This is a genomic window from Bradyrhizobium sp. 14AA (assembly GCF_054185205.1).
In genome coordinates, this window is the sequence record NZ_JAVAYM010000004.1 from 225,964 (window position 1) to 340,527 (window position 114,564).

At 64.9% G+C, this 114,564-nt stretch carries 103 protein-coding genes, 1 tRNA gene and 2 pseudogenes (2 of these 106 cut by a window edge); 30 read left to right on the top strand and 76 right to left on the bottom strand.

Features of this window, described 5'->3' with window-relative positions; all coding sequences use genetic code 11:
- The 4 genes from RAD15_RS11070 to RAD15_RS11085 form a co-directional block, all read right to left on the bottom strand.
- Positions 1-213, bottom strand: partial view of a glutathione S-transferase family protein gene (locus RAD15_RS11070; RefSeq protein WP_458177182.1) — the beginning only. 384 nt of this gene lie to the left of the window's left edge; the window shows 213 of its 597 coding nt (coding positions 1-213); it begins with the start codon at positions 211-213; its stop codon lies off the left edge, out of view.
- 106 nt (positions 214-319) lie between these two features.
- Positions 320-1,159 (bottom strand): hypothetical protein, encoded by an 840-nt coding sequence (locus tag RAD15_RS11075; RefSeq protein WP_458177184.1) that lies wholly within the window; start codon positions 1,157-1,159, stop codon positions 320-322.
- Positions 1,160-1,251: 92 nt separating this feature from the next.
- Complete coding sequence (locus RAD15_RS11080) at positions 1,252-1,716, bottom strand: GNAT family N-acetyltransferase (RefSeq protein WP_458177186.1); 465 nt, start codon at positions 1,714-1,716, stop codon at positions 1,252-1,254.
- 7 nt (positions 1,717-1,723) lie between these two features.
- On the bottom strand, positions 1,724-2,650 hold the full coding sequence (locus tag RAD15_RS11085; RefSeq protein ID WP_458177188.1) for a LysR substrate-binding domain-containing protein: 927 nt from the start codon (positions 2,648-2,650) through the stop codon (positions 1,724-1,726).
- A 114-nt stretch (positions 2,651-2,764) separates the two neighbouring features.
- Here RAD15_RS11085 and katG point away from each other — a divergent pair, with 114 nt between their 5' ends.
- The gene (katG, locus tag RAD15_RS11090; protein ID WP_458177190.1) at positions 2,765-4,930 is read left to right on the top strand and encodes a catalase/peroxidase HPI; all 2,166 of its coding nucleotides are present in this window, start codon (positions 2,765-2,767) and stop codon (positions 4,928-4,930) included.
- A 114-nt stretch (positions 4,931-5,044) separates the two neighbouring features.
- Here the strand turns inward: katG and pnp are convergent, their stop codons facing one another.
- The 4 genes from pnp to rbfA form a co-directional block, all read right to left on the bottom strand.
- On the bottom strand, positions 5,045-7,201 hold the full coding sequence (pnp, locus tag RAD15_RS11095; RefSeq protein ID WP_458177192.1) for a polyribonucleotide nucleotidyltransferase: 2,157 nt from the start codon (positions 7,199-7,201) through the stop codon (positions 5,045-5,047).
- A gap of 377 nt (positions 7,202-7,578) precedes the next feature.
- Positions 7,579-7,848 (bottom strand): 30S ribosomal protein S15, encoded by a 270-nt coding sequence (gene rpsO, locus RAD15_RS11100; RefSeq protein WP_458177194.1) that lies wholly within the window; start codon positions 7,846-7,848, stop codon positions 7,579-7,581.
- A gap of 2 nt (positions 7,849-7,850) precedes the next feature.
- A complete protein-coding gene (gene truB / locus RAD15_RS11105; RefSeq protein WP_458177196.1) occupies positions 7,851-8,969 on the bottom strand; it encodes a tRNA pseudouridine(55) synthase TruB in 1,119 nt (372 codons plus the stop codon).
- A complete protein-coding gene (gene rbfA, locus RAD15_RS11110; RefSeq protein WP_458177198.1) occupies positions 8,966-9,409 on the bottom strand; it encodes a 30S ribosome-binding factor RbfA in 444 nt (147 codons plus the stop codon). Before rbfA ends, truB begins: the two co-directional genes overlap by 4 nt.
- Here rbfA and RAD15_RS11115 point away from each other — a divergent pair.
- Positions 9,305-9,556 carry a hypothetical protein gene (locus tag RAD15_RS11115; RefSeq protein ID WP_458177411.1) on the top strand — a complete coding sequence of 84 codons (252 nt, stop codon included), beginning with the start codon at positions 9,305-9,307 and terminating at the stop codon, positions 9,554-9,556. The two genes, rbfA and RAD15_RS11115, sit on opposite strands and share 105 nt — an antisense overlap.
- Before the next feature lie 9 nt (positions 9,557-9,565).
- Here RAD15_RS11115 and infB read toward each other — a convergent pair whose 3' ends face one another.
- The 4 genes from infB to rimP all read right to left on the bottom strand — a co-directional run bounded on the left by infB (position 9,566) and on the right by rimP (position 15,420).
- A complete protein-coding gene (infB, locus tag RAD15_RS11120; RefSeq protein WP_458177200.1) occupies positions 9,566-12,274 on the bottom strand; it encodes a translation initiation factor IF-2 in 2,709 nt (902 codons plus the stop codon).
- A gap of 70 nt (positions 12,275-12,344) precedes the next feature.
- Positions 12,345-13,028 carry an RNA-binding protein gene (locus RAD15_RS11125; RefSeq protein WP_458177202.1) on the bottom strand — a complete coding sequence of 228 codons (684 nt, stop codon included), beginning with the start codon at positions 13,026-13,028 and terminating at the stop codon, positions 12,345-12,347.
- A gap of 23 nt (positions 13,029-13,051) precedes the next feature.
- Positions 13,052-14,662: a transcription termination factor NusA gene (nusA, locus tag RAD15_RS11130; protein ID WP_458177204.1), complete on the bottom strand. Its 1,611-nt coding sequence runs from the start codon at positions 14,660-14,662 to the stop codon at positions 13,052-13,054.
- 2 nt (positions 14,663-14,664) lie between these two features.
- Entirely contained in the window at positions 14,665-15,420 is a 756-nt protein-coding gene (gene rimP / locus RAD15_RS11135) for a ribosome maturation factor RimP (RefSeq protein ID WP_458177206.1), read from the bottom strand.
- A 384-nt stretch (positions 15,421-15,804) separates the two neighbouring features.
- Between rimP and RAD15_RS11140 the strand changes: the two genes are divergently transcribed.
- Entirely contained in the window at positions 15,805-16,887 is a 1,083-nt protein-coding gene (locus RAD15_RS11140) for a DUF2336 domain-containing protein (RefSeq protein ID WP_458177208.1), read from the top strand.
- Here the strand turns inward: RAD15_RS11140 and trmB are convergent.
- The 16 genes from trmB to murJ all read right to left on the bottom strand — a co-directional run bounded on the left by trmB (position 16,884) and on the right by murJ (position 32,148).
- Complete coding sequence (gene trmB / locus RAD15_RS11145) at positions 16,884-17,594, bottom strand: tRNA (guanosine(46)-N7)-methyltransferase TrmB (protein ID WP_458177210.1); 711 nt, start codon at positions 17,592-17,594, stop codon at positions 16,884-16,886. The genes RAD15_RS11140 and trmB overlap by 4 nt on opposite strands.
- Complete coding sequence (locus RAD15_RS11150) at positions 17,591-18,748, bottom strand: M20 family metallopeptidase (RefSeq protein WP_458177212.1); 1,158 nt, start codon at positions 18,746-18,748, stop codon at positions 17,591-17,593. Before RAD15_RS11150 ends, trmB begins: the two co-directional genes overlap by 4 nt.
- Positions 18,749-18,834: 86 nt before the next feature.
- Positions 18,835-19,248, bottom strand: coding sequence for a helix-turn-helix domain-containing protein (locus tag RAD15_RS11155; protein WP_157334771.1), 414 nt, complete (start codon positions 19,246-19,248; stop codon positions 18,835-18,837).
- Between the two features lie 216 nt (positions 19,249-19,464).
- Positions 19,465-21,078: an apolipoprotein N-acyltransferase gene (gene lnt / locus RAD15_RS11160; RefSeq protein ID WP_458177214.1), complete on the bottom strand. Its 1,614-nt coding sequence runs from the start codon at positions 21,076-21,078 to the stop codon at positions 19,465-19,467.
- On the bottom strand, positions 21,075-22,193 hold the full coding sequence (locus RAD15_RS11165) for a hemolysin family protein (RefSeq protein ID WP_458177216.1): 1,119 nt from the start codon (positions 22,191-22,193) through the stop codon (positions 21,075-21,077). The genes lnt and RAD15_RS11165 overlap by 4 nt, the downstream gene beginning before the upstream one ends.
- A 1-nt stretch (position 22,194) precedes the next feature.
- On the bottom strand, positions 22,195-22,704 hold the full coding sequence (ybeY, locus tag RAD15_RS11170; RefSeq protein ID WP_458177218.1) for an rRNA maturation RNase YbeY: 510 nt from the start codon (positions 22,702-22,704) through the stop codon (positions 22,195-22,197).
- 62 nt (positions 22,705-22,766) lie between these two features.
- The gene (locus RAD15_RS11175) at positions 22,767-23,762 is read right to left on the bottom strand and encodes a PhoH family protein (RefSeq protein WP_458177220.1); all 996 of its coding nucleotides are present in this window, start codon (positions 23,760-23,762) and stop codon (positions 22,767-22,769) included.
- A gap of 64 nt (positions 23,763-23,826) precedes the next feature.
- On the bottom strand, positions 23,827-25,221 hold the full coding sequence (gene miaB / locus RAD15_RS11180) for a tRNA (N6-isopentenyl adenosine(37)-C2)-methylthiotransferase MiaB (protein ID WP_458177222.1): 1,395 nt from the start codon (positions 25,219-25,221) through the stop codon (positions 23,827-23,829).
- A 191-nt stretch (positions 25,222-25,412) separates the two neighbouring features.
- Positions 25,413-26,093: an HAD family hydrolase gene (locus RAD15_RS11185; RefSeq protein WP_458177224.1), complete on the bottom strand. Its 681-nt coding sequence runs from the start codon at positions 26,091-26,093 to the stop codon at positions 25,413-25,415.
- A 79-nt stretch (positions 26,094-26,172) separates the two neighbouring features.
- Positions 26,173-26,628: a Fur family transcriptional regulator gene (locus RAD15_RS11190; RefSeq protein WP_200470780.1), complete on the bottom strand. Its 456-nt coding sequence runs from the start codon at positions 26,626-26,628 to the stop codon at positions 26,173-26,175.
- A gap of 38 nt (positions 26,629-26,666) precedes the next feature.
- Positions 26,667-27,152: a ribosomal protein S18-alanine N-acetyltransferase gene (gene rimI / locus RAD15_RS11195; protein ID WP_458177226.1), complete on the bottom strand. Its 486-nt coding sequence runs from the start codon at positions 27,150-27,152 to the stop codon at positions 26,667-26,669.
- Positions 27,149-27,841 (bottom strand): tRNA (adenosine(37)-N6)-threonylcarbamoyltransferase complex dimerization subunit type 1 TsaB, encoded by a 693-nt coding sequence (tsaB, locus tag RAD15_RS11200; protein WP_458177399.1) that lies wholly within the window; start codon positions 27,839-27,841, stop codon positions 27,149-27,151. The genes rimI and tsaB overlap by 4 nt, the downstream gene beginning before the upstream one ends.
- Positions 27,842-28,129: 288 nt before the next feature.
- Positions 28,130-28,699 carry a NifU family protein gene (locus RAD15_RS11205; protein WP_458177228.1) on the bottom strand — a complete coding sequence of 190 codons (570 nt, stop codon included), beginning with the start codon at positions 28,697-28,699 and terminating at the stop codon, positions 28,130-28,132.
- A 168-nt stretch (positions 28,700-28,867) separates the two neighbouring features.
- Positions 28,868-29,362 carry a universal stress protein gene (locus tag RAD15_RS11210; protein WP_458177401.1) on the bottom strand — a complete coding sequence of 165 codons (495 nt, stop codon included), beginning with the start codon at positions 29,360-29,362 and terminating at the stop codon, positions 28,868-28,870.
- A 107-nt stretch (positions 29,363-29,469) separates the two neighbouring features.
- Positions 29,470-30,522, bottom strand: coding sequence for a tryptophan--tRNA ligase (trpS, locus tag RAD15_RS11215; protein ID WP_458177230.1), 1,053 nt, complete (start codon positions 30,520-30,522; stop codon positions 29,470-29,472).
- A gap of 75 nt (positions 30,523-30,597) precedes the next feature.
- Complete coding sequence (murJ, locus tag RAD15_RS11220) at positions 30,598-32,148, bottom strand: murein biosynthesis integral membrane protein MurJ (protein ID WP_458177403.1); 1,551 nt, start codon at positions 32,146-32,148, stop codon at positions 30,598-30,600.
- Between the two features lie 124 nt (positions 32,149-32,272).
- Here murJ and RAD15_RS11225 point away from each other — a divergent pair, with 124 nt between their 5' ends.
- On the top strand, positions 32,273-33,274 hold the full coding sequence (locus tag RAD15_RS11225) for an adenosine kinase (RefSeq protein ID WP_458177232.1): 1,002 nt from the start codon (positions 32,273-32,275) through the stop codon (positions 33,272-33,274).
- Positions 33,275-33,428: 154 nt separating this feature from the next.
- Here the strand turns inward: RAD15_RS11225 and RAD15_RS11230 are convergent, their stop codons facing one another.
- Complete coding sequence (locus tag RAD15_RS11230; protein ID WP_458177234.1) at positions 33,429-34,622, bottom strand: serine hydrolase domain-containing protein; 1,194 nt, start codon at positions 34,620-34,622, stop codon at positions 33,429-33,431.
- A gap of 343 nt (positions 34,623-34,965) precedes the next feature.
- Between RAD15_RS11230 and RAD15_RS11235 the strand changes: the two genes are divergently transcribed.
- Entirely contained in the window at positions 34,966-35,286 is a 321-nt protein-coding gene (locus RAD15_RS11235) for a hypothetical protein (RefSeq protein WP_458177236.1), read from the top strand.
- Between the two features lie 121 nt (positions 35,287-35,407).
- On the top strand, positions 35,408-36,901 hold the full coding sequence (locus tag RAD15_RS11240) for an NAD-dependent succinate-semialdehyde dehydrogenase (protein ID WP_458177238.1): 1,494 nt from the start codon (positions 35,408-35,410) through the stop codon (positions 36,899-36,901).
- A gap of 68 nt (positions 36,902-36,969) precedes the next feature.
- Here the strand turns inward: RAD15_RS11240 and RAD15_RS11245 are convergent, their stop codons facing one another.
- From RAD15_RS11245 to RAD15_RS11260, 4 genes and pseudogenes are all read right to left on the bottom strand, one after another.
- The gene (locus RAD15_RS11245) at positions 36,970-37,404 is read right to left on the bottom strand and encodes a hypothetical protein (RefSeq protein ID WP_458177240.1); all 435 of its coding nucleotides are present in this window, start codon (positions 37,402-37,404) and stop codon (positions 36,970-36,972) included.
- A 300-nt stretch (positions 37,405-37,704) separates the two neighbouring features.
- A pseudogene (locus RAD15_RS11250) lies at positions 37,705-38,186 on the bottom strand (cyclic nucleotide-binding domain-containing protein); the annotation flags it as partial.
- A 57-nt stretch (positions 38,187-38,243) separates the two neighbouring features.
- A complete protein-coding gene (locus RAD15_RS11255; RefSeq protein WP_458177405.1) occupies positions 38,244-39,158 on the bottom strand; it encodes a phosphoribosylaminoimidazolesuccinocarboxamide synthase in 915 nt (304 codons plus the stop codon).
- A 63-nt stretch (positions 39,159-39,221) separates the two neighbouring features.
- Complete coding sequence (locus tag RAD15_RS11260) at positions 39,222-40,139, bottom strand: pirin family protein (protein WP_458177242.1); 918 nt, start codon at positions 40,137-40,139, stop codon at positions 39,222-39,224.
- 206 nt (positions 40,140-40,345) lie between these two features.
- Between RAD15_RS11260 and RAD15_RS11265 the strand changes: the two genes are divergently transcribed.
- Positions 40,346-41,398, top strand: a complete 1,053-nt coding sequence (locus RAD15_RS11265; protein WP_458177244.1) for a helix-turn-helix domain-containing protein — start codon at positions 40,346-40,348, stop codon at positions 41,396-41,398.
- Between the two features lie 138 nt (positions 41,399-41,536).
- Positions 41,537-42,964, top strand: coding sequence for a serine hydrolase domain-containing protein (locus RAD15_RS11270; protein ID WP_458177246.1), 1,428 nt, complete (start codon positions 41,537-41,539; stop codon positions 42,962-42,964).
- Between the two features lie 209 nt (positions 42,965-43,173).
- Here RAD15_RS11270 and RAD15_RS11275 read toward each other — a convergent pair whose 3' ends face one another.
- Positions 43,174-44,541, bottom strand: a complete 1,368-nt coding sequence (locus tag RAD15_RS11275; protein WP_458177248.1) for an MmgE/PrpD family protein — start codon at positions 44,539-44,541, stop codon at positions 43,174-43,176.
- Between the two features lie 137 nt (positions 44,542-44,678).
- On the opposite strand from RAD15_RS11275, the gene RAD15_RS11280 reads away from it, so the two are divergent.
- On the top strand, positions 44,679-45,794 hold the full coding sequence (locus RAD15_RS11280) for an FUSC family protein (RefSeq protein ID WP_458177250.1): 1,116 nt from the start codon (positions 44,679-44,681) through the stop codon (positions 45,792-45,794).
- A gap of 19 nt (positions 45,795-45,813) precedes the next feature.
- Here RAD15_RS11280 and RAD15_RS11285 read toward each other — a convergent pair whose 3' ends face one another.
- From RAD15_RS11285 to rpsT, 17 genes and pseudogenes are all read right to left on the bottom strand, one after another.
- Positions 45,814-47,127 carry an SMI1/KNR4 family protein gene (locus RAD15_RS11285; RefSeq protein ID WP_458177252.1) on the bottom strand — a complete coding sequence of 438 codons (1,314 nt, stop codon included), beginning with the start codon at positions 47,125-47,127 and terminating at the stop codon, positions 45,814-45,816.
- 158 nt (positions 47,128-47,285) lie between these two features.
- Positions 47,286-47,936 carry a DUF6064 family protein gene (locus RAD15_RS11290; protein WP_458177254.1) on the bottom strand — a complete coding sequence of 217 codons (651 nt, stop codon included), beginning with the start codon at positions 47,934-47,936 and terminating at the stop codon, positions 47,286-47,288.
- A gap of 97 nt (positions 47,937-48,033) precedes the next feature.
- Positions 48,034-48,684 (bottom strand): 2-hydroxychromene-2-carboxylate isomerase, encoded by a 651-nt coding sequence (locus RAD15_RS11295; RefSeq protein ID WP_458177256.1) that lies wholly within the window; start codon positions 48,682-48,684, stop codon positions 48,034-48,036.
- Complete coding sequence (locus RAD15_RS11300) at positions 48,681-49,169, bottom strand: DUF2867 domain-containing protein (RefSeq protein WP_458177258.1); 489 nt, start codon at positions 49,167-49,169, stop codon at positions 48,681-48,683. Before RAD15_RS11300 ends, RAD15_RS11295 begins: the two co-directional genes overlap by 4 nt.
- Positions 49,166-50,560 carry an MATE family efflux transporter gene (locus RAD15_RS11305; RefSeq protein ID WP_458177261.1) on the bottom strand — a complete coding sequence of 465 codons (1,395 nt, stop codon included), beginning with the start codon at positions 50,558-50,560 and terminating at the stop codon, positions 49,166-49,168. The genes RAD15_RS11300 and RAD15_RS11305 overlap by 4 nt, the downstream gene beginning before the upstream one ends.
- Positions 50,561-50,921: 361 nt before the next feature.
- Positions 50,922-52,217, bottom strand: coding sequence for a UDP-N-acetylglucosamine 1-carboxyvinyltransferase (murA, locus tag RAD15_RS11310; RefSeq protein WP_458177262.1), 1,296 nt, complete (start codon positions 52,215-52,217; stop codon positions 50,922-50,924).
- 132 nt (positions 52,218-52,349) lie between these two features.
- Positions 52,350-52,817 carry a hypothetical protein gene (locus tag RAD15_RS11315; protein ID WP_458177264.1) on the bottom strand — a complete coding sequence of 156 codons (468 nt, stop codon included), beginning with the start codon at positions 52,815-52,817 and terminating at the stop codon, positions 52,350-52,352.
- A gap of 272 nt (positions 52,818-53,089) precedes the next feature.
- A complete protein-coding gene (gene gyrB / locus RAD15_RS11320; RefSeq protein ID WP_458177266.1) occupies positions 53,090-55,525 on the bottom strand; it encodes a DNA topoisomerase (ATP-hydrolyzing) subunit B in 2,436 nt (811 codons plus the stop codon).
- A gap of 273 nt (positions 55,526-55,798) precedes the next feature.
- On the bottom strand, positions 55,799-56,494 hold the full coding sequence (locus RAD15_RS11325; RefSeq protein ID WP_458177268.1) for a hypothetical protein: 696 nt from the start codon (positions 56,492-56,494) through the stop codon (positions 55,799-55,801).
- Positions 56,495-56,634: 140 nt separating this feature from the next.
- Positions 56,635-58,806 carry a hypothetical protein gene (locus RAD15_RS11330; protein ID WP_458177270.1) on the bottom strand — a complete coding sequence of 724 codons (2,172 nt, stop codon included), beginning with the start codon at positions 58,804-58,806 and terminating at the stop codon, positions 56,635-56,637.
- Positions 58,807-58,913: 107 nt separating this feature from the next.
- Entirely contained in the window at positions 58,914-59,648 is a 735-nt protein-coding gene (locus tag RAD15_RS11335) for a hypothetical protein (protein WP_458177272.1), read from the bottom strand.
- A gap of 91 nt (positions 59,649-59,739) precedes the next feature.
- On the bottom strand, positions 59,740-60,876 hold the full coding sequence (gene recF, locus RAD15_RS11340; RefSeq protein ID WP_458177274.1) for a DNA replication/repair protein RecF: 1,137 nt from the start codon (positions 60,874-60,876) through the stop codon (positions 59,740-59,742).
- 89 nt (positions 60,877-60,965) lie between these two features.
- Positions 60,966-61,330: pseudogene (locus tag RAD15_RS11345) on the bottom strand (DUF559 domain-containing protein).
- A gap of 248 nt (positions 61,331-61,578) precedes the next feature.
- The gene (gene dnaN, locus RAD15_RS11350; RefSeq protein WP_458177276.1) at positions 61,579-62,697 is read right to left on the bottom strand and encodes a DNA polymerase III subunit beta; all 1,119 of its coding nucleotides are present in this window, start codon (positions 62,695-62,697) and stop codon (positions 61,579-61,581) included.
- A 4-nt stretch (positions 62,698-62,701) separates the two neighbouring features.
- Positions 62,702-62,833, bottom strand: a complete 132-nt coding sequence (locus RAD15_RS11355; protein ID WP_458177278.1) for a hypothetical protein — start codon at positions 62,831-62,833, stop codon at positions 62,702-62,704.
- 123 nt (positions 62,834-62,956) lie between these two features.
- Entirely contained in the window at positions 62,957-64,366 is a 1,410-nt protein-coding gene (gene dnaA, locus RAD15_RS11360) for a chromosomal replication initiator protein DnaA (protein ID WP_458177280.1), read from the bottom strand.
- A 1,257-nt stretch (positions 64,367-65,623) separates the two neighbouring features.
- Entirely contained in the window at positions 65,624-65,890 is a 267-nt protein-coding gene (rpsT, locus tag RAD15_RS11365; RefSeq protein WP_008136028.1) for a 30S ribosomal protein S20, read from the bottom strand.
- A gap of 376 nt (positions 65,891-66,266) precedes the next feature.
- Here rpsT and RAD15_RS11370 point away from each other — a divergent pair, with 376 nt between their 5' ends.
- The 3 genes from RAD15_RS11370 to RAD15_RS11380 all read left to right on the top strand — a co-directional run bounded on the left by RAD15_RS11370 (position 66,267) and on the right by RAD15_RS11380 (position 68,412).
- Entirely contained in the window at positions 66,267-66,584 is a 318-nt protein-coding gene (locus tag RAD15_RS11370; RefSeq protein WP_007616084.1) for a hypothetical protein, read from the top strand.
- Positions 66,585-66,779: 195 nt separating this feature from the next.
- Complete coding sequence (gene msrA / locus RAD15_RS11375) at positions 66,780-67,436, top strand: peptide-methionine (S)-S-oxide reductase MsrA (RefSeq protein WP_458177283.1); 657 nt, start codon at positions 66,780-66,782, stop codon at positions 67,434-67,436.
- Positions 67,437-67,665: 229 nt separating this feature from the next.
- On the top strand, positions 67,666-68,412 hold the full coding sequence (locus RAD15_RS11380; protein WP_458177285.1) for a polysaccharide biosynthesis/export family protein: 747 nt from the start codon (positions 67,666-67,668) through the stop codon (positions 68,410-68,412).
- A gap of 1 nt (position 68,413) precedes the next feature.
- Here RAD15_RS11380 and RAD15_RS11385 read toward each other — a convergent pair whose 3' ends face one another.
- The 4 genes from RAD15_RS11385 to RAD15_RS11400 form a co-directional block, all read right to left on the bottom strand.
- Positions 68,414-68,890 (bottom strand): hypothetical protein, encoded by a 477-nt coding sequence (locus RAD15_RS11385; protein WP_458177287.1) that lies wholly within the window; start codon positions 68,888-68,890, stop codon positions 68,414-68,416.
- A gap of 95 nt (positions 68,891-68,985) precedes the next feature.
- Entirely contained in the window at positions 68,986-69,660 is a 675-nt protein-coding gene (locus RAD15_RS11390) for a dienelactone hydrolase family protein (RefSeq protein WP_458177289.1), read from the bottom strand.
- Between the two features lie 190 nt (positions 69,661-69,850).
- Positions 69,851-70,192, bottom strand: a complete 342-nt coding sequence (locus tag RAD15_RS11395; protein WP_458177291.1) for a hypothetical protein — start codon at positions 70,190-70,192, stop codon at positions 69,851-69,853.
- A gap of 16 nt (positions 70,193-70,208) precedes the next feature.
- Positions 70,209-70,973, bottom strand: coding sequence for an alpha/beta fold hydrolase (locus RAD15_RS11400; RefSeq protein ID WP_458177293.1), 765 nt, complete (start codon positions 70,971-70,973; stop codon positions 70,209-70,211).
- Positions 70,974-71,258: 285 nt separating this feature from the next.
- Here RAD15_RS11400 and RAD15_RS11405 point away from each other — a divergent pair, with 285 nt between their 5' ends.
- Entirely contained in the window at positions 71,259-72,353 is a 1,095-nt protein-coding gene (locus RAD15_RS11405; protein WP_458177295.1) for an HD-GYP domain-containing protein, read from the top strand.
- A 147-nt stretch (positions 72,354-72,500) separates the two neighbouring features.
- Here the strand turns inward: RAD15_RS11405 and RAD15_RS11410 are convergent, their stop codons facing one another.
- Entirely contained in the window at positions 72,501-74,081 is a 1,581-nt protein-coding gene (locus tag RAD15_RS11410; protein WP_458177297.1) for an AMP-binding protein, read from the bottom strand.
- 240 nt (positions 74,082-74,321) lie between these two features.
- Positions 74,322-74,732: a VOC family protein gene (locus RAD15_RS11415; protein ID WP_458177299.1), complete on the bottom strand. Its 411-nt coding sequence runs from the start codon at positions 74,730-74,732 to the stop codon at positions 74,322-74,324.
- A gap of 126 nt (positions 74,733-74,858) precedes the next feature.
- On the opposite strand from RAD15_RS11415, the gene RAD15_RS11420 reads away from it, so the two are divergent.
- The 5 genes from RAD15_RS11420 (at position 74,859) to RAD15_RS11440 (ending at position 77,923) form a co-directional block, all read left to right on the top strand.
- On the top strand, positions 74,859-75,833 hold the full coding sequence (locus tag RAD15_RS11420) for a Bug family tripartite tricarboxylate transporter substrate binding protein (RefSeq protein ID WP_458177301.1): 975 nt from the start codon (positions 74,859-74,861) through the stop codon (positions 75,831-75,833).
- A gap of 149 nt (positions 75,834-75,982) precedes the next feature.
- Positions 75,983-76,261, top strand: a complete 279-nt coding sequence (locus RAD15_RS11425; protein ID WP_458177303.1) for a DUF3551 domain-containing protein — start codon at positions 75,983-75,985, stop codon at positions 76,259-76,261.
- 99 nt (positions 76,262-76,360) lie between these two features.
- The gene (locus tag RAD15_RS11430) at positions 76,361-76,825 is read left to right on the top strand and encodes an ArsR/SmtB family transcription factor (RefSeq protein WP_458177305.1); all 465 of its coding nucleotides are present in this window, start codon (positions 76,361-76,363) and stop codon (positions 76,823-76,825) included.
- Positions 76,825-77,169 carry an SRPBCC family protein gene (locus tag RAD15_RS11435; RefSeq protein ID WP_458177307.1) on the top strand — a complete coding sequence of 115 codons (345 nt, stop codon included), beginning with the start codon at positions 76,825-76,827 and terminating at the stop codon, positions 77,167-77,169. The genes RAD15_RS11430 and RAD15_RS11435 overlap by 1 nt, the downstream gene beginning before the upstream one ends.
- A gap of 16 nt (positions 77,170-77,185) precedes the next feature.
- A complete protein-coding gene (locus RAD15_RS11440) occupies positions 77,186-77,923 on the top strand; it encodes a DUF899 domain-containing protein (protein ID WP_458177309.1) in 738 nt (245 codons plus the stop codon).
- A gap of 176 nt (positions 77,924-78,099) precedes the next feature.
- Here the strand turns inward: RAD15_RS11440 and RAD15_RS11445 are convergent, their stop codons facing one another.
- A complete protein-coding gene (locus RAD15_RS11445) occupies positions 78,100-79,347 on the bottom strand; it encodes a S1C family serine protease (RefSeq protein WP_458177311.1) in 1,248 nt (415 codons plus the stop codon).
- Positions 79,348-79,549: 202 nt separating this feature from the next.
- Here RAD15_RS11445 and RAD15_RS11450 point away from each other — a divergent pair, with 202 nt between their 5' ends.
- The 6 genes from RAD15_RS11450 (at position 79,550) to RAD15_RS11475 (ending at position 84,300) form a co-directional block, all read left to right on the top strand.
- Positions 79,550-80,167, top strand: coding sequence for a hypothetical protein (locus RAD15_RS11450; protein ID WP_458177313.1), 618 nt, complete (start codon positions 79,550-79,552; stop codon positions 80,165-80,167).
- Positions 80,154-80,528, top strand: coding sequence for a transcriptional regulator (locus RAD15_RS11455; RefSeq protein WP_458177315.1), 375 nt, complete (start codon positions 80,154-80,156; stop codon positions 80,526-80,528). Before RAD15_RS11450 ends, RAD15_RS11455 begins: the two co-directional genes overlap by 14 nt.
- A 30-nt stretch (positions 80,529-80,558) precedes the next feature.
- Complete coding sequence (locus RAD15_RS11460) at positions 80,559-81,314, top strand: di-trans,poly-cis-decaprenylcistransferase (protein WP_458177317.1); 756 nt, start codon at positions 80,559-80,561, stop codon at positions 81,312-81,314.
- Between the two features lie 234 nt (positions 81,315-81,548).
- The gene (bchE, locus tag RAD15_RS11465; RefSeq protein ID WP_458177319.1) at positions 81,549-83,075 is read left to right on the top strand and encodes a magnesium-protoporphyrin IX monomethyl ester anaerobic oxidative cyclase; all 1,527 of its coding nucleotides are present in this window, start codon (positions 81,549-81,551) and stop codon (positions 83,073-83,075) included.
- A gap of 138 nt (positions 83,076-83,213) precedes the next feature.
- Positions 83,214-83,756, top strand: a complete 543-nt coding sequence (locus tag RAD15_RS11470) for an N-acetyltransferase family protein (protein ID WP_458177321.1) — start codon at positions 83,214-83,216, stop codon at positions 83,754-83,756.
- A 58-nt stretch (positions 83,757-83,814) separates the two neighbouring features.
- Entirely contained in the window at positions 83,815-84,300 is a 486-nt protein-coding gene (locus RAD15_RS11475) for a Crp/Fnr family transcriptional regulator (protein ID WP_458177323.1), read from the top strand.
- Here RAD15_RS11475 and RAD15_RS11480 read toward each other — a convergent pair.
- A complete protein-coding gene (locus tag RAD15_RS11480) occupies positions 84,239-85,066 on the bottom strand; it encodes a metallophosphoesterase family protein (protein ID WP_458177325.1) in 828 nt (275 codons plus the stop codon). The genes RAD15_RS11475 and RAD15_RS11480 overlap by 62 nt on opposite strands.
- Positions 85,067-85,276: 210 nt before the next feature.
- Here RAD15_RS11480 and RAD15_RS11485 point away from each other — a divergent pair, with 210 nt between their 5' ends.
- Entirely contained in the window at positions 85,277-85,963 is a 687-nt protein-coding gene (locus RAD15_RS11485) for a DNA-3-methyladenine glycosylase I (protein ID WP_458177407.1), read from the top strand.
- A gap of 205 nt (positions 85,964-86,168) precedes the next feature.
- Positions 86,169-86,462 (top strand): hypothetical protein, encoded by a 294-nt coding sequence (locus RAD15_RS11490; protein WP_254146995.1) that lies wholly within the window; start codon positions 86,169-86,171, stop codon positions 86,460-86,462.
- Between the two features lie 139 nt (positions 86,463-86,601).
- Here the strand turns inward: RAD15_RS11490 and RAD15_RS11495 are convergent, their stop codons facing one another.
- Both RAD15_RS11495 and RAD15_RS11500 read right to left on the bottom strand, forming a co-directional pair.
- On the bottom strand, positions 86,602-87,522 hold the full coding sequence (locus tag RAD15_RS11495) for an amino acid ABC transporter substrate-binding protein (protein WP_458177327.1): 921 nt from the start codon (positions 87,520-87,522) through the stop codon (positions 86,602-86,604).
- 62 nt (positions 87,523-87,584) lie between these two features.
- Complete coding sequence (locus RAD15_RS11500) at positions 87,585-90,233, bottom strand: bifunctional diguanylate cyclase/phosphodiesterase (RefSeq protein WP_458177329.1); 2,649 nt, start codon at positions 90,231-90,233, stop codon at positions 87,585-87,587.
- A 664-nt stretch (positions 90,234-90,897) separates the two neighbouring features.
- On the opposite strand from RAD15_RS11500, the gene RAD15_RS11505 reads away from it, so the two are divergent.
- The 3 genes from RAD15_RS11505 to RAD15_RS11515 are packed head-to-tail and all read left to right on the top strand — an operon-like array spanning position 90,898 to position 93,495.
- Positions 90,898-92,163, top strand: a complete 1,266-nt coding sequence (locus RAD15_RS11505; RefSeq protein ID WP_458177331.1) for a glycosyltransferase family 2 protein — start codon at positions 90,898-90,900, stop codon at positions 92,161-92,163.
- The gene (locus RAD15_RS11510; protein ID WP_458177333.1) at positions 92,160-93,206 is read left to right on the top strand and encodes an HlyD family secretion protein; all 1,047 of its coding nucleotides are present in this window, start codon (positions 92,160-92,162) and stop codon (positions 93,204-93,206) included. Before RAD15_RS11505 ends, RAD15_RS11510 begins: the two co-directional genes overlap by 4 nt.
- Before the next feature lie 31 nt (positions 93,207-93,237).
- Positions 93,238-93,495, top strand: coding sequence for a TackOD1 domain-containing metal-binding protein (locus tag RAD15_RS11515; RefSeq protein ID WP_458177335.1), 258 nt, complete (start codon positions 93,238-93,240; stop codon positions 93,493-93,495).
- 90 nt (positions 93,496-93,585) lie between these two features.
- On the opposite strand, the gene RAD15_RS11520 is transcribed toward RAD15_RS11515, so the two are convergent.
- From RAD15_RS11520 to RAD15_RS11580, 13 genes are all read right to left on the bottom strand, one after another.
- Positions 93,586-93,662: transfer RNA gene (locus RAD15_RS11520), tRNA-Arg, on the bottom strand.
- 61 nt (positions 93,663-93,723) lie between these two features.
- Positions 93,724-94,791 (bottom strand): sensor domain-containing diguanylate cyclase, encoded by a 1,068-nt coding sequence (locus RAD15_RS11525; protein ID WP_458177337.1) that lies wholly within the window; start codon positions 94,789-94,791, stop codon positions 93,724-93,726.
- Entirely contained in the window at positions 94,791-97,901 is a 3,111-nt protein-coding gene (locus RAD15_RS11530; protein WP_458177340.1) for a bifunctional diguanylate cyclase/phosphodiesterase, read from the bottom strand. Before RAD15_RS11530 ends, RAD15_RS11525 begins: the two co-directional genes overlap by 1 nt.
- 174 nt (positions 97,902-98,075) lie before the next feature.
- Positions 98,076-99,161, bottom strand: a complete 1,086-nt coding sequence (locus tag RAD15_RS11535; protein WP_458177342.1) for a branched-chain amino acid ABC transporter permease — start codon at positions 99,159-99,161, stop codon at positions 98,076-98,078.
- Positions 99,158-100,168, bottom strand: a complete 1,011-nt coding sequence (locus RAD15_RS11540; protein WP_458177344.1) for a branched-chain amino acid ABC transporter permease — start codon at positions 100,166-100,168, stop codon at positions 99,158-99,160. The genes RAD15_RS11535 and RAD15_RS11540 overlap by 4 nt, the downstream gene beginning before the upstream one ends.
- A complete protein-coding gene (locus RAD15_RS11545) occupies positions 100,165-100,887 on the bottom strand; it encodes a branched-chain amino acid ABC transporter ATP-binding protein (RefSeq protein WP_458177346.1) in 723 nt (240 codons plus the stop codon). Before RAD15_RS11545 ends, RAD15_RS11540 begins: the two co-directional genes overlap by 4 nt.
- Entirely contained in the window at positions 100,884-101,648 is a 765-nt protein-coding gene (locus RAD15_RS11550) for an ABC transporter ATP-binding protein (protein WP_458177348.1), read from the bottom strand. The genes RAD15_RS11545 and RAD15_RS11550 overlap by 4 nt, the downstream gene beginning before the upstream one ends.
- Positions 101,649-101,817: 169 nt before the next feature.
- The gene (locus tag RAD15_RS11555) at positions 101,818-103,002 is read right to left on the bottom strand and encodes a substrate-binding domain-containing protein (RefSeq protein WP_458177350.1); all 1,185 of its coding nucleotides are present in this window, start codon (positions 103,000-103,002) and stop codon (positions 101,818-101,820) included.
- Between the two features lie 112 nt (positions 103,003-103,114).
- Entirely contained in the window at positions 103,115-105,163 is a 2,049-nt protein-coding gene (locus tag RAD15_RS11560) for an acyl CoA:acetate/3-ketoacid CoA transferase (RefSeq protein ID WP_458177352.1), read from the bottom strand.
- A gap of 123 nt (positions 105,164-105,286) precedes the next feature.
- Positions 105,287-106,597, bottom strand: coding sequence for an MFS transporter (locus RAD15_RS11565; RefSeq protein ID WP_458177354.1), 1,311 nt, complete (start codon positions 106,595-106,597; stop codon positions 105,287-105,289).
- Between the two features lie 196 nt (positions 106,598-106,793).
- Positions 106,794-108,236: a sigma-54 interaction domain-containing protein gene (locus RAD15_RS11570; protein WP_458177356.1), complete on the bottom strand. Its 1,443-nt coding sequence runs from the start codon at positions 108,234-108,236 to the stop codon at positions 106,794-106,796.
- A 246-nt stretch (positions 108,237-108,482) separates the two neighbouring features.
- Positions 108,483-110,219, bottom strand: coding sequence for a putative bifunctional diguanylate cyclase/phosphodiesterase (locus RAD15_RS11575; protein ID WP_458177359.1), 1,737 nt, complete (start codon positions 110,217-110,219; stop codon positions 108,483-108,485).
- A 208-nt stretch (positions 110,220-110,427) separates the two neighbouring features.
- Positions 110,428-111,393 carry a sensor histidine kinase gene (locus RAD15_RS11580; protein ID WP_458177361.1) on the bottom strand — a complete coding sequence of 322 codons (966 nt, stop codon included), beginning with the start codon at positions 111,391-111,393 and terminating at the stop codon, positions 110,428-110,430.
- 194 nt (positions 111,394-111,587) lie between these two features.
- Here RAD15_RS11580 and RAD15_RS11585 point away from each other — a divergent pair, with 194 nt between their 5' ends.
- Positions 111,588-112,427, top strand: a complete 840-nt coding sequence (locus tag RAD15_RS11585; RefSeq protein ID WP_458177363.1) for an SDR family NAD(P)-dependent oxidoreductase — start codon at positions 111,588-111,590, stop codon at positions 112,425-112,427.
- A gap of 251 nt (positions 112,428-112,678) precedes the next feature.
- On the opposite strand, the gene RAD15_RS11590 is transcribed toward RAD15_RS11585, so the two are convergent.
- Positions 112,679-114,055, bottom strand: coding sequence for a cytochrome P450 (locus tag RAD15_RS11590; RefSeq protein WP_458177365.1), 1,377 nt, complete (start codon positions 114,053-114,055; stop codon positions 112,679-112,681).
- Positions 114,056-114,192: 137 nt separating this feature from the next.
- Positions 114,193-114,564: the 3' end of an LLM class flavin-dependent oxidoreductase gene (locus RAD15_RS11595; RefSeq protein ID WP_458177367.1), read on the bottom strand. 864 nt of this gene lie beyond the right edge of the window; only the last 372 of its 1,236 coding nucleotides appear in the window; the start codon falls outside the window, past its right edge; its stop codon occupies positions 114,193-114,195.

Below are 114,564 nucleotides of genomic sequence, written 5' to 3' on the forward strand. Positions count from 1 at the left end.
GTAGGCGCAGATCGCGGCGGCTTCGCCAAGCGCCGCGTCGCCGTCGCTGAGCGCCGGAACCTTGCCCATCGGATTGACCTTGAGGAAATCCGGCGCCTTCTGTGCACCGGTCGAGATGTCGGTCATCACGCGCTCATAGGGCAGGCCGCTTTCCTCCATCAGCCAGAGCGTCGTGAACGAACGCGAGCGGGGCGACCAATAGAGCTTGATCATGGCGCGAACCTTCCATCGGCGAGAGGCGGGCAGGGGCGGATTCATGCCGCGTCTGCATCGAATCCGCAATGCTTTACGCCCGGGGTCAGCTTCTCCCGGCTTCGGTTCAGTCTTCCTTGAGATAACCGGGGAGGCCCCGGTCGAGCCTGTCAGCGACGAGTGCGCGCGTCCTCTCGCGCAGCGCGGCGTTGGCCGAAGCTGCCGCGGGCGGGTCAGGGAACATCGAGTTGTCGAGCTTGGTGAGCGGGTCTTCGGTCAGTCGCATATTTGCGGCGAAGTTCGCGCCGAAATTCACAAAGGGGCGCTTGATCTCCTCATAGCTTCGGCCGTCGACCAGCGTGATCGCAACGTTGGCGAAAAGGTGCGAGTGCCGGAGGAGGCTGCCGAGACCCTGATTGTAGGTGCCGATGCCGTTCAGCGTCATGTGCGTGTTCGGCAGCTCCGCCTTGAACGTGGTCGCGACAAGATAGCGATCGCAGTTCGCATTCGCGGTGAAGCTCCGCACAATCGTTGGCAGACGTTCTCCGGGATCCCGGATGAGGATCGTTTTCGGATTATAGAAGGGCTCGAAGACGCCCTTGGGATAGGCGATCCTGCGCACCGCGGGATCGTTGCTCGTCGCCGCGCGCACACGCGCAAAGACGAGATCATCAAGTCCCCAGTCGATCGGGACCTCGCTTGCCTCGTTCTCGAAGATTGTGAGGCCGAATTTCTGTACGGAGTAGTGCGCTCCAATCACAGAGATCACGCCAAGCCGGCACGGACCGCTCTCGACCACAGCCGGCTGCTTCGCAACCGGTTTGGCCTTCGGCGCCGCTTTCTTGGCAGTCGGTTTTGCCTGTGGTGCGGCCTGAGCGGCGGGTGCAGTGGTTGCGGGAGGGGTTTGCGCTGCTGCTGGAGCCAGAAAGGACAGCAGGGCGAGCACCGAGGCGGCAAATCGAAACATGGATTCCGGTGGGATCAGAGGCAGGAGGTCGTCGGTCACGCCACACTAGGGTGGGATCGTGACAACCGCAAGCTGCACCGGGAGGTCGTCATCTATCCGGTGGGCCGCTGCCGCGTCCACCGATAATACTTCATCACGAACCCGTTCGAGGGCTCGATCTCCTCTTTCTCGAACATAAAGCCTTCGCGCTCATACCAGCGCCAGGCCTTTTCGTTCTCGCGGACGCAACGCAGATACATTTCATCCGGCATTTGCGTGCGCGTGAAGGCGAGCAATTGCCGGCCGAGCGATTGGCCCTGATAGGCAGGTGCGACGAACAGCATGTCGAGATAGAGCTTCGGTAGATGCAGCGCCAGCATCGCGGCGAGCGTGCCGTCGTCGTCGGCGACGAACAGGCTCCAGCCGTGCTCGATCTCGCGGCGAATTCGCGCGCGCAGGTTTGCCAGCAGGAAGTCGCTCGCCTCGCCGAGCCCGGTCGAGACCCAGCTCTTCATCCAGACGCGACCGACCTCGTCATACTCATCGGCGCGGGCGAGACGGATGATCGGTTGCGACATCGAGGTCTCAGGCCCGTTGGCTGCGCACGGATTGCCGTGTGCGCACCTTGCCGGCCGACAGGCACACCACCTCGGAGATCTGCAACAATTGCCGCGCCAACGGGCTGGTCTTGCGCCAGACCATGCCGATGGTGCGCGACGGCTGCGGGTCGCTGAAGCGCGCCAGCGAGACCGAGGCCGATCGCGTCTCCACTGCCACCGCCATCTCCGGAATCAAGGTCACGCCGATGCCGGCGCTGACCATCTGGACCAGCGTCGACAGCGAATTGGCGTCCAGCATCTCGCGCGGCGGCGCCGATTGCATGTTGCAGAACGAGAGCGCCTGATCGCGGAAGCAGTGTCCCTCTTCGAGCAGCAGCAACCGCATCTCGCGCATCATCTCACGCGATGGCGCCGGCGTTCCCTCATCCGCGCCCGGCCGCACCAGCAGGAATTTTTCCTCGAACAGGGCGACCTCGGTGAGCGAGGGTTCGGACACCGGCAGCGCCACGATGGCGGTGTCGAGCCGTCCTTCCACCAGTTCCTGGATCAGCCGCGGCGTCATCGTCTCGCGCACGCGGATGTCGAGCTCCGGATGCATGCGCGTGAGGTTCTTGGTGATCGTGGGCAGGAGATAGGGTGCGATCGTCGGGATCATGCCGATGCGAAGCCGGCCCGCGAACCGGTCCTGCGAGGCGCGCGCGAAATCGCCGAGCTCGTCGACCGAGCGCAAAATGTCGCGGACACGTTGCGCGAGCTCCTCGCCGAACCGGGTCAGCGCCACCTGCCGCGCGCTGCGCTCCAGCAGCAGGCCGCCGAGCGTCTCCTCCAACTCCTTGATCTGCATCGACAAGGCCGGTTGCGAGATGGAGCAGGACTCAGCCGCGCGGCCGAAATGGCCGTGCCGCGCCAGGGCGTCGAAGTACCGGAGCTGGCGCAGCGTCAGGTTTATCATCAGAAAATCCTATCGCAGCGATCATTAAAGTCAACTTTACCTGATCGGACACGACGCTTAGAGTGGTTCTACCTGGTCAAAGGCGCGAGTTCGACGCCACCAGAGGAGGTATTCATGGACGACACTTCGAAGTGCCCGTTTTCGGGTGGAAAACGCGTGCCAGCGAACCGCGATTGGTGGCCAACTCAGCTCAGCATCGAGATGCTGCACAAGAATTCCGGCCTGTCCGATCCGATGGGCGAGGCGTTCGACTACGCCAAGGAGTTCAAGTCACTCGACCTGAACGCGGTGATCAAGGACCTGACCGCCCTGATGACGGAGTCGCAGGAATGGTGGCCCGCCGATTTCGGCCACTATGGCGGTCTCATGATCCGCATGGCCTGGCACAGCGCGGGCACCTATCGCACCACCGACGGCCGTGGCGGCGCCGGTGCCGGTCAGCAGCGTTTCGCGCCGCTCAACAGCTGGCCCGACAACGCCAACCTCGACAAGGCCCGCCGTCTGCTCTGGCCGATCAAGCAGAAATACGGCCGCAAGCTCTCCTGGGCCGACCTGATGGTTCTCGCCGGCAACGTTGCGCTGGAATCGATGGGCTTCAAGACGTTCGGTTTTGCGGGTGGCCGCGCCGACGTGTGGGAGCCGGAAGAGCTCTATTGGGGTCCCGAAGGCACCTGGCTGGGCGATGAGCGCTACAGCGGCGAACGCCAGCTCGCGGAGCCGCTCGGCGCGGTGCAGATGGGCCTCATCTACGTCAATCCGGAAGGCCCGAACGGCAAGCCGGATCCGGTCGCCGCGGCCAAGGACATCCGCGAGACGTTTGCCCGCATGGCGATGAACGACGAAGAGACCGTCGCGCTGATCGCCGGCGGCCACACCTTCGGCAAGACCCACGGCGCGGGCGATCCGTCGCTGGTCGGTCCGGAGCCGGAAGCGGGCGCGCTGGAAGATCAGGGCCTCGGCTGGAAGAGCAAGCATGCTTCGGGCCTGGCGGGTGATTCCATCACCAGCGGTCTCGAGGTGACCTGGACGACGACGCCGACGAAGTGGAGCAACAACTTCTTCGAGAACCTGTTCAAGTACGAATGGGAGCTGACGAAGAGCCCGGGCGGTGCGCAGCAGTGGACGGCCAAGGGCGCCGACGCGATCATTCCCGATGCCTTCGACAAGTCCAAGAAGCATCGGCCGACGATGCTGACGACCGATCTCTCGCTGCGCCTCGATCCGGCCTACGAGAAGATCTCGCGTCGCTTCCTCGAGAACCCGGCCCAGTTCGCGGACGCCTTTGCCCGCGCCTGGTTCAAGCTCACCCATCGCGACATGGGCCCGATCCAGCGTTATCTCGGCCCGCTGGTGCCGAAGGAGACGCTGATCTGGCAGGATCCGATTCCGGCCGTGAATCACGAGCTGGTCGGCGATCAGGACATCGCCGCGCTGAAGACCAAGATCCTGGCTTCGGGTCTGTCGGTCTCCGAGCTGGTCTCGACCGCATGGGCGTCGGCCTCGACGTTCCGCGGCTCGGACAAGCGCGGCGGCGCCAATGGCGCGCGTATCCGTCTTGCCCCGCAGAAGGATTGGGAGGTGAACCAGCCGGCTCAGCTCTCCAAGGTCCTCGGCAAGCTCGAAGCGATCCAGAAGGATTTCAACGCGTCTTCGGGCGCCAAGAAGGTCTCGCTCGCGGATCTCATCGTGCTCGGTGGCACCGCCGCGGTCGAGAAGGCCGCGAAGGATGCCGGCGTCGACGTCAAGGTTGCCTTCACGCCGGGCCGCATGGATGCTTCGCAGGAGCAGACCGATGCGGCCTCCTTCGCGCCGCTGGAGCCGCGGGCCGATGGCTTCCGCAACTACATCGGCAAGCGGCAGCAGTTCCTCCAGCAGGAAGAAGCTCTCGTCGATCGCGCCCAGCTGCTGAAGCTCAGCGGACCCGAGCTGACCGTGCTGGTCGGCGGCCTGCGGGTGCTCGGCGCCAATGCGAACGGGTCGAAGCACGGTGTCCTCACTGCCAAGGTGGGCACGCTGAGCAACGACTTCTTCGTCAATCTGCTCGACATGAGCGCGCAGTGGACGCCGGCGGCTGACGGCAGCTACGAGGCCCGCGACCGCAAGACCAACGCGGTGAAGTGGACCGGCACGCGCGCCGATCTGATCTTCGGTGCGCACTCGCAGCTCCGCGCCTTCGCCGAGGTCTATGCTTCGTCGGATGCCAAGCAGCAGTTCGTGCAGGATTTTGCCAAGGCCTGGACCAAGGTGATGAACCTCGACCGCTACGACATCGCGGCGTGAGGTGTTGCCCCTCTCCCGCTTGCGGGAGAGGGGGCGCATCTCGCCCGAAGCAAGCGTCAAACTAAAAGGGCGGCCTCTCGGCCGCCCTTCGTGTTTCTGGCAGGTAGCGAGCGATTACTCGCCGGCAGCTTCGCGCGGAGCCTTCTCGCCCTCGCCGCCCTTGCCTTCGAGGTCTTCGCCGGTGGTCTGGTCGACGACCTTCATCGACAGGCGGGTCTTGCCGCGATCGTCGAAGCCGAGCAGCTTGACCTTGACCTTGTCGCCTTCCTTGACGACGTCGGAGGTCTTCTGCACGCGCGCCGAAGCGAGCTGGCTGATGTGGACGAGGCCGTCCTTGGAGCCGAAGAAGTTCACGAAAGCGCCGAACTCCATCACCTTGACGACGGTGCCGTCATAGATCTGGCCGACTTCCGGATCGGACGCGATCGACTTGATCCACTTGATCGCGGCCTTCATCGCCTCGCCGTCGCTGGAGGCGACCTTCACGGTGCCGTCGTCCTCGATGTTGACCTTGGCGCCGGTCTTCTCGACGATCTCGCGGATCACCTTGCCGCCGGTGCCGATCACTTCGCGGATCTTGTCGGTGGCGATCTTGAAGGTCTCGATGCGCGGCGCGTATTCGCCGAGCTCGGCGCGGGCGTTGGTGAGCGCCTTGGCCATCTCGCCGAGGATGTGGATACGTCCATCCTTGGCCTGGGCGAGCGCAACCTTCATGATCTCTTCGGTGATGCCCTCGATCTTGATGTCCATCTGGAGCGAGGTGATGCCCTGCTCGGTACCCGCGACCTTGAAGTCCATGTCGCCGAGATGGTCCTCGTCGCCGAGGATGTCCGAGAGAACCGCGAAGCGCTTGTCTTCGAGGATCAGTCCCATCGCGATGCCCGCGGTCGGCCGCTTCAACGGCACGCCGGCATCCATCAGCGCGAGCGATGCGCCGCAGACCGAGGCCATGGAAGACGAGCCGTTCGACTCGGTGATCTCCGACACCACGCGCGTGGTGTAGGGGAATTCGTGGTGCGGCGGCAGCACCGGATGGATCGCGCGCCAGGCGAGCTTGCCGTGGCCGATCTCGCGGCGCTTAGTGCCGCCGAGGCGACCGGTCTCACCGACCGAGTAGGGAGGGAAGTTGTAGTGCAGCAGGAACGTCTCCTTGTACGTTCCCGACAGCGCGTCGATGTACTGCTCGTCCTCGCCGGTGCCGAGCGTGGTCACGACCATCGCCTGGGTCTCGCCGCGGGTGAACAGCGCCGAGCCGTGGGCGCGGGGCAGCACGCCGACTTCGGCGACGATGTTGCGGACGGTCTTGCTGTCGCGGCCGTCGATGCGCTTGCCGGTGTCGAGGATGTTCCAGCGAACGATCTTGGCCTCGAGCTCCTTGAACACGCCGGAGACGCGCAGCTTGTCGAATTTCGGCTCCTGCCCCTCGGGGAAGTAATGGGCGATCACCTTTTCCTTGACCTTGCCGACCGCGGCGTAGCGATCCTGCTTGACCGGAATGGCGTAAGCGGCGCGCAGCTCCTGCTCGACGAGGCCGAGCATTTCCTTCTCGAGCGCCGCATTGTCGATCACGGTGACTTCGCGCGGCTCCTTCGCGGCCTTCTCGGCGAGCTCGATGATCGCGTTGATCACCGGCTGGAAGTGGCGGTGACCGAACATCACCGCGCCGAGCATCACCTCTTCGTTGAGCTCCTTGGCTTCCGATTCCACCATCAGCACGGCGTCGGCGGTGCCGGCGACGACCAGGTCGAGCTGGGTGTCGACCATCTCGTCGAGCGTCGGGTTGAGGATGAACTCGTCATTGGCAAAGCCGACGCGGGCGGCGCCGATCGGGCCCTTGAACGGCGCGCCGGACAGGGTCAGCGCAGCGGACGATGCCACCAGCGCGACGATATCGGGGTCGTTCTCCATGTCGTGCGAGAGCACGGTGACGATCACCTGGGTCTCGTTGCGCCAGCCGTCGACGAACAGCGGACGGATCGGGCGGTCGATCAGGCGGGAGACCAGCGTCTCCTTCTCGGTCGGACGGCCCTCGCGCTTGAAATAGCCGCCGGGAATGCGGCCCGCGGCGTAGGTCTTTTCCTGGTAGTCGACGGTCAGCGGCAGGAAGTCGACGCCTTCGCGCGGCGCCTTCGCCGCGACGACGGTGGCGAGCACCACGGTCTCGCCATAGGTGGCGACGACGGCGCCGTCGGCCTGACGGGCGATCTTGCCGGTTTCCAGCTTGAGAGTGCGTCCACCCCAGTCGATCTCGACCGAATGCTTATTGAACATAGATGTCTTCTTTCATGGGTTTCTCGAAAGAAGGACGGCTCGAAAAACAAAAACCATGCGCAAGATTGCGGGATGCTGATCGACGTGGGCGATCAGCGTCCTGCGATCCTGCCATGGTTTTTGGATTTCGGATGGCGTCCATCCTTTCGGGTCATACGGGCGCCTTGCCCGTTGTGCCCAGCCGCCGGATTGCTGCTGGACTGTCAGTCGGCACGAACGCGAACACCGAACCGCGGTCTTCGCCGATCATGCCCCGGATGCTGGCCGTCAACGGCTCGCATCCGACGCGCACGCAGCCTCGATCAAAAACCTTTAAATAAGCGCTTTCGTTCGAGACCACGCGCGAAAACGCGCGCCGTTGGCGCGCGCAAGAGCTCTTAACGGCGAATGTTGTGCTTCTCGAGCAGTGCCTTGTACCGCGCTTCGTCCCGCTTCTTGAGGTAGTCGAGGAGCGAGCGGCGGGTCGAAACCAGCTTCAAGAGGCCACGACGCGAATGGTTGTCCTTCACGTGGGTCTTGAAATGGTTGGTGAGGTTGGTGATGCGTTCCGACAGGATCGCGACCTGAACCTCGGGCGAGCCGGTGTCGCCGACCTTGTTGGCATTCGTCTTGATGACTTCCGCTTTGCGTTCTGCGGCAATCGACATCGTCAATTTCTCTCGTTGCGACCGGCGCTGGCAGTCAGGCCGGTCAGGTTGAACACACGCTTGGGGATGATTTCGCCATTGCCAACTTCAGCAAGCGCCAAAAGACGGCCTGCTACCGTGACATAGACTGTGCCGCTACAAGTGGGCGCATCCCGTCCGCGCAACAAAACGGCTTGGCCCCGGTGGAGCCTTGCCGCATCAGCCCGAGTGACGGCCAGTGCCGGGATGTCGTCCAGCGCGGTCTCAACGGGCATAAGCGCGTCGGCGAGGCTCCCCTCGCCGGACGCGGCTCTATCGCACAAAGCCTCCAGCTGATCCAGCGGAATCATGTCGTTTTCGCCAAATGGGCCGACCAGGGTCCGCCTGAGCGCGCAGATATGGCCGTAAGTGCCGAGAATCCGGCCCATATCGCGGGCCAGGGCGCGGACATAGGTGCCCTTGCCGCACTCGGCTTCGAATACGGCCCGGTCGTTATCCGGTTGATCTACAAGGGTTAATTGGTGAATCTCGACCGGGCGCGGGGCCAATTCCACGACCTCGCCGTCGCGGGCGAGGTCATAGGCGCGCTCGCCCTGGATCTTGATTGCGGAATAGCGCGGCGGGATCTGCTCGATCACCCCCGTGAAGCGGGGCAGGAGGGCCAGGATCGCCTCCCGGGTCGGGCGCTGATCGGAGGTCGCGGTCACCCGGCCCTCGATGTCGTCGGTGTCGCGTTCCTCGCCCCAGCACACGGTAAACTGGTAGCGCTTGCGGCCGTCCATCACGAAGGGAACCGTCTTGGTGGCTTCTCCGAGTGCAATGGGCAGGCCGCCGGAGGCCAGCGGGTCGAGCGTGCCGGCGTGTCCCGCGCGCTTGGCATTGAACAGGCGCTTGAGCACGGCCACGGCCTGCGTCGAGGTCATGCCGATCGGCTTGTCGAGCACGACCCAGCCATGGACGTCGCGGCGGTCGCGGCGAACCTGGTTGCCCTTCTGCTGCTTGGCGCGCGGATCGTTGTTGACGCGGCGCGGCTCCTGGTGCGGCTGAGAATCGCCACCGAGATCCGCAAAATTATTTTTCTGCACGTCGCGCGGATCGGCCTCTTCGCCGCCGATCGTGCCGTGAGCCGGGTCCATCGTCATTGTTCTTCTTCCCGATCCGTATCCGGATTCTCTTCCAAGCCCTGTTCGAGATCCTTCTGCACTGCAGGTGTTCGCAAAAGCTTCTCGATCCGTTCCGCTTCGTCGAATCGTTCGTCGACGCGGAAGCGAAGGTCAGGTGCAAATTTCAGGTTAACGCGATGCGCGACCTCGCCGCGCAGGAATTTCTTGTTGCGCTCGAGCGCAGCGATGACGATCTCGGTGTCGCGGCCACCGAGCGGCATCACATAGACTGTCGCGAGCTTCAAATCGGGCGACATCCGCACCTCCGGCACGGTGATGATGTGACCTTCGAGGTCGTCATCATGCACATTGCCTTGCGCCAGAATCTCGGCCATCGCGTGGCGAACCTGCTCGCCGACGCGCAACTGACGCTGCGAGCCGCCGGGCGCGGAACTCTTCTTCTGATGATGGCGGGGCATGGTCGAAAATCACCTCGTCATGCGCGTGAATGGGACACGAGCATTGTCATTTGTCCTGTTGAAACGAATGGGGCGCGGATGGCCGGAAAAAATCCGGCCATCGCATTCCCGCAATTTCAGCTCAAAAAGATCCGGGCGCTTCGGTAAGATTTGGACTTACAGGGAGCGCTGGATCGTCTCCACGCGATAACACTCGATGACATCGCCTGCGCGCATGTCGTGGTAGTTCTCGAAGGCCATGCCGCATTCCTGACCGGACTGGACTTCCTTCACTTCGTCCTTGAAGCGCTTCAGCGTCGACAGCTTGCCTTCATGCACGACGACGTTGTCGCGGATCAGGCGCACATTGGCGCCGCGTTCCACGGTGCCGTCGGTGACGCGGCAGCCGGCGACCTTGCCGACCTTGGAGATGTTGAAGATCTCCAGGATTGCGGCATTGCCCAGCATGGTTTCGCGCAAGGTCGGCGCGAGCAGGCCGCTCATCGCCTTCTTCACGTCGTCCACGAGGTCGTAGATGATGTTGTAGTAGCGAATCTCGATGCCGTTGCGCTTGGCGGCCGCGGCCGCCTCCTTGTTGGCTCGAACCGAGAAGCCGATGATCGCGGCGTTGAAGCCTTCCGCCAGCGTCACGTCGGATTCCGAGATGCCGCCGACGCCGGCATGCAGGATGCGGGCGGCGACTTCGTCGGTGCCGAGCTTTTCCAGCGAGCCGAGGATCGCTTCGAGCGAGCCCTGCACGTCGGCCTTGATGATCAGCGGGAATTCCTTGCGGCCCGCCGTCTTCAACTGCGACATCATCTGCTCGAGCGAGCCGCGCATGCCGGAGATCGAGGCAGCCGCGTTCTCGCGCTTCTGGTGCGCGCGGTAGCTGGTGACCTGGCGGGCGCGGGCTTCGTTCTCGACGACCGCGAGGCGATCGCCGGCTTCCGGCGGACCGTTGAAGCCGAGCACTTCGACCGGCACCGAGGGGCCGGCCTCCTGCACCGTTTCGCCCTGATCCGAGATCAGCGCGCGGACACGGCCCATTTCGGCGCCGGCGACGATGATGTCGCCGACACGAAGCGTGCCGCGCTGGACCAGCACGGTCGCGACCGGACCACGGCCGCGATCGAGCTTGGCTTCGATCACGGTGCCTTCGGCCGGACGTTCCGAATTGGTCTTGAGGTCGAGGATGTCGGCCTGCAGCGCGATCATCTCCAGCAGCTTGTCGAGATTGGTCTTGTTCTTGGCGGACACTTCGACGTCGACGACTTCGCCGCCGAAGGATTCCACCTGCACCTCGTGCTGGAGCAGCTCGGTACGCACGCGCTCGGGCTTGGCGTCGGGCTTGTCGATCTTGTTGATGGCAACGATGATCGGCACCCGCGCCGCCTTGGCGTGGTTGATGGCTTCGATCGTCTGCGGCATGACGCCGTCATCGGCCGCGACCACCAGCACGACGATGTCGGTGACCTTGGCGCCGCGGGCGCGCATCGCGGTGAACGCGGCGTGGCCGGGCGTGTCGATGAAGGTGATCTTCTTGCCGCTCTCGGGCGACACCACCTGATAGGCGCCGATATGCTGCGTGATGCCGCCGGCTTCGCCGGAGACCACGTTGGCATGGCGGAGCGCGTCGAGCAGCGAGGTCTTGCCGTGGTCGACGTGACCCATCACGGTCACCACGGGCGAACGCGTCTCGGTGTCGGTGGAATCGTCGATGGCGTCGAACAGGCCTTCTTCAACGTCGGAAGCGGCAACGCGCTTGACGGTGTGACCCAGCTCTTCGGCGATCAGTTGCGCGGTGTCGGCGTCGATCACGTCGGTGATCTTGTGCATCGCGCCCTGCTTCATCAGCATGCGGATGACATCGACCGCGCGCTCGGCCATTCGGTTGGCTAGCTCCTGGATCGTGATCGCTTCCGGAATGACCACCTCGCGGATGAGCTTTTCCTTCGGCTCGTTCGAGGCGTGGCCCTTCAGGCGCTGGGTGCGGCGGCGGAACGAGGCGATCGAGCGCTCGCGCACTTCGTCGGCATTGAGCGCGGTAACGACGGTCAGGCGGCCGCGCTCTTTCTGCGGACCGGGCTTGTGTGTGGTCTTGGGCGGGACGACAGGGCGCGCTGCGCCACCGGGACCGCGACGGATCTGGCGCGGACCATCGTCCTCGTCAGGACCGGCCGCGACGGCGGGCGCGCGGCCAAGCGGGCCGCCGCCAGCGGGACGCGCTGTGGTCGTGCCGGGACGTGCGGTTGTGGTTCCCGGGCGTGCCGTGGTCGTGGTGCCACCGGGGCGCGCTGCAGGTGCGCCGGGACGCGGCGCGGGAGCAGCCGGCGCCGCCGCAGCTGCGGGGCGGGGCGCGGACGGCTGTTCGCCTTCGCCAAAACGCTTCTTGGCTTCGGTCTCGGCCTTGCGCTTGGCTTCGTCCTCGTGACGGTGACGCTCTTCCTCGGCCTTGCGGCGGGATTCGGCTGCCTCGCGCTCGGCGCGTTCGGCGGCTTCGCGAACGGCGCGGCGCTGGGCCTCTTCCTCGGCCTGGCGGCGCTCTTCGACTTCGCGCACCTTGGCATCGGCCAGCGCGCTGGCGCGGGCGGAGCGTTCGTCCTCGGTCAGCGTGCGCAGCACCACGCCGGAGCCGGCGTTGCGCGGCGGCGCCGGGCGGGCCGGAGCGGGCGCAGGCGCAGCCGGCGCGGGCTTCGCAACCTCGACAGCCTGCGGCTCAGGGGTACCGTCGATGCGGCGCTTGCCGCGCTTCTCGACCACGACCTGCTTGCTGCGGCCATGGCTGAAGCTCTGGCGTACGGTGCCCGTTTCGACGCGCGGCTTGAGCGATAGCGTCTTGCTCGGAACGCTCAGCTTCTTGTCGCCAGGGGTCTTGGTATCAACCATTCAGCAGTCCTAATCCTGATTTATCAGTGTTGTGCGTTGCCGCACAGTCCTATCGGGTGGTCGTTGTCTCTCAGAAATCCTGGCCGGGCTTTTCGGCAGTCTTGTCAGCGTCCGCCATCCGGTATCGGACCAGCATCTGGCTACGTGACAGGAATGACTTGCTCGCCGGGCCCGCGAGCAGGGCAGCATGTATCACATTTGACCGGGTCAGTGCCAAATCCAATTCTAACGATTTCAGTGCGGTGACGACCGGAATCTGCGGCCTGGCGCCGCGATTTCCGGCATTTTGACGCGCCAGCATGTCCAATTTGCGGATTCCGTCCGGGGCCCCGTCGCTGGCGTGGATCAGGACCTCGACCGTGCCTTCCCCGAGGGCGCTCTCGACCTTGCCGAAGCCGGCCACGATCTGGCCGGCCTTGGCAGCGATCCCAAGGGCTTCCGTCACGCTCCGGACCAGGAGCGCCTCGATGTCGGCGGGAAGCGTCTGAGGGATGCGCAGCTCGCGCTTGAAGGCTTTGGTAAATTGGTGACGCCGCACGGCTTCCGCAACCACCTCGCGTGAGGCGGTGACCCACATGCCGCGTCCGGGCAGCTTGCGCTTGAGGTCGGGAACTATGTCGCCTTGGGGGGATACGACGAAGCGGATCAGCTCTTCGATCGGCCGAACCTCGCGACTGACCGCGCACATCCGCATGGTCGCGGACCTTTCGGTCCGCGGGCCATGGTCGAGATCGTGGTCGGTGTCTGCGAGCATCCGGGCGACATTCTCCTTCGCCCTTAAGCCGGCTGATCTTCGGAAGCCTCGGCCTCCTCAGCGGGCTTGGCGAGATCGGCCTCGGTGATCCAGCCGGCCTTGACGCGGGCCTGCATGATCATGGCTTCGGCATCGTCACGGGTGATGTCGATACCGTCGAGCGCACCTGCAAATTTGGTCTGCTCGCCGCCTTCCTTGCGCTCGGTCCAGCCGACCAGATCGTCGGTGGCGCAGCCCGCGAGGTCGTCGACCGACTTGATGTCGTTCTCGCCGAACTTCACCAGCATCTTCGAGGTGACGCCGGGCACGTCCTTGACCGCGTCCTCGACGCCGAGTTCCTTGCGGCGCGCCTCGAGCTCGGCTTCCTGCTGCTCGAGATATTCGCGGGCACGGTTCTGGAGCTCCTCGGCGGTCTCCTCGTCGAAGCCCTCGATCCCTGCGAGTTCCTTGAGGTCCACCATGGCGAGTTCCTCGACCGAGGTGAAGCCTTCGGACGCCAGCAGCTGGCCGACCACTTCGTCGACGTTGAGCGATTCCATGAAGACGCGGGTGGAGTTCTCGAAATCGGCCTGGCGGCGCTCCGATTCCTCCTGCTCGGTCAGGATGTCGATGTCCCAGCCGGTGAGCTGCGAGGCCAGACGCACGTTCTGGCCGCGGCGGCCGATCGCCAGCGACAGCTGGTTGTTGGTGTCGGGCACGACGACCTCGATGCGCTCGCGGTCTTCGTCGATGACGACCTTGGACACTTCGGCCGGCGCCAGCGCGTTGACCACGAAGGTCGCGATGTCGGGCGACCAGGGGATGATGTCGATCTTCTCGCCCTGCAATTCGTTCACCACGGCCTGCACGCGCGAGCCGCGCATACCGACGCAGGCGCCGACCGGATCGACCGAGGAATCGCGGGAAATCACGCCGATTTTCGCCCGCGAGCCGGGATCACGGGCGACCGCCTTGATCTCGACGATGCCATCGTAAATTTCCGGCACTTCCTGCGCGAACAGCTTCGCCATGAACTGCGGATGGGTGCGGGAGAGGAAGATCTGCGGGCCGCGGGTCTCACGGCGGACGTCGAAGATGTAGGCGCGGACGCGGTCGCCGTTGCGGAACACTTCGCGCGGCAGCATCTCGTCGCGGCGGATGATGGCTTCGCCGCGGCCGAGATCGACGATCACGCTGCCATATTCGACGCGCTTGACGACGCCGTTGACGATGTCGCCGATGCGGTCCTTGAATTCCTGATATTGCCGGTCGCGCTCGGCCTCGCGCACCTTCTGCACGATGACCTGCTTGGCCGACTGCGCGGCGATGCGGCCGTATTCCAGCGGCGGCAGCGTGTCGGCGATGGTGTCGCCGACCTGGGCGCCCGGATTGGCACGCTGCGCATCCACCAGCGAGATCTGGTTGGAATGGTTTTCGACCTTCTCGACCACCAGCATGTGGCGCGACAGCCGCAGCTCGCCCTTCTTGGGATCGATCTCGGCATGAACGTCAGTTTCGCTGCCGTAACGTGCGCGCGCGGCCTTGGCGATGGCGTCCTCCATCGCCGCGATGACGATGCCGCGGTCGATCGATTTCTCGCGCGCAACGGCGTCCGCGATCTGGAGCAACTCGAGTCGATTGGCGCTGACTGCCATGGCTAGTCTCCTTCGTCAGGCTCGATCTCGCCACGCCGCGCGCGTTCGGCGGCCAGGCGATGTTTCTTCGTATTGGTCGGTGCCGGCTTCTTTTTCGGCTTGGTGTTCTTGGTGGTTTTTTCGCTGATTTTCGCGTGCGGCGCCTGCGGCGGCTCGATGCCGAGATCGCGGCGCATCTGGCGCTCTTCGGCCTTGCCGCGGCGCATGGATTCGGCGATCAGATCGTCGGTCAAGATCAGGCGCGCCTCGCCGATATCCTCCATCGTCAGGAGAACGTCGGGATTGTCGCCGGTCTTGACGTCGTCGCGATGCAGATGCACGCGGTCGCCTTCGACGGCGCCGATCGTGCCGCGGAACCGCTTGCGCCCCTCATGGGCGACAGCCATCTCGACCTTCACCAGATGGCCGGAATAACGCTCGAAATCGGACCGTCGCACCAGCGGACGGTCGATCCCCGGCGAGGAGATTTCCAGCCGATAGGCGCGATCGATGGGGTCGGCGACGTCGAGCACGGGCGAGAGCGCCCGCGAGATCGCCTCGCAATCCTCGAGCTGCATCGAGCCGTCGGGCCGCTCGGCCATGATCTGGACGGTGCAGCCGGATTCCCCGGAAATGCGGATCCGCACCAGGCGGTAACCCATGCCCTCGAGCACTGGAGCCGCGACCGCCGACACACGTGCCGCCACGCCCGGCTCGACCACGAGCCTCGGCTCGGCCAGCAACTCGGCATCCGTGGAACCAGTGTTCGGTTCGGTCATATCAGGGGTCAAGGCGCTCGATGGTTAAGGCTTGGTTAAGACCTGCAAAGGGTAAGACTTGCAAAGCCTGCTTGGGAACTCTTCATCCCGACAGCTGGTCGGGCCGCGCATCTTCCGCCAAGCCGCGTTCAGGTAATAAAAAAGAGCGGGTCCTTTCGGGCCCACTCTCACTACGCGGATCGTATGAGAAGATGAATTGGCGCTGATATAGCGCGTTATGCCCTCCCGGACAAGGCCCATCGCAGGCTGGAGGAGGCTTTTTGCGCCCGATTCGCGGCGCTCCGGGCCTAACGCTTCCTTCACCTCGGGGCCCTAGATTGCCTGATTGTGGGGCGGCTTGGACCAGGGCGCACCCGCGGCGTGCCCCATACGAGTTGCGTTTTCATGACCGTTGCCACGTCGCTCATTCCCGGACTGGACGATATCGTCAAACGCGGCGATCCCAGGCGTCGCGGCGAAATTGCGCGCGCCATTTCCGAATTGTTCTTCCACGACGCTGCAAAGCTTCGTCCCGAGCTGATCGATCTCTTCGACAATCTCCTGATCGATCTCGTCCCACATGCCGAGCTCGCCTCGCGCGTCGATCTCGCCGAACGATTCTCGCAGTTGAACAATGCGCCGCGGCATCTGGTGAGCAAGCTCGCGCGCGAAAACGAGATCATGGTGGCAGGTCCGGTGCTGCGCCGCTCGCCCGTGCTCGATGACGCCGCTCTGGTCGAGATCGCGCGGTTGAAGGGCCAGGGCCATCTGCTGGCGATGACGGAGCGCCCCGCATTGTCGGCGACGGTCACCGACGTGCTGGTCGAGCGTGGCGATCGCGACGTGGTGCGCCGTGCCGCGGGCAATGCCGGCGCGGTGTTCTCGCCCGGCAGCTATTCCGAGCTGATCAAGCGTGCCGCGCAGGACGGCGTGCTGACGCTCAAGATCGGCCAGCGTACGGATCTTTCCGGCGAGAACCTGAAGCATCTTCTCGACGGCACGCTCGACGTCATCCGCCGCCGCCTCTCCAGCGTGGTCAATCCCGCGCGCCAGGTCGAGATCAAGCGCGCCATGGCCGCGATCGAGGAGGCCGCGCTGCCGCCGGGGCCGCGCCGCGATTTCTCGGCGGCACAGCGCACGGTGCTCACCTTGCGTCGCGAGGGCCATCTCGGCGAGAGCGCGCTGCTTGGCTTCGCCAAGGCGAACAAATACGAGGAATCTATCGCCTCGCTCTCGGCGATGTCCGGCGTCCGCCTCTCGATCCTCGATCGCCTGATCGCGGGCGATCGCTATGATCCGATTCTGATCGTGGGCCGCGTGCTCAATCTCGGCTGGCCCACGGTACGCGCGCTCATCCTGCTCTGGTACGGCCCGCACCGCACGCCGGCCGACGCCGACATCGAGGCCGCGCGCATGAACTTCACGCGCCTGATGCCGGCCACCGCCGAGCGCGTCGTGAATTTCTGGCGCAACCGGCAGACGATCTAGAGTCGTCTGAACCGCAAATACGCAGCCTTGCGTCCTTCGCGCGCGGCCTTCCGGCCGTAGCGCGTCATGGTGTAGCCGTCCCAGGGCTGCCGGAAATCGTCGGCGCGTTCCGCCAGCCAGACGAAATCCTGCGAGCGCGCAAGATGCGACAGCGTCCAGGCGCAGTAATCGTCGATGTCGCAGACGAAACGGAACTCGCCATTCGGCTTCAGCACGCGCGCCATGGCGGCAATCGTCCTGTCTTGCACGAAGCGCCGTTTCCAGTGTCGCCGCTTCGGCCAGGGATCCGGATGGATCAGGTCGATCCGCGACAGCGAATCCTTCGGCAGCCAGGCCACCAGCTCGGCGGCATCGCCCGCGAACAGGCGGATGTTGCCGATATTGGCGGCCTCGATCTGCGCGAGGATTTTTGCCATGCCGTTGACATAGGGCTCGCAGCCGATGAAGCCGGTCGTGGCGAAGGTCTGCGCCTCGGCCGCAAGATGCTCGCCGCCGCCGAAGCCGATCTCGAGCCTGACATCGTCGGCCGCGGGGTCGAAGATCTCGCTTGCATCCGCCGGCGCCGCTCGATCGATGTCGAGCGCAAGATGCGGCAGCAGGTGATCGACCAGCTCGGCCTGGTGCTGCCTGAGCTTGTGGCCCTTGCGGCGCCCGAAGAACGCGCGCTCGCCGTCGTCGCGATCGGGATCTGATTTGCGCTCGCTCATTGCAGGGTCTGATACAGGCGATGGAGCAGCCGCGCGCGCGGTTCGAGCGACGACACGTAGAGCTGCTCGTAATGGGTGTGCGCGCCCTTGCCGTCGACGCCGAGCCCGTCGAGCGTGCCGGTATGGGCCGCCGTGAAATTGCCGTCCGAGCCGCCGCCGGTGTGGGTGTCGACCAGCTCGAAGCCGATCTCCGCGGCGAGCGTCTTCGCATGCTCGTACAACGAGGCGCCTGAATTGCTCTTCTCGTAAGGCGGACGATTGAGCTCGCCCGTGACCTTGACGGTGACTCCGTCGGTCTTCGACGTCAGTCCGAGGATCTTGCCGACGAATTCGTCGGCGTCTTTGAGGCTCAGCACGCGCAGATCGATTTCGGCATAAGCCTCTTCCGGTGTCACATTGGGCCGCGTGCCGCCGCGCACCACGCCGACATTGACGGTGACGCCGCGCTTCAGATCGTTCATCCCCTCCAACGCCAGGATGACGTTGGCGAGCTCGCGGACGGCGCTGCGGCCGTCTTCCGGCCGGGTGCCGGCATGCGCGGGCACGCCCTTGATGAACACCCGGAAGCGTCCGACGCCCTTGCGTCCGGTGACGATCTTGCCGCCGTCGCGCGCCGGCTCGGTCACCAGCACGTATTTGGCCTTGCGCCCCTCCGCCTCGATCAGCGCGCGTGAGGTGGGACTGCCGATCTCCTCGTCGGAGGTGAACAGGTGCGTGATGCCGAGCGGCGAGCGATCCGCGGTGGCGCACAGCGCGCGAAAAGCGTGATGGGCGATGTAGGCGCCGCCCTTCATGTCGTAGATGCCGGGACCGAACGCGCTGTCGCCTTCGACCTTGAACGGCAGGCGCTCGATGAATCCCATGGGGTGAACGGTGTCGAGATGGCTCAGCACCAGAATGCCCGGCTTGTCCTGGCCCCAGGTCGAGCGTGCCAGGAGGTGATCGCCACAGCCGTCGATGCCGGCGACGCGCTCGAGCGTGACCGGCAGATCGCGATATTGCTCCGCGACCATCGAGACCAGTCTGTTGACCTGTTCAGGCGCTTCCGTCGGCGTCTCGACCTCCACCCAGCGGCGGATGCCATCGAGAATAGTTTGGGTATCGAACCAATTGGAGCCGGTCATGGACGCATCTGTGCCTTTGAATCGCATCATCGAAGGCGACGCGCATCAAAGCGCAGCCGCAAATGACGACATAGGCCAGATTTGACGCAGCCTCAAATCGCCATCGGGATGGCGCGTCAGCGTTTGTCGGGACCTTCGCGGGCCGCGATCTGCTCGACGAGATCGACGATCGAGCGGCGCATCTTCGAATCGGTGATTCGGGTGAACGCCTTGGTCAAAGCGAGTCCTTCGGAGGTCGCGAGGAAGTCCGAGACGTAAGAGGGCGAGGCGCCTTCGCTGAAGCCATCGGGACCCGCCACGCCGCTCGGGCCGCCCTCGAACAGGAACGACACCGGCACCTGGAGAATCTCGGCAATCTGCTGGATGCGGCTCGCGCCGACCCGGTTGGTGCCCTTCTCGTATTTCTGGATCTGCTGGAAAGTCAGGCCCAAAGCTTCACCGAGCTTTTCCTGGCTCATGCCCAACATGATGCGGCGCATACGCACGCGACTGCCGACATATTTGTCAACAGGGTTGGGCGCTTTCGACATTTCCTCAGCCCTCCAAACATCACCGTCGGCGCAATCATCAGGAATGCCTCAGGTGTCAGCAACGTCAAATCAGACCCTGTTATTAGGAAACATTGCGGAGAAATTTAGCAACGCACCACTGTCTTTTGCAGCCGGCGCAGAATGGGGAGCCCACGTGCAGTCTGTCAACCGTGGGACTACGGTTGTCAAAAGTTTCCGTCCGTGGCGGCGGCGTGATCAGAGATGCCGTTTGGCAACACGTCGGCGGACCGCCAAAATCACGGCCAGCGCTACGAGCATGGCAGCGGGCACGTCGCCCACTCGCGCATAGACAGTCGGCGGGATTGCTGCGGGCAGGCTTGCATCCAAAATGCCTTCAAGCCCGAGGCCGAGGCTGGCGACGGTTCGTCCGACCGGATCGATCACTGCGGAGATTCCGGTATTGGCGGAGCGGACCAGCGGCAATCCGAGCTCGATCGCGCGCATCCGCGCCTGCTCCAGATGCTGATAGGGGCCGGTCGAGATACCGAACCAGCCGTCATTGGTGAGGTTCACGATCCAGCCCGGACGTTCGCCGCGTCCGGCGACCTCGCCGGGAAAGATTGCTTCGTAGCAGATCAGTGGTAGCGCGGCCGGCGCGCGTGCGACCGGCAACGCATGCCGCACGGTGCCCGGAATGAAACCGCCGCGCACACGCGTCAGTTGCTCGAAACCGAGCTTCTCCATCAACTCCTGGTAGGGAAGAAATTCTCCAAACGGCACCAGATGCAGCTTGTCGTAAACCGCGAGCACGCTGCCGTCGTGATCGATCACGTAGATGGAGTTATAGGCGCGGGTGATCGGCGTGCCCCGCGGCAGGTCGGGCGCGCGGACCGAACCCGTGATCAGCACCGTGCCCTTGGGCAGAAGGTCGGCGATTTGCGCCATCGCGTCCGCTTCGCGGGTCAGGAAGAACGGAAAGGCGGATTCCGGCCAGATCAGGATGGTGACATCGCGCATGCCGGTCGATTGCGGTCCGGAGGCGCGGTCCGACAGGGCCAGGTATTTCTTCATCACCTCCGCCTTGGCGGCGTAGTTGAACTTCGCGTCCTGCTGGAGGTTCGGCTGCATCAGCCGCAGCTTCGCGCCCGCGACCATCGTGGTCGGATGCAGCGAGAGGCGGATCGCGCCGAAGATGCTCATGACAATCAGAAGCGCAATTGCTGCCGCCGGCACGCGCCATGGCAGGCGGCGATCGGGCGTGCGGTCGATCAGCGTCGCGGGGCTCGCGAAGATCGCAACCGTCAGGAACGTCATGCCCCACAGGCCGATCAGCGAGGCCGTCTGCGCCAGCGGCAGCGGCTCGGACAGTGCATAGCCGAAGGCGTTCCAGGGAAAGCCGGTCAGCGCGTGACCGCGCAGCCATTCGCTGATGGTGAGGCTTGCCGCGAGCGCAAGCACGCGCGTGGCGTTCTTGGTCCAGAGCAGGCGCGCGAGCGCAAAGCCCATCGCTGTGAAAATGGAAAGGTAGGCCGGCAGGCCCAGCACGGCGAACGGCGTCAGCCAGGCGAAGACATCGGCATCGACGAAGAAGGCGTAGCCGATCCAGTAGAGGCCGGGAACGAAATAGCCGAGCCCGAACCAGTAGCCGGTCAGCGCCGCGGCGGGGACGCCGCCATATCGTCCGGCGCCGGCGCCGTCGATCAGCCAGACCAGCACCGGGAAGGTGATGAACAGCACCGGGAACGCGTTGAACGGCGCCAGCGCCAGCACCGACAGCGCCCCGCACCCCATGGCGATGACGGCGCGCTTCCATCCCCAGGTGAGGATGACGGCAAGCGCAATCTGTCGAAGTCGCTGGAACGGGCTCACTGTTGGCCGGTCCCGTCGCTTGGCGGCGGGGTGGGCGGGTCATTGGCCGGCGGCTGGCCGCTATCCGGCGTAGCCTCGCGGCGCCGGCTCTCGCGCTGGGTGCGCGGTGCGGGGCGCTCCTTCCGCGTCGAGATGCGCAGCCGCTTGACGCGGCGCGGATCGGCATCGAGCACTTCGACCTCGTAAGTGCCGGGGCCCGAGATCACCTCGCCGCGCACCGGCAGGCGCCCGACGAAGCTGACGAGATAGCCGCCCAGCGTCTCCACTTCCTCGCCGGCTTCGCCGGTGACGAAATCCTCGCCGATCACCGTGCGGACGTCCTCGAGGCTGGCGCGGGCGTCGGCGATGAAGGCGTTGTCGGGCAGGCGCACGATCGAGGGCGGCTCGTCGCTGTCGTGCTCGTCGTCGATCTCGCCGACGATCTGCTCGACGATGTCCTCGATCGAGACCAGCCCGTCGCTGCCGCCATATTCGTCGACCACCAATGCGAGGTGAATGCGCGTGGCCTGCATCTGCGCGAGCAGGTCGATCGCCCGCATCGACGGCGGCACGTAGAGCAGCTTGCGGATGATGCGCGCATCCCCAAGCGGCATCGCGAGGTCCACGGCCTTCAAATCGAGCCCGGCCGGCAGCGGCTTCTTGCGCTTGGTCTTGGTGGCCTCCGACACGCGCGCGCGCGCGGTCATGAAGGCGAGCAGGTCGCGGATATGGACGATGCCGACGGGATCGTCGAGCGTCTCGTTGTAGACCACGAGACGCGAATGGCCTGCGCTCTCGAAGCGGTCCATCAGTTCGCCGAGCGGGATGTCGCGCTTCACCGCGATGACGTCGGCGCGATGCACCATGACGTCGGCGATGCGGCGCTCGTGCAGGCCGAGGATGTTGCGCAGCATGGTGCGCTCGACCGCCGAGAAGCCGGTGTCGTCGGGCGTCGTCGCGTCGAGCACGACCTGGAGGTCGTCGCGCACCGATCCCGCCTTCCAGCCGAACAGCGTCCGGATGGCGCGCAGCAGCCAGCCTTCCGCGGTCGGGCGCATCACCTCGCCGGGCGTTACCACCGCCGGCAAATTGGCCGTGTTGCGCGGATTGTCGTGAATTGGTTCGGAATCCGGCATCTCAATGCGTCCCCGGGCGGTCTGCGTAGGGATCGGGGATGCCGAGGTGAGCCAGGATCTCGCGTTCGAGCGCTTCCATCTCCTCGGCGTCGTCGTCGTTCTCGTGGTCGTAGCCGATCAGGTGCAGGAAGCCGTGCACGGCGAGATGGCTCAAATGGTGGTCGAACGGCTTGTGTTCCTCGTCCGCCTCGCGCCGCATGGTCTCGTAGGCGATCGCGATGTCGCCGAGCATGCGCGGCGCATCGCCTTCCTTCCATTCGCCCTCCGGCTGGAGCGCGGGAAACGACAGCACATTGGTCGGCTTGTCGATGCCGCGCCAGTTGCCGTTGAGGGTGCGGATGCCGGCATCATCGGTCAGCATCACCGCCACTTCCGCGTCGGCGACGTCTTCGTCGACATTCTCGGCGGCGGCCGCAACGGCGCGCTGGATCACGGCTTCGGAATCGGGCTCGCGCTGCCAGCAATCGGCGACGACGAGGACCTCGGTCATGGGAAGGTTGGGGTGTGACATTGTCTTTGTTCGGAACGAAGGGCGCTTCTCGTCCGCGCCCGCCGGGTCCGGCTGTTGTCTCGTCAGGATTTACCGGTGGCCGGCCGCTGCGGCGACCCTTCGTAAGCGGCGACGATCCGCGCCACGAGCTCGTGGCGGATCACGTCCTCGGCTTTGAAATGAACTTGCGCAATGCCTTCGACGCCGCTCAAGAGGCGCGTTGCCTCGGCGAGGCCCGATGTCTGGCCGTTCGGCAGGTCGATCTGCGAGGGATCGCCCGTCACGATCATACGGCTGTTCTCGCCCAAACGCGTCAGGAACATCTTCATCTGCATCGACGTCGTGTTCTGCGCCTCGTCCAGGATGATGGCGGCGTTGGTGAGGGTGCGGCCGCGCATGAAGGCGAGCGGCGCGATCTCGATCTCGCCGGTCTGCAGCGCGCGCTCGACGATGCGCGCGTCCATGAGGTCGTAGAGCGCGTCGTAGATCGGGCGGAGGTAAGGATCGACCTTCTCGCGGAGATCGCCGGGCAGGAAGCCGAGCCGCTCGCCGGCTTCAACCGCCGGACGCGACAGGATGATCTTGTCGACCTCCTTGCGCTCGAACAGTTGCGCGGCGTGCGCGACCGCGAGCCAGGTCTTGCCGGTGCCGGCGGGGCCGATACCGAACACCAGCTCGTGGCGCTTCAGCGCGCGGATGTAGGAGTCCTGCGCGGCCGTGCGTGCGCGCACCGGGCGTTTGCGCAAATTGATGCTGTCGAAGGTCGATTTGGCCGATTTGGCGTCGAACTCGAACAGCGAGCCCTGAGCGATGACCGCGCGGATAGCGCCTTCGACCTCGCCCTGGTCGAGATCCTGCCCCTTTACCGCTTGCGCGTAGAGCATCTCCAGCACGCGGCGCGCGGCGTCGCAGCCGTCGCGCGTGCCGCCGATGGTGATGTGGTTGCCCTTGGAATCGACCACGACGCCGAGCCGCCGCTCGATCTGCGCGAGATGCTGGCCGTAGGGGCCGACCAGGGCGGATGCGGCGCGGTTGTCGTCGAAGTCGATGACGACCTGGGTCTCGGGCGGAACTTGCATGTCGCGGTCAAATTTGCGGCTGGGAGCGATAGAAGACGAATCCGATGCGCTTTTGGGCAAGGGTTCAGGCTCCAGTGGCTTGCGATAAAGCGGGCTCACGCGCGCCATGTGGCGTCACGAGCTCGCCGAGGAAGCTGTAGCGTTCGAGGCTGTCGATCCGGACCGGCAGGATTTGTCCGATGATGTCGGGCGAAGCCATCACATGTGCTGGCTGGAGGAATGCGGTGCGGCCGACGATCTGACCGTCCTTGCGGGCCGGACGCTCGAACAGCACGTCGACCGTTGAGCCAATCGCGGCCTTGTTGAAGGCCGATTGCTGGCTGTCGATCAGTTCCTGGAGCCGCTCCAATCGCTGGTCCATCTCGGCGGGGGACACCGTCTCCTGCATGTCCGCGGCCGGCGTTCCCGGCCGGGCGGAGTATTTGAACGAATAAGCCGCAGCGTAGCCGATTTGCGTGACAAGCGCGAGAGTGGCGAGAAAATCTTGCTCGCTCTCGCCGGGGAAGCCCACGATGAAATCTGATGAAAAAGCAATGTCTTGGCGCGCGGCCCGGAAACGGTCGATAACACGCCGATAATCATCGGCGGTATGTTTCCGGTTCATGGCGGCCAGAATCCGGTCCGAACCCGACTGCACCGGCAGGTGCACGAACGGCATCAGCGAATCGAGATCGCGATGGGCAGCAATCAAACTGTCATCGACATCGCGGGGATGGCTGGTCGAGTAGCGCAGCCGCGCGATGCCGGGAATTGTCGCCAGATGCTCGAGCAGCCGGCCGAGCGGCCAGCTTGTCCCGTCCGGCCCCTCGCCATGATAGGCGTTGACGTTCTGCCCGATCAGCGTGAGCTCGCGCACGCCGTTGTCGGCAAGGCGTTTCACGTCGTCGACGATCTTCGCGACAGGGCGCGAGACCTCCGAACCGCGCGTATAGGGCACGACGCAGAAGGTGCAGAACTTGTCGCAGCCTTCCTGCACGGTGACGAACGCCGAAATGCCGCGCGCGCGGATCGCATCGGGCTTGGGCTGAGCCAGGAAGCCGAACTTATCCTGAGCGGGAAATTCGGTCTCGATCGCGCGGCCTTCATTGCCGGCGCGCTTCAAGAGATCCGGCAAATGGTGGTAGCTCTGCGGCCCGACCACGACGTCCACGACCGGCGCGCGGCGCACGATCTCCTCGCCCTCGGCCTGGGCCACGCAGCCGGCGACCGCGATCTGCATGGTGCGGCCGTGACGCGCGGCGTCGTCCTTGGCAACGCGCAGCCGTCCGAGCTCGGAATAGACCTTTTCGGAGGCCTTCTCGCGGATATGGCAGGTGTTGAGGATGACGAGGTCGGCGTCCTCGGCGTTCGCCGTCTCCACGAATCCTTCCGGGGCCAGCGTGTCCACCATGCGCTGGGCATCGTAGACGTTCATCTGGCAGCCATATGATTTGATGTGCAGCTTGCGCGGCGGCGTCATGGAACCCGGAATTGAGGTGGAGGACGGCCCTCAAATATAGGCTGGAGGGACGAAAATCCAGCGAATGGAGCCCCCCAAACGGTCATTCCGGGGCGCGACGCAGTCGCGAACCCGGAATCTCGCACCAAAACCTCTGGATTCCGGGTTCACGCGCTCCGCGCGTGCCCCGGAATGACAGTAAAAGGGCGAAATCAGCCCGTCAGGGCGTCCGCCTCGACCCGCCGGACCAGCTCCGGCAGCTGATGCATGTCGGCGAAGGTCAGGTCGGCGCCGGCCCGCCGCAAGGTCTCGGCATGGCCGGCCCCGCAATGGCTACCACCGTAAAAGCCAAACACCTTCATCCCGGCCGCCCGCGCCCCGGCGATGCCGGCAAGGCTGTCCTCGATCACGACACAGCGCTCGGGCGACACGCCCATTTCCCTGGCAGCAAACAGAAACAAATCTGGTGCGGGTTTGCCGTTTGTCACCTGCGACGACGAGAAGATGTTCGGTGCAAGGCGTTCATGAAGTCCCGTGCTTCCGAGACTCACCTGCATGCGCTGATGCGAGCCGCTCGAAGCGACGCAGACACGTTGCGTCACGACGTCGAGCACGTCGTGGATGCCGCGGATCGCCTCGAGGTCAGCTTCGAATGCGCGAAACAGCTGGTCCTGCAGATCGCCGTGATAGGCTTCGGGCAGCTTGCGGCCGAGCTCGGTCTCGATCTCGAGATTGGCCTGTTTCGTCGAACGGCCGAGAAAGCGCTCGGACACCTGCTCCATGGTGATCGGATAGCCGTGCTTGGTCAGTGCATCCGCATGGGCGCGACAGGAGATCGCCTCGCTGTCCACGAGCACGCCGTCGCAATCGAAGATGATGAGATCTATTGGCACTAAGGCATGATCCGGAAAAGTGTGGAGCGGTTTTCCCGCGCGACAAACGCGGAAGGCGTTTGCGCGGAGATCATGCCACTCAAGACGTCGGCTTGTCGTCGTCGAGCGGGACGCAATAGAGCTCGAGCCGGTGATCGACCAGCTTGTAGCCGAGCTTGCGGGCGATCTCCGCCTGAAGCTTCTCGATCTCTTCGGAGGTGAACTCGATCACCTTGCCGTCGCGCAGGTTGATGAGGTGGTCGTGGTGGCTGTCACGCATCGTCTCGTAGCGCGCCCGGCCCTCGCGGAAATCATGGCGTTCGATGATACCGGCGTCCTCGAACAGTTTTACGGTGCGATAAACGGTCGAGATCGAGATCTTGTCGTCGACGGCGACGCAGCGCCGGTACAGTTCCTCGACATCGGGATGATCGACTGCCTCCGCGAGCACGCGGGCAATGACGCGGCGCTGCTCGGTCATGCGCATGCCGGTGGCGGCACAGCGCGCCTCGATGCCGGACGCCTTGGATGCGGAGGAAGGTTTAAGTCCAGTCATGTGTTGTCTGCCTGACGAGGCGCTTTCTGCCATCAATATTACGACAAGTCACGTCGCATCAGAAGGGCGTTCAATTGTTCCCCGTTCGGCTGCTTATAGTAGCGTTCGCGGCGTCCGACCACCATGAATCCGGCCCGATCGTAGAGCCGCCGCGCCGGCTGGTTGTTCTCCTCGACTTCGAGAAATATCGTGCGCACGCCGCGCCCGGCGAGGTGGCCGAGATGGGTCATCAGCAGCGTGCGGGACAGGCCGCGGCCGCGATGGGCCTGGTCGACCGCGACCGAGAGGATCTCCGCCTCGTCCGCACCGATCCGCGACACCGCAAAGCCGATGATCTTGCGGCCGAGGCGCAATCGATGCACGAGCGTGTTGCGCTCACTGACCATGCTCTCGAACTCGCCTTCGCCCCAGCCGTGCGCGAAGGAAGCGCCATGAAGCTGCGCCAGCTGTGCAGCATCGCGCACGGAAGCCGGCTCGACGGCGGCCGTGCCGCCGTGCCACCATTCCGACAGCCATCTCATCATGAGCTTGCGGCTTGTGCGAGCGGCGGAGTTGCGGCCGGCTTTGCGTCGGGCGCCTTCAGATAGAACGGCCGCGCCGGGTTCGTCTCGGGATCGGCCGCCGCGCCAAGCCACGCGACCCAGCTGATGTCGGGCGCGGGCTGCGCGTCGACCGCAACGGGCTGCGGCGCATCCTTCGGCCAGCGCTCCGCGAGAAGATTTGCCGCGTTGCCGACCAGATGCGGCGCGCCGAATTGCGAGGCAGCGATCGCCTCGTCGATCGCAGCGACGCGCGGCCGCACCAGCTGGCTGCCGTCACCGGCGACGATCTGGAAATAGACGTGGTCGTGCCGTGCGTCGATCGCCGAGATCACGGGAGCCGATTTGCTCTGGCCGACGATGGCTGCGGCATAAGCCGATAATGTCGTCAGCCCGACGGCCGGTCGTTTCGCCGCAAGCGCAAGGCCGCGCGCGGCGGAAATGCCGACGCGCAGGCCGGTGAAACTGCCGGGGCCGACGGTAACCGCGATGCGGTCGAGCGAGGTGAAGGCGAGATTGGCCGATTGCATGACGCGCGCGATCATCGGCATCAGCGCCTCGGCGTGGCCGCGCTTCATGAGCAACTGCTCCTGCGCGAGGAGCTCGCCGGCGTCGGTATCGAGCACGGCGGCAGCGCACGCTTCGAGCGCGGTATCGATGGCAAGGATCAGCATGGACAAGCGAATGGCGCGTGGTGAATAGAGAGCAGTCTAGCGAACCAAACGCCTATCCGCCATTCGTCACGCACGATTTGCAGGCCCCCGATATGCCCTACTTCGTAGGCTGGGCAAAGCGAAGCGTGCCCACCACTGCTGTTTCATCTCGATCGGTGGGCACGGCGCAAGCGCGCCTTTGCCCACCCTACTGCACTGTCATTCCGGGATGGTGCGTTAGCACCAGACCCGGAATCTCGAGATTCCGGGTTCGGTCCTGCGGACCGCCCCGGAATGACGATTACATCGTCACATCGGCCGGACTTCGACCACGTCGGGCACGAAATGCTTGAGCAGGTTCTGGATACCGTGCTGGAGCGTTGCGGTCGAGGACGGGCAGCCCGAGCAGGCGCCCTTCATGTTGAGATAGACGATGCCGTCCTTGAAGCCGCGGAAGGTGATGTCGCCGCCGTCATTGGCGACGGCCGGCCGCACGCGGGTCTCGATCAGGTCCTTGATCATGTCGACGGTCTCGGCGTCGGACTCGTCGAAGAATTCGTCCTCGTCGTCGAGATTGGCATCGCTGGTGGCCGCACCGTCGGCGAGCAGCGGCGCGCCGGACATGTAGTGCTCCATGATGGCGCCGAGGATCGCGGGCTTGAGCTGCTGCCATTCACCGTTCGCCTTGGTCACGGTGATGAAATCCGATCCGTAGAACACGCCGGTGACGCCGGGCACCTCGAACAGCTTTTCGGCCAGCGGCGAACGTGTCGCCGATTCGCGGCTCGCAAATTCCATCGGGCTGCCGTCGACCACGACGCGGCCGGGAATGAACTTCAGCGTGGCGGGATTGGGGGTGGCTTCGGTTTGAATGAACATGGTTTTCTCCAGACGTCGCCGGTTCAAGGCCGGCGCGTGCTCTATCCACTAGCAGATGGCGACGGTGAACGCACGATCAAGGGGATGAAAGGGCGTTCTGTAGTTATATCAGCGAGTTAGGTGCGCACTTACCCTCCCCTGGAGGGGGAGGGTAAGAAGAGCAGCAGCCTACGACAGCGAATCCACGCTTTGGTCGCTCAGTGCGCCCGAGATGATCGTCACCGGCACCGGGAACGAGCCCAGCGCATGCGCCAGCAGCGTGACCAATGGCCCCGGCCCCTCCGCGCCGGGGTTGGCGGCGAGCACCAGCATGGCGATATCCGGGTCCTCGTCGATCACTCCGAGCAGTTGTTCCATCGCGGCGCCTTCGCGGATGACGCGCTCCGGGGTGATCGCGGCGATGCCGTTGGCCCGGCCGGCGGCGCGGTCCAGTGCGGCGTCGGCGGCTTCAAGAGCCTCGGCTCGCATGATCTCGGCAACGCCCAGCCATTCCTGGTTCTGCTCTTCAGGCTCGATGATGCGCAGCATCACCACGCCGCCGCCGGCACGGATCGCCCAGCGGCTGGCGTAATAGACCGCGCGATCCCATTCGGCGGTCTCGTCGACAACGACGAGGCATTTGGGCTTGTGACCCGGCTCGAAGCAAAGTCGCTTGCTGGTCATGCATGTCCCGGAATGTGCACGGCCGGCATGCTGCCACACTCGCCCTCGCTTTGGGAGAGGGGAAGCGGCCGGCGCCGTGGCGCAGGCCGATTTCGCATCAGCGACGGTCAGCGCCGGCGGATGAAGCCGACGATGTCCTTCGAGAGGTTCATGGTCTCTTCGGCGATGGCGCGGGCCCGGTCGGAGCCTTCGTTCAGGATCGCATCGATATGGCCGGGATCGGCGACCAGGCGCTTCATCTCGCCGGCGATCGGCGCGAGCTTGGTGACGCACAGCTCCGCCAGCGCGTTCTTGAAGCTGGAGAACTGGCCGGCGCCGAATTCGCGCAGCACATCCGCCTTGGGCCGGCCGGAGAGCGCGGCGAAGATGCCGACGAGATTGTCGGCTTCGGGACGGGCTTCCAGGCCCTTCTCCTCGGTCGGCAACGGCTCCGGATCGGTCTTCGCCTTGCGGATCTTCTGCGCGATGGTGTCGGCGTCGTCGGTCAAATTGATGCGCGAATTGTCCGACGCATCCGACTTCGACATCTTCTTGGTGCCGTCGCGCAGGCTCATCACGCGCGTCGCCGGGCCCGTGATCAGCGGTTCCGGCAGCGGGAAGAACAGGCCGTCATTGGCGCCCTGGCTGCGAATGGAGTCGCCGAAATCGTTGTTGAACTTCTGCGCGATGTCGCGCGAGAGCTCGAGATGCTGCTTCTGGTCCTCGCCAACCGGAACATGGGTGGCGCGGTAAAGAAGAATGTCGGCGGCCATCAGCACGGGATAATCGAACAGGCCGACGGAGGCGTTCTCGCGGTCCTTGCCGGCCTTCTCCTTGAACTGGGTCATGCGGCCGAGCCAGCCCATGCGCGCGACGCAGTTGAAGATCCAGGCGAGCTCGGCGTGTCCGGAGACCTGGCTCTGGTTGAACACGATGTGCTTCTTCGGGTCGATGCCGCTGGCGATGAACGCGGCGGTCACCTCGCGGGTGTTGCGCGCGAGCTCGGCCGGTCCGCCCCAAACGTCCACGCCCTGCGTGATCGCGTGCATGTCGACGACGCAATAGATGCAGTTGTGAGTTTCCTGCATCTTCACGAAATTGACGATGGCGCCGAGGTAATTGCCGAGGTGCAGATTGCCCGTCGGCTGGACGCCCGAAAAGACCCGTTCAACGAATGGCATGGTAAGCTTTTCCTGGAAGGTACCGGCCGTCGTTTCCAACAGCGGCGCTGCCCCGTCAAGGGTAATTCGATAGTCTTACGCGCCGGGCTCGGCCCGGGCCGGGCGCTTGAGCGCGTTAACCGCCTCGCGCCAGGAGGCCGCGCCGAGGATTTGCAGGAGGAGGCCGTAGACAGCGATCCCGGCGCCGATCTGCAGGCCCAGCACGATGAAGCGGATGAGGCCGTGCGCGTCTGAGGGCGCAAGCCTCGTCGTCAGCCAGAGCAGGGCGCCCATGGCGGCCGCGGCCAGCACGATCCGCGGCAGCCGCTTGCGGGCGGCGGCGTCGACCGAGAAGCCGAACTCGCTGGTGCCTTTCCGGAGCAGGGAGATCGCGCTGCTCCAGGCGCCGGCCGCGATGCTCGCCGCGATCCCGCCTGCACCCAAGAAATGACCGAGCAGGACGGCGAGCGCGATCGCGACCACAAAACCTTTGGCCGTGGCGAGCAGCGGCGTCATCGTGTCGCCGCGGGCATAGTAGGCCGGCGACAGCGCCTTGATCAGCACATGGGCCGGCAGGCCCAGCGCCAGCCACATCAGCGCGTGCGCCGTGGCGATGCTGTCATCGGCGCCGAACGCGCCATGCTCGAACAACAGCCGCACGATCGGCTCGGCCAGCACGATGAGACCGAGCGTGGCCGGCAGCGCCAGCCCGGTCGCGAGTTCCAGCGCGCGCGATTCCGCATGCGCCACCGCGTCGCGATCACCGCTACCCATCGCGCGCGTCAGCTCCGGCACCAGCACCGTGCCCATGGCGACGCCGACGATGCCGAGCGGCAGCTCGATCAGGCGGTTGGCGAAATAGAGCCAGGACACCGCGGACGGCGTTGCCGAGGCGATGATTGCGCCCGCCACCATCAGCCATTGCGGGCCCGAGCTTGCGATCATGCCGGGAATGGCCGTGGCGAAGAAGCCACGCATCTCCTTGTCAAAACTCACACGCAAGGGTGTCGCAAGGCGCGCGCTGCGCTGCGAGCCCAGCATCACCAGTTGCAGCAGGCCGGCGATGCCGACGGTTGCCGCCAGCGTCCACGCGGCGACGACGGCCTCGCTCTGCACCAGCAAAAGGGCTGCGATCGCAATGATCAGGGCGATGTTGAACAGCAGCGGCGAGAACGCCGTGAGCGCAAAGCGTCCCTGCGCATTCAGCAGTCCCATCAGCACCGTGACGGGACCGGCGAACGCGAGATAGGGCAGCATCAGCCTCGCGTTCTGGACGGCGAGATCGAGCGTGCCGCTGCCGAGAAACCCGGGCGCGATCACCGTGATGATCAGCGGCATCACCAGCGCTATCACGATCGAGATCGCGATCAAGGCTGCGCTGACCGTGCCGAGCACGCGTCCCGCGAAGGCAGATGCGGCCTCCGCGCCATCGCGATCACGGACGCGCAGCCAGGCCGGGATCAGCGCCGCATTCAGTGCCCCCTCGCTGAGCAGCCGGCGCACCACGTTGACGAGCTGGAATGCGGCCAGAAACGCGTCCGCCACCGCGCCCGTGCCCAACAGTGCGGCAATCATGGAATCGCGCGCAAAGCCCAGCAGGCGCGAGGCCAATGTTCCCGTCGAGACGGTCAGGAAGGAGCGGATCATTGCTTTCAAGAATACCGTTGCTTGCCCGCGAAGGCCCGGTCGTGATAGGCCGCGAGCCGGATTTCAGACCGACAGGAAGCGGATTTCCGCAGGGATCGCAATCCGCCAAACAGGATCAAGGTGAATGGCTGACGTGAAATATGACGTTCTCGGCATCGGCAACGCGCTGTTCGACGTGCTGGTCAGGACCGACGAGGCTTTTCTGGCCAAGCACGGCATGACCAAGGGCAGCATGTCCCTGATCGACGAGGCGCGGGCCGCTGCGATCTACGCCGACATGGGCCCGGCGACCGAAGTCTCGGGGGGATCTGCCGCCAACACCATCGTCGGCATCGGCAGCCTGGGGGCGCGTGCCGCTTATGTCGGCAAGGTCAAGGACGACCAGATCGGCAAGCTCTACGTCCACGACATCCGCGCCGCCGGCGTTGCCTTCAACACACCCGCCGCGACGGACGGTCCCGCCACCGGCTGCTCCTACATCCTGGTCACCGGTGACGGCGAGCGCACCATGAACACCTATCTCGGTGCCGCGCAGGATCTGTCGCCCGCCGATATCGACCCGGCCGAGATCGCCGGCGCCGGCATCGTCTATCTCGAGGGCTATCTCTGGGATCCCAAGAACGCCAAGGACGCCTTCGTCAAGGCGGCCAAGATCGCCCATGACGCCAAGCGCAAGGTGGCGCTGACGCTGTCGGATTCCTTCTGCGTAGATCGCTATCGCGACGAGTTTCTCTCACTCATGCGCAACGGCACCGTCGACATCGTCTTCGCCAACGAGTCCGAGCTGCACTCGCTCTACATGACGTCGGACTTCGACACCGCGCTGAAGCAGCTGCGCAACGACGTCAATCTCGGCGTCGTCACTCGCAGCGAGAAGGGCTGCATGGTGGTGTCGGTGGAAGACGCCGTCGCCGCGCCGGCATTCCCGGTGAAGCAGGTGGTCGATACGACGGGCGCCGGCGATCTCTTCGCCGCAGGCTTCCTGTATGGCCTCGCGCGCAACCTGCCCTACAAGCAGTGCGGCGAGCTCGGCGCGCTCGCCGCCGCCGAAGTGATCCAGCACATCGGCGCGCGTCCGCTTGTGTCGCTGAAAGAGCTCGCCGAGCAGCGCGGGCTGACGGCGTAGGTTCGTCCCTCATTTTCCGCTGTCATCGCCCGGCTTGTCCGGGCGATCCAGTATTCCACAGGCGGTTGTGATTGAATCGAGAAGCTGCGGCGTACTGGATTCCCCGCTTTCGCGGGGAATGACAGTGTTCGTGTAGGAAGAGCCTGCAGGCCCCTCACGCCGCCTTCTTTCCGCTGCCCGCATCGAGTCCGGCATAGACGCCGCGCTCGAAGCCCGCGAATGCCTCCAGACACTTTCCATCCGCGAACGGCAAGAGCTGCATCAGGATCACGCCGGTGACGTCGCGCGCCGGGTCGATCCAGTAGTAGGTGTTGGCGAGGCCCGCCCAGGCGAGGCTGCCTGCGCTGCGTCCCTCGGCCGTCTTGGCGGTGTTGATCATGAAGCTGAGGCCCCACTTCTTCACCTGCTCCGGATAGAGATCGACGTCGTTGGTGTATATCGGCGCCGCCGTGGTCATCTTGGTCATGTTCAGATCGCCCATCTGGTTCTGTCCCATCGTGGCGACCGTCTCGGCCTTCAGCACCTGATTGCCGTTGCCGCGGCCCTTGTTCAAGATCATCTGGGTGAACTTGATGTAGTCGGCCGCGGTCGCATAGAGGCCGCCGCCACCCATGTGGAATTCCGGATTCTGCTCGAGCTCGAACGGGATCGATGCGAGCTGGCCGTCCTCGCCGCGCGCATGCATGCCGACGAGGCGCTTGCGCATGTCGTCGGTGATCTTGAAAGCGGTGTCGCTCATGCCGAGCGGGGCGAACAGATTGTCGCGCAAATAGGCATCGAGCCGCTTGCCGCTGGCGGCCTCCACGGCCTTGCCGACGAAGTCGATATTGGTGCCGTATTCCCAGCGCGTGCCGGGATCGGTCATCACAGGCGTCTTCAGCGCCGCGTTCTGGCAGGTGATGATCCCGGGCGTGCCGGTCTTCTCCATGTAGACGGCGAAATCGCGATTCCACATGTCGTAGCAGAAGCCGGCGGTGTGGGTCATGAGCTGGCGCAGCGTGATCGGCCCCTTCGCCGGGCGCAGCTTCGGCTCGCCCTTGGCATCGAAGCCGTCGAGCACCTGCGGCTTGGCGAGGTCGGGCAGCACCGAGCCGATCGGCGCATCCAGCGAGAGCTTGCCCTGCTCGACCAGCTGCATCGCGCCTGCTGATGTCACCGCCTTCGTCATCGAGGCGATCCAGAACACGCTGTCCGCGGTCATTGCGTCCGGCTTGGACAGGTCGCGCTTGCCGAACGCGCCCTGATACAGCACGTCGTTACCGCTGGCAGCGATGGCAACGACGCCGGGAATCTCCTTGGCGTCGCTCTTCTGGCGCAGGATCTCGTCGATCTCAGCTTGGCTTTGCATACGCGTTTCCTCCGGTTTGATTATTGTTGGAAGTGATCGATTGTCCTCCTGCATGCCGCGCGCGGCAAGCGCATCCATGGACCTGCGCCGGTCGCGATGTCGTGACTTGACGGTCCGCGCCCCACGCAGGACGACATCCGGGCTGAACTGCAACACTCCGTCACAAACTGCGGTGAATGGCCGCGACGAGCCGTGACCGTGGATGGGCACTGGCGATATGTTTCGAGTGTTTGAAGCACTTGAAACATTTTGTGCGTTGCGGCGTTCAGCACCGGCCCAATCGACGGCCGTCGTTAAGACTTGATGCAAATTTGGCGGCCATCGGCCGCGAGGGGGACCTCAGATGATTTCGACCTGGAGCGAATGGAAGCGCTATCCCCGTCCCGGACGGGGCGACAATCTCGAAGCGCCGATCGCGCCCGGCATCTACGAGGTCCGCATCGCCGGCACCGGCGCGCTGTATTCGTTCGGCGCGGTCGACAATCTGGCGCAGTCGCTGGCGCTGCTGCCGGTCGGCTCGAAAAACTGGTTCGGCCGCCGGGATACGTCCGACGTGCCCGATCTCGAATACCGGACCTGCGCGACCTCCTCGAAGTCCGACGCCAAGGCGGCCGCCGAGCGCATGATCGGTCGGCGCGAAACCTATATGAGCGGCGCGGCGTAACTTCGCGGCTCCCAGGTTAGCTGCCAGCAGATGTGCGTTGCGGGGCGGTGCATTGCGCACCGTCTGTCCCTATATTCCGGCGGATCCGATCGCCCCAATTGATCGTCCGAGGAGCAACGCCATGACCCCGACCGCCGCCGCACGCGCCCAGCACGCCACCGCCACCCTGCGCGACCGGCTGAAGGACCCTTCGCTCCTGAAGGAGGCCTGCTACATCGACGGCGCCTGGGTCGGCACGCCGGTGTTCGCCGTCAACAATCCCGCCACCGGCGTCGAGCTTGCCAAAGTCCCGCAGCTTGGTGCCGACGATACGACGAAAGCCGTTGAAGCGGCCCAGCGCGCCTTTCCGGCCTGGGCCAAGCACACCGCCAAGCAGCGTTCCAACATTTTGCGCAAATGGTTCGAGCTGATCATCGCCAACCGCGAGGACCTCGCGCTGATCCTCACCTCCGAACAGGGCAAGCCGCTGTCGGAAGCGCTCGGCGAGGTCGATATCGGCGCCGCCTATATCGAGTTCTTCGCCGAGGAAGCCCGCCGCGTCTATGGCGAGACCATTCCGACGCAACGCCCCGATGCGCGTCTGCTCGCGATCAAGCAGCCGATCGGCGTCTGCGGCGCGATCACGCCGTGGAATTTTCCGAACTCGATGATCACGCGCAAGGTCTCGCCGGCGCTCGCGGCCGGCTGCACCGTGGTGCTGAAGCCCGCCAACGAGACGCCGCTGTCGGCCTTGGCGCTGGCCGTGCTCGCCGAGAAGGCCGGCATTCCCAAGGGCGTGCTCAACATCCTCACCGGCGACGCACCGCCGATCGGCAAGGTGCTGTGCGAGCATCCGGCGGTGCGCTTCGTCGGCTTCACCGGTTCGACCGCCGTCGGCAAGATCCTCTACCAGCAGGCCTCCGTCGGTGTGAAGCGGCTCGGCCTCGAGCTCGGCGGCAATGCGCCGTTCGTGGTGTTCGACGACGCCGACATCGATGCGGCAGTCGAAGGCGCCATCGTCTCGAAATACCGCAACATGGGTCAGACCTGCGTCTGCGCCAACCGCCTCTACGCCCAGGACAAGATCTACGACGAGTTCGTGCAAAAACTGTCGAAGAAGGTCGCGGCGATGAAGATCGGCGACGGCACCGAGAGCGGCGTCACGCAAGGGCCTCTGATCAATCTGAAAGCGGTCGACAAGGTCGAGCGGCACATTGCCGACGCGGTCAAGCGCGGCGCCAAGGTCGTCACGGGCGGCAAGCGCAGCGAGCTCGGGCGCTCGTTCTTCGAGCCGACCGTGCTCGCTGATGTGAAGCCCGACTCGCTGGTGTCGCAGGAAGAGACCTTCGGCCCGCTCGCGCCGGTGATCCGCTTCAAGGACGAGGCCGACGTGATCGCGATGTGCAACGCCTCGCCGTTCGGTCTGGCCTCGTACTTCTACTCCCGCGATCTCGGCCGCGTCTGGCGCGTCGCCGAAGCGCTGGAATCCGGCATGGTCGGCGTCAACACCGGGCTCATCACCACGGAAGTCGCGCCCTTCGGCGGCGTCAAGGAAAGTGGTCTCGGCCGCGAGGGTTCGCGTCACGGCATGGAAGAATATGTCGAGATCAAATATGTGATGATGGCAGGGATCTGACCGGCAGGAGGCGACTCGAAAGCCGCCTCCTGCTCCTCTCGTTTGCGCCGCTACTGACAGCGATACATCTACTGGCAGCGATACATCCGGCCGTCTTCCATCTTGGTCATCGTACCGGGCGTGCAGACCATGCCGTTTCGCTTGCGCCAGTCCTCCGGCGAGTAGGCGTAGGAGGCGTAAGGACCGCTATTCGTATAATAGCCCGTACCCGCGTAGGGGCCGGTCCCCCAACCCGGTGACGTTGCGGCGACCGCGGCGGCCGTGCCAACTGCTGCGGCGCCTGCCCCGACTGCGGCGGCACCGTATCCGTATGCGGCTCGCCGCGTCTGTCGACGCGCCACGCCAGCAACGCTCACGGGAGTCAGCGGCCGACCGACCCGCGCCTGCGCACTGTCGACCGACATCGAGACGCCGTGTTCCTCAGACCAGGCGAAGGAGAACAACGCCGCGCAGGTGAACGTCGAGACTGCTATTGCAATTCTTGTCGCACGTGTACGTGTCATGTTTCGTCTCCATTGTTGCCTTCCAAATGCGCTTTCGCTGTCCAGGGGCCGCTGCGCGGTCCCTGGAGTTTTCCTCGCGCTGGTCTGGAGGGGCGTGCAACCGAAACCGTTTGCGCTTGGCGCAAGCGGCGGCATGAGCGATTGCGATAGAAGAAGCTTCATCGGAAGCACGCCCGGTCGTGCTCGGAGAGCCAATGGTACGCAGGATCATATTGGAAATCGGCGCCAGGAGCTATTGCCCCAACGCACCGCAATGGGTCACGCCAACTGCCTTATCAGAGGGGCTGGTGGCGCAAAATCTCACCGCCTGAGCACCGCGATCGTCCGGTTCGCAAATGTCAGCCGCTCGGCCATCACCGACACGAAATAGGTCAGCAGCTTGTGGCTGAGTGCGGGGTCCTCGTCCCTGATCGCGTCGAACTGGTGCGTGTTGAGCACGTAGAGCACGCTGTCGACCTCGGCCTAGATCGCCGCGCTGCGCGGGGTGCGTGACACCAGGCCCATCTCGCCGATCGTGGTGTAGCGGCCGAGGCTGCGTACGCGCGTGGTGCGGTCGTCCTCGGCGGGGACCATGATGCCGACACGGCCGTCGAGAATGAAATGCATGGAATCGGCGCGGGCGCCGGCCTGCACGATGACCTCGCCGGCTTCGACCTCGATGCGCTGGCAGCGGCGGATCAGCGCGTCGGCGTCGTCCTCGCTCTCGAGCATCCCAGTGAATCAGTCGCGCGGGCTTCTTCCTGCGCCAGCCCCTGATGCTGCGAGATGATCTCGTTCTCGCACATCAGCGAATTAGTGAACATGCACAGCAATGACGGAGCTTGCGGCAGCAGCGGAGCCTAAATCTTCAGCTCCGTCCCCGTCACGCGCCGATACGCTTCCAGATACCGCTTGCTGGTCGCGTCGACCACGCTCGCGGGCAACGGCGGCGGCGGGGCGTCGCCGTTCCAGCGGCCGGCGCGGCGTTCGACGTCGAGATAATCGCGCAGCGGCTGCTTGTCGAAGCTCGCCTGCGGCTGGCCGGGCTTGTAGGCGTCGACCGCCCAGAAGCGCGACGAATCCGGCGTCATGACCTCGTCGATCAGGATGATGCGGCCGTCCTTGTCGCGGCCGAACTCGAACTTGGTGTCGGCGATGATGATGCCCTGCTCGCGTGCGAGCTCTTCGCCGAGCGTGTAGACCGCGCGCGTCATGCTCTCGAGCGTGTAGGCGACCTCGTCGCCGACCACTTCGCGCATCTTCGCGATGGTGATGTTCTCGTCATGGCCGGTCTCGGCCTTGGTGGCCGGGCTGAAGATCGAAGGCTCCAGCTTCTCGCTCTCGACGAGGCCCGCCTTCAGCTTCTCGCCCGCGAGCGTGCCGCTGGCCGCGTATTCCTTCCAGGCGGAGCCCGAGAGATAGCCGCGGATCACGCATTCGATCGGAAACACGGTGGTGCGGCGGGACAACATGGCGCGGCCGAGGATCTCTGCACGGTGCGGCTTCAATGCCGGCACGGCCGCGATGATCTCGTCGGTGTCGGCGCTGATCATGTGATGCGGCACCACGCCTTCCAGCCTGTTGAACCAGAACGCGCTGATCTGGGTCAGCACCGCGCCCTTCATCGGGATGGTCTCGCCCATCACGACGTCGAAGGCGCTGATGCGGTCGGTGGTGAGAAGCAGCAGGCGGTCGTCGTCGACGGCGTAGATATCGCGCACCTTGCCGCGGCCGATCTTGGGCAGGGGCAGGTCGCTGGAGAGCATGGTGGTCATCTTCTGGGCCTTCACGCGAAAAATCCGGCAGCGCCTGATGGCGCGGCCGGGCACCGGATTAGCCTATTCCGGCAGCGGAATGAACTCATGTTCCTGCGGAACCGCGGCGAAGCGGCCGGTTTTCCAGTCCTGCTTGGCCTGCTCGATCCGCTCCTTGCTGGAGGAGACGAAATTCCACCAGATGTGGCGCGGGCCCTCCAGCGCATCGCCGCCGAGAAACATCATCCGCGTCGCCTTGAGCGCCTTCACGGTGATGCGGTCGCCGGGCCGGAAGATCAGGAGCCGCGGCCCCTCGTAGCGCTCGTTGGCGATCTCGACCTCGCCGTCGACGACGTAGATCGCGCGCTCCTCATGGTCAGGATCGAGCGGCACGCTCGCGCCCGCCACCGCCGTGACCTCGGTGTAGAACCAGGGCGAGACCATCGACACGGGCGAGGTGATGCCGAACGCCGAGCCCGCGATGACCCGCGCGGTGAAATCGCGCTCGGAGATCATCGGCAGATCGCCCGCCGCATAATGCTGGAACGACGGCGCGATCTCTTCCGATCCCGCCGGCAGCGCGATCCAGCTTTGCAGTCCCAGCATCTTCTGCCCCGAGGCGCGCTGCGCATCCGGCGTGCGCTCGGAATGCGCGATGCCGCGTCCCGCGGTCATCAGGTTCATCGCGCCGGGTGCAATCTCCTGGACATTGCCCTCGCTGTCGCGATGCATGATCGCACCGTCGAACAGATAGGTGACGGTGGCGAGCCCGATATGCGGATGCGGCCGCACGTCCATGCCCTTGCCGGAGACGAACTGCACCGGCCCGAAATGATCGAAGAAGATGAACGGCCCGACCATCTGCCGCCTGCCATGCGGCAGCGCGCGGCGGACTTCAAATCCATCGCCGAGATCACGCGTGCGCGGCACGATGACGAGATCGAGCGCATCGCAGGACATGGGATCGCCGAGCACGGGATCGTTCGAGGGTTGCCAGCTCATGGTGGGCTCCTTTTGACTTTCTTGGGCCCGATCGTAGCAGGAATTTGCGGAATCGTCGCGGCTCCATACTCCGCTGTCATGCCCCGCCTAGTGTGCGCAATTGCGCACAAGGCGGGCGATGACACCTGTGGTGCGGATGGTCCTTGAAAAACCCAGCCCAACGAACGATGTTCGGCTGGTTCCAACCACTCCGATCGCATCGCCCGATGACCCTTGCCGCAACAGAGCTCGCCTTCCGCGCCGCCAGCGTCGCGTTGCTGCTGGTGCTGGCCGCGTCATTGCTCTCCGATTTCCGCAACGTGCTGGCGGCCCGTCTCGGCGCCGCCTTCGCGCTCGGTTCGGCCGCGCATGCGGCGAGCTATTCGGTCGGCATCTCTTCCCTGGTCGTGGGCTGGCATGCGCCGCTGATTGCGCTGTCGACCGGCAACATCGTGGTGTTCTGGCTGTTCACGCGTGCGCTGTTCGACGATGGGTTTCGCCTGCGCTGGTGGCACGGATTGATATGGGGACTGGTCACCGCCTTCAGCTTCGCAGGCTGCGTCTGGATTGCACCGGGCGGCCACGTGCGGTTCTCCGTGACCGTGGTCAATCTGATCGTCCTCGGCTTCATCGCGCTCGCGGCGGGGCAGACGATCAAATCGTGGTCGGGCGATCTGGTCGAGCGTCGCCGCCGGGTTCGTGTGTTCATCGTCTGCGCAGCCGCGCTTTATGGCGGCTTGAACGCGCTGCTTCAGATCGTCGTTGTCGGTCGCGAGGTCGGCGATGTCGCCAACACCATCAATGCCGGCGTGCTCGCCTGCGTCGTTGCGGCCATTGCGTGGGGGGTGATGCGTGTTGATGGCGCCGACCTGTTTCCAGTTGCCGCGGAGACTGCGCCGGCGATCGCGCCAAGCCAGCCCGCAGAGGCCGAGGACGCCGCCGACCAAAAGCTGATCGACGCTCTGATGCGCCTGATGGCGGACGAACGGGTCTATCGCCAGGAGAACATCACCATCGGCGCGCTGGCGAACCGGCTGAAGATTCCCGAGTACCGGCTGCGCCGGCTGATCAACCAGCGGCTCGGCTATCGCAACTTCAACGTCTTCCTCAACAACCACCGGATCGAGGAGGCCAAGGCTGCACTCGCCGATCCCGCCCAGGCCGAGGTCCCCGTCATCACCATCGCGATGGATGCCGGCTTCCAGTCGCTGGGGCCGTTCAACCGCGCCTTCAAGGCGGTGACAGGCGTGACGCCAACCGAGTACCGACGGCTCAATTAAGCTAATGGAATCATGAGAAAATTCCAAAACCGGCAAGCCTCGTCCGGTTTCGGCGAGGCCGTATTTCAAATCCGGCGAGCCGATATCGCGTGAACGCTGCTTCGTCTCCGGCACACCACCCGAAGCCGGAGAAAGCCCGTGACCCGCCGCCGCAAGATCATCCTCCTCACCACCACCATCGCCTGTGCCGGCCTCGCGCTCGGCGCCGCTCGCGCCCGCGACATGCCCAGGGTCGCGACCGGCTTCATCGCCGACATCCTGTGCTCGGAGACATTTGTCTCCGGCCTCGATGTCAGGCGCAACTTTGCCGAGACCACCGACGCCATGCCCGGGACCGGCCTGATCACCTGGGCGATGGACTATCAGGTCGACCGCGCACGCAAGGACGTCACCGTGACGCTGTTCGGCCTCGGCCGCAGCCATGCCGTCTATCGCGAAGGTCTCGGCTGCACGCTCGACCACGGCGCGGCGCTCGCCGATGTGGCGGTGCCGACCGACGACAGGCAGCCGGCATTGCTGCCCGAGATCGCCGGTTCCGCGATCGTGTTGCCGCAAATCGAAGAGCTGGCCGCTGCGCTCGACCGCGCCTTCACCGAGCCCGCACAGCCGCCCTATCGCCGCACCCGCGCCGTCGTGGTCATGAAGTCAGGCCGCGTCATCGCCGAGCGCTATGCCGACGGTATCGGGCCGGAGACGCCGCTGCTCGGTTTCTCCATGACGAAATCGGTGATCTCGGCGCTGACTGGCGTGCTGGTGCGCCAGGGCAAGCTGAAACTGGACGGCCCCGCGCCGGTCGCTGCCTGGAACAATCCGGATGATCCGCGCCATGCCATCACCGTCGACCAGCTCTTGCGCCACACTGCGGGCCTTGCGCTCGGCAGCTCGCTGCAGGCTTCGCTCGGCTCCGCCTTCGAGCCGGTCAACCGGATGAAGTTCGTGGAAGCCGACATGGCGGCCTATGCCGAGAGCATCCCGCTCGCGACGGCGCCCGGCACGGCGTGGAAATATCACGACGGCAACATCCTCATTCTCGCGCATTTGATCCGCGTTGCTGCCGGCGGACATCCCGCGGACGCATTGCGCTTCGCGCGCCGCGAATTGTTCGCGCCGCTCGGCATGCGCAATGTCGTCCTTCAGCTCGATGGCGTCGGCACGATCGAGGGATCGAGCGAGATGCTCGCATCCGCGCGCGACTGGGCGCGCTTCGGCCAGCTCTATCTCAATGACGGCGTCGCCGGCGGAAGGCGCATTCTCCCCGAGGGCTGGGTGAGTTACTCCGCCACTGCCACGCCAAATGCCTGGGTTGGCATCGGCGCCGGCTTCTGGACCAATCAAGGCGAGAGCTTTGGTGCGAATTTTCGTATCGCGCACGGCTGGCCGCGCGATGCCTTCTTCGCCAAGGGCACGATAGGGCAATACACCATCGTGGTTCCGTCGGAGCGTCTGGTCATTGTGCGGATGGGGCGTTCGCCGAACGCGCCGCCGGAAGCGGACGGCGTGTTCGATCTGGTGCGCGATGTGGTCGCCGCGACGCAAGAGAAGGGGAGGATGGTGGGGGTGGATTGATGCGGCAGAACGAAGCGTCGCCTTTTCTTTCCTTCTCCCCTTGTGGGAGAAGGTGGCGCGCCGCGCCGGATGAGGGGTCTGCCTCCGCGAACTCAACTGCGTGAGAGGTGTGCTCGCGGAAAGAGACCCCTCACCCGTCTCGCCGCGCTCGCGGCGAGCCACCCTCTCCCGCAAGGGGAGAGGGAAAGAGCGCGCCGCCGCTCTAGCGACTACCTCCCCAGCTCCGTCGCCTTCGCCACGCGATCGAACCGCTCCAGCGTCATGATCGCGTCCGCGAACTTCTCCGCGCGGGCGTTCAGCACCGGGCGGGCCAGCGTCAGGAACTTCTGCTGCATCGCCTGCGCGTCGGGGAATGAGGTCGGCTCTCCGGACGGATCGGCGTAGAGCCGCTCATGCACGCCATCGTCCGTGGTGATACTCACGCGCGCGCCAAAGGGATGGGTGCGGCCGATTTCGAGCCGGTCGTCCTGCACCACGTCGAACTTGTCGGCGAGCGCGTCGATCGCGGCATCGCCGAGGCGGTTGTAATCGTCCCAGCCAAATGAGCCCTGGTCGAGCGCCAGCGCGCCGGTGAAGAACATCGAGAACTGGCCGCCGACGATCGAGGTCGGATGGCGCTTGGTCGCGGCATCGCCGGTCAGCGTGATGCCGTTCCGATGCAAACCGATCTCGACGCGCTTGACCTGGTCGGGCGTCAGATTGTGCTCGCGCCGCATCGCGATCAGCGCGTCGATCGCCGCATGGGTGTAGCGGCAGCTCGGATACGGCTTCACGCCGATCTTCATGGTCTCGTAAGTCTTGCCGAGTTCGGCGACGGCCTTGCCGGGATGCGCATCGTCGGTGTAGCCGGCGAGCAGGCCGTGCTTGCCCTCGACCGATTCCGTCGCGCCGACGAAATCGTTGCGCGCCAGCGTCGCCGCGATCACGCCGTTCATCGCGGCGGCGCCGACCTGGTAGCGCTTGTTCCAGCCGCCGTTGACGAGGAATTGCAGCGAGCCCGCGGCCTGGCTACCGGAGACGCCGAAGGCGGCGATGAGCTGCTGTTCGCTGAGACCGAACAGTTTTCCGGCCGCCGCCGCCGCGCCATAGGTGCCGGCGGTCGCGGTCGGGTGGAAGCCGCGCGCATAATGCGAGGTCGGGTCGAGCGCGTTGCCGAGCCGGCAGCAGACCTCATAGCCCGCGACGATCGCGGTCAGCACATCGCGGCCCGATGCGCCGACCATCTCGCCGACGGCGAAGGCGGCCGGAACCACCGGTGCACTCGGATGCAGCGAGGAATCCGCATGCGTATCGTCGAAGTCGAGGGAATGGCCGAGCGCACCGTTGAGCAGTGCCGCCACCGCCGGCGTCCAGGTCTTGGTGTCGCCGAACACGGTGGACTCGCCCTTGGTGTCGAGCGCGAGCGCCTCCAGCATCTTCAGGATCGAGGGGGTCGATTCCGCCTCGCTGCGGGCGCGGATCGCGCTGCCGAGGAAGTCCAGCGTCAGCACTTTGGCCCGGTCCAGCACCTCCGCCGGAATATCCTGGTATTTCAGGTTGAAGACGTAGGCGGCGAGCGTTGCGGTTTCGTGGGCCATCGTGTTTCCTCGTTTTGGCGCGCAAGTTAGGCGGGCTGATTTGGCCTTTCAAGCGGCCTTGGGGCCGCGGGCATCAGCTATGCTTTTGCTTGGCTCCAGTGCTTGGCTTTAAGAGAACGGGATCGGGACATTCGACGATGGCATTCGCAGGACAGGTGTGGGAACGGATCCGGTCGCGGCGGACGCAACTCGGGCTGGCGATCCGGGTCACGGTCGCCGCCACCGCGGCCTATGCGATCGCGACCGCGCTGCATCTCTTGCTGCCGCTCTGGGCGGTGCTGACCTCGCTGATCGTGACCCAGATGAGCGTCGGCCGCTCGCTGAAGGCGACGCGCGACTACATGCTCGGCACCATCGGCGGCGCGATCTATGGCGGCGCCATCGCAATCCTGATCCCTTATTCCAGTGAGCTCGGGCTGCTGGGCTTGCTGGTGCTCTCCGTCGCCCCGCTCGCCTTCATCGCCGCGATCAATCCGAGCTTGAGTGCCGCCACGGTGACGGCGGTGATCGTGCTGCTGGTTCCGACCATGCATCATTCCGATCCGATGACCTCGGCGATCGATCGCGTCAGCGAGGTCGGCGTCGGCGCCGTCACGGGATTGCTGGTCTCGTTCCTGGTGCTGCCCTCGCGCGCGGTGCGGCAGATCCGCGCCAGCGCGGCTACGCTGCTCGAACTGATCGCCGATGCCTTCACCGAGCTGCTCGCGGGTCTCACGCGCGGCCGCGACAACGACGCGCTGCACCTGATACAGGACGGGATCGGCACCGCGATGGTGGGCATGAACGCCATCGGCGCCGAAGCCGAGCGCGAGCGCGCCGCGCGGCTGTCGAGCGGGCCCGATACCGGCCCGCTGCTGCGCACGGTCCTGCGGCTTCGCCACGACGTCGTGATGATCGGCCGCGCCACGGTGGTGCCGCTGCCGGTCGAGGTGCAGATGCGGCTCGCCGCTCCCTTGACGGAAGTCTCGACCATGATCGCGCGCTTCCTGCGTTCGGCCGCCGCGGCCTTGCGCGAAGGCGCCGGCGCGCCTGCGATCCATCCCGTCCACGTCGCGCTCCAGCACTACGCCGAGGCGGTCGCCGCCGTGCGTCAGGACGGTCTGCTCCGTGGCCACACCGGTGACACTGCCGAGCGCTTCTTCGCGCTCGGCTTCTCGCTGGAGCAGATGCACCAGAATCTCTGCGATCTCGACCGCGTCGTCGGCGAATGGTCGGAGACAGCAAGCGACAAGTCCGCGCGCGTGGCGGAATAAGCCAGAGCGTTTTCAGAGGCTAGAGATCGAAGAATGCGAGCTGTGCCGTGTCGCGCTGCTCGATACCGTCGGTCAGCGTCTTCAGCGCGACATCGAAGCTAGGCTGCTTCTGCTCCAGCTCCCACGCGCCGTCATGGTCCCATTGGAAACATTGGCCATAGCGCTCGCCGGGCTCGACATGGAGCAGCAGGCAGCGGCTGAGCTGTGACGGCTCGGCAACCGGCACCAGGTGCTTCAGCGAGACGCCGTACTCCTTGCGGAAATAAGCGCAGGCCTCTTCGAGCTCGTCCTCGGAATAGGCGATGAAATCAAGGACATTGCGCAGCTGCGTGGCCAGCTCGCCCGGTGCATAGAAGCGCAGCTCGGAGGAGGATTCGGGTAGCCGCACCAGCAATTCGACTTCGCCGCGTGCCAGCAGGAATTTGCGATAGTCGTCGGGCAGCCGGACGCCGAGCGCCTGCTCCGCCGCGTTGACGTCGGCTTCGCTCGCCGGCGTGCCGCGCTTCCAGCGCCAGCCTTTTGCAGATTTCTTCGCCTTGCGCCGCGCTTCGTATTCGGCATAGCCGGGAAGCGCCATGATGTCCTCGTAGCCGCCGAACCGGGACCATTGATAAGCATCGTCGAAGGCTTCCTCTCGCCGCTCGGGAAAATAGCCGCAGAGCAACTCGGCGCGCTTGAGGATGCGGTCCTGACTCGGCGCGATCTTGCACAGATGTTCGATCGTCTTCAGCGCTGCGTCGGGCTTATCGGCCTGCAGATAGGCATCGCTCAGCAATTCCAGGATGCGCCCCTCGAGGTCGCCCTCGTAGATCGACCAGGCATAATGCGGCTGCCCGGCGGCGCGCCGCGCAACAAGCGTGTCGCGCGCCTGTTCGGCGAGGCGCACCGCCTGCGCCGCACTGTCCCGGGCAGCATAGTCGCGGCGCGCGGCGTGCCAGAGATACAGCGGTTCATGCTCGGCCGGCGTGCCCTTGAGCGCGTCGAGCTGCCTGGCCTGCTCGGCCATCGGCGCCGCGAGCGCCAGGATCATCAGCTCATCCAGGCCCTTCTGCCAGTACGGCTTGACTTCCGGATCGGGCGGCAGGTCGCGCAGCGTATAGTTGGTGTGGATGGTCTCGACATAGCCGGCCGCGACGAGATCGGCGGCGCGACGGCGGAAGGCCGCGGCCGCGTCGGCAATGCCGGAAAATGTCTCGCGCAGAAATTCGTCCGCGTCGGGATCGCCCCTCCAGTTCATGTGGACGCCGATCACCATGGGGTCGCTGCCGGGGATCAGCATCAATTCGCGATCGTCGTCGCCGGGTGCGCGATGGAAGAATTTGGCCAGATGCATGCGACCTCCGAACGCGCCGCCGATATCGGGGCACCACGTCTCAGTCGTTCCCTCTGGGAAACCGGTTCATGCCACCATCTCGACCGCGTCGTCGGCGAGTGGTCGGGAGGGCGCGGCCGGCGAGCCGGAGAAGATCGCGGAGTGAGCTGGTGCTGGAACTAGCTGGTTGATGCTACTACCCGCCGGTCACGCTGGATCAGCAGTGCCAGAGAGATAACTCCAGCCACCAACAGCGCCCAGTCTTGCGGCACGCGGAGGAGTATCGCGGCGCTGCCGCCGACAAGCGACCATAGAAACGGGATCACAAGGACCCAGCGCGAGACCGGCTGTCTTGTCAGCAGCAACATACCGAAGCTGAAGATGGTGACGGGACACGGCGTGACCCCGAACATCGGCAGTTCGTTGGGGAGTTGACCCATCTCGAGGCCGAACAGGGGGTAGATCGCCGCCGCGTAGAATACGAACGCGACTCCGATAAATCCTTCTGTTCCCTCCTTGTAGCCGAAATCCATCCGGCTTTGGTACACACCGAAATGGATGAAGGCTGCGGCCTGGACGACAAACAGCGCGCCGAAAATATAGGCCAGCTTGTTGATCGATGCGAAGAAGGTCAGGTGATAGACAATCCCGGTCCATGCCCACATCGCCGCAAGAATGCTGGCGATGATCTGATCGGGCCATCTGCCCTTGCGAAACACCAGTGCGAAGGCCAGTCCGCCCAACAGATATGCGAGAACCTGCACCGGCCAGATTGCCCGGTTGTAGCTGGCAAAAACGCCAAGGAATTGCTCAATCGTGAACGGCAGCATGATCGCGGCTCCCTCCGGAGGAGACGCTATGCAGCCGGTGAGATGCGTAATTTGATCGGGATCAACGCGGATGCACGGCTGGCCGCGGCATGTTGCCCTACCGTTTCGCCAGGCCCTTGCCTTGCATGCGCCAAACCAGCAGGTCGATGCGGTCCTGGCCGAAAAACGGCTCGCTCTCGAACACGAAGGTCGGCACGCCCCAATGGCCGGAGGCGGCATGGACCTTCTCGTTCTCCGTGATCACCTGCTCGTAGCGATCCGGATCGGCGCTGATCGCTTCATCCATCGCGGCGAGATCGAAGCCGGCGCTCTCGGCGGCGCGCGCGAGGTGATCGCCCTCGTTCCACCCCGCCACCGAGCCGTCCCACAGCACGCGCGCGATCGCAGAGGTGAATTCGAGCGAGCGTCCCTCGAGCTGGGCCATCGCCCCCAGCCGGGTCAGCCGGTGGATGTAGGGCTGCTCGCTGGCGACATCGAACGTCGCCTTGTCCTGCACGATCGGATCGGGCCTCGGAAAGCGGAACGGAATGCCCTCGTGTTGCGCCACGCGCGTGCTGTCGAGCACCACATAGCGAATGAAGTTCGGGCTGGCCTTTTTGAAGAAGCCGGGCACGCGGACCGCGAGCGGGTAGACCGGCCGCAGGTTGACCGCGAGGTCATACTCCGCGACGAGCTTCAATGTCTTGGGCAGCGCCAGATAGCTGAAGGGACTGCGATAGGAGTAGAAGAGGTCGACTGACAGGGTCATCGCGCCGGCTCCACGATGCGTCCCATCATGCCGCGCACCACGAGCTTGTGGAAGGGCATGATGAGGGTGAGGTAGGTCCGGCCGAGCAGATTGTTCGTCCGCACCAATGTGGTGGACGTTACCTGACGGCCAGCGGCATCGCTCGAAACATCGACCACGAAGCGGAAGTCGAGATGGGAATCGTCGAAGCCGGCGACCAGCCGCTCCGGCGTTTCGCTCAGCACCGGAAACAGGCCGATCAGGCCGCCAGGCGCGTACGCGCCTTCGCCCGATGTCTTCAGTCCGAACGGTTTCACCAGGATGTTGCGCAGGCGCAGCAGCGCATCGATCCAGCGCGGTCCGTGCAGCACCATCCGAACGCAGGCCTCGCGGGCATTCACTGTCGCGGCGCCGATCTCGACGCGAAACGCGTCGATGAACTGCGCGCCGGCCAGCAACGCGTTCGCATCGACTTCAGGTGTGACTTCGCGGACTGCCCTGTTCATCCCGCCAATCTGCGCGTCAGCATCCTGAAGCGCAAGATCAGGAGCCCGGCATAGACGAAGGTCCCGACCGAGAACCCGACCCAGACGCCGACCGCGCCGAGGTGGGCGTTGAACGCCAGCAGCCAGGCGATGGGAAAGGCGATGCCCCAATAACCGATCGCCGCGAACACCAGCGTCATCCTGGTGTCGTTGATGCCGCGTAGCGCGCCGCCCACGATGGTCTGCAGGCCGTCGGCGATGAAGAAGGTCGAGCCGACCAGCAGCAGCGTCGCGGTCAGCTCGATGGTGGCCGCGCTCTCCGCGCCGCCGCCGAAGAACAGCTGGCCCAGCTGGTAGCGGCCGAGAATGATGGCGATGGTCAGCGCGGAGACCAGCACGATGCCGAGCAGGGCCGCGACGAGCCCTGCGCGCTTCACCGCGGCCGGCTCGCCACGGCCGAAGGCGTGGCCGACCCGCACTGTTGCCGCCATGCCGATGCCGAGCGGGACCATGAACAGCGCGGCGGTGACCTGGAGCGCGATCTGGTGCGCCGCCAGCGCCGTGGTCGAGATCAGCCCCATCAGCAGCGCCGCCGAGGAGAACAGGCCATATTCCATCAGCAGCGAGAACGAGATCGGTGCGCCGATCGCGATGAGCTCGCGCATCAAGGGCCAGTCGATCCGCCACAGACGGGCGAGTGGATGATAATCCGCGAACGGCTTGCGCAGCCCCGCGATGGCGAGTGCCGCGATGAAGGTGCCGAGATTGACCAGCGTGGTCGCAAGCCCCGCGCCGAACAGGCCGAGCTCCGGCAGGCCGAACAGGCCGTGGATCAGGGCGTAGACCAGCGCCGCATTGACCGGGATCGCCGCAATGGTGATCCACAGCGGCGCCTGCGGCCGGTTCACCGCGCTCATCATGCTGCGCAGTGCGATGAAGCCGAGCGCCGGCGCGATGCCCCAGGCCAGCCCGTTGAGATAGTGCTGGGCGAGCGCGGCGGACTGCGGCACCTGGCCGAGCGCGAGCAGGATGCGCTCGCCGTAGAGCGGCGAGGCCATCATCGGCAGCGAGCTCAGCAGCGCGACCCACAGGCCGACGCGCAAGGAGCGGCGGATGCGCCCGACGTCGCCGGCGCCAAAGGCCTGCGCGGCCAGCGGCGACACCGCGGACATCAGTCCGAGCCCGAAGGTGAAGCTGACGAAATAGACGGTATGCGCCAGCGCCGCCGCGGCGACCGAATCCTCACCGAGCCTCCCGATGAACGCCAGATCGGTCGTGATCATCGCGATCTGCCCGAGCTGCGTCAGCATCATCGGCACGGCCAGCCGCAGCGTCTCGACGAACTCCTCGGCGAGATGGTTTGGCGGCACGCCGGCTTGCGGCTGCGATTGATGTTGCACGGTGTCGAGCATGGCCCGCTCAATAGCACAGCCACACGTCGAAAACATGGCTCGTGCTCTCGTGTCCCGGACGCGGTGCAGCGCGCAGCGCTGCTCCGCAGAGCCGGGACCCAGAAATCACGGGCGCAGTTCTCGGTTAGATGGGCCCCGGCTCCGCAGCGCATCACTGACGTGCTCTGCGTCGGGGGCACGCAAGGGGGTGAGGGGGCACTATCCGCTAGCTCGGAGTCGTAGGGTGGGCAAAGGCGCACTTGCGCCGTGCCCACCACCTATCAAATGCTGCAACAGATGCCGTGGGCACGCTTCGCTTTGCCCACCCTACGATACTGTGCGAGGGGCGCCAACTTCTGCCGCAATGGTAGAAGAAGTCGCCTCAGCCCTTCCGCTCCGGCACGCGCTTGATCTTCGCGCCGAGCGCGTTCAGCCGTTCCTCGATGCGCTCGTAGCCGCGCTCGATCTGGTCGGCGTTGTTGATGGTGGAGGTGCCTTCGGCGCAGACCGCGGCCAGCAGCATCGCCATGCCGGCGCGGATGTCGGGTGAGGTCATGGTCGCGCCGTGCAGGCGGCTGGGACCTGCGATGATGGCGCGGTGCGGGTCGCACAACACGATGCGCGCGCCCATCGCGATCAGCTTGTCGACGAAGAACATCCTGGATTCGAACATCTTCTCGAACATCAGGATCACGCCCTCGCATTGCGTGGCCGTGACGATCGCGATCGACATCAGGTCGGCCGGGAAGGCCGGCCAGGGCTGGTCCTCCAGCTTCGGCACGTGGCCGCCGAAATCGTCCTGGATCTTCAGCGTCTGGTTCGAGGGCACGATGAGATCGTCGCCCTCGATGCGGCAGACGATGCCGAGCCGCTCGAAGCCCAACAGGATCGAGCGCAGATGCTCGACGCCGGCGCGCACGATGCGCAAGGGCGAGCGCGTCACGGCGGCAAGCCCGATCAGCGAGCCGACCTCGATATGGTCGGGCTGGATGCGGTAGGTCGTGGAGCCCAGCGTCGCCGGTCCGTGCACGATCATGGTGTTGGTGCCGATGCCCTCGATCCTGGCGCCGAGCGCGACCAGGAAATTGGCGAGGTCCTGCACATGCGGCTCGGAGGCCGCGTTGCGCAAATAGGTGACGCCGTCGGCGGCGACCGCCGCGACCAGCGCGTTCTCGGTCGCGGTGACGCTCGGCTCGTCCAGGAACACGTCCGCGCCGGTCAGTTTTGAAGCGCGGAATTCCAGCCGGTCGGTCGCGGTGACCTTGGCGCCGAGTTGCTCCAGCGCCAGCACATGCGTGTCCAGACGCCGGCGGCCGATGACGTCGCCGCCGGGCGGCGGCAGCATCACTTCGCCGCAGCGCGCGAGCAGCGGGCCCGCGAGCAGGATCGAGGCGCGGATGCGCACGCACAGCTCGGGGTCGAGGTCGGCGGCGCTGATGCTTTTGGCGTGGATCTGAAGCGTATTGCGGGCGGTCCATTCGGCGGACGCGCCGACCGAGCGGATCAGCTCGACCAGCGTTTCGGTGTCGCGGATCCGCGGCACGTTCTCCAGCGTCACCGGATGCTCGGTGAGCAGGGCGGCGGCGATGATCGGCAGCGCCGAATTCTTGTTGCCGGACGGCTCGATCGAGCCCGAGAGCCGGTGACCGCCCTCGACGATGTACTGGATGGGCGCCAAGTGGATTCTCACTGTGCTGTTGGGTGGGCCGGGCCTGTTTCGGGCGGAAACTACAGAGAATTGAGCGCGGTAGCAATTGTGCTGGCCCACGGTTTGGGCCGTCGGTCGGCCCCAAGGAGACTTAGAGGAGCCTTAGAACAGGCCGATGATATTCGCCACCACATAGAGAATGGCGATCAGCAGCAGCGCGCCGATCAAGACGAAGGAGATCTCGATCGCGATGGCGCCGGTGCCGAGCGTGGCGGCCACGGCGGCGAGGAGCTTCTCTTCCCGGAAAATCAGGGAGAGAACCGAAAGCAGGATAGCGAGCAGGCCGAGCGATATCGCGGTGACCGATGCTGTTTCGCTCCAGCTTCGTCCGGCCGATTTTTCCGACCTGGGCGCCTGATACTCCACGCCCTTCACGCGCGCGATCACGCGGTCCTTGATGCGGTGCCCGGTGTCGACGATGACCTGGTCCGCCGGTGGCGGCGGAAACACCATCGGCACCACCCAGTGCGGTAGCACAGCCGCCATCAGCGCCAGCACGCCGACAATGCTGCCGATGATGCCGAGACGGCGGGAGGGCGTGGCTGGAGTGGTCGTTGCTGAGGCGGTCATGACGTGGTGCTTCCCGGCCGGAATTGGCCAATGGGTTCACGCCATTTTCGTCGCGACAGCGGGCGGCGAGGTTCAGGAGTGGTGTTGCCACGACGGTGGTGCGCCCCCTCCCCAGCTTGCGGGGAGGGTTGGGGTGGGGGTGTCTCCGCGGTGGGGTCGTCGAAATCTACGGAGAATATCTCCGCGAGGAGAGAGCCCCCACCCGCCGCGCTCTGTGAGCGCGTCGACCTCCCCCGCAAGCGGGAGAGGGTGCAGCGAGTGCTTGGCCGCCCTCAGATATCGATCGTCGCGCTCAGCGAGTGTTCCTGAATAAAATCGCGGCGCGGCTCGACCACGTCGCCCATCAGCTTGGTGAAGATGTCGTCGGCCTCGTCGACCTCCTTGACCTTCACTTGCAGCAGCGAGCGCACGTCGGTGTCGAGCGTGGTTTCCCAGAGCTGCTCGGGGTTCATCTCGCCCAGACCTTTGTAGCGCTGCAGCGAGATGCCCTTGCGGCCGGAGTCGGTGACCGCTTCGAACAGGTCGGACGGACCGTGGACCACGTGCTCGCTGTCCTTCCGGCGCAGCTTGCCGGAGCGGGCATAGACGTCCTGGAGTTTTGGCGCGTACTCGTCGAGCTTGCGGGCTTCTGCCGAGCCGAGCAGCGCGTCGTCGATGATCGCCGTTTCCTTGACGCCGCGCACCGTGCGCTCGAACAGGAAGCCCTGACCCTCGACGAACTGGCCGATCCAGCCGCGCTCGACCTCCTCGGCCTGGTTGTCCAGCCGGGTTGCGATGTACTGCGCCGCGGCCGCGGCGTTCTCGGGGTTGCCGTAGACGGACTTGTTCAGCACGCCGGTGATCGCGGCCTGCTCGATGACCTTGCGGTTATAGCGGCTGTGCAGATTACGCAGGATGCTGCGGACGATTCGCGCGTCGTCGACCAGCGCGCGCAGATCGCGCCCGGTTCGGTCGCCACCGGTGCCGGGAATGAAGACGCAGTCGTCGAGGCCGGCGTCGATCAGATAGTCTTCCAGCGCGCGCTCGTCCTTCAAATACTGCTCGGACTTGCCGCGCGAGACCTTATAGAGCGGCGGCTGGGCGATGTAGAGATAGCCGCCGTCGATGATGTCGCGCATCTGCCGATAGAAGAAGGTGAGCAGCAGCGTGCGGATGTGGGCGCCGTCGACGTCGGCGTCCGTCATCACGATGATCTTGTGATAGCGCAGCTTCTCGACCGAGAACTCGTCGCTGATGCCGGTGCCGAGCGCGGTGATCAGCGTGCCGATCTGCTCGGATGACAGCATCTTGTCGGGGCGCACGCGTTCGACGTTCAAGATCTTGCCGCGGAGCGGCAAGACGGCCTGGAATTCGCGGTTGCGGCCCTGCTTGGCGCTGCCGCCTGCCGAGTCACCCTCGACGATGAACAGTTCGGACTTGGCCGGATCCTTCTCCTGGCAGTCGGCGAGCTTGCCGGGCAGCGAGGAGACCGAGAGCGGGCTCTTGCGCGTCAGCTCGCGCGCCTTTCGCGCAGCTTCGCGCGCGGCGGCGGCCTGGATCACCTTGCCGACGATCATCTTGGCTTCCGAGGGATGCTCCTCGAACCAGGCCTGCAGGGCCTCGTTGAGCACGTTCTCGACCACCGGGCGCACTTCCGAGGACACCAGCTTGTCCTTGGTCTGCGACGAAAACTTAGGATCGGGGACCTTCACCGACAGCACGGCGGTGAGGCCTTCACGACAGTCGTCGCCGGTCAGTGCGATCTTTTCCTTCTTGGCGTTGGCCTCGGCATAGCCGTTGACCTGGCGCGTCAGCGCGCCGCGGAAACCGGCGAGATGGGTGCCGCCGTCGCGCTGCGGGATGTTGTTGGTGAAGCACAGCACGTTCTCGTGGTAGCTGTCGTTCCACCACAAGGCGGCCTCGACGCCGATGCCGTTGGCTTCCGCGCGCACCATGATCGGCGCCGGCACAATCGCCTTCTTGTTGCGGTCGAGATATTTGACGAACTCCTCGACGCCGCCGGAATAGTGCATCTCCTCGCGCTTCTCGACCGCGTGACGCATGTCGGAGAGGGCGATGTTGACGCCGGAGTTGAGGAAGGCGAGCTCGCGCAGACGATGCTCGAGCGTGGCGAAATCATATTCGATGTTCTTGAAGGTCTCGCTCGAAGCGAGGAACGTCACCTCGGTGCCGCGCTTGCCCGGCGCATCGCCGACCATCTTGAGCGGTGCGACGGCATCGCCATGGGCGAACTCGATGTAGTGCTCCTTGTTGTCGCGCCAGATCCGCAAGCCGAGCTTGCTCGACAGCGCGTTGACCACGGAGACGCCGACGCCGTGCAGGCCGCCGGAGACCTTGTAGGAGTTCTGGTCGAACTTACCGCCGGCGTGCAGCTGGGTCATGATGACCTCGGCCGCCGAGATGCCTTCGCCCTTGTGGATGTCGACGGGAATGCCGCGGCCGTCATCGCGCACGGTGACGGAATTGTCGGCATTGAGCACGACGTCGACGCGCGAGGCGTGGCCCGCGAGCGCTTCGTCGATCGCGTTGTCGACGACCTCGTAGACCATGTGGTGCAGGCCCGAGCCGTCGTCGGTGTCGCCGATATACATGCCGGGACGCTTGCGGACGGCATCGAGACCCTTGAGCACGCGGATCGATTCCGCACCGTATTCGCTCGGATTGGAGGGCTCGTTTTCGGCAGCGGGCTGCCGAGCAGGTTCTGTCATGAGAGGCCTTCGAGATGTCGCCCGAATCAGCGGCGCAAAAGGCGCTGATTTCAAAGCTATTTGTGCCATGAAAGAGGGCTTGCGCCTAGCGCAAAGTATCTTCCGGCAACCCTTTGATGAAATGGGGTTTTTGGGCCGGTTTTCAAGGCCTCCGAAGGTCGATTCCGGGGCCCGCGAAAAGCCCGATTCGAGATCCGTTTTGGGGCCTCAAAGGCGTGGATTTTGCGGGGGCGCAGAGGCCCGTTCCGAGGCGCCCAGAAACGGCCTCTGGGTTCAGTAGATCTGATCCGGCTTCCTGTCGTCGTCACCCAACCTGAGGCCCCAAGTTTCGCCGGCGGCCACGGTAATGGTGTCGGTGCGCACCCGATGGCCCGATACGAGCAGCGCGTAGGAATACGTGCCGGGCGGCAGATCCAGCATTTGTGGATGGTTGACGCCGCCCGCGATCTCGATGGTCTGGTCGTTGATCTCGAGCGAGGCCACATCAGGTACAAGATAGCCGAAGATCAGCCGCGCTTGTCCTGCTATCGGCAGGAAGTTGGCCTTGGCCGCGACCTCCGTATTTCGCTGCACCAGGTCGACCCTGGTCTCGCCCTTGGCGCGGTCGAGGGTCAGCATGCCCGGTCCCTTCGGGGAGGCGAAGACGAGCAGCGCGCGATCGGCGGCGACCATCGTGCCATCAGGCTTCTCCTGCCAGCCGCGCTTTCCGAGTTCCGCGCGGTAGAAGGCCAATACGTCGCTGAGCTCTGCGGGCACCTGGGCCTTGAGCTCGAGCCGGAACGGGACTTCGATGCCGGACGCGCGCGAGGTGCTGAAGCTCGAGTGGCTGGCTCGCTTCGGCACGGGCATGTCGGCGTGGGGATCTGCTGCGGTCAGCGGCTCCTGCGAGCAGCTTGCAAGAAGAGTGAGGCCGCACACAAGCAGCCGCCATCGTGCCGGGACCTTCGTCCCGGGCCTTACCGTCGTCATACCACCTCTCCAGGGATGCCGCGCGTCGCGATCCTCGCGCGATGGGGCGGCTGCGACACGGTCGCTGCCGCCCCTCAACGACTAGTCGCCCCACAAACCTGATGGGTTCAACCTGGCCGTTGCAGGCGCAGGCGACAGGCTCAGTACATCTGCAGCGGCAGCACGTCGCCGCTCGGGCCCACCAGGAGGCCCCAGGCATCGCCTGCGGCAACGGTGAGGGTGTCGGTGCGGGCAGGCTGCCCGGGCATGCGCAGCGCGTATTGATACTTGCCGGGCGGCAGGTCGAGCATCGGGCCTTTCGGCGATTGCGGGCCGCCGGCACCGGCTGCGATCTTCACCGTCTGATTGTTGATCGTCAGCGACGCCTCCTTCGGCCCGATATTGCCGAGCATCAGCCTCGCCTGTCCCGCCTTGGGCATGATGTCGGCCTTGGCTGCTGCTTGCGGATTCCGCTGCACCAGGCTGACCGTGGTCTCTTCCCTGGCGCGGCTGAGCTTCAGCACGGCCGGTCCGTCCGGCGAGGTGAACGCGAGCTCTGCCCGCTCGGCCGTGACCGTCGCGCCGTCGGCCTTTTCCTGCCAGCCGCGCTTGGTCAGCTCCGCGCGATAGAAGGCGAGAACGTCGGAAAGCTCCGCAGGGATGCTGGCTTCGAGCTCGGTGCGGAACGACTGGTTGCTGCCGGGGAACTTCGTGGAGCTGACCCCGCTCGAGCTGCGCTGCGTCGGCACGGGCAGGGCGGCATCGGGATCGGGCTTCAGTGGCTCGGTCGACTTGGCTTGCGCCGGCTTTGCTTCAGCCGATTTGGTCTCGACCGGCTTCGCCGCGGCCACGACCAGGCCGGAGCCGTTGGCGCTGACATTCACCTTCGGGCCCATCTGCATCACGGTCATCGAGATCGACTTGCCGGCCTTGGAGAACGTCATCACCGCCATGTTGGGCTGGTTGATGACGGAGGGCTGTTCCTTCCAGCCCGCATTTTTCAGCGCTGCGCGGTAGAAGGTGCCGAGCGCTGTGACGCTGGACATGGAGGAGAATTGCAGTCGGCCGTCGCTGCCTTCGAACTTCACGTCTTCGGCGTTTTCGGGCAGCGGCACCGGCGTCTTGCTGTCGGCAAGCGTATTGAGCGGCGCATCGGACAGCGCGGCCGCCTGCGTCTTGCGCCTTGCTTCGTCGCCGGCGATGAGTTGCTTGGCCGTACCAAGCGCATCCGCAAGGAACCTCTCGTCGGCTTCCTTCTTCGCCTTGGCGCGGGCGGCGAGCGCGGAGTCCTTCACCTGCGCGGTCAGGCTGACCATGGTGAAATCATACTTGCGGCCGAGCCGCAGCACGCCGGTTTCTTCCGTCGTCGAGATCTTGATCGCGACCTCGTCGCCGGGGGCGAGCGGCGCGCTGCCATCCTCCTGCCAGCCGCGCGCGGCGAGCTCGCGATGATAGAAGGCGAGCACGGCAGGCAGCTCGGCCAGCGCGGCGGCCGACATCTCGCGCTTGTTCGAGCTTGCGCTGCCGAGGCCCCTGGCCGTCTTGGTCGGGTTCGGCCGCGGCAGGCCGGCAAGATCGTCATCGGCCTTGAGCTCGCCGGGCAAGGCAAAGGGCGCGATCCGGATGTCGACATTGGTGCGGCCGTCGTCGCGGCGCGTCAGCGTCAACATCACCGGCTTCTGCTGGTAAAACTGGGTCGTGTCGCCCTCGGGATGGTCGTAGAAGGCCCGCACGCCGTTCGGAACGGTCTCGTCGAGGCCGGCTTTGGTCCAGCGCGCGGCCGTTTCCGGCGTGAGCTTGCGCCAGCCGATCGCAGCCATCTGGCTGGTGTAGAAATCCGACGTCGCCTCGAGCGTTTCAGGTGCGATGCAGCCGAGATAGGGCCTTGTGCCGTCGAACACGAGGTCGATCGCGCCTTCGGGAAACGGCACGTTCGAATAGATGCGGTCGTCCGAATAATGCACCACGGACTGGTCCGGGCGGCCGAGTCCCTGGGTGAGGTAAACGGAAAGCCCCTGCCGTCCCTTCTTGAAGTTCAGCGTGGTGCTTTTCTCCTCCAGCGGCCGCACATAGGGCACCCAGCCGTCGGCGCTCAGGAGCTTTTTCACCGCCGGCGATGTCACGGCTTGCGGCGTCGGCATGCGATATTCGAGGCGGTAGCGCTCGGGGTGCGAGGTGTCTTCCACGGCGCCCTCGAGCTGCGGCAGCGTGTGGACGTCGACGATACCGCCGTCGGCGGCGGCCGCGATCGAGCAGCTCGCCATCAGGATGAGGCCGCATGTGAGCAGCCGCCAGCGGGCCGGGACTTGCGTCCCGCGCGGGATCGTCGACATCGTCAAAACTCCTGGATTTCGCGCGGGTCTATCCCTCGCGCCATTGTGGGCTGCGCCACCGTCGGCGCGCCCTTTAGACGAGGAGTCGCGGCAGGAACCGGGCAGGTTCAATACAGATGGAGCGGTGACCACGCGTCGCCGTCGCGCCCGACCGTGAGCTCCCAGGTATCGCCGGCCGCGACGGTGAGGGTGTTCGTGGCTGCTGGATGGCCCGGCACGGTCACCTCATAGGGATATTTGCCGGGCGGCAGATCCAGCGCGACCGCGTTGGTGCCGCGGGCGCGCGTGATGGTCCGTTCGTCAATCGTGAGCACGGCGTCCGTCTCGCCGATATTGCTGAACACCACCTTGGCCTGGCCGGGTTCGGGAGCGCGGGTCGCCGTATCCGTGTTCTTCTGCACGAGCTCGACCGAGGTGCTGTTGTTCCTGCGTCCGAGCTCCAGCAGCGCCGGTCCCAGCGGGGAGGCGAAGGTGAGCTGCACGTGATCGGCCGCGATCACCGCGCCAACATGCTGTTCCTGCCAGCCGAGCTTGCCGAGCTCGGTGCGATAGAAGACGAGCACGTCGCCGAGCCCGGCGGGCACGGTGGCCTCCAGCCTGGTGCGGAGCGGGGCTTCGATGCCGCTCACCACGGTGGTGTGGATTCCTCGATAGCTGTAACGGGTCGGCGCGGGCAGCTTGGTCCCGGTGTCAGGCGTGAGCTCGGTCGAGAACAGCTGTGGCAGCTGCGACACCCAGGCTCCGGCGCTCGCCGCGAGCATGCAGATCGCGAGGAAGCAGAGGCCGCACGCAAACGCCAGCCATCGTGCCGGGAATCGCGCCCCGGTCATCACCGTCCGCATCTTTCTCTCCAGGGATATCGCGCGCTACGCCACCGCCGCCGCGCGCTCAAAAAGCTAGTCGCGGCGGGAAACGCTCGGGTTCAACGGCGCTCTAGCGTCGCGCGGAAACGCGTCCGCTCTCGACGTCAAAGACCTCGCCTCCGGCGCCGATTTCGGCGAAGGCGGCCGGGTCCGCGCCGGTCAGCCACACCTGTGCGCCGAGCTTGCGCAGCTCGTCGAACAGCGCCGCGCGGCGGTTCGGGTCGAGATGGGCGACGACCTCGTCGAGCAGCAGCAGCGGCACGATGCCGGTCATCTCGGCGACCAGGCTCGCATGTGCCAGCACCAGCCCGATCAGCAGCGCCTTCTGCTCGCCCGTGGATGCGTCGCGCGCGGGCATGCTCTTCGGCGCATAGATGACCTGGAGATCGGTGAGATGCGGACCGTCGGTGGTGCGGCCGGCGATGGCGTCGCGCGGACGGTTGTCGCGCAGGATCTGGCGGTAGCGGTCCTCGACCGAGGTCGCGGTCTCGGTCAGCAGCGCGTTCTCCATCCAGCCGTCGAGCGCGATCTGCGCCGACGGAAATGCGGATTGCTGCGCGCGCGCATTCAGCATGCCGGTCAGCCGCGCCGCGGTCTGGCCGCGGGTTGCCGCCACCGCGACCGCAAGCTCGGCGGTCTCGCGCTCGATCGCGCCACACCAATGTTCGTCATAATTGCGCGTCTCGAGCAGGCGATTGCGCGAGCGCAGCGAGCGGTCGAGCGCCGAGATGCGGCTGGAATGCTCGCTGTCGATGGCGAGCACCAGGCGGTCGAAGAAGCGCCGCCGCTCCGAGGCGCCGCCCATGAACAGCCCGTCCATCGCCGGCGTCAGCCACACCATTCGGATATGGTCGCCGAAGGCGGTGGCCGAATTGACCGGCTCGCGATCGATACGGCAGCGCCGGCTCACCGTGGTGTCTGGCCGCGGCGCATCGATGCCGGTGCCGAGCGTGGCAAGCCCCAGCGCGCCCTCGACCTGCGCCGACACGGCCCAGGAGCCGTCGCCCTGGTTGTCGGCGACGTCTTCCAGCGTGGCGCGCCGCAAGCCGCGTCCCGGCGACAGGAACGAGATCGCCTCGATGCAATTGGTCTTGCCCGCCCCGTTCGACCCGACCAGCGCCACCATGTCGGCCGCCGTCTCGAGCCCCGCCGCCCGGTAATTGCGAAAATGCGTCAGCGTCAGACGATGGATGCGGGAGGGGGTCATGAGTTGTTCGTCATGGACGGGATTCTTCCCCTCTCCCCTTGTGGGAGAGGGTGGCGCCTCACGAAGTGAGGCGACGGGTGAGGGGTATGTTACCGCCCGGCGAGCTTTGCAAGGATGTCCTCCAGTACAGCTTCGGATCGCTGCAACACGTCGTTGTTCCAGTAACGCGCTATCGCGAAGCCTTCAGCGGACAAAGCTGCGTCACGAACCGCGTCGCCTTGTGATTCTGCGTGCTGGCTTCCGTCAATCTCGATCACGAGAGTTCTCTCGAACAGACGAAATCGAGAATGTAATTCTTGAAGGGAACCTGCCGGCGAAACTTGAATGTGGAGAGTCGACGATCCCTCGGCAAGCGCCACATGGCCCTCTCGGCATCAGTCGGCTCGTGCCGCATGTTCTTCGCAAATTGGCGGAGATGTCTGGCGATCGGTCGATGGTGCGGGTCCTGTGCCACCAGCGTTCATTCGGAATGCGACGGAGGTATTGCACCTATTCCCTCTCCCCTTGTGGGGGAGGGTGCCGGCGCGAAGCGGTGGCGGGTGAGGGGTTGTCTCCGCATAGAATGTGCGGCGAGAGGACCCCTCACCCGAGTGAGGCCTTGGCCAATAGCGGAGCTGCCCTCTCCCACAAGGGGAGAGGGCGCAGCAACGTGCATCGCGTTCGGTTCTAGAGGCAGCGTGCGCCGGCGAGGGAGCACGTCCCTCACACCCGCATCGGCATCAGCACGTACAGCGCACTCTTGTCGTCGCGGTCCTGGACCAGGGTGGGCGAGCCGGGATCGGCGAGCCTCAAGGTGGCGACGTCGCCTTCGATCTGGGCGGCGATGTCGAGCAGATAGCGGGAGTTGAAGCCGATATCGAGCGCGTCGGAGGCGTATTCGACTTCGAGTTCTTCGGTCGCGCTGCCGGAATCCGGATTGGTTACCGAGAGCACCAGCTTGCCCGGCGACAGCGAGAGTTTTACGGCGCGGCCGCGTTCGCTGGAGATGGTGGAAACGCGGTCGACCGCGTTCTCAAAGTCCTTCTTGTCGACGACGAGTTCCTTGTCGTTTCCTTGCGGGATCACGCGGCCATAGTCGGGGAAGGTGCCGTCGATCAGCTTTGAGGTCAGCACGACGTTGCCGATCGTGAAGCGGATCTTGGCCTGCGACAGCTCGATCGTCATCTCGGCGTCGGTGTCCTCGATCAGGCGCTGCACCTCGCCGACCGTCTTGCGCGGCACGATCACGCCGGGCATGCCCTCGGCGCCCTTGGGCTGGACCAGGTCGAGCTGGGCGAGGCGGTGGCCGTCGGTGGCGACGCCGCGCAGGGTCGCGGCCTTCGCTGAACCTGCGGCATGCAGATAGATGCCGTTGAGATAGTAGCGTGTCTCCTCGGTCGAGATCGCGAACTGGGTGCGGTCGATCAGCCGCTTGACGTCCTTGGCGGCGAGCGAGAAGGAATGTGACATGTCGCCGGCGGCCAGATCCGGGAAATCATTCTCCGGCAGCGTCTGCAGCGTGAAGCGCGAGCGCCCGGCGCGGATCGCCAGCACGGCGCGGTCGCCGTCGGCTTCCAGCACGATTTGCGAGCCATCGGGCAGCTTGCGCACGATGTCGTAGAACATGTGCGCCGGCACGGTGGTGGAGCCGGCGGTCGCGGTTTCCGCTGCCAGCGTTTCCGTCACCTCGAGGTCGAGGTCGGTCGCCTTCAGCGACAGCTTCGCGTTCTCGGCGCGGACCAGCACGTTGCCGAGGATCGGAATCGTGTTGCGGCGCTCGACCACGCGATGGACATGGCCCAGCGACTTCAGGAGTTGCGCGCGTTCGACCGTAACCTTCATTGCACTACTCGCCCGATCCCCAAGGAGAAACACCAACGTTGGAAAAGCCGGGCAGCGGGACGCGCGCCACGGCACCGAAGACCCCGGAAAGCCGGATCATCCAGCCGATATGACCAAAGCCGTCAGGGTCGCGCAAGGTGTCTCGGATGGCCCCCGGATTCAAGGGATCGGGGGCAGTTCCCCACGATTTACCCCTGGAAACGCAACCGCCGCCCGGGGCGTAGCCAGGGCGGCGGGAGAATGGCAGGAGGCTAGGCGTTTATTCCTGAAGCTGGCGCTTCAGCGACTCGACCTCTTCCGACAGCGCGGTGTCCTTGGAAACCAGTGCCTCGATCTTGCGCACGGCGTGCAGCACCGTGGTGTGGTCGCGCCCGCCAAAGCGGCGGCCGATCTCGGGGAGCGAGCGCAGGGTCAGCGTCTTGGCGAGATACATCGCCACCTGGCGCGGGCGGACCACGTTGGCGGTCCGGCGCGAGGACAGGAGGTCGGAGCGGCTGACATTATACTGCCGTGCCACCACGCGCTGGATGTCCTCGATCTTGATCCGCTTCGGCTCCTGCGGCCGGACCAGGTCGCGCACCTCGCGCTCGGCCATCTCCAGCGTCACCGGCTGGTTGTTGAGCTTGGAATGCGCCAGGAGGCGGTTGATCGCGCCTTCGAGGTCGCGGCCGTTATGGGTGATGGTACGTGCCAGATAAAGCAGCACCTCCTCCGGCACGTCGAAAGTCGCATGATGCGCGCGGGCCGCCGCGACGCGCGACTTGAGGATGCCGTGCCGCAGCTCTTCCCCGAGCGAGCCCATCTCGACGACGAGGCCGCCTGCGAGGCGCGAGCGCACCCGGTCGTCGAGGCTTTCGAGATCGGACGGCGGACGGTCGGCCGCGATCACGACCTGGCGGCCGGCATCGATCAGCGCATTCAGCGTGTGGCAGAACTCGGCCTGGGTCGACTTGCCCTGCAAAAATTGCAGGTCGTCGATCACGAGCACGTCGATGCCGCGCAGCGCTTCCTTGAAGGCGAGCGCGGTCTGCGTCTTCAGCGCGGCGACGAAGCCGTACATGAATTTTTCAGCGGTGAGATAAAGCACCTTGCGCTCGTTGCCGGAGTTGCCGGCCCAGGTCACGGCCTGGAGCAGATGCGTCTTGCCGAGGCCGACGCCGGCATGGATGTAGAGCGGGTTGAACATGACAGGATCGCCGCGGCGCCCTTCGGCGACCTGACGCGCGGCGGCGTGCGCCAGCGTATTGGAACGGCCGACGACGAAGCTCGCAAAGGTCAGGCGCGGATCGAGCGGCGAGCCGCCGAGCGCGTCGTGATTGGCCGAGACCGGCGCGGTTGCGGTCGAGCGCAGCTCCGCGATGGGCGCACGGCGCGCCTCGACCGGCGCGGGCGCTTCCTTCGGCGGCGCGATCGGGCGCACCGCGGAACGGACCGTGAGGTCGATGCGATGCACTTCGGGCATCTCGGCCTGCCAGCACGACAGCACGCGCTCGGCATAATGGGCCTGGATCCAGCTCTTCAGGAAGCGGGTCGGCACCGAGAGCCGCACGCTCTCCTCCTGCACGCCTTCCAGGTCCATGCGCGCAAACCAGCTCGTGTAAACGTCCTCGCCAACATTAGAGCGCAGCCGGCTCTTCACGCGTGACCAGCGATCCTGTTCCATTGTCATCGTCAGAAAACTTCTCTTGAGAGATAAGGTTGCGTTGTGAACGCCATCCAGAGCCCAGCCGGGATCCCTGGAATGGCGCGACCTCAAGCGAGTCCATCGTCAGGCATGGCTCGACCGTTCGGCGCGAATGCCGCGGGTCAGATCAGCGATGTCGAAGATGGAGAGTTCGCGAGGTCAGCGCGTACTCGACGCGCCCTCACACGTCGGAGGCTGAACGCAGGACGGATCGGAAACGGCATCGTTGAACGATGATACGTGAGTCAATACCGCGTTGAATCCGTAGGACATGATACCTCCCCGTCCTGCCGTGATTGCTCACGGCAAGGTCCTGCGTGTCTGAAAGACAACCGCCCCTGAAGTGTTCCAGTCGCGAATGCCCTGCCCGTCTGTACGTGTCGTCCGCCCGGCTTCGCCATCCTGCGTATCGGGGTAGCCTTGGGATGTCTCTCGTTAGCGCTGGGCGCGAGCGAGAAGATCTCGCTTGGAGACATTCAGACAAAGAGCTACCGTTCCCATATTGCTATGGGTTTTGAACCGACAATCGCTTGGTAAAGCGTCGCCAACGTGCACACCGCCGCCGATTTGCACGCTCGCCCCGTTTCCGATACCGCGCTGGTCTCAAGATCGTGGGCGCCGCTGACGACTTAAGGAATACACTATGCGGAAAGACTCGCAATGAAATTGATTCACACTTGAGGCATCAAAAAACTTGATCTGCGTTAACGCCGCGCGTGAGTTGTTCACAGGCTTCAGAGCAAGTTTTTGGATTCGTGCACAGATTCGAAAACGCCGCGTCCTGTGTGACAATTCTCCGCCACCGCCAAAAATTTTTTACAAAAGCGTCACGCGCCCGACGCGCGGGCGAATTTTCCAAATGCTTGTTGGCGCTATGTCGATAAGTGATTAGCGAGACATCGTTTTTTGAGTCTCGTTTCACAGGGTAACTCCACCGCCGGATGTGTTCCGGTGAAACTACGGTGTGCAGAACCCGCACGCGCGCAAATTCAACTTGAGCCCGCCTCGCAAGGGTTTTTCGCAGCGCAGTGAAAGTTTCCGCTGTTGCAAAACACCCGCAGGTAGAACTACGGAACGCATGATAGTGCGGACGACGCAAATCTTCCAACCGACGATCCATCGTCGCGTGACCGTTTGCGTGAATATGACAGGCAACAAAAAAGCCCGGCGCGATGCCGGGCTGTTTGACGCGTGTGATCTTCGACCCGAGCGACGAGAGGTCGCTTCAAGCTTACTTCAAGATTACTTGGCGAGCTTGGCGATCTGCGCGGTGAGGCGCGAGACTTTGCGGCTGGCGTTGTTCTTGTGAATGATGTTGCGCTGCGCGGCGCGCATCAGCGCGGGCTCGGCATTCGCCAGCGCCTGGACGGCGGCGGCACGATCGCCGGTCTTGATGGCTTCTTCGACGTTACGCACGGCGCCGCGCATCTGGGTGCGGCGCGACTTGTTGACGGCGGTGCGGCGGGCGATCTTGCGCGTCGCTTTCTTGGCGGAAGTGGTATTGGCCATGGTCTCAATGTCCTTTGCGGGTACCGGTCGCGTCTTGGTCGGGTAGCGCCGGCTTGCTTGACCGCGTAATCGACGCTCGGATTTAGGATGTTCGGTTGCTAGGCTATTCCCGGAACATGAGACCTCAAAGAGCTCTAAGCTCAAGGAGCCTGCAACTGCTCAAAGAACAGCGGCGGCAGGATTGCGCCCGCCGCCAGTTGGCGCCCTTATAGAGAGGGTCTTTGGCACCGTCAACGCTTTCCCGGGCCGGAAAATCGGTCCCTGGCGCCTGGATGCATGCCATAACGCCCTGAAGAGGTTGAATTTCTGCCGTCTCCCGGCTATTGGCTGGCGGCATTTCCAGGTCCTCCAATCGGACGACCATATAAGGTGAGGCATGATCCGCGGCTTTTTTCGACTGATTGGGCTGTTGCTGCTCGCCGGCGGGTTCATCTTCATGGTCTATGACGGCGCCCGCTGGGTGGCCGACCAGACCCTGCGGTTCACCCGGTTCGGCCAGTTCTGGAACGACATCAACCAGGCCAGCCAGACGGCGTTCAGGACCTGGGTCGAGGCCAAGGCGCCCTGGCTCTGGACCTCGGTGATCCGCCTGGTGCTGGATCAGCCGGTTTTCGCCGTCCTCGGCATTTTGGGCATCCTGCTGATGATCCTGTTCCGTCCGCGCAAGCCCCTGATCGGCTATTCCCGGGATTGATCTTCAATTCCCGCCAGGATTGATCTTCAATTCCCGCCGGGATTGAGCTTTCAATTCCCGCGACTGGGCCTCGCGCCGGCGGCCGCGTAACGGGGCTGCCCTCGCTTGCGTAGAGACCTATATTCCCACCTGATCGCGAGCACCCCGCCTGAGCATCTGGCTCACGCGACGGACAGCTCGTCGCGGAGATCCATCATGCTGTTCATGCGCAAGACCACCGCATTGCCGAGCGCAACCGAAGCGCTGCCCGGCCGTACGCAAGCCATCCCGACCGCGACCACCCATTTCGTCAACGGCAGCAAGTTGCAATCGCCTTATCCCGCCGGCCTCGAGCAGGCCGTGTTCGGGCTCGGCTGCTTCTGGGGCGCCGAGCGCAAGTTCTGGGAACTTGGCGAGGGCATCTACTCCACGGCCGTCGGCTATGCCGGCGGGCACACGCCGAACCCGACCTATGAAGAGACCTGCTCGGGACGCACCGGCCACACCGAAGTGGTGCTGGTCGTGTTCGATCCGAAGAAGATCTCGTACGAGAAGCTGTTGAAGACGTTCTGGGAGAGTCACAACCCGACGCAGGGCATGCGCCAGGGCAACGACGTCGGCACGCAGTACCGAAGCGCGATCTACACCTATTCTGACGCGCAGAAGAAGGCGGCCGACGAATCGAAGGCGCTCTACCAGAAGGCGCTTGCTGCAAAAGGCCTCGGCGCCATCACCACCGAGATCGTGCCGGCCGGCGCGTTCTATTTCGCCGAGGATTACCATCAGCAATATCTGGCGAAGAATCCCGCCGGCTATTGCGGCCTCGGCGGCACCGGCGTGTCGTGTCCGATCGGCGTTGGTGTGAGCGCGTGATCCAACCACGAACTGTCGTCATGGCCGGGCTTGTCCCGGCCATCCACGATCTTTTCGTGCGCCACCAAGAACGTGGATGCCCGGGACGAACCCGGGCATGATGGTGCGATAACGGCTGGAGAAATCAGTCTCTTCGTGTGATGCCGCTGGTGCCGCCTCCCTCGCTCAACGCTTTATTAACCATAACCGGTGCATGACTGGACCCGTCTCGTTTCGAGGGATAGGTCCGGTGCCGGTTGCACGCGCGTTTCGATGGTCGATCCTGACAGTTTCCTTGGCAGCGTCCGCCGCGCTGACCCTTGGCGGCTGCATGCAGACCGCCGGCCCCGTCGCGATGGTGCAGCCCCGCCCCGATCTCGACTCCATGGCCTATGGCCAGCCCTACGGCGCACCGCAGCCGGTTGTCGTCGCCGACGGCGGCGGCGCCATCGGCGCGCTGCGCAATTCCTTTGCCTCCTCGCCCGCGCCCATGCCGGTCGGCTACGCCGCGCCGATGGCGGGGCCGGTCCGCTATGACGCCTCCTACCATCTCGATGCCGGCGATAAGCTGCGCGTCGTGGTCTACGGCCAGGAGGGTCTCACCAACAGCTATTCGATCGATGCCGGCGGTTCCATCACCATGCCGCTGATCGGCGGGGTGCCGGCACGCGGCCGCACCACGGCAGGCCTTGCCGGCGAGATCGCCGCGCGCCTGCGCAACGGCTACATCCGCGAACCCTCGGTCGCGGTCGAGATCGAGGCCTATCGTCCCTTCTTCATCCTCGGCGAAGTCTCCGCGCCCGGCCAGTACCCTTATGTGCCGAACATGACGGTCGAAAGCGCCGTCGCGATCGCCGGCGGCTTCTCGCCCCGCGCCAAGCGCGACGCGGTCACCGTCACGCACACCGAAGGCGGCGGCTCCATGCGGGCCGTGGTGCCGCTCGGCACGCCCCTCAGCCCCGGCGACACCGTGTTCGTCGGCGAGCGCTGGTTCTAGCTCACCTCCGAAAATCCAGCCGACCGTTCGGAAAGCATCCGTCGATCCTGACGGCATCAACCACGCGCCCGACCCATGGCCGCGTGATCGCCGGCGTGGTCAGGTTGATGTATTTTCCGACCAGGCGCGCGCCGTCCCGCGCGGCATCGATCAGCCCGTGCCGCCGTCCATTGTCCCAGTCGAAGCGCAGGTAAATCCGTTCGCCCGCGATGCGGATCTCCGCGCGTCCCTCCTTCCACTTGTCCGGCGTATCGCCGGCGATGGTCGGATCGGCGCCGCCATTCCAGCGGCTCGCCCAGATGCCTTCGAGCGGATCGGACGCGGCAATGGACGCCCAATGAGCTGCGTTGGCATCGGCCGCATCGCCTGTCAGCGCGGCCGTCGCGGCATAGTCCATGACCTCACGATCATCAGGCCCGGGGACATCCATGGTTCCGAACGGATTGCGGATGACGAGGTGCGTGATGGTCTGCTGCATGGCGATCTCCCGGCGTGAGTTGGCTTTGATCGGCCAGCTCTATCGCCGGGCACCGTGATGCGCCCACCCGATTCCTGCTCTGAGGTGAGCGGAACCTACTTCGTCAAATGCGTCGCGAAAAACTCCATGCTGCGCGGCCAGGCGACGTCGGAGCTCACCTTGTCGTAGCTGGCGCGCTCGTCGCAATGGAAGCCGTGCTGGGCGCCGGGATAGACGAAGACCCCCACATCCGGCCGCTTGGTCTTGATGGTCTCGACGTCGGTCAGGGGAATGCCGGCATCCTTCTCGCCGAAATGCAGCTGCGTCGGCACCTTCGGCGTCTCGTCGGCGAAGCGCACGACGGCGCCGCCGTAATAGCCGATCGCGGCCTTCAGGCCGGTCAACCGCGTCGCCGCGACGAAGGCGATGCTGCCGCCGAGGCAGAAGCCGATGATGCCGACGGGGCCGACGCTTTTGACCGCATCGATCGCCGCCTGGGTGTCGCGCAGCATCGCGTCCCAGTCTGGATTCGCGACGAACTTGCGCGCTTCGGCGATCTCATCGGGCGTATAGCCCGACTGGAAATTCGGCGCGCTGCGGTCGAAGATCGACGGCGCGATCGCGACATAGCCCTCCTCGGCGAGACGGTCGCAGACCGAGCGGATGTGGTGATTGACACCAAAAATCTCCTGGATCACCACCACCGCGCCCTTCGGCGTGCCCGAGGGATCAGCGCGATAGCCGCCAAGCTGGAAATTATCGGAAGCGGTCAGTTTGATGTCTTGTCCCACGCGGGTTGTCCTTCTTGGTCGATCGTTGATTGAGAATACTGCCCGCTCCCCAAACTCGTCATGCCCGGGCTTGCCCCCGGGCATCCACGTTCTTGGTGCGGCACGAAAGATCGTGGATGGCCGGGACAAGCCCCGCCATGACGATGTGGCAATTTCAACGCGCGACAGCGCTTGTCATGAAGAGCCGCTCTTACTCCCACATCCAGTTCTCGCCGTAATCCTCCTTCCACCCGGCCAGACGTCCGTGGCGGAATTGCAGGAACAGGCGATGGCGGTAGGGGATCAATCCGCTGCCGCCGATGTTGCGAAGCGCCAGATAGATCTCGTTGCCGGGACGCCCCCGCACATATTGCAGCGGTTGCCCGAGGGCGCGCGCGGTCTGCTCGGCGTCCATGCCGAAGGCGAGCGGCGTGGTGTTCGACAAGGTCGCGACGAAAGGCCGGCGCGGCGGCATCGCGCCGAACGGCTCGCCCTGTGCCGGCGCGAACATCGATAGCAACACCGCGCCCGCAGCCAACATCGCTCGCTTCATTGCCTGTGTCCCTGTCCTATGCCGGCAAGTTCTTCAGGAAAGGCACGACCGCGTCAATAAAAGCCTCGGGCTGATCGATGTTGACGGCATGTCCGGCCGCGGGGATCACGACCTTTTGTGCGCCGGGAATTTTCGCGGCCATGTAGTCGGACGCGGCGAGGAACGGGGTGTCGTCGGCGCCGACCACGATCAGGCTGGGCACCTTGATGTCGGGGAGCAGTTCGATCACGCGCGCATCGCGCTGGGTCATCATGCCGCGCGCGGCGAGCGCCAGTCCCCTGGCGTCGCGATGGCTGGCGGTGGCGCGTTCGCGCGTCGCCTTCTTCAGCATGTCGAGGCCTTCGCGATCGAGCCTGTCGGCGGTGGCGAGCGCCCGCGCGTTCCAGGCCTCGCGGGCGTCGTCCTTCTTGAAGCCCGGGCCGGTGTCGATGATCAGAAGCGCGCGGGCGCGCTCCGGGTGGGCGCGATAGAACGCGAGCGACATGTAGCCGCCGAGCGACAGACCGCCGATGATGGCGCGCTTGATGCCGACGGCATCGAGGATCGCCGCCATGTCGCCGACGGTGAGCGCTTCGCTGTAGGCCTGGGGGTCATCGGGGTAATCGGACTGGCCGTGGCCACGCATGTCCCACAAGATCAATGTGTGATCCCTGGCAAGCGCCTCGACCTGGCCGTGCCACATCGCGGAGGTCGAGGAATAGCCGTGGGTGAGCAGCAATGGCGGCCCCTCGCCATGTACTTCATAATAGATCCCGACGCCGTCCCGATCGATCCTTGGCATTGTCTTGCGCCTCTTCTTGTTTCCTCGCCGCCCGCTCCCGGCTGGCCGGCCTGCGGAGATTTCAGGGCTCGAAATCTCCTTTATCATCAAGGGCCCGGCTACTGTGCATGGGGTTGTTTTTCGACATTCTGGCGGGAACCGCGGCGGCCGGCAAATCCCGTAAAATTGCGTGCAATTCCGGAAGGTTCCATTGAGCACACCTCTTAAGGCCCGGAGAACCTGATCCGGCTTAGGCTTGAGGCCAAATCCAGTCCTGTGCCCTCAGTCAGTGCTCTTGGGGAAGCCATGAACGCCTTAGCCAAACCCGCCGCCAAACGCCGGCTTCTGCTCGCCTCCGACCGCAGCGACGAGAGCACCGAGCTCGCCAGCATCCTGAAGGCCGTGGGCGACGTCTCGACGGTGACGACCCAGGAGATCCCCGAGCAGCCCTCGCGCGATCTCTCCGGCCTCGTCGTCGATATCAACCTGCGCTCGCCCGATAGCGTGCAGCGGGTGCGCAACAAGCTGCGCGGCGATGCCTATCGCTCGATGCCGCGCCTGTTCGTGCTCGCGGACGCGCTGCATCACGGCACCATGCAGGCCTGGGCGCTGGGCGCCACCGACACCATCTCGCGGCCGCTGCAACCCGACGCGATCCTTCAGCGCATCCGCGCCGCCTTCCCCGACACCGCCACCTATGACGCGACCGATCGCGGCAAGACGCTCAATCGCGGCGTCGAGGCGGCGCATGCGGTGCTGAAGAAGATGTTCGAGAAGCTGCCGCTCGGCGTGCCCCTGACCTTCGACGACGTCATCGCCGCCGAGAGCAAGATCCTGAAGGCGATCAAGCATTCCTCGCTGCGCGAATGGCTCACCACGGTCGGCTGCCACCATGTCGGCAGCTACCGGCACTGCCTGTTCGTCACCGGCTTTGCGGTGTCCTTCGCCCAGCATCTCGGCATGCGCGAGGACGACCAGCGCCGCCTGACCCGCGCCGCGCTTCTGCACGATGTCGGCAAGGCCTTCGTTCCCTCCGCGCTGCTCGACAAGCCCGGCAAGCTCACCGACGAGGAGATGGCCGAGGTGCGCCAGCATCCGCGCCGCGGCTACGACGCGCTCGCAGCCCAAGGCGGCTTCCCGCCGGAGATGCTCGACGTCGTGCTGCATCACCACGAATTCCTCGACGGCTCCGGCTATCCGAACGGCCTGTCGTCGAACCAGATCAGCGACATCGTGCGGGTGACGACGATCGTCGACATCTACGCCGCCCTGGTGGAGAAGCGTGCCTACCGCATGCCCTTCACCCACTCGCGCGCCTTCACGATGATGGAAGGCATGGGCGGCAAGCTCGACCAGCAGCTGTTGCAGGCCTTCCGCCCGGTGGCGCTGGGGTCGTTCTGAGTTTTGTCGTCCTGGCGAAAGCCAGGACCCATTACCCCAAGCGCCGGTTTGGCGAAGACTGTAGCAACGACCATCCTGCCCGTTGCGTAGATCACGCGGTATGGGTCCTGGCGTTCGCCAGGACGACGCTGTGGAGATAGCCCGCCGCTACCCCACCATCTTCCTCAACTCCGCCTTCGCCACCTTCTCCAGCGTCGAGCGCGGCATGTCGTCGACGAGGCGCACCTCGCGCGGCACCTTGAAATCGGCGAGGCCTTTGCGACAGGCGGCCATCACGCGCTCATGCAGGTCCGGCGCAGCGCCCGCGACGCCGCCTTGCGGGATGATGAAAACGACCGGCACCTCGTCCAGCATCGGATGCTTCTTCGCCACCACCGCTGCCTCGCGCACGCCTGATACGAGCGCGATCACCTGTTCGATCTCGGAGGCTGCGACGTTCTCGCCGCCGACCTTCAGCATGTCCTTGGCACGGTCGCCGAACTTGATGAAGCCGTTCTCGAGCCGATCGACGCGGTCGCCGGTGAGGAAGAAGCCGTGCGCGTCGAAGCTTTCGCGCGTCGCCTTCTCGTTGTGAAGGTACTCGGCGAACAGCGACAGGCCGGGGATTCCCTTGATCGCGAGATTGCCGGTGTCGCCGATCTCGGTCGGCCGGCCGTCGTCGTCGGTGATGCGGATTTCATATTCCGGCGCGGCGCGGCCGATCGACATCGGGATGTTGGGCTGGTCGACCTCGCCGACGATGCCGTGGGTGATGGTCTCGGTCATACCCCACCACCCGATCATCTTGACGCCGAATGCTGCAAAAGCCGGCGGCTCGTTGATGGCCGTGCCCCACAGGCGGAATTTGTGGTCGTTCGGGATCTCCTGCTCGAGCAGCGCCTTCATGCAGAACGGAATGGTCGAGGTCCAGGTCGAGCCGTGCTCGCGCGCGACGCTCCAGAACCGGCTCGCGGAAAAGCGCGGCTGGATCACGCAGCTGGCGCCGACCCACAGCGTCGCCAGCATCGAGTAGGCGAGGGCATTGGTGTGGAACAGCGGCAGATAGGCCTGGTGCACGTCGCCGGCGTGCAGGTCCTCATGGGCGGCGTTGATCTTGGCGCCCCACAACGCGTTGGCGTGGGTCCACAGCACGGCCTTGGGGCGCGACGTCGTGCCCGAGGTGTACTGCACGCTGCACGGCGCGAGCGGATCGGTCGCGCGCCTGGGACGATCGGCGCTGTCGGCGAACAGCGATTCAAAACTGTCGCCGCGCGAGATCGCTTGCGCAGGCGCTGCGCCCGCGTCATGCGAGGTCACCGCCAGCCAGCGGATGTTGCGGCAGTTCTGCGCGACTACTTCCGCATAGGCCGGCTGCGTGATCGCGGCGACCGCGCCGCAATGATCGGCGAAATATTCGATCTCCGCCGGCGCCGAGCGCGTGTTGGTCGTGACTGCGATGGCCCCCAGTTCGACGCAGGCAAACCAGGCCAGCATCGCCTCGATGCAATTGTCCAGGTGAATGAGCACATATTCGCCCGGCCTGATGCCTCGCCTTGCGAGCCCCGCCGCGAGCGCGCCGACCCGCTCGTGAAACTCGCCGTAGCTCCAGCGCCGTGCCGGCGCATCGAACGGCGCCCAGATCAGGAACGGATGTGAGCCGCGCACCTCGGCGCGCATCTTCAAGAGCCATGGCACGTCGAGGCCGTCGAATGGACCCACGATTCCGGTTGCGGTCTGTTGAGTTGGCATGCGTCCCCCCGGTGCAGCCTGCATCTTGATGGCGGCTGCCTTTTGATTATTGCGTCTTCCTGCCATCGAATGGCGCGGGGAGCAAATTGGGGGCGCGACATGCGGTGCAGCGAAGCCCGTACTCTCTCCGTCGTCATTCCGGGATGGTCCGAAGGACCAGACCCGGAATCTCGAGATTCTCAGGTGCGCAACTGCGCACCATAGTTCGGTGCTGCGCACCGCCCCGGAATGACGACGAGTCTAGTTTTCGTACGAGGAAATCTCGATCAGACTGCCATCCGGGTCCCGGCAATAGACCGAACGCAGCGTGCCGCGGGCGCCCTGCTTGGGAACCGGACCTTCCTCGATCGCGACGCCGTGTGCCTTCAGATGCGCCACCACCTCGTCGGGCGCGGCGGAGGTGAGGAAGCACAGATCCTCGCTGCCGGCGGTCTGGTGATCGGCGGTGAACCACTCCACCTTGTCGGCATCGCGCGGCCGGACGTTGATTTTCTGGTTACCGAATTGCAACGATGTCCGCGGCGCTTTGCCGCCGCCGGGGTCGAACACCTTGACTTCCATGCCGAGAATCTTGCGGTACCACTCCGTGGTCCGCGCGACGTCGGCGACATTGATCACGAGATGATCGAGGGCCTCGACCTTGACCGGCATGCCTTATCCTTTCGTCGTGATGCGCCGCGCGCACTTTCCGCCTGCGGCAAGCTTTGTTACAACCGCCTCGACGCCACTATCATGATATCTCGCTTTCAAGAACAACACGTTGGGAGAACCCTTGAGATGATCACTCGCCGTACCGCGCTGGGCCTGCTCGCCGCCAGTCCGCTTGCAGCCACCCCGCTGTCGAAGGCCCTTGCCGCCGATTATCCGGCCCGTCCGGTGAAATGGGTGGTCGGCTATCCGCCGGGCGGGGCCACCGATATTCTGGCGCGGCTGATCGGCCAGCGGCTGTCGGAAAAGTTCGGCCAGCAATTCGTGATCGAGAACAAGCCGGGCGCCGGCAACAATATCGGCACCGAATCGGTGATCAATGCCGAGCCCGACGGCTACACGCTGCAGCTGGTCAATCCGGCCAACTACATCAACGCCTCGCTGTACACCAACCTGAAGTTCAATTTCGTGCGCGACATCGCGCCGGTGGCCTCGTTCCAGCGTGTGCCGAACGTGATGACCGTCAACAAGGACGTGCCGGCGAAGAACGTCGCCGAGTTCATCGAGTACGTGAAGGCCAATCCCGGCAAGGTCAACATGGCCTCGTCCGGCAACGGCACCTCGGTGCATCTGTCCGGCGAGATGTTCATGGCCATGACCGGCTGCAAGATGCAGCACGTGCCCTATCGCGGCGCGGCGCCCGCGATCACCGACATGCTCGGCGGCCAGGTGCAGGTGATCTTCGACAACATGCCCTCGATCATCCAGCACATCCGCTCCGGCTCGCTCCGCGCGATCGGCGTCACCACCGCCGAGCGTTCGCCGCAATTGCCCGACGTACAGCCGATCGCCGACACGGTGAAGGGCTACGAGGCGAGCGCGCTGTTCGGCATGGGCGCGCCGAAGAACACGCCGAAGGAGATCATCGCCAAGCTCAACAGCGAGATCAACACGCTGATGAAGGAGCCGGACATGTCCAAGCGCCTGGTCGAGCTCGGCGGCGAGCCGCGGGTGCAGACGCCCGAGGCGTTCGGCGACGAGATCAAGGCCGAGACCGAGAAGTGGAAGAAGGTCGTCGAGTTCGCCGGCCTGAAGGTCGAGTAGCGATCTTGTGATGATCGTGATTGGAGCCCTGCCGTTCGGCAGGGCTTTTTTCTTGCGTAATTGATGGCGTTGATCTGGAATAAAGCGGCGCGGCGAACGTGATGATATATGGCGCCGTATCTCGCGCCATGAACAGAGGAGTTGGGATCATGCGCAAGACGCAATTGGCCCTGCTGACATTGGGCGCGACGGTCCTCGCCGGTGTCGTCACCATCACGCCCGCTGCGGCGCGCGATTATCCCTGGTGCGCGCAGGGCGGCGAGTACGATTATCCCGGCGAATGCGCCTACAGCACCTACCAGCAATGCCAGGCCAGCGTGTCCGGCCGCTTGCTGTACTGCGACCGCAACCCTCGCTTTGCCTACGGCCAGCAACTGGCCCCGCTACCACGGCCGCACCGGCGGACGGGGCCCGTCGCGCCATACTAATCGCGCGTCGTACGATCTCGGCCTGATCACGCAGTCGTGCAGACCCGCGTGCGCGGGTTCCTGCTTGACCATCAGGGGTTCGCGTTTATACTAAACCACATGGTTAAGTATAGGGATGAAACGCTGGACCGCACCTTTGCGGCGCTCTCCGACCCGACGCGGCGTGCCCTTCTGGCGCGCCTCGGCGAGCGGGACAGCCTGTCTGTGAGCGAACTCGCCGCGCCGTTTCCGGTCTCGCTGCCGGCGATCATGAAGCATCTCGACGTGCTCACGGATGCGGGCCTGATCATGCGCGAGAAGACCGGACGCACGGTCGCCTGCCGGCTCACCGCGCAGCCGATGGAGCAGGCGATGAACTGGCTCAATCGCTATGCGCAGTTCTGGTCCGACAATCTCGATCGTCTCGCCGCCTTCGTGGAGGAAGAGAAATGGCCAACGCAGCCGTCAACGCCGCCGATCGCCCAACAGAACGTCCAACGGAACGTCCAAGTCTCACGCTCACGCGCCGGCTCGGCGCGCGGCCGGAAAAAGTCTTCGACGCCTGGACGCAAGCCGCGCAGCTAGTGCAGTGGTTCGGACCGCCGAACATGAAGCCGGCGACGCTCCAGGCCGAGCTCGACGTTCGCACCGGCGGCAGCTTTCGCATCGGCTTCACCCGTGACGACGGCGAATATTTCGAGGCCGGCGGCAGCTATCGCGAGGTCGTGCCGGACGAGCGGCTCGTCTTCACCTGGGCCTGGCACTCGACGCCGGAGCGTGAGTCGCTGGTGACGATCACGCTGAAGCCGGACGGTGCCGGCACCCTGATGATTTTCCACCATGCCCAGTTCTTCGACGAGACCGCGCGCGACAATCACCAGCGCGGCTGGAACTCGTTCCTCGACAAGCTCGATGCTTTCGTCTCCTGACACCAGGGAGGACACCATGCAGCATCATCAGATCGTCTCGCGCGAGCAATGGATTGCCGCGCGCAAGGCTCATCTGGCGCGCGAGAAAGAGTTCACGGCGGCGCGCGAGCGCCTCGCCGAGGAGCGACGCGCCTTGCCCTGGGTCAAGGTCGACAAGAATTACGTGTTCGACGGGCCGAACGGCAGGGTGACGCTCGGCGATCTCTTCAGAGGCCGCCCGCAGCTCGTCGTGCAGCATGTGATGTTCGCGCCCGACTGGGAAGCGGCTTGCAAGAGCTGCTCATTCTGGGCCGACGGACTTGATCGCATGGCGCCGCATCTGGCTGCGCGCGACACCACCATCGTCGCGGTCTCGCTGGCACCCAGCGCGAAGCTAGAGGGCTTCAAGAAGCGGATGGGCTGGACTTTTGACTGGGTCTCCTCGGGGAGCAACGACTTCAACCGCGACTACGGCGTGACGTTCTCGCAGGAGCAGATCGCGACCGGCGAGCCCAGTTACAATTTCGGCACCACTGCGATCTACGGTCCCGAGTTGCCCGGCATCAGCGTGTTCTACCGCGACGAGGCCGGCGAGATCTTCCACACCTATTCCTGTTTCGCCCGCGGCCTCGACATGATGAACGCCGCCTATCAGTATCTTGATCTCACCCCGCTCGGCCGCCACGAGCGGGGCCTGCCCTATCCGATGGACTGGGTCCGCCTCCGCGACCAGTACGAGCCGCAGGCGGCGAAGGATGCATGCTGCCACGGGTGAGGGGAGCGGTTCGTTCCTCGATGTCGTCCTGGCGAAAGCCAGGACCCATACCGCGGAATCTATCGATGGCGCTCGGTTGTCGTACCGAACTAATCTTCGCCTAACTTCTTCTTGGGGTAATGGGTCCTGGCTTTCGCCAGGACGACATCCGAGGCAAGGCGCGGACAGGTCCCTCACTACCGCTTCGCGTCCGCCTGCTCGGTCGCGTTGCACGAGATCAGCATCGTATACGGCCGCGCGTTGCCGGCGATGTCGGTGGTCTTGAGTTCGCCCTTCGGCTCGGCGGTCTGATACGGCACCACGGAATTGTCGAGGAAGTCGCGCAAGGCGCCGGTCTTGATGGCGAAATTGATGTTCTCGGGAATGTTGCCGGTCGCAGCAGCGATACGCAATCCGGGGATCTTTGCGGTGACCACGCCCACGATCTGGCCGGAGGTGTCGAACAGCGGGCCGCCGCTGTTGCCGGGCTGCACGGGCGCGCTGATTTGCAGGAAACGCGTGTCGTTACGCATGCCGCTGAGCGAGCTCACGATACCGGTCGTCACGGTGAAGTCCGAACTGAGCAACCCGTGGAAGGGAAAGCCGATCGCGACGACGGAATCGCCGGAGTGGAACGAGCGGTCGCGGATCCGGGCGAAGTCCTTGAATGTCGTCGTCGACGGCGCCTGAAGCAAAGCGAGGTCATTGATGAGGTCGGTCGACACGACGCGCAGCACGACAGCGGCCTCGCCGGTGAGGTTGCCCTTGATGTCGCCGACGCAACCGTCGATGACATGATTGTTGGTGACGATGTGTCCGTTCGCGCTCACAACGAAACCGGTGCCGCTCTTGGCCCTGGCTGGCTTGCTGCCGGCGGGCGGTGGCGCCTGCTTGTCCGGCGCGGCCTGCGGCTTGGCGGCAACCTTGGTGAAATCGCCGGCCTTGTTCAGCCCGTCGGCCTTCACCTTGGTGGCGCAATTGGCCAAGGCCGCGATCACGGGCCCTGTCGAGGTCAGATCGAAATTCAGGACGGCGCGGCCGGCCGTCGCCACCATCAGGCTCGCCTTCTGAAATGCTCGCACGACGTTGGGCGGCATGACAGCCGTGAGCATGTTGGGCTGGTTCGCCGTGGCAAACAGTCTGGCCTGCTCCTGGCCGTCAAAGATAACGTCGATCGCGGCGTTCTCGCCCTTGTTGAAGCGGTAGCTGGGACTCGCGAAGGCCAGAGACCACGTGCCTGCGGCATTGTAGCCCACGACGAGGATGACGCCGTTCGCGTAGGACGTCGTCGCGGCGCAATGGGAGAAGGCGCCCGTTTCATCGTTGCTGAAAGCACCGCCGATCCAGTTGCCGACATTGACGGACCCAAACGGCCCCGCAGCATGCGCTGCTCCGACGACATACGCCTGCAATAGGAACGCAACGACAAATGACTTAAGCCACATACCAGCCCCCGGGAATGCTTTTGGATCCATCTTATCCGTGGGGAGAGGTGCCGTGCAACCGGCAGTTGTTCGTGCTGGCCGAGCGTCCTGCCGCGGCTTTTCAGGCTTGCCTTTACTTTGCGGTGCTATATACTTTGCAATACAAAGTAACGGGGACGGCACGTCCCGGCAAGCGTGGGCGGAAGAGGCTTTGGCGTTGCAGATGCGCGATCTCGACAAGGCACTGGCCGACATCGTGGCGATCCGCAGCCAGATCGCGGCCGGCACGGCGTTCCGTGGTTACGGCCCCGCGACGATGGCCGCGACCGGCGCCGTCGCGCTCCTGACCGCGATCCTGCAGTTCTGGCTGCTCGGCGATCCCACGGGCGAGCCATTCATTTTCTTTTTCGGCTGGTTCATTGCCGCCGCGCTATCCGGCCTAATAATCGGGATCGAGATGCGCGCGCGCTCTCACCGTCATCATTCGGGTCTGGCCGATGCCATGATCTACCAGGCGGTCGAACAGTTCCTGCCCGCCGGCGTTGCCGGTGTGCTGCTTGCGGTGGTGATGTGGAAGTTCGCGAGCGAGACGCTGTGGCTGCTGCCGGGGCTGTGGCAGATCCTGGTGTCGCTCGGCATTTTCGCTTCCGTCCGCTCGCTGCCGCGCACAGTCGCGCTCGCGGGCGCCTGGTATTTCATGTCCGGCTTTGCGGTGGTGGTGCTCGCGAGCCAAACCCACGCGCTATCGCCGTGGACCATGGGGCTGCCCTTCGTGATCGGGCAGTCGGTGATGGCGGCCATTCTGTATTTCGCGTCCGGAGACCATGATGTCGAAGACTGACAGCGCGCCCTTCTCCTATGAAGGGCTCGACCGCGTGATCCACGAGAAGGCGAGGCTCGGGCTTCTGACCTCGTTGATGGCACACCCGAAGGGTCTGGCGTTCGCGGATCTCAAGCAGCTCTGCGGCCTCACCGACGGCAATCTCAGCCGGCATCTCGCCGTGCTCCAGGAGGCCGGCCTCGTCGAGGTGACCAAGGGCTACGAGGGCAATCGCCCGCACACCACCTGCCGCCTCACCAAGACCGGCCGCCGCCGCTTCCTCGACTATCTCGCCGTGCTCGAGCGCCTGGTGCGCGACGCCGCCAAGGCCGCCGGCCGCGAGGCGCCGCCGCTCGGCCGTCTCGGCATCATCTCGACCTGATCCTCCCTTTTTTTGACCGGAGACTTTGCAATGCAAAGTGACGAGACCTCCAGCAACATGACCTCTCGCAGCGAGAAGCTTCACGTCGGCATCATCATGGACGGCAACGGCCGATGGGCGACGCGCCGCGGCCTGTCGCGCGTGCGTGGCCACGAGGCGGGCGTCGAGACCATCCGCCGCATCGTCGAGGCCGCGCCCAAGCAGGGCATCGGCACGCTGACGCTCTACGCCTTCTCCACCGACAATTGGCGAAGGCCGAAGGCCGAGGTGGCCGCGCTGATGACCCTGCTGCGCTTCTATCTCGCGAACGAAGTGCAGAGCCTGGTGAAGAACGGCGTACGGCTCACCGTGATCGGCCGCCGCGACCGGTTGCCCGACGGCATCGCCAATGCGATCGCTCGCGCCGAGGAGGGCACCGCCGGCGGCAGCACGCTTCACCTGCGCATCGCGGTCGATTATTCCGCGCGCGATGCCATCCTCAACGCCGCCGCGAAGGCGGCGGCACTGACCAGCCTCACCCGCGAGGCGTTCTCGCAACTCGTCACCGGCGAAGCAGGTTTGCGCGACGTCGATCTCATCATCCGCACCTCGGGCGAGAAGCGGCTGTCGGACTTCCTGCTCTGGGAAGGCGCCTATGCCGAACTGCATTTCACCGAGCGGATGTGGCCCGAATTCGACGCGGGCGATCTCGCCGCGGCGCTGGCCTCCTTCCACGGACGCGAGCGTCGCTTCGGCGGCCTCCAGGCGATCATGCCGGAAGAGGTGCCCTCACTCTCGCGGGTGTGACGCGCAGAGCGTTTTCAAGCGAAGTGGATACCGGTTCGCGTGAAGAAAACGCGTCAAAACAAAATCTAGAGCATGATCGGTTCTGATTCATCAGAGCCGATCATGCTCTAAGCGGAGCCGAGCAAGGGTCTCCGCGGCAATCATGTTCGATGTCTTCGGGTTCAGTCGGGGGATTGGGCTTCTTCATAGAAGTGGGACGGACGATCACGCCAACCAAAGCGGGAGCGAAAGTCCATGCGTGTTCTTCTTATCAACGTGCCTCACCCCTCGATCGGCAGCCGGATTCCCGACGACCATCTGCCGCCGCTCGGCCTGCTCGCGATCGGCGGTCCGCTGATCGACGACGGCCACACCGTGCGGCTGATCGATGCCGAGTTCGGTCCGATGCCGATGGACCAGATCCTGGCCGAAGCGAACCGCTTCGCCCCCGACGCCGTGCTGTTCGGCCATTCCGGCTCGACATCAGGACATCCCGTGATCGCGGAGATTGCCCGCGCTTTGGTGAAGGCGATGCCGCGCGTTTTGATCGTCTATGGCGGTGTCTTCCCGACCTATCACTGGCGAGAGGTCTTGCGTGACGAACCCTATGTCAGCGCGATCGTGCGCGGCGAGGGCGAAGAGACCGCGCGGCGCCTGATGCGTGCGCTGGAATACGGCCACGATCTCGGCGACATCGCCGGCATCGCGTTTCGCGATGCCACCGGCCCGCGTGCGACACCGCCGGCGCCTGTGATCGCCGACCTCGACGCTTATCGCATTGGCTGGGACTTGATCGATCATGCGCGCTACAGCTATTGGGGCGGCTTGCGCGCCGTGGTCGTCCAGTTCTCCCGCGGCTGTCCACATCTGTGCAATTATTGCGGCCAGCGTGGCTTCTGGACTCGCTGGCGCCATCGCGATCCCGTCCGCTTCGCCAGGGAGCTTGCGCGGCTGCACCGCGAGCACGGCGTCAAGGTCATCAACTTTGCCGACGAAAATCCGACCGTCTCGAAGAAGGCGTGGCGCGCCTTCCTCGAAGCGCTGATCGCCGAGAACGTCGATCTCATCCTGGTCGGCTCGACCCGCGCCGACGACATCGTGCGCGATGCCGACATCCTGCATCTCTACAAGAAGGCCGGCTGGCAGCGTTTCCTGCTGGGTCTGGAGAATACCGACGAAAAGACGCTGGAACTGATCCGCAAGGGCGCCACGACCGCAATCGACCGCGAGGCCATTCGCCTGCTGCGGCAGCACGGCATCCTGTCGATGGCGACCTGGGTGGTCGGGTTCGAGGAAGAGACCGATCGCGATCACTGGCGCGGGTTGAAGCAGCTGCTCGCCTACGATCCCGATCAGGTCCAGCTGCTCTACGTCACGCCGCATCGCTGGACGCCGTACTTCCGGCTCGCTGCCGACCGCCGCGTGATCCAGCCTGATCGCAGGCGATGGGACTACAAGCATCAGGTGCTGGCCACGCGCCACATGGCGCCGTGGCGTGTGCTGGTCTGGTTCAAGTTCACGGAGATGGTGTTGCAGTGTCGCCCGAAGGCGATCTGGCGGGTGCTGTTCCAGCGCGACTCCGGCCTGCGTCATGCCATGCGCTGGTACACGCAGATGGGCCGCAGGGTCTGGCCGCACGAGATCCTGGAATTCTTGCGCGCACGGCGGTTGAAATGGGGACCCACGGTGCGCGAATTCTGGGGTGCGCCGCAGGACGCCGAGGAGCAGTCGATGACCGCGACACGACCGGAGCGACGTGTCGGCAGGCGCGAGGCCGCGTGATCGCGGCCCATCTGTGACGCGCGGCACAGAGCAACGGACTGTTCGTTTTCGGCCGCAAGATTGGCGGCCATGTCCAAGCGGTCGGTGCGTCGCTTCGGTTAGGTGTGCAGTTCCTGCAACCTGCCGAAGGCGTCGCGCATGTCACAGCTATCTCTGGATGCCGTTGTCGAGCCGAACGAGACGAAAGGCACGGTCCGCATCAGGACCGCGAATGCATCCGACGTCGAGCGCCTCTCGATCTATTTCACCGGGCTTTCCACGACGACGCGCAACAAGCGTTTCATGGGAGCCCGGGCCGACCTTGCCGTGGTCGCGGCCGAATGCGTCGCCAAGGTCAGTCATCCCGATCACTTCACCCTGCTCGCCGAGCTCAGGCAGGAGGGGCAGAGCGTGATCATCGGAGAAACGCTCTACGCCTATGATGCGACCGCACGTCATGGTGATTTCGCCATTTCCGTTGCCGACGTCTTTCAGCGCCAGGGCGTCGGCCTGCAGATGATGGCGGCGATGGAGAGGCATGCGAGCGATCTCGGTCACGAGATGATCGCAGCCGAGACCGCGCGGGCGAACGCCGAAATGCGCGGCCTCGCGAAGAAGGCCGGCTTCCGGGACACCGGTCTCGGAGACTGGCAGTCGGTTCACCTCGCAAAGCATCTGTCGCGGGAGCCGTGGGCGCGTTGATTTGCCGCGTGGCACGGATCGTGCTCTAGTATCGCGGCAGCGACGGGAGCTTTCGGCGATGCGCGCAGTTCTGGACTATTGCACCGGCGGGACCGAGCGGCAGGTAGCGGCCGGTACGCTGATCGTCACCGAGGGCGGCACCACCGGCCATCTCTATGTGCTGATGCAGGGCAAGCTCGAGGTGCTCAAGGGCGAGATGGTGGTCGCCACCGTCACCGAGCCGGGTGCCGTGCTCGGCGAGATGTCGGTGCTGCTGGGCCAGCCGCATACCGCGACGGTGCGGGCCTGCTCCGACGCGGTCATCTACGAATTCGCAGATGCCGCTTCGTTCCTCAAGCAGGAGCCGGGCGTGGCGGTGCTGATCGCGACGCTGCTGGCGCAGCGGCTCAACGTCGCCAACACCTATCTCGCCGATCTCAAGCGGCAGTATGCCGGCCACGGCACGCATCTGGCCATGGTCGGCGAGGTCTTGCAGAGCATGATCAACCTGCCGCCGCTTGAGGTCTCGCCAGGCTCGGATCGGCAATCCGATCCAAGAATGTGAGCCAGTCCGGCGGTGCCTGGATCGGCTCGGCAGGCCGCTTCAGCGGCGCGTTCAGCTCGATCCACTGCGCTTCCCCGGCCGCCAGCCAGAACGCCTTGTCCGCATCGAAATCGAGCACGATGTAGGTCGGCGGCCGGCCTGGCTGCAGCCCGGTGTTGAAGACCCAGCTTTCGCCCAGCCGGTCGAACCATGAGCCATCCTTGATGAAGGGCGACTGATGCACATGGCCCGAAATCACCATCGAGGGCTGATACTGCCTGATCCATTGCACCAGCTCGACGTCGCCGAAGAAGCGCTTGCCGCCCCAGCTCGTCGGCGATTCTGCCGGCGGCGCGTGATGCACCCAGATCCAGCGCCGCAGCCGGCCGGCCGCTGCATCACGTATCTGATCCGCGATGCGCTGCTGGACCAGCGGTCCATCCCACCACGGGCACACCGTGAACAGGGTGTCGCCGATGGTGAGGCTGTCGCCGTCGCAGGCAATCCCAAGCTCCCCCACCTCCGAGATCCAGCGCGAGATCTTTTCGCCGTCCGCATTGCGTTCATCGAGGTCGTGATTGCCGGAGCACAGGATCACGCGGGTCTGCGCGGCGAGCAGCGCAAGGTATTTCTTCACCACCACGATCTGCGCGCGAAAATCCACCATCGAGCCGATGTCGAGCGCGTCGCCGGCGAAGATCACGAGGTCGAATTGCGGAGCCGCGCTGACCAGCCAGTCGAGCTGAGGCAGCGAGTAGTGCAGGTCGGCCACGACCAGGCAGCGCATGGAAAATCCGTCGGCGAGAGATAGAAAATGTCTGGGAATTCCAAAACGGCATGAAGCAAGAAGCAGACCAGCAGGGCCGCTCCTTCTCGTCGATCCAATGAGCCAGAGCATGCCGTGGCGCGTCACGCTTCGCAAGGGGGCCGGCGTTACGGGGCTGGACCGGGTCATCGAATTCTGATGTCGTGGCGCACCCTCAACGCCAGTGTCCGCATGACCTCCTTCAAGACCATTCGTGCCCGCGCCGAGAAGCGCAAGGGTGGAGCCAAGGCACTGGACAGCCTGATGCCCGACAGACCCGACCTGAAGCGGCTGGCCAGGCTCGGCGACGACCGCATCCTCGCCGAGATGACGAAGCGGGTGTTTTGCGCGGGCTTCGCCTGGAGCGTGATCGATTCGAAATGGGATAGCTTCGAAGACGCCTTCCTGCATTTCCAGCCTGCCAAGCTGACCTTCCAGCCCGAAGATTATTGGGAAGGCCTGCTGCGCGATGCGCGCATCGTGCGCAACGCAGCCAAGATCATGTCGGTGCGCGACAACGCCGCCTTCGTCCAGGAGATCGCTGGGGAGTACGGCAGCTTCGGCAAGTTTCTGGCGAAGTGGCCGTCGTCCGACGAGGTCGGCCTGCTCGATCTGCTCACCAAGCGCGGCAGCCGTCTCGGCGGCAACACCGGCCAGATGCTGCTGCGCTTCGTCGGCTGGGACGGTTTTGTGACCTCGAAGGACGTGGTGGCTTGCCTGCGCGAGGCCGGCCTCGACATCGCCGAAGAGGTCAAGTCGAAGGGCGACCTGGCAAAAGTGCAGGCGCAGTTCAACGCCTGGGCCAAGGAGAGCGGCCTGCCCTATACATATCTGTCACGCATTTGCGCGCTGTCGGTTGGAGAGAACCGGAGCGAATAGCAGCCCCACCCTTCAATGATGTGCGCAGTGTGGCGATCTCGTGCCGCGAGCGCGGCAGACGCAATGCGCGATCACGAAATGCATTTCGTCCGGAACATTTGTGCGGAGCACCCGTTCGGGAGTCTGAGCCAGGCAAATAGCGGCGCAGGGAACGCCAGTCTTGGCTCAGCTCAATGAAACCGACGTGACAGAAACGGAGCAGCTCATGAAGCTCACATCCGAACAGGTGAAGCAGACCGTCAACCAACTCGGCGCTCAGGTGCTGCCCGACGAGCATCCCGCCATGCCCCAGCTCAACAGCATGTTCGGCGAGCATACCTTCTTCGTCGACGAGACGGGCCTCAAGGTCCTCGAGCCCACCCCGTCCCTTGGCGCCGACCGCCAGAGCGGCGAAGTCGTCAGCCTCGCGGATTGGGGCGACTCCGATCTGACCCGGCTGATGGCGCACGAGCCTGAGCCGACCGGCGTGATCGTGGTGTTCGAGCACGTGAGGCATTGAAGACAGGCGCCCGGATTGACCGGTCGCGGGCTGTCCCGAAGACAACGCGCTGGAGGAACCGTTCATTGACGCAAAATCCAGCCGTGCCGAGACGCCGCGGCCGGTCGAGGTCGGGGCGCGAAGTCTGGTCCTCGCGGCCTTACTTCGTGCCGCCTGCCCGATAAGCGTCGGGATCGCCGCTGTCGATCAGGTTCTCGATCGTGCGCTTGAGCGGCGCGCTCATCGGAACGTTGAGATTGATGCTCTTCGGCAGCGTCGGAGCCAGGAACCATTTGGCATAGATCTTCTCGATCTCTCCGCTGCGATAGACGGCGGCCATCGCGTCATCGACCACTTTCTTGAACGCCGGATCGTCGCGTCGCATCATGATGCCGTACGGCTCGATCGACAACGCCTCGTCGGACACCGTGTAGTCGCCGGGATTCGCCGAATCCGCCACCCGGCTGTAGAGCAGGATGTCGTCCATCACGAAGGCATCGGCGCGGTTCGACTCCAGCATCCGGAATGCCTCGCCATTGTCCTTCGCGGCGAGGATGGTGAGATTGAGGTTTTGCCGTCCGTTGAGGTCGCTGATCTGCTTGATGTTGGTGGATCCGATGGTGGATACGACGACCTTGCCCTTGAGGTCATCCAGCGTCCGGAGTTTGTCGGCCGCCCTGGCGGCGAAGCGGTTCGCGGCGACGAAATAGGTCGTCGAGAACGACACCACTTTCTGCCGCTCGAGATTGTTGGTGGTCGTTCCGCATTCGAGATCGATCGCTCCGCTGAGGACCGACGGAATGCGGCCCGATGGCGTGACGGGCACGAGCTTGACGTCGAGCTTCGGCAGGCCGAGCCGCGCCTTCACCGCGTCGACCGCGACGTAGCAGAGGTCCATGGCATAACCGACGACCTTTTCGTTTTCGTCGTAGTACGAGAACGGGATCGACGATTCGCGGTGGCCGAGGGTGATGGCGCCGGTGCGCCGTATTTTTTCCAGCGCGCCGGTCAGCTCCTCGGCCGTCGCCGCCTGGCCCGCGATGCTCAGCGCCGCCGCGGCGACGATCATCTTGATGGTCATGTTCCAGCTCCTCGTTGGAGATCGACAAGTCTGATGTGGGGCGGGTCGATCATGTCGTCCGCTCAAGCCGTGGATGCGAGGCCGGCCCAGGCCTCGGGCCGGTCGAAGCGGTCCGGCCGGCCGACGATCGATGCGTACCGGCCGATCGAGGCCGGTCGTCCGATCAGGAAGCCTTGTGCGTAGTCGCAGCCTGCGCGCGAGAGCACGTCGAACTGAGCCTGCGTCTCCACGCCCTCCGCGGTGACCGGAAGCTCGAGCCCGCGCGCCAGCCCGATGACCCCGCGCAGGATCGCCTTCGATTGTGCGTGATCGAGGTTCGAAATGAAGCTGCGGTCGATCTTGATCATGTCGAAGGGGAAGGCCTGGAGATAGGACATCGACGAATAGCCGGTGCCGAAATCGTCGAGGGCGATGCGTACCCCGAGCGCCTTGAGCCTGCGCAGGATCGAGACCGCGCCGGAGAAGTCGTCGATCAGCACGCCCTCCGTGATCTCGAGCTCGAGCCGGTGCGGATGCAATCCGCTGGTGATCAGGGTCTCGTGGACGAGGCGCACGATGTCGTCGTTGCGGCACTGCACCGGCGACAGGTTGACGGAAATCTTCAATTCGTTCGGCCAGGATGCGGCCTCGCGGCAGGCCTCGCGCAGAATCCATTCTCCCATCGCGACGATCAGCCCGTTCTCCTCGGCGAGCGGAATGAAGGTGCCGGGCGAGACCAGGCCGCGGCGCGGGTGATGCCAGCGGACCAATGCCTCGAAGCCGACGATCTCGCCGCCGATCCGCATCAGGGGCTGGAAATCGAGCCGCAGCTCATCATTGGCCACGGCGGACTGAAGATCGTGCTGCAACTCGCTGCGGTCGCGCAGCTGCGCCCCCATCTCCGGCTCGAAGAAGCGGATCGCGTTGCGTCCTTCCGCCTTGGCGCGGTAGAGCGCGATGTCGGCATTGGCCAGCAGTGCGGTCGGGTCGTTTCCGTCGGCCGGCGCGCACGCGATGCCGACGCTCAATCCGATGCGCACCTGCCGGCCGGCAAGCTCGATATCGCCGACGAGAGCGTTCCGCAGCCGCTCCGCAAGTTGGCCCGCCGCTGCGGCTTGCGCTTCGCCGAGCAGGACCACGATGAACTCGTCGCCGCCGACCCGGGCCAGGAAGGCATCCCCTGCGACCTCCTGCAACCGCCGCGCCACTTCGCGCAGCAAGGCGTCGCCGACGAGATGGCCATGCAGGTCGTTGATCTCCTTGAAGCGATCGAGATCGAGGCACAGGATCGCGAATGTCTCGCCGGCCCGGATCGCCTCGTCCACCGTCGCCGCGAGATATTCGGAGAACGAAGCGCGGTTGTGCAGGCCGGTCAGCGTATCGTGATGTGCGATATGCGCGATCCGCTTCTCCGCGCGCCTCTGCTCGGTGATGTCCTCGACCGTCATCACGAAGCCGCCGCCCGGCACCGGCCGGAACACGACGACGACGGCGCGCCCGTCCGACAGCTCTGCGACGATGCTCGCAGGCTCGTTGGCCGTCACGATGGTCATCAGCCCGCGGATATGGTTCTCGGCGCCGCTTTGGGAATGGAGACCTTGCGAGATCTGATGGTCGAAGATCTGTCGCAGCGTGGTCCCGGGCCTCGTGAGCTCGCCGGGGAGATGAAACATCTCCGCGTAACGGTCGTTGCACACGATCAGGCGGTGATGCGCATCGTACATGCACACGCCCTGCGACTGATTGTTCAGCGTGGCGTCGAGCTGGATGCTCTGCTTGCGGAAATACTGGACGACGAGGGCTCCGGTGCCGCCGATGGCGACGACCAGCACGATCGTGAGCCCGATCAGGAACAGCGCCTCGGTCCACCAGCCGGCCAGTGCGGCGGATACCGTGGTGCTGGTGGTCAGGAGCACCGGGAGGCCGGCAAGGTGTGCGGCCGCGATCAGGCGCTCGGAGCCGTCGATCCGGTCGCGCCACCGGACCACGCCGCTGCCGGATCGCGTGATCTCGTTCAGCCGGCCCCCGAACAGGGATTGGCCGGTCGCGGGATCGGCATGCGGATGGCTCGCCAGCATCGTGCCGTCCAGGCGAAGCAGTGTGATGGATTCATCGGGGCCGCGGACCAGCGTCCGGTACAGCTCCTCGAAATATTGAGACTTGATGGAGCCGACCACCAGGCCAAGGAATTCTCCGTCGGATCCCATGAATTTCCGGGCCAGCGGGATCGTCCAGGCTCCGCTGCGCGGATCCTTCTCCAGCCGGCCCAGCTTCGCGCTCAGGGCCGGGTCGGTCTTGAGCGCCTGGAAATAATCCCGATCCGCGACATTGAGCGGTGGCGTCGGCCACGCCACCGACGAGTTGATCACCTTGCCGTCGGCGCCGACCAGCATCACGGCCTCGATATGCGGGAAGCCGCCGATCTTGTCTTCCAGCATGAGCTGGATATCGCGGCTCGCCATGGCACGTGCGTAGACTTCGTCGGATACGACCGCGAGCGTCTGCATGTGCTCGATCAGGCTCGCCTCGATCAGGTTGGCGGCGTCGAAATCGCGCGCCGCCTGAGTGGCCAGCACGGTGGCGGTTGCGAGCAGCTGCTGCTTGCTCTCCTCGATCGCGTGATAGCGCAGGTTGGACAGGATGAGGGCGATGGTGCAAATGACGAGCGCGATCAGGAATCCGCCGCACAGCATCAGGATCGCAACCGGACGCGTCGAGCCGATCCGGCGCATGGGAGGTGGCTGTCCCTCCTGCGCGAGCCTCTCCGACGGTCCCCTGAGTGAGCGAGCGGACAGCAACGTTGTTCCTGCGGCGGTCGGTCTTCGGGGAACCACGCTAGGCTTCGGGTATTTGGAATGAGGTTAAAGCCGGCCCCTCGCCGGTGCCGCAAACTCGAATACGGTTATTTGCGTGTTACGTCGCTCGAGATGATGCGAGGGAATACGGCCTCGGCCCGCGTGTTTCCCGGTAGTTCTACCGGGGGCTGCGCAATTATTGTGCGCCCATCCTCGCCAGTTCGTCCTTCGGCAGGCCGAAATTGCCCCGCTCATGAAGCCCGCTTTCCTGTCCGGTTCTGAAGAACTGTAGCTGGATGTCGCACCTGGCGCATGCGCTGCGGCGCTCATCGCGTGCCTTGGCCCGACTTCATACCCATGCCGATTTTCCGCGAATTTGAACCGATCGGGTTCCCGCGAGGCCGCCGATCGCGCAAAGTCCTTCGCCCGGTTGATACAAAGGGATATACTAAACTCGGAGTTGATGGCCAGATCGTCGGAATTGACGCAGACGAAGGATGGCCGATCCACCGATATCGCCTCGTTCTCGTGCGAGTAGCCGGGTTCGCTTCGTCCAGATGCGCATCCGGCGCGGCTCGCAGTCCGGGGAAGGCAGGTCAGCATGCTCGAGGCATTGCAGTTGATCGCCGATACGAATTGGATTCAGTTCGCATTCGCGGTCATCATCTTCGATATTCCTCGCTATACGTTTTCGCTGCTGTCGCTCGCTCTGCTCGGCCTGACCGGATTGCTGTCCCGCGGGCAAGCGCCGATCAGTGCATCGGTCAGCGTGATCGTGCCCGCTTTCAATGGTGGTCCGGGCCTGCTTCGTTCGATCGAATCGCTCCGTCGGCAGACCCTTGCGCCGCTCGAGATCATCGTGGTCGATGACGGCTCGACCGATGACACGCGCGCAATTGCCGAGCGGGCACGTGCGGCCGGGCTGGTGGATATGGTCATCTGCCACGGCACGCGCTGCGGCCGAAGCGCCGCGATCAACGCCGCCGCCCGCTTCGCCAGCGGCGAGCTGCTCCTGACGGTGGATGCCGACACGCTGTTCGAGCCTTCGGCCATAGCCGGGCTTGCATCCGCATTCATGGATCCGCGCGTCGCGGGCGCAAGCTGCAACATTGCGATCAGCAACGAAGCCAGTTCGATCTGGACGCGGCTCCAGGGCATCGAATACCTGATGTCGATCAGCGCCGGCAGGACGATCCTCGACAGCATCGACGCGATCGCCTGTCTTTCCGGCGCCTGCTCCATGTACCGCCGCGACGTCTTCATGCGGCATGGCGGGCTCGACGTCGGTCCGGGGGAGGACCTGGAGTTCAGCCTGCGGCTGCGCCGGCTGGGTTATCTCGTTCGCTTCGTGCCCGAAGCGTGGGTCGAAACGGCAGGGCCCGTCGGCGGCCTCGGCCTGCTGCGGCAGCGCGCGCGATGGGATCGCGATGCCTTGCGAATCCGCCTCATCATGTATGGCGAATTGCGGTTCTTCCATCGCTTCGAGCGGCTACCCGACACGCTGCAGAGGCTGGATTTCATTCTGTTCGACCTGATCCCCACGCTCAGTCTTCCATTCTACCTCGTCTATCTCGTGGCATTGCTCGGCTCCGACGCCTTCTGGTTTCTCGCCGCGATCTACGTCCTGCTGGCGTGGATTTCGTTCTTCAACCTCGGCCTCGCCTTCGCCCTGTTCGAGCGCTCGCCGAGTATCCTCAATCTCGGGGCAGCGCTGGTCTTCCCGGTCTATCAGGGCGTCTATCTGAAATGTGCCCGGCTGGTTTCCTACTCCTCCGAGATCATCTTCGCCGCTTCAGGGAATGATGACTTCGTGCCGCCGCGCGTACGTCGCGCACTGTTTTCCGGCCCGGCAGGAGCACGCCCATGAATGTCGCCATCAACAGGCTCGACCCGAATGTTCCGGATCCCGTGGAAAGCCGTCGGAGCGCTGCGGGACGGCTCGTGCGCCTCGCCTATGCGACGGGCGTTTTCGGCGTGCTCGCCTTCCTGGTCGTCTATTTCGGCGCTCCGCTGGTCTATCTGAGCGGACCGGGGATCATCTCGTCCCCGCCGCACGTCGTTTCGCTTCCCTATCTCGTGCAGGTCGCCGAGGTCATGGTGACACCGGGCACCACGGTCAAGGCCGGCGACCGGATCGCACAAATCCGCTCTCCCGAGCGGGACAACATCGTGGCGACCTACATGCGCGCGTTGGCCGATATCGCGAGCCGGCGATCGGAGCTGCGCATCAGGGCACGGGTTGCGCAGGAAACGCTCGAGGCGGCGAAAGCCTACAGGACATTGACGGAAGATGCCGTCGACCAGATCGAAGCGTCGAGCGCAGCGAGCCTGGCATTTCGCCTCGAACTGCTGCGTGAACGCGGCCTCGCACGCAAGTCCGTCATCTCGCAGGAGGCGGAGATTGCTGAGTCCATCACCCAACTGGCGGACCTGAACGATTTTGGGCAGCAGCTGCGCGACCATCTCGACGAAGTGGAGCGGAATTTCGCCGGCGGCCGGGTGCTGGCGCCCGTCGCCGGCATCGTTTCGACCAATCTCGCCAATGCCGGGCAATCGCTCGTGGCGGGCACGGCGATCGCCGAAATCCTCGATCCGACCGACATCTTCGTCGATTGGTACATTCCGAATGCTCGCCTGGTCGAGCCCAGGGTTGGCAATCAGGTGCTCGTGGTGTTCGGCAATCGCCGCATCGCGGGAACGATTGCGGAGATCCTGCCGGTTTCGGTCGTCTATGCCGCAGGCCGGCAACCGCTGACGCGCGACCGCGCGGCGACCCAGATCGCGCGCGTCCGCTTCGTCGCAGACGCCGTACCGCCCCCGCTGAATTCGACGGTCAACGTCCACATGTACTATGCGAGCCTGACGTCCCGACTTGCCGCAGCGTTGGTCCGCCTGCTGGGCCTGCAATAGGCCGAGGGCGTCCTGTCGAAAGGAAACGAAGGTGCAGATCAGCGCGGATGAATCGATTTGTCCGGTCTGCCAAAATCGTCTCGCGTTCGATCGGATCCTGCATCACATGATCTGCGCCTATGTCGGACCGTCCAGCGATTTCGTCGAGACGGGCGACGGCTATATCTGTCCGAAATGCCGGCACGGCATCGCATCGGGCGATCCGGCTTGCGAAGAGGTCGGCACGAGTGCGCGGTGCAGCGCCTGCGGCAAGGAGATGATCGTGTCGCCGGTCGCGGGCTCGATCTGAACCTTCTCGACGGGGAGGGTTGGGAGCGCCCGATACGCCATCCACCAAGCCGGCGGCGTGGCCATAGGTCTGGCAAACTATTGGGATCGCTGGCGCACCCGACACGATTCGAACGTGTGACCTTTGCCTTCGGAGGGCAACGCTCTATCCAGCTGAGCTACGGGTGCAGTCGAGGTTCATTTAGCCGATTGGCGAGGGGTGGGCAACCGGTTCTCGCCGCATTGCGGTTTAAGCCGTTTTGCGCCGGAAAGCGGCCGGAATCTGTGCGGCCTCCCGGCCCAGGGCGGCGAATTCGGCCAGAACGCGCTCGGCGCAGATGACGCGGTTGCGGCCGAGGCGTTTGGCGACATAGAGCGCCTCGTCGGCCGCGCCCAGCAGCCGGTCGGGGCCGCCGTCGACCGCGCCGGGAACGTGGCTGGCGACGCCGACGCTGAGGGTGACGTGATCGCCGGCGCCCATGGCGCCATGGGCGATCCGCAAGGCCATGACGGCGAGGCGGATCTCCTCGGCGATGGCGCAGGCGCTGTCGCAATCCATGTCCGGCAGGATCAGCGCGAACTCCTCGCCGCCATAACGGCTGGCGAGGTCGAGCGGGCGCACCGCATGCCGGCTGACGACGGCCGCGATCGCGCGCAGGCATTCGTCGCCGGTCTGGTGGCCGTGGCGGTCGTTGAACAGCTTGAAATGATCGACGTCGACGAACAGCAGCGCCATCGGTTTCTGCGTGTGGTGGGCGCGGGCCCATTCGCTCGTCAGCATCTGGTCGAAGGAGCGGCGGTTCGACAGACCGGTGAGCCCGTCCTTGGTGGCGAGCTCCTTCAGCGCCATCTCGGCGCGCTTCTGGCCGGTGAGGTCGCGCAGCGTCTCCACCACCGCGATCAGATGGCCGGCCTCGTCATGGATCGGGCCGGCGTCGATGGCGAGATAGAGCTGGCTGCCGAGCTTCGGCATCACGCACCAGTTCTCCGCGGAAAAGCCGAGCCCGTTATGGCCGCGCGCGGCGTACTCCGAATAGAACTCCGGCAGCTGCTCCGGCTGGTCGAGCGCGACGAGATCGGCGAGGCAAGGGCGCCTGGTCTCGTAGAACGCCTGCCAGTGCTTGCTGGTGCCGATCACCTCCGATGCGGCGACCCCGGTCAGCCGCTCGCAGGTCCTGTTCCAGATCACGACGCGGCGCTTCGGATCGATCACGAAGGTCGGCACCACCAGATGCTGCATCAGCCGTACGGCATAGGAATCCGCGACGTCGACGGCCTTGGACCGAGTCTTGCCTGGAGCCTTCCCCGGCTTCGCCATCAGGCCACCGCCGCCACAGGCACGGTATCGCCGCGTCCGAACAGCTTTCGCACGTCAGTGGCCGGCTTCGGCGGGCTGAACAGATAGCCCTGCATCTCCGTGCAGCCGAGCGCGCGCAGCATCTCGCGCTGCGCCTCGGTCTCGACGCCTTCGGCGACCGTGGTCATGTTGCTGGCGGCGGCGATGTTCACCACGGCCTGTACGATGACGGGCGCGCCGCTGGTCTCCGCGATGTCGGCGACGAAGCAGCGGTCGATCTTGATCTTGTCGAACGGGAAGCGCTTGAGATAGCTCAGCGAGGAATAGCCGGTGCCGAAATCGTCGAGCGCGATGCGTACGCCGATCGAACGGAGCTGATGCAGGATCGAGAGCGCCGCCTCGTCGTCGCGGATCAGCACAGCCTCGGTGATCTCGAGCTCGAGCCGGCACGGGGCGAGCCCGGAGGCGGCGAGCGCGCCGGCGATCCGGAGCGCCAGCGTGTCGCATTTGAGCTGCACCGGCGAGACGTTGACCGCGACACGCACATGCGCCGGCCAGGTCGCGGCCTCGTTGCAGGCGGTGCGCAGCACCCAGTCGCCGAGCTCGTTGATCAGGCCGGTATCCTCGGCGATCGGAATGAATTCCGCCGGCGAGATCCAGCCGCGTTCGGGATGCCGCCAGCGCAGCAGCGCCTCGCAACCCGAGACGTCGCCCGAGTGCAGGTCGACCAGCGGCTGGTAGTGAATCTCGAAGCCGGCGTTCACCAGGGCCTGGCGCAGATCCTGCTCCATGGTCAGGCGCGCCTTGGCGCACGCATCCATCTCCGGCTCGAAGAAGCGGTGGGTGCGGCGTCCTTCGGCCTTGGCGCCGTACATCGCAAGGTCGGCGTTCTTGATGAGCTGGTCGAGATCGGCGCCGTCCTGCGGCGCCAGCGCAATCCCGATGCTCGCGTCGGTGGAGAGCTGATGGCCGAGGCAATGATAGGGCTGGCGGATCGCTTCGTAGATGCGCGTCACGAAGGACAGCACGTCGTCCGGGGACTGGATCCCGGTCTGGATGACCGCGAATTCGTCGCCGCCGAGCCGCGCGATGAGATCGCCGTGTTTGAGGCAGCCGCGCAGACGGCTCGCGATCGCCTTCAACAGCTCGTCGCCGACGTGATGGCCGAGCGAATCGTTGATGCCCTTGAATTCGTCGACGTCGATGTAGAGCAGCGCGAATTGCTCGCCGCCGGCGACCTTCGCCAGCTCGCGCTCGATCTGCTCGCGGAACAGCGTGCGATTCGGCAGGTCGGTCAGCGCATCGTAATGCGCCATATGCGCGATCTTCTCGTGGGCGCGCCGCCGCTCGGTGACGTCCTCGACGACGCTGATCAGGTAGCGTGGCTCGCCCGAGGCGTCGCGAATGCCGATCCGCGTCGAGGTGATGTAGCGCATCCCCTTGGTCAGGCTCGGCCAGGGATGCTCGTCCTTGAACAATCCGGTGTCGGATTGCAGCGCCTCGCTGTCGTCCTCGGCGACGATCCCGGCGGAGTCCTCCGGGTAGATGTCGAAGGGGGTCTTGCCGATGACGGCTTCGCTCGACTGGCCGAATTGCTCCTCGGCGGTCCGGTTGATCAGCAGATATTGCCGTGTTCGGGCGTCCTTCACCGTGATCTGGGACGGGATGTGGTCGATGATCTCGCGCAGGAACATGTAGTTGCGGTCGCGTTCCTGCTCGATATTGCGCCGGTCGGTGATCTCCTCGATCGTGGCGACCCAGCCACCCTGCGCGAGCGGGGTGTTGATGACCTGGAAGGCGCGGCCGTTCGGCAATTGATGGATTCTCGTGGAGACCGTGCCTTCGGCAACGATCCTCATGACGTCGGCGCAGAACGACTCGACGTCGCCGTTGAACGCGTCACGCTCCTTGCGATGGTACATCGCCTCACGGATGTGACAGCCGGGCTTGATGACATCGTGGGAGAGGCCGAACATGTCGGCGTAGCGGCGGTTGCAGGTGACGATGTATCCGGCGGCGTCGTACAGGATCAGCCCTTGCGACATGTTGTTCAGGGCGGTGTCGAGCCGCAGTCGTTCAGATTCCAGCCGTTGCTGGGCCTCGCGGTTCTGCCGGTTGATCTGGCGAACGATCAGGAACAGGATCAGCGTGATCACGGCCGCCGAAAGCGTCGCCGTGGTGACCATGAAGCCGGTCTGCTGACGCCAGTCGGCCAGTGCTGCGCTCGTGATGTTGGTCGCGACGATGACCAGCGGGAAATGCTTCAGCGACGCCGCCGAGCCGAGCCGGTCCTCGCCGTCGATCGGACCCTTGACGCGCAGCGTTTGCTGACCGCCCTTGGCCAGCACCTTCTGCATCAAAGGAGCATCCTTGAAGCTCCTGCCGATCAGCTCTTCGACATGCGGGTAGCGTGCCAGCATCTTGCCTTCGCGGTCGAACAGCGAGATCGCCGTACCTTCGGCAAGCGCCACGGACGCGAAATAGTGCTGGTAGCTGTCCGGATCGATCCGCCGGACCATCGCGCCGAGGAAGACGCCGTCGGCACCGCGCAGCCGGCGCGCGACGATGGTGGTCCATTTGCCGATGATGAAGCTGCGGACGGACTCCAGCAGCACCGGCTCGGCCATCGGATCGGATTTGAGTGTCTGGAAATAGGCGCGCGCTGAGACGTTGATCTTGGGCAGCGGCTGGGCACGCGACCAGTTGATCAGATCGCCGTCGGCATCGTAGATCGCGATATCGCCAAGATAGGACACGGAGCTGATCTTGCTGCGCAGCATCTGGTTCGCGGCAGGACCGGACATCCGCTCGCGGAACATCGTAGGTGAGGTGATCTCCGGCAGGTTCATCTGCCCGATCAGATCGGCGGCAACGACATCGGAGTCTTCAAACTGCTGATCGAAATGCCGTGCGATCAGCTGCACCGTGTTTTCCAGCTCGCGCTCGCGATTGGCCAGCGTACGCTCGCGGAACTCGCCGACCGCCATGGCGGTCACGGTGAAGATCCCGGCGACCAGCAACATGCCGCACAGCGTCAGCCATAGCACCGGACCGCGCCGAATGGCTGCCTCCCAGCCGCTTCTGACGGCTAGGGACATTCCGGCTGCAATCCTTGCAAAGACCTGACGCATTCCCCCTCCCAGAGGGAACACGAATACACCGCACAAATGGCCCAAACCTTAGGAAAACCAGTTACCTAAGCATTAATCCGGTTGTGCGCGCGTGCCCGTACGCAGCGGAGCGGGAATCGCGCCTCGGTTGCGCTAAGCGCGCGACAAAAGCTGCGCTGCATCATTAACAGCGGCTTAATGCGAGGCGCCCGCGCTCTTGTCGCCGCCGGCCTTGCGGAGACGTCCGACCACCCCGGTTGGGAAGAAATAGACGCTGGCGATGAACAGCAGCCCGAGCCACAGCAGCCAACGGTCGGGATGCAGCAGCCCCGGCAGCAGCGGCAGGCCGGCCTCCGACGCCGCCTTGGAGGCGACGCCCATCAGCGACTGCAGATAGTTCTGGGCGAGGATGAAGATGGTGGCGCCGATGATCGCGCCGTAGATCGTGCCCATGCCGCCGATCACCACCATCAGCAGGATGTCCAGCATGATCGAGAAGCTGAGCGACGTGTCGGGGCCGGCATAGCGCAGCCACAGCGCGTTCAGGATGCCGGCGCCGGCGGCGACGAGCGCTGCGAGGCAATTGGCGTAAGTCAGATGGAATACGGTGCGGAAGCCGAGTGCCTCCGCGCGAAAACGGTTCTCCCGGATCGCCTGGAGCACGCGTCCGAACGGCGAGTTCACAACGCGAAGAAGTGCGAGGATCATCAGCGCCGAGATCGCGAACACCAGGTAGTAGGTCAGGATCCGGCCGTTGACCTCGAAGCCGAACAGGCTTTTGGGGATCAGCACCGTGCCGGGCCGCAGCAACTCGGGCAGCTGGAAGCTGCGTCCATCCTCGCCGCCGGTCAGCCAGGACAGCTGCGAGGCCAGCACCTGGAAGGCGGAGGCGACCGCGAGTGTGATCATGGCAAAGAAGATCGCGGCGACCCGCAGGGAGAACAGCCCGATCGCGAGCGCGAGCAGGGCCGCGAGCGGCAGCCCGACGACGATGCCGGTGGCGACCGCGGCCCAGTTCGGGCCCATGCCGTACAGCGCGATGGCGATGGCGTAGCTGCCGATGCCGTAGAACATGGTGTGGGCGAACGACACCGAGCCGGTATAGCCGAGCAGCAAATCGTAGGAGGCGACCAGCGCGGCGAAGACGCAGATCTTGGCCGCGACGTTCAGCGCCTTCGCTCCCGGGAACAGGAACGGCGTCGCCGCCAGCGCCAGGATGATGAGAACGAGAACGAGCGTGAGGACGCGGCTGCGCGGCGGATCTCCTGAGAGGATCATCATCGGCTGGTCACCGCATAGAGGCCGCGTGGCCGCCACATCAAAATGGCGACCATCAGCAGGATGTTGGAGACGAGGGCGAGCTTGGGCACCAGGAAGCCGCCGTAATTGGCAACCATGGCCACGAGGATCGCGCCGATGAAGCAGCCGCCGATCGACCCCAGTCCGCCGATGATGACGACGATGAAGATCAGGACGGTGAGGTCGTCGCTCATGGAGGCGTGGACCTGCTCGCGATAGAGCGCCCACATCACCCCGCCGAGGCCGGCGAGCGCCGAGCCCGTCATGAACACGCCGAGGAACAGCCGGCGAATGCGATAGCCGAGCGCCTCGACCATCTCGCGGTTCTCGACGCCGGCGCGGATCAGAAGTCCGAGCTTGGTGCGGTTGAGCACGAGCTGGATCGCGATGAAGACGGCAAGGCCGATCAGCGTCGCCAGCACGCGGTATTTGGCGATCGCGACGTCGCCGAGGATGAAGGAGCCCCGCAGCGAGGTCGGCAGCGGCATCGGGATGATCTGCGGCCCCCACAGCGCATAGAGCGTCTGCTCGGCGACGATCAGGCCACCCGTGGTCATCAGGATCTGCTTCAGGTGCTGGCCATAGACAGGAAGGATCAGCACGCGCTCGACGATCAGGCCGAGCGCACCGGAGACGGCCATGGACAGCAGCGCCGCCGGCGCCAGCACCGCGAGATTCATCCAGAGCGAATCGGCCTGCATGGACGCCGCGAACGGAGCTAGCACCAGGGTTGCGACATAGGCGCCGACCGCGATGAAGGCGCCGTGGCCGAAATTGAGCACGTCCATCAGGCCGAACACCAGCGTCAGGCCCGAGGCCATGATGAAGATCATCATGCCCATGGCGAGACTCGCCGCGGTCAGCGTCAGCCAGGTGCTGGGCGAGCCGATCAGGGGAATCGTCACGAGGGCGAGTGCGATCGGCAGCAGGACCGGCGCGATGTCGCGCTTCGGCTTCGGCAGCGGATCGGTTGCGGCAAGGTCAGTCACTGATGCGCCTCCAGGCTCAGGCCCAACAGCCGCTCCTGGAGCGGCACGTCGGAGGCCAAGGCCGCCATCTCGCCGCGATGGACGATGGTGCCGTTGTCCATGACGAGGACGCTGTCGCCGAGCTCGCGGGCGGCAAAGAAATTCTGCTCGACCAGCAGGATCGTCGCGCCTTTGCGCTTGATCTCCTTCAGGCACTCGATCAGCGCCATCACGATCGCCGGTGCGAGGCCCTTGGTTGGCTCGTCGATCAGGAGCAGCTTGCGCGGCTCGATGATGGCGCGCGCGATCGACAACATCTGCTTCTGCCCGCCCGAGAGACTTCCCGCCCGTGACAACCAGAACCGGCGCAGCGCCGGGAAGAAACCAAAGATCCAGTCGAGCTGGGCGTCGTCGAGCGGCCCGTCACGGGCGGCGAGGACGAGGTTCTCTTTCACCGTGAGATCGGAGAACACCGCCATGCTCTCCGGCACGTAGCCGACGCCGAGCCGCGCGATATCGGGCGTGGCGCGGCTTTCGATGCGTTCGCCGGCGAGGTTGATCTCGCCGCTCGAGGCCTGCCACAGGCCCATGATGGTGCGCAGCGTCGTGGTCTTGCCGGCGCCGTTGCGGCCGAGCAGCATCGTGACCTGTCCTTGCGGGACGGCGAGATCGATGCCCTGGAGGATGTGGTAGCGGCCGATATGGGTGTGCACGCCGGAAAGTTTGAGGAGATCGGTCATGCTGCACTCTTTGGCGCGACGCCGAGATAGGCTTCCTGCACGATCGGCGAAGCGATCACCTCGGCCGGCGGGCCATCGGCGACGAGTTGCCCGTTATGCAGCACGATGATGCGGTCGGCGAGCGAGCGCACCACGTCCATCTTGTGCTCGACGAGAAGGATGATCTTGCTCGTGTCCTGCTTGAGCTGCGCAATGAGATTGAGCACCACGGGCACCTCGTCGATGCTCATGCCGGCGGTCGGCTCGTCGAACATGAAGACCTTGGGCTCCAGCGCAATCATCAGCGCGACCTCGAGCTTGCGCTGGTCGCCATGCGACAGCGCGGTCGCGGCGACGCCGCGCCGGTTGCCGAGCGCGACCTGGTCGAGGATGGCGTCGGCGCGCGCGATCAGGTCGCGGCGCAACATCCAGAGCCGCAGCATGTCGTAATGGGTGCTATCAGCGGCCTGCACTGCAAGGCGGACGTTCTCTTCCACCGTCAGGTTCGGAAAGAGATTTGTCAGTTGGAACGCGCGTCCAAGACCCGCACGGGTCCGCATCGGTGCGGAATGCTGGGTGATGTCGGTGCCGTCGAACAAAATGCTGCCGCCCGAGGCGCGCAGCTGACCCGAGATCAGGTTGAAATACGTGGTCTTGCCGGCGCCGTTCGGCCCGACGATGGCGGTGAGCTCGCCCGGACGGAAGCTGCACGTGACGTTGTTGACCGCGACATGGCCGCCGAAGCGGATGGTGAGGTCGCGAGTTTCGAGGGTGAGCGTCATGGGGGGCTAGTGAATGATGAGATGAAGATGTGTCCGCGATTACGCTGCGCTGCCTCCCCCGCGTGCGGGGGAGGGTAGGGGAGAGGGTGTTTCCACGACGAAGACTCCCCAAGAGGATAGAGCCCTCGCCCGGCCTCCCCCGCAAGCGGGGGAGGTGAAGCAAGAAAGATCACCGCTTGTTGCGGACGGGAACGTCCATGTCCTCGATCTTCAGCTCGCGCACCGGCTCGAGCACGGCCCAGGCGACGTTCGGATCGGCCTTGACCTTGAAGTGATACATGCTCTGGAGCGCTTGATGGTCCTCTTTGCGGAACACCATCTTGCCCTTCGGCGTGTCGAACTCCAGGCCTTCCATCGCCGTGATCAGCTTCTCGGTGTCGGTCGACTTCGCCTTGGTGACGGCCGCGACGACGGACATCGCAGCGGCAAAGCCGCCTGCGGTGAAGAAGTCCGGCGGCGCGTTGAAGCGCTTCTGGTGCTCGGCGACCAGCCAGTCGTTCACCGGGTTCTTCGGGATCTCGTAGAAATAATAGGTCGCGCCTTCCATGCCGGGCAGGCCCTTATAGGCGGCGAGCGCCGGCAGGATGTTGCCGCCGGTGGACAGCTCGATGCCGTAGCGCTTCGGATCCATGTCCTGGAGCTTGGCCAGCGGATTGCCGGCGCCGGCCCAGATCACCCAGATGATCTTGCGGCCCGGCTTGTCCTTCAGCGCGTCGAACAGGCGCTGGCCGACCGCGGTGAAGTCGGTGGTCGAGGTCGGGGCATATTCCTCGGCAGCGAGCGTCGCGCCGGTCTTGGCGAGCGCTTCCTTGAAGGCGGCGACGCCGTCGCGGCCGAACGCGTAGTCCTGCGCCAGCGTCGCGATGGTGACGCCCTGCTTGCCGATCGCGACCGCGTTCGAGATCGCGTCCTGCGAGGAGTTGCGCGCGGTGCGGAAGATGTAGCGATTCCACTTCTCGCCGGTAATCTGATCCGCGACCGCGGGCTCAACGATCAGGATCTTCTTGTTCTCCTCGGCGACTGGGAGAATGGCGAGCGCGGCGGCCGACGACGTCGTGCCGATCGCGATGTCGGCCTTGTCGTCCTGATAGGCCTCTGCGAGCGCTGCCTTCGAAAGGTCGGGCTTGCCCTGGTCGTCCTTGGTGATGATGACGATCTTGCGACCGTCGAGCGTCATGGTGCCCTTGGTGGCGTATTCGAAGCCCATCTGCAGGCCGGTCTCGGTCTGCTTGGCATAGGCCTCGAGCGGACCGGTCTTGCCGTAGATCAGCGCGACCTTGAGATCGTCGGCCCGTGCGGAGGCGCCCGCGGCGAGGGCGAGGATGGTTGTTGTTATGATGAGTGATCGACGCACGATGGTCCCTCCTGATTTATTGTCTCTCGGCAACAGCGATTTGCACAACACTACGAACATTGCAATTGAACCTTCCGGCCGAGCGTATCGGTCTTGCGAGCATGCATTATTTTTAGGCTTGCCGCGCGGCGCGCGCTGCCTCGGATGTGGTGGAGGCATCCGCCGCTTCGACCTGTTGCCGATCCAACTGCGCCTCTTCCGCGCTCTCGAAGATATGCGGCGCGACGCCGCGCTTCTCCAGGGCCTCGCCGAGCTTGATGCGCAGGAAGCCGGACGTAGTGTAGCGCGACACGCCCGAATAGAAGCGATCGACGAGGCTGCGCACCATGGCCGAATAATCGTCCATGAGCTCCGGCAGGATGGAAAAATTGTCATAATTGACGATGGCGTAGACCCGCCGGCCGAGCGGGGTGAGCTTGGCCTCGACGATATCAGCGATGGCCTCAATCTCCGCCTTGCTGCGCAGCGGATAGCGCTCCAGATTCACGAAGAACAGGTCTTGTTGCTCGTCCAGGCTGAAGCGCTGGTCGAGCGGGATGGTGAGCAGCCGCTCGCGCAGGTCCATGGGACCGTCCCGAAAGATGCGGGCGTCCATCAGGACAGGATCGCGCGGGATCAGCGGCTTGAAATCCATCAGGCGCAGGATGTCGCGCTCGATGTCGATGCCGGGCGCGACTTCCGTGAGCTCGAGCCCATCCGGCCGCAGCTCGAAGACGCAGCGCTCGGTGACATAGAGCACGCGACGCCTGCGCGCGACGGCAATGGCGCCACTGAAGGTGACCTGCTCGACCTTGTCGACGAACTTGCGTGACGTGGCTTCCTCGAGGATCGAGAGCTTGCCGTCGTTGATTGCAATGCGCTGCCGCCCCGCACCGAAGCTGCCGACGAAGACGATTTCCTTGGCGTTCTGGCTGATGTTGATGAAGCCGCCGGCGCCGGCGAGTTTCGGCCCGAACTTGCTGACATTGAGATTGCCGGCGCGATCGACCTGGGCGAGGCCGAGGAAGGCGGCGTCGAGGCCGCCGCCGTCGTAGAAGTCGAACTGATAGGGCTGGTCGATCACCGCCTGCGTGTTGATCGCCGCACCGAAATCGATGCCGCTCGCCGGGATGCCGCCGATCACGCCGGGCTCCGCCGTCAGCGTGATGAGATCGATGATCCGCTCCTCGTTGGCGACCGAGGCGATTCCCTCGGGCATGCCGATGCCGAGATTGACCACGCTGTTGGCCTTCAGCTCGAAGGCGGCGCGGCGGGCAATGATCTTGCGTTCGCTCATCGGCATTGCGGGGAGCGATGCGGCGCGCACCCTGATCTCGCTCGAGAAGGCCGGGTTATATTGCGTGCCGAAAGTCTGCCAGTGGTTCTCGGGCTTCGCCACCACCACGCAGTCGACGAGGATTCCGGGAATCTTGACCTGACGGGGATTGAGGCTGCCGCCCTCGGCGACGCGCTCGACCTGCGCAATGACGATGCCGCCGGAATTATGTGCGGCCATCGCGATGGCGAGCGCCTCCAGCGTCAGCGCCTCCTTCTCCATCGTGAGGTTGCCGTCGGGATCGCCGGTGGTGGCGCGGATGATCCCGACATCGATCGGAAACGTCTTGTAGAGCAGGCATTCTTCGCCGCCGATCGTGATCAGCTCCACCAGCTCTTCGGTGGTGCGCGCGTTGAGCTTGCCGCCGCCGTGCCTGGGATCGACGAATGTCCCCATGCCGACGCGGGTGATGTGGCCGGGCCGGTGCGCAGCGATGTCGCGGAACAGATGCGTGATCACGCCCTGCGGCAGGTTATAGGCCTCGATCTGGTTGGCGATCGCCAGCTGCTGCAGCTTCGGCGCAAGGCCCCAATGCCCGCCGATGACGCGCCGGACCAGGCCCTCATGGGCGAAATGGTTGACGCCGCGATGCTTGCCGTCGCCCTGGCCGGCGGCATAGACCAGCGTCAGATTGCGCGGCTTACCTTGGGTGTAGGGCGCATCGCCCTCGTTGGAGAGATAGAGTTCTTCCAGCGCCAGCGCGATCTCTTCGGCAAAGCCGATGCCGACGAAGCCGCCGGTGGCGACCGTGTCGCCGTCACGGATCAGCATGACGGCTTCCGCCGCGGTGACGACTTTGCCCTTCTCGGCGTTGCGCAAATAGGGCAAGGCAGGATGCTGGCTCATGGCATTCCCTCCTGTGTCTGTTGCGGACCGCATGCCCGTTCTTCTCGCTTGGCTCTATTCGTATCGCGTGGAGCGGCTGGCGACCAGCCGCTCCGGTGTCGCGGGGTACCGCGCTCAGCCCATTCAGGGCTGAGCGACCTTGCGTGTTTCGGTGGCGAAATAGACCGACACGATCGTGATGATCGCCAGCGCGATCATGTAGAGCGAGATCGGCCAGGTGGCGGGTGCGTAGGCCGTCATCAGTCCCGTCGCGATCAGCGGCGACAGCGCGCCGGCGAAGATCGAGGCCAGGTTGTAGCCGAGCGAGACGCCGCTATAGCGCACCTTGGTGCCGAACAGCTCCGACAGGAAGCTCGCCTGCGGCCCGTACATCGCGGCATGACCGATGGCGAGGCCGAGCACGATCGCGATCCAGGCATATTGCGGGTTCTTGGTCGACAGCAGCATGAACAGCGGGAACGACATCAGCGCCGAGAACACCGCGCCGAAGATGTAGATCGGCCGCCGCCCGAGCCGGTCGGAGAGCGCGCCGAAGGCCGGAATGGTGAAGGTCTCGATCGCCGCGCCGATCAGCACGCCGTTGAGCATGTCCTGCTTGTTCATGCCGAGCGATTGCGTGGCATAGGCGAGCACGAAGGTCGCGTAGATGTAGAAGAAGCCGTTCTCGGCAAAGCGCGCGCCCATCGCGAGCAGGATGTTCTTCGGATACATCCTGATCGCCTCGAGGATCGGCATCTTCACTTCCTGCTTGGAGTCCTTGACCTTCTGGAACTCCGGCGATTCCGCGATGGTGAAGCGGATCCACAGGCCGACCAGCACCAGCGCGATCGAGAACAGGAACGGGATGCGCCAGCCCCACGCCAGCAACTGCGCGTCGGTCAGCATCGCCGACACCACCGAGAAGACCAGCGTGCCGAGCACGAGGCCGAGCGGCGCGCCGAGCTGCGGCCAGCTTCCATAGAAGCCCTTCTTGTCCGCGGGCGCATGCTCGACCGCCATCAGCACCGCGCCGCCCCATTCGCCGCCGAGGCCAAAGCCCTGGATCAGGCGGCAGGTGACGAGCAGGACCGCGGCCCAGATGCCGGCGCTCTCGTAGGTCGGCAGGAAGCCGATCGCCGCCGTCGCCGCGCCCATGATCAGCAGCGTCAGATACAGCATGGTCTTGCGGCCGATCTTGTCGCCGTAGTGCCCGAACACAACGCCGCCGAGCGGGCGCGCGATAAAGCCGAGCGCGTAGGTCGCGAACGCCAGCAGCGTTCCCATCATCGGGTCGAAGGTCGGAAAGAACAGCTTGTTGAAGATCAGCGCCGCGGCGGTGCCGTAGAGGAAGAAGTCGTACCACTCGATGGCCGTGCCGATCAGGCTCGCGGTGGCGACCGTGACGTGCGAGGGCTGTTTCGCTTGAAGCTGATGGACTGAGATCGCTTCACTCATCTTGCGTCCTCCCTGGTTGCGAATGCGCATGTGCAGCACGCGTCATTGTGCAAAGCGAAGAGCAAGGTCCGCGCCAGTTGCGGCCGGCTTGCGCAAACTGGCGGAAAATGCGGCAATTTCCGTATTGGCGCCCGGAAATGGCGGCCCGACGCCGTGTCAGGAATCCGAGACTCCGGACAGTCCCGTGTCTCGAAACTCAGACGGGCGCCGGTCCCGAGGCGAGGCCGAACTTGGCGAGCTTCTTGTAGAAGGTCGCGCGAGAGATCTGCAGCATCCTGGCGGCCTCCGTGATCTGGCCGTTGCTGGCGGCGAGCGCCTGTTCGAGCGTGTGCTTCTCGAACTCGGCCTCGGCTTCGGCATAGGGCAGGACAGGTCCGCCCGGGCGCGCCGGTGCTGCCGGCCTGACGTCGGTGCCGATGGGAAGGATGCGGGCGACGTCGTCGCCGGTCAGCCGTCCGGAATCGCTCAGGATCAGCGCGCGCTCCAGGATGTTGCGAAGCTCGCGGACATTGCCCGGCCAGTCATAGCGCGCGAGCGCGGCGAGCGCGCTCGGCGTGATCTTGGCAGGGACGTAATCGCCGGATGCGCTGATGTCGTCGAGCAGCCGGGCGCAGATGTCGGGGAGATCGTCCAGGCACTGGCGCAGCGGCGGCAGGTCGATCGAGAGCACGTTGAGACGATAATAGAGATCGGGCCGGAACGCGCCGTCGCTGACGCGCTTGTGCAGATCGACATTGGTGGCGGCGATCACGCGGACGTCGACCTTCGACACCTTGTCCGAGCCGAGCGGCTCGATCTCGCGCTCCTGCAGCACGCGCAGCAGCTTGGCCTGCAATTGCAGCGGCATCTCGCCGATCTCGTCGAGGAACAGCGTGCCGCCGTCGGCGATGCGGAATTTTCCTTCGCGACCCCTGCGGTCGGCGCCGGTATAGGCGCCCGGCGCGGTGCCGAAGAACTCCGACTCGATCAGCGTGTCCGGGACCGCGGCGACATTGACGCTGACAAACGGCTTTTCCGCGCGCGAGGAGGCGTTGTGGATCGCCTGCGCCAGCATCTCCTTGCCGGTGCCGGTCTCGCCGGTGAGCAGCACGGTCACGCTCTGCCGCGCGGCGCGGCTTGCGAGCGCCTTGGCCTGCGCGATACCAGGCGTCGTGCCGACGAAGTCGGCGAAGGTGAAGCGCGCGGCGCGGGCGTTGGACAATTGCCGCCGCGCCAGCCGCAGATCGCTCTCGAGCTGGGCGACGCGGGCGAGCAGGGGTTTCAGGCTTTCGAGATGGTCATAGAGCACGAAGCCGATCGCGCCGATCACTGTCCCGTTCTCGTCCTCGATCGGCATCCGCGTGACGACGAGCTGCTCGCCGCCGAGCTCCATGATGTCGAGCAGGATCGGCTCGCCGGTCTCGGCCACCTTGCGCATCAGGCTGTTGGGGATGACCTCCTCGATCGGCCGGCCGATCGCCTCGCTGGTGCGCTTGAGGCCGAGGGCGGCAAGATATTTCTCGTTGACGTAGACGACCCGCCCGCCGCGATCGATCGCGATCGCGCCCTCGCAGAGCTTCTCCAGCCGCTCGAACAGCGTCTCCATCGCGCGGGCACGGAGATAGGCGGGATCGCTGATCGAGGCGGAAGAGCCGGACATGACATACCCCGGGGGAAGTCCATCTGTGTATTACCAAAAGGCCAGCGATTTCAAAGGGGGAAATGGGGGGTCAAGGAGCGACTCATTCTCAGCCGTCGTCCTGGACAAAGCGCAGCGAAGCGGAGCGCAGATCCAGGACCCATTACCCCAGGGAGAAGTTTGGCGAGGACTCGTGGTTACCATCCCGCATCACGACATCTCCCTGGGGTAATGGGTCCTGGCCTTCGCCGGGACGACGTCGGAGGCCTACCTTCGATATCCGCTCGCCCGCGAATAGCCCTGGCGGTTCTGCTGCATCGGGCGGCTCGCGACGCTGGCGCGGGACTCGCTGGAGGCGGGGGTTGCGAGCTTCAGCTCCTCCAGGAAGATCGGGCGCGAGAAGTAATAGCCCTGCGCGTAGCGGATCTTGGTCGCGGCCTGGAGATAGGCGAGCTCCTCGTAGGATTCGAGGCCTTCGGCGATCACGGTCATGCCGAGCGCTTCGCTCAGGGATTCGATCGCGCGCAGGATGCCCTGGCTGCGCGGGCGCTTATGAATGTCGGTGATGAAGGAGCGATCGATCTTGATCTCGTCGGCGGTGATGTCGGCCAGCGCCGAGAGCGAGGAATAGCCGGTGCCGAAATCATCGATCGAGATGCCGACGCCGAGCTTGCGGAACATCGGCAGGATCTCGTCCTGGAAATGATTCTTGGCGACGAAGGCGTCCTCGGTCACCTCGATCATGAAGCGCTGCGGAAAGCCAGTGTCGTCGAGCGCCTTTGCAAAGCTGCGCATGAATTCGGGGTTGCCGGCCTGCTTGGCCGCGACGTTGATGCTGATGGTCGCCTCGACGCCGAACGTCTCGTTGATCAGGTCGATCGACTTGACGATCTCGGCGAGCACGAGATGGGTCAGCTCGTCGATCAGCCCGAGCTCGCTGGCAAGATTGATGAACGAGCCCGGCGCCTGGATCACGCCTTCGTCGTCGCGCAAGCGCACCAGCGCCTCGATGCCCTTCACCGCCTGGGTCCTGATGTCGACCTTGGACTGGAAGGCGCAGCAGAATCGCTTTTCCAGGATGGCGAGCCGCAACGACTGCTCGATCTTGGTCCGCGCCAGCGCCTCGCGCTCCATGCTGGAATCGAAGAAGGCCGCCGATCCCTTGCCGTCGTTCTTGATGCGGTACATCGCGATGTCGGCATTCTGGCGCAGCGTCTCGAAGCTGCGTCCGTGATCCGGATAGAGGCTGACGCCGACGGAGGTGGAGGCGAAAAGCTCCGAATGGTCGATGAAGAACGGCGCCGTCAGCCGCTCCAGCGTCGACTGCATGAATTCGGCGACCTCCTCCTGACTCTGGATCGGGGAGAGCAGCAGCAGGAATTCGTCGCCGGAGATGCGCGACAGCATGTCCGAATCGCGCAGGTCGCGTCCGAGCCGCTTCGACAGCTCCACCAGCAGCGCGTCGCCGACGGCGTGGCCGTAATAGTCGTTGATGTGCTTGAAATTGTCGACGTCGAGAAAGGCCAGCGCGAAACGTTCGCCCTTGCCGTCGCGCGCGAGCAGGCTGGTGGCGCGATGCTCGATCACCCGCCGCGAAGGCAATCCGGTCAGCTCGTCGAAATAGGCCGAGCGGAACAGCTGATCCTCGAAATTCTTCTGCTCGGTGATGTCGGAAGATGCCGAGATCAGCAGCTCGCGTCCGGCGAGGCGGACGGGACGATGGGTCGTCAGCAGCACCTGGCGCGCGGTGCCGTCGTGAAGGGCTTCCTCGGTGACGACGGGCCGGCCGGCGCTCAGCGCCTGCCGGCAGGCTTCGCGGCGCGGCGCCAGATCGGGCGAGGGACGGCTGCCGTCCATGCCGAGCTGGGCGGCCGCGGCATCGTTAACCAGCAAAAGCTCGCCATGCACATCCTGCACGGTCAGGCCGGCCGGCAGCATTCTAACGATTTCCTTGAGAAAACCGAGTTCGGCCTCGCTCGCGCCGGAATATCTGTTGTCGTTCATAGAAGCCATGAATCTTGTTGTTCAGCGCGCCTGCAATGCACGCGATCATGCGCAGTTCCCTCTTAAGTTTGGTTAAGGGGTACGGAGAAATACGGGGGTGTTTTGCGACGATGCGACGCGCGCCGCCGATCGTCATTAACAGAGGGTCAATGCTGCATGCGAAACCGCGAGCGGAGCGCGCGGATCGGCTTTCGCTTTGAGTGCGCTTCTATTCGCTGCGGGGGATACGGCATTGCATGATGCAATGCAGCCCGGTCTTCAGATACGAAATGTCGGACCTGCCGTCGAAGGCCGTAAGTGCGGATTTCAGCAGCTTGGTGCCGAAGCCGGGCTCGGACACCTTGTCGACGGTCGGCCCCTCGGTCTCGTCCCAGGTGATGGTCAGGCGGTCGTCGCTGACGGTCCATGACACTTGCAGGAGACCGCGCGGCGCGGAGAAGGCGCCGTATTTGCCCGCATTGGTGGCGAGCTCGTGAAACATCAATGACAGCGTGACCGCGAGTTTCGGCGGCAGGAACAGCCGCTCGCCATTGAGGGTGAAGCGGACATGGCCGTAGGGGCCGAGCTCCGAGATCAAGAGATCGCGGATGTCGCAGCCGGCCTTGTCGACCCGCGAGATCAAATCGTCGGTCGCGGCCAGCGATCGCAGCCGCGGATCGACCCGGGCCCAGACCTGGGGCTGGTCATGCAGCACCTGATGCACCACGGCATGCACCGTCGACAGCTTATTCTTCAGCCGGTGCTGGAGCTCGTCCACCAGCAGCTTGCGATAGTCTTCTTCCTCGATCAGGCGTTTGGAGATCCGGCGCTGCTCCGCCAGCATGGTGCGATAATGCTCGACTCCCCAGATGGTCAGTGCGCTCACGGCCCAGTAAAGCGCCAGCAGCGCAAATCGGGCGTGGTCGGCCATGGCATCGCTGAAATTCACGACGACGCCGAGCACGCCGCCGACCAGCGCCGTGATGATGCCGATGCGAAAGCCTCCGAACGCTGCGGCAAAGAACACGGCCGGAAAGTACGGGGTGAAGTAGACGTCCGGCCGTACCTGCGCGAGACCCCAGCGCGCCAGCGTCGCAACCAGCAGGCAGGCGACCGCGAAGGCGAGGCTCAAACCCAGCGATGGCGGTGCCACGCCCTGCCAGCCCTTGCGGAATTCGTCGATCAGCTTCCCCATGCGCAGCCCGGTTGCGATACGCGTCCGAAAATCGAGCGGTCGCCAGGAATGTTACGCATGTCACCAGCGCAAGCAAAGCTTGCCTTGTCGGGAGCCGGCAGGAATAGTGACCGTCGCGGTGCCGACTGTCGTGGCGCCGTCATCGATCGGTATTCGCCAATTGGCGTCAAAGGGTTCGAAAACAGGGACATTCCATGGGCAGGCTGGACGGCAAGGTTGCGGTGATTACGGGCGCAACGAGCGGGATCGGATTGCGCACTGCTGAAGTCTTCGTTGCCGAAGGTGCCAAAATTGTGATCGCGGGACGGCGCATACCGGAAGGCGAGGCGCTGGCGAAGCAGCTCGGGGTTCATTGCATCTTCCGCCAGACCGACGTGACGGTCGAAGACCAGATGCAGGCGCTGATCGCGCTCGCGGTGGACAAGTTCGGGCGGATCGACTGCCTGTTCAACAATGCCGGTGGCCCGGCGCAGACCGGCGGCATCGAAGGCCTCGAGGTCGAGCGCTTCGACGCGGCGATGGCGACGCTGGTACGCAGCGTCATGCTCGGGATGAAGCACGCCGCGCCCATCATGAAGAAGCAGGGGGCCGGCAGTATCATCAACAACGGCAGCATCGCCGGCCGTCTCGCCGGCTACTCCTCGTCCATGGTCTATGGCGCGGCCAAGGCGGCGGTGATCCATCTCACCAGATGCGTGGCGATGGAGCTCGGCGAGTCCAATGTGCGCGTCAATTCGATCTCGCCCGGCGCGATCGCGACTGGCATCTTCGGCAAGGCGCTCGGGCTCTCGACCGATGCGGCGGAGAAGACCCCGGCGGTGATGCGCGAGGTCTACAAGACCGCGCAGCCGATCCCCCGCGCCGGCCTCCCTGATGACATCGCCCATGCCGCGGTGTTCCTGGCGAGCGACGAATCCAGCTTCATCAACGGCCACGACCTCGTCATCGACGGCGCCATGACCGGCGGCCGCAACTGGAGCCAGCAGCAGCAGGGCTACGTCGCCCTGCGCAAGGCGTTTGATCAGGGGGCGTAGGAGCTACAGCGGCGGAGCCGTAGGGTGGGCAAAGGCGCGCCCTTCGCGCGCCGTGCCCACCTCTTTTCATCGCGAGAAATCGTGGGCACGGCGCTCCGCGCCTTCGCCCGCCCTACAAGACCGGGTTGCCGTCATTGCGAGGAGCGAAGCCGTAGGGTGGATTAGCCGAAGGCGTAATCCACCTCTTTGGTGTCCGCGGTGACAGAAGCGGTGGGTTACGCCTTCGGCTAACCCACCCTACGAAGCGGCTCTCAAACCGCCTTCACCCGCACCCGCAGCCCGTCCTTCGGCTTCGGGATCGGCCACATCTGCCAGTCCGGCTTGTAGCCCGGCTCCAGCGACACCTCGATGTTTTGCAGGAAGTGCCGCGCGAAGCATTTGGCCTGCATGTAGGCGAAGTGCAGGCCGAGGCACATATGCGCGCCGCCGCCGAACGGCACGAAGGCGAAGCGGTGGCGGTTGCGCTGCGCCTCTTCGGTGAAGCGCAAGGGATCGAAGCGATCCGGCTCCGGCCAGATGTCCTTCATGTGGTGGGTGTAGAGCGGATTGACGCCGATCGCGGTGCCGGCAGGAATCGTAAATCCCTTGAAGGTGAAATCGCGCATCGCGCGGCGCGGCATCGAGGGCACCGGCGGCTTGATCCGCAGCGCCTCCTTGAACGCCATCTCCGACAGCGGCATCTTCTCGAGATCGTCGAAGCTGCTCGGCGCACCGGCGGCAAGCCCGAGCGCGAGCACCTCCGCGCGCAGCCTGTCCTGCCAGTCCGGATTGGCAGCGAGCTCGCCGATGAAGGAGGTCAGCGACGAGGTCAGCGTGTCGTGCGCCGCCATCATCAGGAAGCTCATGTGGTCGATGATGTCCTGCTCTGACAAGAGCGCGCCGTCCTCATGGGTGGCGCGGCAGAGCTGCGAGAACAAATCATCGCCACCGTGATTGCCGCGACGGAGCGGGATCTGCTCGCGAAAATAGGCGACAATGCGTTTGCGTCCCCTGACGCCGGCCGCCATCTGGGTGCCGGGCAGGGGACGGCGGATCGGCGCGACGGCGGCGGCGACCATGTCGACGAAGGCGCGGTTGATCTCGTCGACCTCCGGTCCGATATCGGCGCCGAGGAAAGATGCGGCGGCCAGATCCAGCGTGAGCTGCTTCATCGCCGGATAGAGCTGCATCTCGCCCGGCTTCGCCTTCCACTGCGCGACCCGGGCCGCGATGCCGCGGTCGAGATCGCTGAGATAGGATTTCATCGGCCCGGATTTGAACGCGACCGACAGCGCCTTGCGATGCAGCCGATGCTCGTCGAAATCGAGCAGCATCAATCCGCGCGGAAATAGCAGGCCGAGCACCTTGTTCCAGCCGTGCGTGGAGGAGAACAGCTTCTGCTGGTCGAACAGCACGAGCTCGTTGGCCTCGGGCCCGAGCAGCACGACATTGGTCTCGCCAAAAAAGTGCGTGCGATAGACCGGGCCATATTTGGCGCCGTTGGCCTCGATGTGTCCCTTGGGGTCGGCGAGCACCTGAAACGTCTTGCCGATGATCGGCCAGCCCTCGTCGCCGGGGATGTGGGTCAGCTCGTTGCGCCTGGGCGGGGTGAACGGAAGCGCAGGGGCGGCCACATTCTGCATCGACATCACGATTGCTCCGGTTGGCAAGCTCCGCGAACATAGCACGATCCGACCGCGATGAGCTGCGGTCGTCTTGCGCACAAAATCGCGATACATACCCTCGTCCCGGCTTTCGCCGGGACGACGCGTAGAGAGGGCTGGGCCTACCGCTTCGCGGCTTCCTTCTGCAGATCCGGCGCGTTGACGGCGGGAATGGCGACGCGGCCGGCGCCGGTGACCTTCAGCGCCTCGGCGGCCTTCTCGTTCTCCATGATCTTGGCCATCACGGCCTGGCCGGCGCGTTCGAAGATCGCGCGGTTCTCGATCACGAATTTTTGCGACTTGCGCAGGCCGTCGATGTAGCCGTTGATCTCGGGCACGACATAGCGCGCCACCATGTCCCAGCTCCGGCGCGTGTTTTCCGGATTGGCCCAGTCGTGCACGAAGCCGATGATGGCGCCGACGCCGCCGGACACCTGCATCACGTTCTTGATCATCTTGACGAGATCGTCGGGCGTACCGATGACGGAGGCGGC

Bases quoted from the DNA above. Each gene is read 5' to 3' on its own strand.
- RAD15_RS11410 (WP_458177297.1), bottom strand. From the start codon at position 74,081: ATGCCAACTCAACAGACCGCAACCGGAATCGTGGGTCCATTCGACGGC.
- RAD15_RS11155 (WP_157334771.1), bottom strand. From the start codon at position 19,248: ATGTCGAAAGCGCCCAACCCTGTTGACAAATATGTCGGCAGTCGCGTG.
- miaB (WP_458177222.1), bottom strand. From the start codon at position 25,221: ATGACGCCGCCGCGCAAGCTGCACATCAAATCATATGGCTGCCAGATG.
- RAD15_RS11260 (WP_458177242.1), bottom strand. From the start codon at position 40,139: ATGAGCTGGCAACCCTCGAACGATCCCGTGCTCGGCGATCCCATGTCC.
- RAD15_RS11430 (WP_458177305.1), top strand. From the start codon at position 76,361: ATGGTTAAGTATAGGGATGAAACGCTGGACCGCACCTTTGCGGCGCTC.
- RAD15_RS11490 (WP_254146995.1), top strand. From the start codon at position 86,169: ATGAAGCTCACATCCGAACAGGTGAAGCAGACCGTCAACCAACTCGGC.
- ybeY (WP_458177218.1), bottom strand. From the start codon at position 22,704: ATGTCACACCCCAACCTTCCCATGACCGAGGTCCTCGTCGTCGCCGAT.
- RAD15_RS11140 (WP_458177208.1), top strand. From the start codon at position 15,805: ATGACCGTTGCCACGTCGCTCATTCCCGGACTGGACGATATCGTCAAA.
- trmB (WP_458177210.1), bottom strand. From the start codon at position 17,594: ATGAGCGAGCGCAAATCAGATCCCGATCGCGACGACGGCGAGCGCGCG.
- RAD15_RS11075 (WP_458177184.1), bottom strand. From the start codon at position 1,159: ATGTTTCGATTTGCCGCCTCGGTGCTCGCCCTGCTGTCCTTTCTGGCT.
- RAD15_RS11085 (WP_458177188.1), bottom strand. From the start codon at position 2,650: ATGATAAACCTGACGCTGCGCCAGCTCCGGTACTTCGACGCCCTGGCG.
- RAD15_RS11580 (WP_458177361.1), bottom strand. From the start codon at position 111,393: ATGGGGAAGCTGATCGACGAATTCCGCAAGGGCTGGCAGGGCGTGGCA.
- RAD15_RS11525 (WP_458177337.1), bottom strand. From the start codon at position 94,791: ATGGCGAAGCCGGGGAAGGCTCCAGGCAAGACTCGGTCCAAGGCCGTC.
- RAD15_RS11150 (WP_458177212.1), bottom strand. From the start codon at position 18,748: ATGATGCGATTCAAAGGCACAGATGCGTCCATGACCGGCTCCAATTGG.
- RAD15_RS11230 (WP_458177234.1), bottom strand. From the start codon at position 34,622: ATGCAAAGCCAAGCTGAGATCGACGAGATCCTGCGCCAGAAGAGCGAC.
- RAD15_RS11165 (WP_458177216.1), bottom strand. From the start codon at position 22,193: ATGCCGGATTCCGAACCAATTCACGACAATCCGCGCAACACGGCCAAT.
- rimI (WP_458177226.1), bottom strand. From the start codon at position 27,152: ATGATGAGATGGCTGTCGGAATGGTGGCACGGCGGCACGGCCGCCGTC.
- RAD15_RS11325 (WP_458177268.1), bottom strand. From the start codon at position 56,494: ATGACGACGGTAAGGCCCGGGACGAAGGTCCCGGCACGATGGCGGCTG.
- truB (WP_458177196.1), bottom strand. From the start codon at position 8,969: ATGACGATGGACCCGGCTCACGGCACGATCGGCGGCGAAGAGGCCGAT.
- RAD15_RS11190 (WP_200470780.1), bottom strand. From the start codon at position 26,628: ATGACTGGACTTAAACCTTCCTCCGCATCCAAGGCGTCCGGCATCGAG.
- RAD15_RS11440 (WP_458177309.1), top strand. From the start codon at position 77,186: ATGCAGCATCATCAGATCGTCTCGCGCGAGCAATGGATTGCCGCGCGC.
- RAD15_RS11335 (WP_458177272.1), bottom strand. From the start codon at position 59,648: ATGCGGACGGTGATGACCGGGGCGCGATTCCCGGCACGATGGCTGGCG.
- RAD15_RS11575 (WP_458177359.1), bottom strand. From the start codon at position 110,219: ATGAACGACAACAGATATTCCGGCGCGAGCGAGGCCGAACTCGGTTTT.
- RAD15_RS11240 (WP_458177238.1), top strand. From the start codon at position 35,408: ATGACCCCGACCGCCGCCGCACGCGCCCAGCACGCCACCGCCACCCTG.
- msrA (WP_458177283.1), top strand. From the start codon at position 66,780: ATGCTGTTCATGCGCAAGACCACCGCATTGCCGAGCGCAACCGAAGCG.
- RAD15_RS11235 (WP_458177236.1), top strand. From the start codon at position 34,966: ATGATTTCGACCTGGAGCGAATGGAAGCGCTATCCCCGTCCCGGACGG.
- RAD15_RS11395 (WP_458177291.1), bottom strand. From the start codon at position 70,192: ATGAAGCGAGCGATGTTGGCTGCGGGCGCGGTGTTGCTATCGATGTTC.
- RAD15_RS11080 (WP_458177186.1), bottom strand. From the start codon at position 1,716: ATGTCGCAACCGATCATCCGTCTCGCCCGCGCCGATGAGTATGACGAG.
- RAD15_RS11385 (WP_458177287.1), bottom strand. From the start codon at position 68,890: ATGCAGCAGACCATCACGCACCTCGTCATCCGCAATCCGTTCGGAACC.
- RAD15_RS11210 (WP_458177401.1), bottom strand. From the start codon at position 29,362: ATGACCAGCAAGCGACTTTGCTTCGAGCCGGGTCACAAGCCCAAATGC.
- dnaN (WP_458177276.1), bottom strand. From the start codon at position 62,697: ATGAAGGTTACGGTCGAACGCGCGCAACTCCTGAAGTCGCTGGGCCAT.
- RAD15_RS11175 (WP_458177220.1), bottom strand. From the start codon at position 23,762: ATGCAAGTTCCGCCCGAGACCCAGGTCGTCATCGACTTCGACGACAAC.
- RAD15_RS11480 (WP_458177325.1), bottom strand. From the start codon at position 85,066: ATGCGCTGCCTGGTCGTGGCCGACCTGCACTACTCGCTGCCTCAGCTC.
- RAD15_RS11585 (WP_458177363.1), top strand. From the start codon at position 111,588: ATGGGCAGGCTGGACGGCAAGGTTGCGGTGATTACGGGCGCAACGAGC.
- RAD15_RS11315 (WP_458177264.1), bottom strand. From the start codon at position 52,817: ATGACCGCCTCAGCAACGACCACTCCAGCCACGCCCTCCCGCCGTCTC.
- RAD15_RS11485 (WP_458177407.1), top strand. From the start codon at position 85,277: ATGACCTCCTTCAAGACCATTCGTGCCCGCGCCGAGAAGCGCAAGGGT.
- RAD15_RS11265 (WP_458177244.1), top strand. From the start codon at position 40,346: ATGACCCTTGCCGCAACAGAGCTCGCCTTCCGCGCCGCCAGCGTCGCG.
- RAD15_RS11460 (WP_458177317.1), top strand. From the start codon at position 80,559: ATGCAAAGTGACGAGACCTCCAGCAACATGACCTCTCGCAGCGAGAAG.
- RAD15_RS11370 (WP_007616084.1), top strand. From the start codon at position 66,267: ATGATCCGCGGCTTTTTTCGACTGATTGGGCTGTTGCTGCTCGCCGGC.
- RAD15_RS11125 (WP_458177202.1), bottom strand. From the start codon at position 13,028: ATGCTCGCAGACACCGACCACGATCTCGACCATGGCCCGCGGACCGAA.
- RAD15_RS11570 (WP_458177356.1), bottom strand. From the start codon at position 108,236: ATGTCCGGCTCTTCCGCCTCGATCAGCGATCCCGCCTATCTCCGTGCC.
- gyrB (WP_458177266.1), bottom strand. From the start codon at position 55,525: ATGACAGAACCTGCTCGGCAGCCCGCTGCCGAAAACGAGCCCTCCAAT.
- infB (WP_458177200.1), bottom strand. From the start codon at position 12,274: ATGGTTGATACCAAGACCCCTGGCGACAAGAAGCTGAGCGTTCCGAGC.
- RAD15_RS11590 (WP_458177365.1), bottom strand. From the start codon at position 114,055: ATGTCGATGCAGAATGTGGCCGCCCCTGCGCTTCCGTTCACCCCGCCC.
- RAD15_RS11330 (WP_458177270.1), bottom strand. From the start codon at position 58,806: ATGTCGACGATCCCGCGCGGGACGCAAGTCCCGGCCCGCTGGCGGCTG.
- RAD15_RS11415 (WP_458177299.1), bottom strand. From the start codon at position 74,732: ATGCCGGTCAAGGTCGAGGCCCTCGATCATCTCGTGATCAATGTCGCC.
- nusA (WP_458177204.1), bottom strand. From the start codon at position 14,662: ATGGCAGTCAGCGCCAATCGACTCGAGTTGCTCCAGATCGCGGACGCC.
- RAD15_RS11425 (WP_458177303.1), top strand. From the start codon at position 75,983: ATGCGCAAGACGCAATTGGCCCTGCTGACATTGGGCGCGACGGTCCTC.
- bchE (WP_458177319.1), top strand. From the start codon at position 81,549: ATGCGTGTTCTTCTTATCAACGTGCCTCACCCCTCGATCGGCAGCCGG.
- RAD15_RS11295 (WP_458177256.1), bottom strand. From the start codon at position 48,684: ATGACCCTGTCAGTCGACCTCTTCTACTCCTATCGCAGTCCCTTCAGC.
- murJ (WP_458177403.1), bottom strand. From the start codon at position 32,148: ATGATCCGCTCCTTCCTGACCGTCTCGACGGGAACATTGGCCTCGCGC.
- rpsO (WP_458177194.1), bottom strand. From the start codon at position 7,848: ATGTCGATTGCCGCAGAACGCAAAGCGGAAGTCATCAAGACGAATGCC.
- RAD15_RS11400 (WP_458177293.1), bottom strand. From the start codon at position 70,973: ATGCCAAGGATCGATCGGGACGGCGTCGGGATCTATTATGAAGTACAT.
- RAD15_RS11505 (WP_458177331.1), top strand. From the start codon at position 90,898: ATGCTCGAGGCATTGCAGTTGATCGCCGATACGAATTGGATTCAGTTC.
- RAD15_RS11280 (WP_458177250.1), top strand. From the start codon at position 44,679: ATGGCATTCGCAGGACAGGTGTGGGAACGGATCCGGTCGCGGCGGACG.
- RAD15_RS11445 (WP_458177311.1), bottom strand. From the start codon at position 79,347: ATGTGGCTTAAGTCATTTGTCGTTGCGTTCCTATTGCAGGCGTATGTC.
- RAD15_RS11560 (WP_458177352.1), bottom strand. From the start codon at position 105,163: ATGAGCCAGCATCCTGCCTTGCCCTATTTGCGCAACGCCGAGAAGGGC.
- RAD15_RS11225 (WP_458177232.1), top strand. From the start codon at position 32,273: ATGGCTGACGTGAAATATGACGTTCTCGGCATCGGCAACGCGCTGTTC.
- RAD15_RS11475 (WP_458177323.1), top strand. From the start codon at position 83,815: ATGCGCGCAGTTCTGGACTATTGCACCGGCGGGACCGAGCGGCAGGTA.
- dnaA (WP_458177280.1), bottom strand. From the start codon at position 64,366: ATGACAATGGAACAGGATCGCTGGTCACGCGTGAAGAGCCGGCTGCGC.
- RAD15_RS11565 (WP_458177354.1), bottom strand. From the start codon at position 106,597: ATGAGTGAAGCGATCTCAGTCCATCAGCTTCAAGCGAAACAGCCCTCG.
- tsaB (WP_458177399.1), bottom strand. From the start codon at position 27,841: ATGCTGATCCTTGCCATCGATACCGCGCTCGAAGCGTGCGCTGCCGCC.
- RAD15_RS11530 (WP_458177340.1), bottom strand. From the start codon at position 97,901: ATGCGTCAGGTCTTTGCAAGGATTGCAGCCGGAATGTCCCTAGCCGTC.
- RAD15_RS11275 (WP_458177248.1), bottom strand. From the start codon at position 44,541: ATGGCCCACGAAACCGCAACGCTCGCCGCCTACGTCTTCAACCTGAAA.
- pnp (WP_458177192.1), bottom strand. From the start codon at position 7,201: ATGTTCAATAAGCATTCGGTCGAGATCGACTGGGGTGGACGCACTCTC.
- RAD15_RS11495 (WP_458177327.1), bottom strand. From the start codon at position 87,522: ATGACCATCAAGATGATCGTCGCCGCGGCGGCGCTGAGCATCGCGGGC.
- rbfA (WP_458177198.1), bottom strand. From the start codon at position 9,409: ATGCCCCGCCATCATCAGAAGAAGAGTTCCGCGCCCGGCGGCTCGCAG.
- RAD15_RS11255 (WP_458177405.1), bottom strand. From the start codon at position 39,158: ATGACCACCATGCTCTCCAGCGACCTGCCCCTGCCCAAGATCGGCCGC.
- RAD15_RS11550 (WP_458177348.1), bottom strand. From the start codon at position 101,648: ATGACGCTCACCCTCGAAACTCGCGACCTCACCATCCGCTTCGGCGGC.
- RAD15_RS11290 (WP_458177254.1), bottom strand. From the start codon at position 47,936: ATGCTGCCGTTCACGATTGAGCAATTCCTTGGCGTTTTTGCCAGCTAC.
- RAD15_RS11450 (WP_458177313.1), top strand. From the start codon at position 79,550: ATGCGCGATCTCGACAAGGCACTGGCCGACATCGTGGCGATCCGCAGC.
- RAD15_RS11300 (WP_458177258.1), bottom strand. From the start codon at position 49,169: ATGAACAGGGCAGTCCGCGAAGTCACACCTGAAGTCGATGCGAACGCG.
- RAD15_RS11500 (WP_458177329.1), bottom strand. From the start codon at position 90,233: ATGCGCCGGATCGGCTCGACGCGTCCGGTTGCGATCCTGATGCTGTGC.
- RAD15_RS11205 (WP_458177228.1), bottom strand. From the start codon at position 28,699: ATGTTCATTCAAACCGAAGCCACCCCCAATCCCGCCACGCTGAAGTTC.
- RAD15_RS11470 (WP_458177321.1), top strand. From the start codon at position 83,214: ATGTCACAGCTATCTCTGGATGCCGTTGTCGAGCCGAACGAGACGAAA.
- RAD15_RS11245 (WP_458177240.1), bottom strand. From the start codon at position 37,404: ATGACACGTACACGTGCGACAAGAATTGCAATAGCAGTCTCGACGTTC.
- RAD15_RS11545 (WP_458177346.1), bottom strand. From the start codon at position 100,887: ATGACCGATCTCCTCAAACTTTCCGGCGTGCACACCCATATCGGCCGC.
- trpS (WP_458177230.1), bottom strand. From the start codon at position 30,522: ATGCCATTCGTTGAACGGGTCTTTTCGGGCGTCCAGCCGACGGGCAAT.
- RAD15_RS11420 (WP_458177301.1), top strand. From the start codon at position 74,859: ATGATCACTCGCCGTACCGCGCTGGGCCTGCTCGCCGCCAGTCCGCTT.
- rpsT (WP_008136028.1), bottom strand. From the start codon at position 65,890: ATGGCCAATACCACTTCCGCCAAGAAAGCGACGCGCAAGATCGCCCGC.
- RAD15_RS11455 (WP_458177315.1), top strand. From the start codon at position 80,154: ATGTCGAAGACTGACAGCGCGCCCTTCTCCTATGAAGGGCTCGACCGC.
- RAD15_RS11305 (WP_458177261.1), bottom strand. From the start codon at position 50,560: ATGCTCGACACCGTGCAACATCAATCGCAGCCGCAAGCCGGCGTGCCG.
- RAD15_RS11285 (WP_458177252.1), bottom strand. From the start codon at position 47,127: ATGCATCTGGCCAAATTCTTCCATCGCGCACCCGGCGACGACGATCGC.
- rimP (WP_458177206.1), bottom strand. From the start codon at position 15,420: ATGACCGAACCGAACACTGGTTCCACGGATGCCGAGTTGCTGGCCGAG.
- RAD15_RS11405 (WP_458177295.1), top strand. From the start codon at position 71,259: ATGAACGCCTTAGCCAAACCCGCCGCCAAACGCCGGCTTCTGCTCGCC.
- recF (WP_458177274.1), bottom strand. From the start codon at position 60,876: ATGACCCCCTCCCGCATCCATCGTCTGACGCTGACGCATTTTCGCAAT.
- katG (WP_458177190.1), top strand. From the start codon at position 2,765: ATGGACGACACTTCGAAGTGCCCGTTTTCGGGTGGAAAACGCGTGCCA.
- RAD15_RS11510 (WP_458177333.1), top strand. From the start codon at position 92,160: ATGAATGTCGCCATCAACAGGCTCGACCCGAATGTTCCGGATCCCGTG.
- RAD15_RS11535 (WP_458177342.1), bottom strand. From the start codon at position 99,161: ATGATGATCCTCTCAGGAGATCCGCCGCGCAGCCGCGTCCTCACGCTC.